126 protein-coding genes, 2 tRNA genes, 1 other RNA gene and 1 other annotated feature (1 of these 130 running past the window's edge) are annotated in these 115,343 nt (G+C 37.0%); of the genes, 115 read left to right on the plus strand and 14 right to left on the minus strand.

Annotated elements, in window-relative coordinates:
• Positions 1–221: 221 nt before the first annotated feature.
• Positions 222–1,529, minus strand: coding sequence for an APC family permease (locus tag H3T47_RS04230; RefSeq protein WP_199282663.1), 1,308 nt, complete (start codon positions 1,527–1,529; stop codon positions 222–224).
• A gap of 199 nt (positions 1,530–1,728) precedes the next feature.
• Between H3T47_RS04230 and rbsK the strand changes: the two genes are divergently transcribed.
• Both rbsK and H3T47_RS04240 read left to right on the plus strand, forming a co-directional pair.
• Positions 1,729–2,643: a ribokinase gene (rbsK, locus tag H3T47_RS04235; RefSeq protein WP_199282664.1), complete on the plus strand. Its 915-nt coding sequence runs from the start codon at positions 1,729–1,731 to the stop codon at positions 2,641–2,643.
• Positions 2,644–2,794: 151 nt separating this feature from the next.
• Positions 2,795–3,703, plus strand: coding sequence for an L-lactate dehydrogenase (locus tag H3T47_RS04240; RefSeq protein WP_199282665.1), 909 nt, complete (start codon positions 2,795–2,797; stop codon positions 3,701–3,703).
• Between the two features lie 158 nt (positions 3,704–3,861).
• Here H3T47_RS04240 and H3T47_RS04245 read toward each other — a convergent pair whose 3' ends face one another.
• Positions 3,862–5,283, minus strand: a complete 1,422-nt coding sequence (locus H3T47_RS04245) for a PTS transporter subunit EIIC (protein ID WP_199282666.1) — start codon at positions 5,281–5,283, stop codon at positions 3,862–3,864.
• Positions 5,276–6,733 carry a glycoside hydrolase family 1 protein gene (locus H3T47_RS04250; RefSeq protein ID WP_199282667.1) on the minus strand — a complete coding sequence of 486 codons (1,458 nt, stop codon included), beginning with the start codon at positions 6,731–6,733 and terminating at the stop codon, positions 5,276–5,278. The genes H3T47_RS04245 and H3T47_RS04250 overlap by 8 nt, the downstream gene beginning before the upstream one ends.
• A gap of 133 nt (positions 6,734–6,866) precedes the next feature.
• Here H3T47_RS04250 and H3T47_RS04255 point away from each other — a divergent pair, with 133 nt between their 5' ends.
• The 10 genes from H3T47_RS04255 to alr all read left to right on the plus strand — a co-directional run bounded on the left by H3T47_RS04255 (position 6,867) and on the right by alr (position 15,939).
• Positions 6,867–7,643, plus strand: coding sequence for a MurR/RpiR family transcriptional regulator (locus H3T47_RS04255; RefSeq protein WP_199282668.1), 777 nt, complete (start codon positions 6,867–6,869; stop codon positions 7,641–7,643).
• Positions 7,644–8,096: 453 nt separating this feature from the next.
• Positions 8,097–8,756: an amino acid ABC transporter permease gene (locus H3T47_RS04260; RefSeq protein WP_046327511.1), complete on the plus strand. Its 660-nt coding sequence runs from the start codon at positions 8,097–8,099 to the stop codon at positions 8,754–8,756.
• Positions 8,737–9,414 carry an amino acid ABC transporter permease gene (locus tag H3T47_RS04265; RefSeq protein ID WP_199282669.1) on the plus strand — a complete coding sequence of 226 codons (678 nt, stop codon included), beginning with the start codon at positions 8,737–8,739 and terminating at the stop codon, positions 9,412–9,414. Before H3T47_RS04260 ends, H3T47_RS04265 begins: the two co-directional genes overlap by 20 nt.
• A gap of 5 nt (positions 9,415–9,419) precedes the next feature.
• Entirely contained in the window at positions 9,420–10,160 is a 741-nt protein-coding gene (locus H3T47_RS04270) for an amino acid ABC transporter ATP-binding protein (protein ID WP_199282670.1), read from the plus strand.
• A gap of 10 nt (positions 10,161–10,170) precedes the next feature.
• The gene (locus H3T47_RS04275) at positions 10,171–11,016 is read left to right on the plus strand and encodes a transporter substrate-binding domain-containing protein (RefSeq protein ID WP_199282671.1); all 846 of its coding nucleotides are present in this window, start codon (positions 10,171–10,173) and stop codon (positions 11,014–11,016) included.
• Positions 11,017–11,132: 116 nt separating this feature from the next.
• Positions 11,133–11,381, plus strand: a complete 249-nt coding sequence (locus tag H3T47_RS04280) for a type B 50S ribosomal protein L31 (RefSeq protein ID WP_038523835.1) — start codon at positions 11,133–11,135, stop codon at positions 11,379–11,381.
• A 132-nt stretch (positions 11,382–11,513) separates the two neighbouring features.
• Positions 11,514–12,881: a UDP-N-acetylmuramoyl-tripeptide--D-alanyl-D-alanine ligase gene (gene murF / locus H3T47_RS04285; protein ID WP_199282672.1), complete on the plus strand. Its 1,368-nt coding sequence runs from the start codon at positions 11,514–11,516 to the stop codon at positions 12,879–12,881.
• A gap of 10 nt (positions 12,882–12,891) precedes the next feature.
• On the plus strand, positions 12,892–14,376 hold the full coding sequence (locus H3T47_RS04290; RefSeq protein ID WP_038523829.1) for a DEAD/DEAH box helicase: 1,485 nt from the start codon (positions 12,892–12,894) through the stop codon (positions 14,374–14,376).
• Positions 14,377–14,455: 79 nt separating this feature from the next.
• Complete coding sequence (acpS, locus tag H3T47_RS04295) at positions 14,456–14,809, plus strand: holo-ACP synthase (RefSeq protein ID WP_199282673.1); 354 nt, start codon at positions 14,456–14,458, stop codon at positions 14,807–14,809.
• 2 nt (positions 14,810–14,811) lie between these two features.
• On the plus strand, positions 14,812–15,939 hold the full coding sequence (alr, locus tag H3T47_RS04300; RefSeq protein WP_199282674.1) for an alanine racemase: 1,128 nt from the start codon (positions 14,812–14,814) through the stop codon (positions 15,937–15,939).
• A 56-nt stretch (positions 15,940–15,995) separates the two neighbouring features.
• Here alr and cbpA read toward each other — a convergent pair whose 3' ends face one another.
• Positions 15,996–16,703, minus strand: a complete 708-nt coding sequence (gene cbpA, locus H3T47_RS04305) for a cyclic di-AMP binding protein CbpA (RefSeq protein WP_199282675.1) — start codon at positions 16,701–16,703, stop codon at positions 15,996–15,998.
• A 224-nt stretch (positions 16,704–16,927) separates the two neighbouring features.
• Here cbpA and pth point away from each other — a divergent pair, with 224 nt between their 5' ends.
• From pth to lysS, 12 genes are all read left to right on the plus strand, one after another.
• Positions 16,928–17,494 carry an aminoacyl-tRNA hydrolase gene (gene pth / locus H3T47_RS04310; protein ID WP_109918684.1) on the plus strand — a complete coding sequence of 189 codons (567 nt, stop codon included), beginning with the start codon at positions 16,928–16,930 and terminating at the stop codon, positions 17,492–17,494.
• A gap of 1 nt (position 17,495) precedes the next feature.
• Entirely contained in the window at positions 17,496–20,990 is a 3,495-nt protein-coding gene (mfd, locus tag H3T47_RS04315) for a transcription-repair coupling factor (protein WP_199282676.1), read from the plus strand.
• A 9-nt stretch (positions 20,991–20,999) separates the two neighbouring features.
• Positions 21,000–21,242 carry an RNA-binding S4 domain-containing protein gene (locus H3T47_RS04320; RefSeq protein ID WP_038523812.1) on the plus strand — a complete coding sequence of 81 codons (243 nt, stop codon included), beginning with the start codon at positions 21,000–21,002 and terminating at the stop codon, positions 21,240–21,242.
• A 73-nt stretch (positions 21,243–21,315) separates the two neighbouring features.
• Entirely contained in the window at positions 21,316–21,693 is a 378-nt protein-coding gene (locus H3T47_RS04325) for a septum formation initiator family protein (protein WP_046327851.1), read from the plus strand.
• Positions 21,693–22,061: a S1 RNA-binding domain-containing protein gene (locus H3T47_RS04330; RefSeq protein ID WP_046327500.1), complete on the plus strand. Its 369-nt coding sequence runs from the start codon at positions 21,693–21,695 to the stop codon at positions 22,059–22,061. Before H3T47_RS04325 ends, H3T47_RS04330 begins: the two co-directional genes overlap by 1 nt.
• Positions 22,048–23,304 carry a tRNA lysidine(34) synthetase TilS gene (tilS, locus tag H3T47_RS04335; protein WP_199282677.1) on the plus strand — a complete coding sequence of 419 codons (1,257 nt, stop codon included), beginning with the start codon at positions 22,048–22,050 and terminating at the stop codon, positions 23,302–23,304. Before H3T47_RS04330 ends, tilS begins: the two co-directional genes overlap by 14 nt.
• An 86-nt stretch (positions 23,305–23,390) precedes the next feature.
• Entirely contained in the window at positions 23,391–25,652 is a 2,262-nt protein-coding gene (ftsH, locus tag H3T47_RS04340) for an ATP-dependent zinc metalloprotease FtsH (protein ID WP_046327498.1), read from the plus strand.
• 48 nt (positions 25,653–25,700) lie between these two features.
• A complete protein-coding gene (gene hslO / locus H3T47_RS04345) occupies positions 25,701–26,573 on the plus strand; it encodes an Hsp33 family molecular chaperone HslO (protein WP_199282678.1) in 873 nt (290 codons plus the stop codon).
• A 55-nt stretch (positions 26,574–26,628) separates the two neighbouring features.
• On the plus strand, positions 26,629–28,230 hold the full coding sequence (locus H3T47_RS04350) for an ATP-binding cassette domain-containing protein (RefSeq protein WP_046327496.1): 1,602 nt from the start codon (positions 26,629–26,631) through the stop codon (positions 28,228–28,230).
• 116 nt (positions 28,231–28,346) lie between these two features.
• Positions 28,347–28,988, plus strand: coding sequence for a histidine phosphatase family protein (locus tag H3T47_RS04355; protein ID WP_046327495.1), 642 nt, complete (start codon positions 28,347–28,349; stop codon positions 28,986–28,988).
• 96 nt (positions 28,989–29,084) lie between these two features.
• Entirely contained in the window at positions 29,085–30,104 is a 1,020-nt protein-coding gene (gene dusB, locus H3T47_RS04360) for a tRNA dihydrouridine synthase DusB (protein WP_046327494.1), read from the plus strand.
• Between the two features lie 17 nt (positions 30,105–30,121).
• Positions 30,122–31,663 carry a lysine--tRNA ligase gene (gene lysS / locus H3T47_RS04365; RefSeq protein WP_046327493.1) on the plus strand — a complete coding sequence of 514 codons (1,542 nt, stop codon included), beginning with the start codon at positions 30,122–30,124 and terminating at the stop codon, positions 31,661–31,663.
• Between the two features lie 217 nt (positions 31,664–31,880).
• On the opposite strand, the gene H3T47_RS04370 is transcribed toward lysS, so the two are convergent.
• On the minus strand, positions 31,881–32,516 hold the full coding sequence (locus tag H3T47_RS04370) for a DUF2785 domain-containing protein (RefSeq protein WP_199282679.1): 636 nt from the start codon (positions 32,514–32,516) through the stop codon (positions 31,881–31,883).
• 223 nt (positions 32,517–32,739) lie between these two features.
• Between H3T47_RS04370 and H3T47_RS04375 the strand changes: the two genes are divergently transcribed.
• The 5 genes from H3T47_RS04375 to rpoC all read left to right on the plus strand — a co-directional run bounded on the left by H3T47_RS04375 (position 32,740) and on the right by rpoC (position 43,564).
• A tRNA-Gly gene (locus H3T47_RS04375) sits at positions 32,740–32,811 on the plus strand.
• Between the two features lie 44 nt (positions 32,812–32,855).
• Positions 32,856–32,929, plus strand: a tRNA-Pro gene (locus H3T47_RS04380).
• 614 nt (positions 32,930–33,543) lie between these two features.
• Positions 33,544–36,039 (plus strand): ATP-dependent Clp protease ATP-binding subunit, encoded by a 2,496-nt coding sequence (locus H3T47_RS04385; RefSeq protein WP_199282737.1) that lies wholly within the window; start codon positions 33,544–33,546, stop codon positions 36,037–36,039.
• Between the two features lie 210 nt (positions 36,040–36,249).
• Positions 36,250–39,888, plus strand: a complete 3,639-nt coding sequence (gene rpoB / locus H3T47_RS04390) for a DNA-directed RNA polymerase subunit beta (RefSeq protein WP_038523783.1) — start codon at positions 36,250–36,252, stop codon at positions 39,886–39,888.
• A gap of 16 nt (positions 39,889–39,904) precedes the next feature.
• Positions 39,905–43,564, plus strand: a complete 3,660-nt coding sequence (gene rpoC / locus H3T47_RS04395; protein WP_199282680.1) for a DNA-directed RNA polymerase subunit beta' — start codon at positions 39,905–39,907, stop codon at positions 43,562–43,564.
• 193 nt (positions 43,565–43,757) lie between these two features.
• Here rpoC and H3T47_RS04400 read toward each other — a convergent pair whose 3' ends face one another.
• Complete coding sequence (locus tag H3T47_RS04400; protein WP_199282681.1) at positions 43,758–44,447, minus strand: A24 family peptidase; 690 nt, start codon at positions 44,445–44,447, stop codon at positions 43,758–43,760.
• A gap of 177 nt (positions 44,448–44,624) precedes the next feature.
• Here H3T47_RS04400 and rpsL point away from each other — a divergent pair, with 177 nt between their 5' ends.
• The 39 genes from rpsL to H3T47_RS04595 all read left to right on the plus strand — a co-directional run bounded on the left by rpsL (position 44,625) and on the right by H3T47_RS04595 (position 66,787).
• Positions 44,625–45,032 (plus strand): 30S ribosomal protein S12, encoded by a 408-nt coding sequence (rpsL, locus tag H3T47_RS04405; RefSeq protein ID WP_038523774.1) that lies wholly within the window; start codon positions 44,625–44,627, stop codon positions 45,030–45,032.
• A 14-nt stretch (positions 45,033–45,046) separates the two neighbouring features.
• Complete coding sequence (gene rpsG, locus H3T47_RS04410; protein ID WP_038523771.1) at positions 45,047–45,517, plus strand: 30S ribosomal protein S7; 471 nt, start codon at positions 45,047–45,049, stop codon at positions 45,515–45,517.
• Between the two features lie 22 nt (positions 45,518–45,539).
• Positions 45,540–47,633, plus strand: a complete 2,094-nt coding sequence (gene fusA, locus H3T47_RS04415) for an elongation factor G (protein ID WP_038523769.1) — start codon at positions 45,540–45,542, stop codon at positions 47,631–47,633.
• 406 nt (positions 47,634–48,039) lie between these two features.
• Complete coding sequence (gene rpsJ / locus H3T47_RS04420) at positions 48,040–48,348, plus strand: 30S ribosomal protein S10 (RefSeq protein ID WP_046327486.1); 309 nt, start codon at positions 48,040–48,042, stop codon at positions 48,346–48,348.
• Between the two features lie 26 nt (positions 48,349–48,374).
• Positions 48,375–49,004 carry a 50S ribosomal protein L3 gene (gene rplC / locus H3T47_RS04425; protein ID WP_034980468.1) on the plus strand — a complete coding sequence of 210 codons (630 nt, stop codon included), beginning with the start codon at positions 48,375–48,377 and terminating at the stop codon, positions 49,002–49,004.
• A 14-nt stretch (positions 49,005–49,018) separates the two neighbouring features.
• Complete coding sequence (rplD, locus tag H3T47_RS04430) at positions 49,019–49,651, plus strand: 50S ribosomal protein L4 (protein WP_046327485.1); 633 nt, start codon at positions 49,019–49,021, stop codon at positions 49,649–49,651.
• A complete protein-coding gene (gene rplW / locus H3T47_RS04435) occupies positions 49,648–49,959 on the plus strand; it encodes a 50S ribosomal protein L23 (RefSeq protein WP_038523761.1) in 312 nt (103 codons plus the stop codon). Before rplD ends, rplW begins: the two co-directional genes overlap by 4 nt.
• Before the next feature lie 15 nt (positions 49,960–49,974).
• The gene (rplB, locus tag H3T47_RS04440; RefSeq protein WP_199282682.1) at positions 49,975–50,811 is read left to right on the plus strand and encodes a 50S ribosomal protein L2; all 837 of its coding nucleotides are present in this window, start codon (positions 49,975–49,977) and stop codon (positions 50,809–50,811) included.
• Positions 50,812–50,829: 18 nt separating this feature from the next.
• Positions 50,830–51,111 carry a 30S ribosomal protein S19 gene (gene rpsS / locus H3T47_RS04445; protein ID WP_038523755.1) on the plus strand — a complete coding sequence of 94 codons (282 nt, stop codon included), beginning with the start codon at positions 50,830–50,832 and terminating at the stop codon, positions 51,109–51,111.
• A 19-nt stretch (positions 51,112–51,130) separates the two neighbouring features.
• On the plus strand, positions 51,131–51,484 hold the full coding sequence (gene rplV, locus H3T47_RS04450; RefSeq protein WP_038523752.1) for a 50S ribosomal protein L22: 354 nt from the start codon (positions 51,131–51,133) through the stop codon (positions 51,482–51,484).
• Between the two features lie 13 nt (positions 51,485–51,497).
• Entirely contained in the window at positions 51,498–52,169 is a 672-nt protein-coding gene (gene rpsC, locus H3T47_RS04455) for a 30S ribosomal protein S3 (protein ID WP_038523750.1), read from the plus strand.
• A complete protein-coding gene (gene rplP / locus H3T47_RS04460) occupies positions 52,169–52,609 on the plus strand; it encodes a 50S ribosomal protein L16 (protein ID WP_038523747.1) in 441 nt (146 codons plus the stop codon). The genes rpsC and rplP overlap by 1 nt, the downstream gene beginning before the upstream one ends.
• Positions 52,599–52,796, plus strand: coding sequence for a 50S ribosomal protein L29 (rpmC, locus tag H3T47_RS04465; RefSeq protein ID WP_034980443.1), 198 nt, complete (start codon positions 52,599–52,601; stop codon positions 52,794–52,796). Before rplP ends, rpmC begins: the two co-directional genes overlap by 11 nt.
• Positions 52,797–52,814: 18 nt before the next feature.
• Positions 52,815–53,081 (plus strand): 30S ribosomal protein S17, encoded by a 267-nt coding sequence (gene rpsQ, locus H3T47_RS04470; RefSeq protein ID WP_038523743.1) that lies wholly within the window; start codon positions 52,815–52,817, stop codon positions 53,079–53,081.
• A gap of 32 nt (positions 53,082–53,113) precedes the next feature.
• Positions 53,114–53,482, plus strand: coding sequence for a 50S ribosomal protein L14 (rplN, locus tag H3T47_RS04475; protein ID WP_034980437.1), 369 nt, complete (start codon positions 53,114–53,116; stop codon positions 53,480–53,482).
• A 17-nt stretch (positions 53,483–53,499) separates the two neighbouring features.
• Positions 53,500–53,763 (plus strand): 50S ribosomal protein L24, encoded by a 264-nt coding sequence (rplX, locus tag H3T47_RS04480; protein ID WP_038523740.1) that lies wholly within the window; start codon positions 53,500–53,502, stop codon positions 53,761–53,763.
• Between the two features lie 14 nt (positions 53,764–53,777).
• Positions 53,778–54,320, plus strand: coding sequence for a 50S ribosomal protein L5 (gene rplE / locus H3T47_RS04485; RefSeq protein ID WP_038523737.1), 543 nt, complete (start codon positions 53,778–53,780; stop codon positions 54,318–54,320).
• Positions 54,321–54,332: 12 nt separating this feature from the next.
• Positions 54,333–54,518 (plus strand): type Z 30S ribosomal protein S14, encoded by a 186-nt coding sequence (locus H3T47_RS04490; protein WP_038523734.1) that lies wholly within the window; start codon positions 54,333–54,335, stop codon positions 54,516–54,518.
• Between the two features lie 22 nt (positions 54,519–54,540).
• Complete coding sequence (rpsH, locus tag H3T47_RS04495; RefSeq protein ID WP_038523731.1) at positions 54,541–54,939, plus strand: 30S ribosomal protein S8; 399 nt, start codon at positions 54,541–54,543, stop codon at positions 54,937–54,939.
• Positions 54,940–54,963: 24 nt separating this feature from the next.
• Positions 54,964–55,494 carry a 50S ribosomal protein L6 gene (gene rplF, locus H3T47_RS04500; RefSeq protein WP_109918670.1) on the plus strand — a complete coding sequence of 177 codons (531 nt, stop codon included), beginning with the start codon at positions 54,964–54,966 and terminating at the stop codon, positions 55,492–55,494.
• A gap of 23 nt (positions 55,495–55,517) precedes the next feature.
• Positions 55,518–55,877 carry a 50S ribosomal protein L18 gene (rplR, locus tag H3T47_RS04505; RefSeq protein ID WP_038523724.1) on the plus strand — a complete coding sequence of 120 codons (360 nt, stop codon included), beginning with the start codon at positions 55,518–55,520 and terminating at the stop codon, positions 55,875–55,877.
• Positions 55,878–55,893: 16 nt separating this feature from the next.
• Entirely contained in the window at positions 55,894–56,400 is a 507-nt protein-coding gene (gene rpsE / locus H3T47_RS04510; RefSeq protein WP_199282683.1) for a 30S ribosomal protein S5, read from the plus strand.
• A 13-nt stretch (positions 56,401–56,413) separates the two neighbouring features.
• Complete coding sequence (gene rpmD / locus H3T47_RS04515) at positions 56,414–56,599, plus strand: 50S ribosomal protein L30 (RefSeq protein WP_038523718.1); 186 nt, start codon at positions 56,414–56,416, stop codon at positions 56,597–56,599.
• A 23-nt stretch (positions 56,600–56,622) separates the two neighbouring features.
• On the plus strand, positions 56,623–57,063 hold the full coding sequence (gene rplO / locus H3T47_RS04520; protein WP_199282684.1) for a 50S ribosomal protein L15: 441 nt from the start codon (positions 56,623–56,625) through the stop codon (positions 57,061–57,063).
• A complete protein-coding gene (secY, locus tag H3T47_RS04525) occupies positions 57,063–58,358 on the plus strand; it encodes a preprotein translocase subunit SecY (protein WP_038523712.1) in 1,296 nt (431 codons plus the stop codon). The genes rplO and secY overlap by 1 nt, the downstream gene beginning before the upstream one ends.
• A 10-nt stretch (positions 58,359–58,368) precedes the next feature.
• A complete protein-coding gene (locus tag H3T47_RS04530) occupies positions 58,369–59,025 on the plus strand; it encodes an adenylate kinase (RefSeq protein ID WP_038523710.1) in 657 nt (218 codons plus the stop codon).
• A gap of 65 nt (positions 59,026–59,090) precedes the next feature.
• Positions 59,091–59,312, plus strand: a complete 222-nt coding sequence (infA, locus tag H3T47_RS04535) for a translation initiation factor IF-1 (RefSeq protein WP_034980408.1) — start codon at positions 59,091–59,093, stop codon at positions 59,310–59,312.
• Between the two features lie 14 nt (positions 59,313–59,326).
• Positions 59,327–59,443: a 50S ribosomal protein L36 gene (gene rpmJ / locus H3T47_RS04540; RefSeq protein ID WP_003647815.1), complete on the plus strand. Its 117-nt coding sequence runs from the start codon at positions 59,327–59,329 to the stop codon at positions 59,441–59,443.
• 21 nt (positions 59,444–59,464) lie between these two features.
• Positions 59,465–59,815 (plus strand): 30S ribosomal protein S13, encoded by a 351-nt coding sequence (gene rpsM / locus H3T47_RS04545; RefSeq protein WP_034980405.1) that lies wholly within the window; start codon positions 59,465–59,467, stop codon positions 59,813–59,815.
• 19 nt (positions 59,816–59,834) lie between these two features.
• Entirely contained in the window at positions 59,835–60,218 is a 384-nt protein-coding gene (gene rpsK, locus H3T47_RS04550) for a 30S ribosomal protein S11 (RefSeq protein WP_038523704.1), read from the plus strand.
• A gap of 45 nt (positions 60,219–60,263) precedes the next feature.
• Positions 60,264–61,202 (plus strand): DNA-directed RNA polymerase subunit alpha, encoded by a 939-nt coding sequence (locus H3T47_RS04555; RefSeq protein ID WP_038523702.1) that lies wholly within the window; start codon positions 60,264–60,266, stop codon positions 61,200–61,202.
• A 25-nt stretch (positions 61,203–61,227) separates the two neighbouring features.
• A complete protein-coding gene (gene rplQ / locus H3T47_RS04560; RefSeq protein WP_038523699.1) occupies positions 61,228–61,611 on the plus strand; it encodes a 50S ribosomal protein L17 in 384 nt (127 codons plus the stop codon).
• A gap of 505 nt (positions 61,612–62,116) precedes the next feature.
• On the plus strand, positions 62,117–62,968 hold the full coding sequence (locus H3T47_RS04565; protein ID WP_038523696.1) for an energy-coupling factor ABC transporter ATP-binding protein: 852 nt from the start codon (positions 62,117–62,119) through the stop codon (positions 62,966–62,968).
• Positions 62,944–63,789, plus strand: a complete 846-nt coding sequence (locus tag H3T47_RS04570; RefSeq protein ID WP_187159729.1) for an energy-coupling factor transporter ATPase — start codon at positions 62,944–62,946, stop codon at positions 63,787–63,789. Before H3T47_RS04565 ends, H3T47_RS04570 begins: the two co-directional genes overlap by 25 nt.
• Positions 63,790–63,793: 4 nt before the next feature.
• Positions 63,794–64,591: an energy-coupling factor transporter transmembrane component T gene (locus H3T47_RS04575; protein WP_199282685.1), complete on the plus strand. Its 798-nt coding sequence runs from the start codon at positions 63,794–63,796 to the stop codon at positions 64,589–64,591.
• Positions 64,591–65,376, plus strand: coding sequence for a tRNA pseudouridine(38-40) synthase TruA (gene truA / locus H3T47_RS04580; RefSeq protein WP_199282686.1), 786 nt, complete (start codon positions 64,591–64,593; stop codon positions 65,374–65,376). Before H3T47_RS04575 ends, truA begins: the two co-directional genes overlap by 1 nt.
• 106 nt (positions 65,377–65,482) lie before the next feature.
• Positions 65,483–65,926 carry a 50S ribosomal protein L13 gene (rplM, locus tag H3T47_RS04585; protein WP_038523686.1) on the plus strand — a complete coding sequence of 148 codons (444 nt, stop codon included), beginning with the start codon at positions 65,483–65,485 and terminating at the stop codon, positions 65,924–65,926.
• Between the two features lie 11 nt (positions 65,927–65,937).
• Positions 65,938–66,333: a 30S ribosomal protein S9 gene (gene rpsI / locus H3T47_RS04590; RefSeq protein WP_034980394.1), complete on the plus strand. Its 396-nt coding sequence runs from the start codon at positions 65,938–65,940 to the stop codon at positions 66,331–66,333.
• 97 nt (positions 66,334–66,430) lie between these two features.
• Positions 66,431–66,787, plus strand: coding sequence for a DUF6176 family protein (locus tag H3T47_RS04595; RefSeq protein WP_199282687.1), 357 nt, complete (start codon positions 66,431–66,433; stop codon positions 66,785–66,787).
• 211 nt (positions 66,788–66,998) lie between these two features.
• Here the strand turns inward: H3T47_RS04595 and H3T47_RS04600 are convergent, their stop codons facing one another.
• The 3 genes from H3T47_RS04600 to H3T47_RS04610 all read right to left on the minus strand — a co-directional run bounded on the left by H3T47_RS04600 (position 66,999) and on the right by H3T47_RS04610 (position 70,096).
• On the minus strand, positions 66,999–68,264 hold the full coding sequence (locus H3T47_RS04600) for an ABC transporter permease (protein WP_199282688.1): 1,266 nt from the start codon (positions 68,262–68,264) through the stop codon (positions 66,999–67,001).
• Complete coding sequence (locus H3T47_RS04605; protein ID WP_199282689.1) at positions 68,261–68,944, minus strand: ABC transporter ATP-binding protein; 684 nt, start codon at positions 68,942–68,944, stop codon at positions 68,261–68,263. The genes H3T47_RS04600 and H3T47_RS04605 overlap by 4 nt, the downstream gene beginning before the upstream one ends.
• Before the next feature lie 78 nt (positions 68,945–69,022).
• The gene (locus tag H3T47_RS04610; protein WP_199282690.1) at positions 69,023–70,096 is read right to left on the minus strand and encodes a S66 peptidase family protein; all 1,074 of its coding nucleotides are present in this window, start codon (positions 70,094–70,096) and stop codon (positions 69,023–69,025) included.
• A 216-nt stretch (positions 70,097–70,312) separates the two neighbouring features.
• Between H3T47_RS04610 and H3T47_RS04615 the strand changes: the two genes are divergently transcribed.
• From H3T47_RS04615 to H3T47_RS04645, 7 genes are all read left to right on the plus strand, one after another.
• Entirely contained in the window at positions 70,313–70,636 is a 324-nt protein-coding gene (locus H3T47_RS04615; protein WP_109918662.1) for a PadR family transcriptional regulator, read from the plus strand.
• Positions 70,620–71,243 (plus strand): DUF1700 domain-containing protein, encoded by a 624-nt coding sequence (locus H3T47_RS04620; RefSeq protein ID WP_199282691.1) that lies wholly within the window; start codon positions 70,620–70,622, stop codon positions 71,241–71,243. The genes H3T47_RS04615 and H3T47_RS04620 overlap by 17 nt, the downstream gene beginning before the upstream one ends.
• A 20-nt stretch (positions 71,244–71,263) precedes the next feature.
• Positions 71,264–72,130 carry a DUF4097 family beta strand repeat-containing protein gene (locus tag H3T47_RS04625; RefSeq protein ID WP_199282692.1) on the plus strand — a complete coding sequence of 289 codons (867 nt, stop codon included), beginning with the start codon at positions 71,264–71,266 and terminating at the stop codon, positions 72,128–72,130.
• Between the two features lie 624 nt (positions 72,131–72,754).
• Positions 72,755–75,352, plus strand: coding sequence for a cation-translocating P-type ATPase (locus H3T47_RS04630; protein WP_199282693.1), 2,598 nt, complete (start codon positions 72,755–72,757; stop codon positions 75,350–75,352).
• Between the two features lie 559 nt (positions 75,353–75,911).
• Positions 75,912–76,769, plus strand: a complete 858-nt coding sequence (locus H3T47_RS04635) for a helix-turn-helix domain-containing protein (RefSeq protein ID WP_199282694.1) — start codon at positions 75,912–75,914, stop codon at positions 76,767–76,769.
• A 172-nt stretch (positions 76,770–76,941) separates the two neighbouring features.
• Positions 76,942–78,231 (plus strand): DarT ssDNA thymidine ADP-ribosyltransferase family protein, encoded by a 1,290-nt coding sequence (locus tag H3T47_RS04640; protein ID WP_158593329.1) that lies wholly within the window; start codon positions 76,942–76,944, stop codon positions 78,229–78,231.
• 5 nt (positions 78,232–78,236) lie between these two features.
• Entirely contained in the window at positions 78,237–79,007 is a 771-nt protein-coding gene (locus tag H3T47_RS04645; protein ID WP_109918656.1) for a macro domain-containing protein, read from the plus strand.
• A gap of 52 nt (positions 79,008–79,059) precedes the next feature.
• On the opposite strand, the gene H3T47_RS04650 is transcribed toward H3T47_RS04645, so the two are convergent.
• The 3 genes from H3T47_RS04650 to H3T47_RS04660 form a co-directional block, all read right to left on the minus strand.
• Positions 79,060–80,094 carry a linear amide C-N hydrolase gene (locus H3T47_RS04650; RefSeq protein ID WP_199282695.1) on the minus strand — a complete coding sequence of 345 codons (1,035 nt, stop codon included), beginning with the start codon at positions 80,092–80,094 and terminating at the stop codon, positions 79,060–79,062.
• A 660-nt stretch (positions 80,095–80,754) separates the two neighbouring features.
• Entirely contained in the window at positions 80,755–81,339 is a 585-nt protein-coding gene (locus H3T47_RS04655; RefSeq protein WP_199282696.1) for a DJ-1 family glyoxalase III, read from the minus strand.
• 36 nt (positions 81,340–81,375) lie between these two features.
• The gene (locus H3T47_RS04660) at positions 81,376–82,032 is read right to left on the minus strand and encodes an HAD family hydrolase (RefSeq protein WP_199282697.1); all 657 of its coding nucleotides are present in this window, start codon (positions 82,030–82,032) and stop codon (positions 81,376–81,378) included.
• A gap of 317 nt (positions 82,033–82,349) precedes the next feature.
• Here H3T47_RS04660 and H3T47_RS04665 point away from each other — a divergent pair, with 317 nt between their 5' ends.
• From H3T47_RS04665 to galT, 9 genes are all read left to right on the plus strand, one after another.
• Positions 82,350–82,628, plus strand: a complete 279-nt coding sequence (locus tag H3T47_RS04665) for an autorepressor SdpR family transcription factor (protein WP_199282698.1) — start codon at positions 82,350–82,352, stop codon at positions 82,626–82,628.
• Positions 82,615–83,250: an SdpI family protein gene (locus H3T47_RS04670; protein WP_199282699.1), complete on the plus strand. Its 636-nt coding sequence runs from the start codon at positions 82,615–82,617 to the stop codon at positions 83,248–83,250. The genes H3T47_RS04665 and H3T47_RS04670 overlap by 14 nt, the downstream gene beginning before the upstream one ends.
• A 433-nt stretch (positions 83,251–83,683) precedes the next feature.
• A complete protein-coding gene (locus H3T47_RS04675) occupies positions 83,684–84,364 on the plus strand; it encodes a histidine phosphatase family protein (RefSeq protein ID WP_199282700.1) in 681 nt (226 codons plus the stop codon).
• Between the two features lie 53 nt (positions 84,365–84,417).
• A complete protein-coding gene (locus H3T47_RS04680) occupies positions 84,418–85,305 on the plus strand; it encodes a cation diffusion facilitator family transporter (protein ID WP_199282701.1) in 888 nt (295 codons plus the stop codon).
• Between the two features lie 18 nt (positions 85,306–85,323).
• Positions 85,324–85,500 (plus strand): hypothetical protein, encoded by a 177-nt coding sequence (locus H3T47_RS04685; RefSeq protein WP_222711717.1) that lies wholly within the window; start codon positions 85,324–85,326, stop codon positions 85,498–85,500.
• A gap of 1 nt (position 85,501) precedes the next feature.
• Positions 85,502–86,176, plus strand: a complete 675-nt coding sequence (locus H3T47_RS04690) for a 2,3-diphosphoglycerate-dependent phosphoglycerate mutase (RefSeq protein ID WP_187159705.1) — start codon at positions 85,502–85,504, stop codon at positions 86,174–86,176.
• 89 nt (positions 86,177–86,265) lie between these two features.
• On the plus strand, positions 86,266–87,201 hold the full coding sequence (locus H3T47_RS04695; RefSeq protein ID WP_199282702.1) for an AAA family ATPase: 936 nt from the start codon (positions 86,266–86,268) through the stop codon (positions 87,199–87,201).
• A gap of 140 nt (positions 87,202–87,341) precedes the next feature.
• Complete coding sequence (locus tag H3T47_RS04700) at positions 87,342–88,508, plus strand: galactokinase (protein ID WP_199282703.1); 1,167 nt, start codon at positions 87,342–87,344, stop codon at positions 88,506–88,508.
• A gap of 12 nt (positions 88,509–88,520) precedes the next feature.
• Positions 88,521–89,999, plus strand: coding sequence for a UDP-glucose--hexose-1-phosphate uridylyltransferase (galT, locus tag H3T47_RS04705; RefSeq protein WP_199282704.1), 1,479 nt, complete (start codon positions 88,521–88,523; stop codon positions 89,997–89,999).
• Positions 90,000–90,119: 120 nt separating this feature from the next.
• Here the strand turns inward: galT and pepC are convergent, their stop codons facing one another.
• Together pepC and H3T47_RS04715 are read right to left on the minus strand one after the other, a co-directional pair.
• On the minus strand, positions 90,120–91,466 hold the full coding sequence (pepC, locus tag H3T47_RS04710; protein WP_038523607.1) for an aminopeptidase C: 1,347 nt from the start codon (positions 91,464–91,466) through the stop codon (positions 90,120–90,122).
• A gap of 129 nt (positions 91,467–91,595) precedes the next feature.
• Positions 91,596–91,910, minus strand: coding sequence for a hypothetical protein (locus H3T47_RS04715; RefSeq protein ID WP_199282705.1), 315 nt, complete (start codon positions 91,908–91,910; stop codon positions 91,596–91,598).
• A 113-nt stretch (positions 91,911–92,023) separates the two neighbouring features.
• Here H3T47_RS04715 and H3T47_RS04720 point away from each other — a divergent pair, with 113 nt between their 5' ends.
• The 31 genes from H3T47_RS04720 to tmk form a co-directional block, all read left to right on the plus strand.
• The gene (locus H3T47_RS04720) at positions 92,024–92,575 is read left to right on the plus strand and encodes a dUTP diphosphatase (RefSeq protein ID WP_046327456.1); all 552 of its coding nucleotides are present in this window, start codon (positions 92,024–92,026) and stop codon (positions 92,573–92,575) included.
• Positions 92,576–93,952, plus strand: coding sequence for a DNA repair protein RadA (radA, locus tag H3T47_RS04725; protein ID WP_199282706.1), 1,377 nt, complete (start codon positions 92,576–92,578; stop codon positions 93,950–93,952).
• A gap of 74 nt (positions 93,953–94,026) precedes the next feature.
• A complete protein-coding gene (gene gltX / locus H3T47_RS04730) occupies positions 94,027–95,526 on the plus strand; it encodes a glutamate--tRNA ligase (RefSeq protein ID WP_109918645.1) in 1,500 nt (499 codons plus the stop codon).
• Between the two features lie 165 nt (positions 95,527–95,691).
• Entirely contained in the window at positions 95,692–97,116 is a 1,425-nt protein-coding gene (gene cysS, locus H3T47_RS04735) for a cysteine--tRNA ligase (RefSeq protein ID WP_199282707.1), read from the plus strand.
• Positions 97,109–97,552, plus strand: a complete 444-nt coding sequence (locus H3T47_RS04740; protein WP_199282708.1) for a ribonuclease III domain-containing protein — start codon at positions 97,109–97,111, stop codon at positions 97,550–97,552. The genes cysS and H3T47_RS04740 overlap by 8 nt, the downstream gene beginning before the upstream one ends.
• Positions 97,539–98,294, plus strand: coding sequence for a 23S rRNA (guanosine(2251)-2'-O)-methyltransferase RlmB (gene rlmB, locus H3T47_RS04745; RefSeq protein WP_199282709.1), 756 nt, complete (start codon positions 97,539–97,541; stop codon positions 98,292–98,294). The genes H3T47_RS04740 and rlmB overlap by 14 nt, the downstream gene beginning before the upstream one ends.
• Positions 98,295–98,510: 216 nt before the next feature.
• Entirely contained in the window at positions 98,511–99,086 is a 576-nt protein-coding gene (locus H3T47_RS04750) for a sigma-70 family RNA polymerase sigma factor (protein WP_199282710.1), read from the plus strand.
• Between the two features lie 71 nt (positions 99,087–99,157).
• A complete protein-coding gene (locus H3T47_RS04755) occupies positions 99,158–99,376 on the plus strand; it encodes a hypothetical protein (protein ID WP_034980340.1) in 219 nt (72 codons plus the stop codon).
• Positions 99,377–99,577: 201 nt separating this feature from the next.
• Positions 99,578–99,727 (plus strand): 50S ribosomal protein L33, encoded by a 150-nt coding sequence (gene rpmG, locus H3T47_RS04760; protein WP_082229351.1) that lies wholly within the window; start codon positions 99,578–99,580, stop codon positions 99,725–99,727.
• Positions 99,728–99,730: 3 nt separating this feature from the next.
• On the plus strand, positions 99,731–99,901 hold the full coding sequence (gene secE / locus H3T47_RS04765; RefSeq protein WP_199282711.1) for a preprotein translocase subunit SecE: 171 nt from the start codon (positions 99,731–99,733) through the stop codon (positions 99,899–99,901).
• A gap of 102 nt (positions 99,902–100,003) precedes the next feature.
• Positions 100,004–100,552: a transcription termination/antitermination protein NusG gene (gene nusG, locus H3T47_RS04770; RefSeq protein ID WP_038523578.1), complete on the plus strand. Its 549-nt coding sequence runs from the start codon at positions 100,004–100,006 to the stop codon at positions 100,550–100,552.
• Between the two features lie 126 nt (positions 100,553–100,678).
• On the plus strand, positions 100,679–101,104 hold the full coding sequence (gene rplK, locus H3T47_RS04775) for a 50S ribosomal protein L11 (protein WP_034980336.1): 426 nt from the start codon (positions 100,679–100,681) through the stop codon (positions 101,102–101,104).
• Positions 101,105–101,174: 70 nt separating this feature from the next.
• Positions 101,175–101,867, plus strand: a complete 693-nt coding sequence (gene rplA, locus H3T47_RS04780; protein WP_038523574.1) for a 50S ribosomal protein L1 — start codon at positions 101,175–101,177, stop codon at positions 101,865–101,867.
• A 136-nt stretch (positions 101,868–102,003) separates the two neighbouring features.
• Entirely contained in the window at positions 102,004–102,870 is an 867-nt protein-coding gene (locus H3T47_RS04785; RefSeq protein ID WP_199282712.1) for a phosphate ABC transporter substrate-binding protein, read from the plus strand.
• 1 nt (position 102,871) lies between these two features.
• On the plus strand, positions 102,872–103,867 hold the full coding sequence (gene pstC, locus H3T47_RS04790; protein ID WP_199282713.1) for a phosphate ABC transporter permease subunit PstC: 996 nt from the start codon (positions 102,872–102,874) through the stop codon (positions 103,865–103,867).
• A gap of 4 nt (positions 103,868–103,871) precedes the next feature.
• Entirely contained in the window at positions 103,872–104,765 is an 894-nt protein-coding gene (gene pstA, locus H3T47_RS04795) for a phosphate ABC transporter permease PstA (protein ID WP_046327447.1), read from the plus strand.
• 10 nt (positions 104,766–104,775) lie between these two features.
• Complete coding sequence (pstB, locus tag H3T47_RS04800) at positions 104,776–105,576, plus strand: phosphate ABC transporter ATP-binding protein PstB (RefSeq protein WP_199282714.1); 801 nt, start codon at positions 104,776–104,778, stop codon at positions 105,574–105,576.
• Positions 105,577–105,590: 14 nt separating this feature from the next.
• Positions 105,591–106,346: a phosphate ABC transporter ATP-binding protein PstB gene (gene pstB, locus H3T47_RS04805; RefSeq protein WP_109918639.1), complete on the plus strand. Its 756-nt coding sequence runs from the start codon at positions 105,591–105,593 to the stop codon at positions 106,344–106,346.
• A 15-nt stretch (positions 106,347–106,361) separates the two neighbouring features.
• Positions 106,362–107,030, plus strand: coding sequence for a phosphate signaling complex protein PhoU (gene phoU, locus H3T47_RS04810; protein WP_199282715.1), 669 nt, complete (start codon positions 106,362–106,364; stop codon positions 107,028–107,030).
• 33 nt (positions 107,031–107,063) lie between these two features.
• Positions 107,064–107,187, plus strand: a sequence feature (ribosomal protein L10 leader region).
• 39 nt (positions 107,188–107,226) lie between these two features.
• Positions 107,227–107,736, plus strand: a complete 510-nt coding sequence (rplJ, locus tag H3T47_RS04815; RefSeq protein ID WP_199282716.1) for a 50S ribosomal protein L10 — start codon at positions 107,227–107,229, stop codon at positions 107,734–107,736.
• 51 nt (positions 107,737–107,787) lie between these two features.
• A complete protein-coding gene (gene rplL / locus H3T47_RS04820) occupies positions 107,788–108,153 on the plus strand; it encodes a 50S ribosomal protein L7/L12 (protein ID WP_038523551.1) in 366 nt (121 codons plus the stop codon).
• A 291-nt stretch (positions 108,154–108,444) separates the two neighbouring features.
• Positions 108,445–109,353 carry a CAP domain-containing protein gene (locus H3T47_RS04825; RefSeq protein ID WP_199282717.1) on the plus strand — a complete coding sequence of 303 codons (909 nt, stop codon included), beginning with the start codon at positions 108,445–108,447 and terminating at the stop codon, positions 109,351–109,353.
• A gap of 103 nt (positions 109,354–109,456) precedes the next feature.
• Complete coding sequence (locus tag H3T47_RS04830) at positions 109,457–110,227, plus strand: hypothetical protein (protein WP_199282718.1); 771 nt, start codon at positions 109,457–109,459, stop codon at positions 110,225–110,227.
• A 121-nt stretch (positions 110,228–110,348) separates the two neighbouring features.
• A complete protein-coding gene (locus H3T47_RS04835) occupies positions 110,349–110,969 on the plus strand; it encodes a class I SAM-dependent methyltransferase (RefSeq protein ID WP_199282719.1) in 621 nt (206 codons plus the stop codon).
• Positions 110,969–111,478, plus strand: a complete 510-nt coding sequence (tadA, locus tag H3T47_RS04840; RefSeq protein WP_046327440.1) for a tRNA adenosine(34) deaminase TadA — start codon at positions 110,969–110,971, stop codon at positions 111,476–111,478. Before H3T47_RS04835 ends, tadA begins: the two co-directional genes overlap by 1 nt.
• 28 nt (positions 111,479–111,506) lie before the next feature.
• An RNA gene (gene ffs / locus H3T47_RS04845) (signal recognition particle sRNA small type) lies at positions 111,507–111,600 on the plus strand.
• A gap of 57 nt (positions 111,601–111,657) precedes the next feature.
• Positions 111,658–113,463, plus strand: coding sequence for a DNA polymerase III subunit gamma/tau (dnaX, locus tag H3T47_RS04850; RefSeq protein WP_199282720.1), 1,806 nt, complete (start codon positions 111,658–111,660; stop codon positions 113,461–113,463).
• Positions 113,464–113,483: 20 nt separating this feature from the next.
• Complete coding sequence (locus tag H3T47_RS04855; protein WP_038523538.1) at positions 113,484–113,813, plus strand: YbaB/EbfC family nucleoid-associated protein; 330 nt, start codon at positions 113,484–113,486, stop codon at positions 113,811–113,813.
• Positions 113,814–114,413, plus strand: a complete 600-nt coding sequence (gene recR / locus H3T47_RS04860) for a recombination mediator RecR (RefSeq protein ID WP_038523535.1) — start codon at positions 113,814–113,816, stop codon at positions 114,411–114,413.
• Positions 114,413–114,643, plus strand: coding sequence for a YaaL family protein (locus H3T47_RS04865; protein ID WP_038523532.1), 231 nt, complete (start codon positions 114,413–114,415; stop codon positions 114,641–114,643). Before recR ends, H3T47_RS04865 begins: the two co-directional genes overlap by 1 nt.
• A 102-nt stretch (positions 114,644–114,745) precedes the next feature.
• Positions 114,746–115,343 carry the 5' portion of a dTMP kinase gene (tmk, locus tag H3T47_RS04870; RefSeq protein ID WP_199282721.1) on the plus strand. Its footprint extends 50 nt past the window's final position, so 598 of the gene's 648 nt are visible here — the first part of the coding sequence; its start codon is at positions 114,746–114,748; its stop codon lies off the right edge, out of view.

A 115,343-nucleotide genomic window follows, 5' to 3' on the forward strand; every position in this document is an offset into this window, starting at 1 on the left:
CCATTTTCAAAGCAGTTGAATATTTAGTCATGAAAAAAGTGCTCCTAATAGTCAGATTAATGTCTAACTATTATGGAGCACTTCACCAATCTAGAGGGTTAACTTCAGGTGGTTTGCTTTTTTAATCTAGTAGGATTGATATAAAAACTTATTTTCAAAATAAATTTTTTCTATATAAGTAACAATGCTTTAGCTGATAGTAAGTATTACATTTGTTAGTCTTAAGTACGATTTCTTTTTTGCACATAAACATATACCGGCCAACCGCTCAGTGTAAGCAGAATGCCAATAAGTGCCAGGACCGGTTGAGTTAATGTGGTTGTGATGACGATGAATAACGCTCCACAAATGGCTAATAAAGGTGGTAAAGGATACCACGGCATTTTATATGGTCGCAAAATATCTGGTTGCTTTTTACGTGAAATAAGAACACCTAAAAATAATAAGATTGAAAATATCCAGGAAACATAAACAAGCATGTTAGTTAATGAGTCAAACGTTCCGGAAAAGATCATTACTGTAGCGATTGCGCATTCAAAAATCATACTGTTTGTAGGGACAATGGTTTTGCTATTTAACTTGCTAAAAAATTTAGCAGCAGGTAATTTGTTCTCTCTGCCCAAAACATACGGCATTCTGGAACCAAGAAGCAGGTGACCGTTGATCGCGCCAAATACAGAAACTAGAATTCCAGTGGCAACAAGCGTACCGCCCACACTACCAAAGAGTTTCTTTGCAGTAAGTAAGGCAGTTGTTTGATTACCCACAACTTTTGACCACGGAATAACCCTAACATAACTCCAATTAAGAAGAGTATAAAAAATAGTGACGCCAAAAAGTCCCCAAATGATAGCTTTCGCTAATGTCTTTGCCGGGTTCTTAATTTCACTAGCCAAATTACCAATACTTAGCCAGCCATCGTAAGCAAAAAGAACGGCAAGTAATGCCTGCCCAAAAGCCATTGCGCCTGATGAAGAAGTAATGTGCGGTGCCGGCGCACCCGCTAACTGATTGGGACCCCTATAAAATAAAGCAAAGATGATAATGGCAGCAATCGGCAGTAACTTAATGACTAAAGTGATTTTTTGTACTTGACCACTTAATTTTGATCCTATCCAATTAATTAACAGAATAGTCAACATAACAATTAAAGCAATCACAGTAGTTGATAAATCCTTAAAGTGCGGTATTTCCTTTAGTTGCGTGGCGAAAACAATCGAAAGGGCTGCAATATTAGCAGGGTAATAGATAATTATTAAGGACCAACCGAAAAGAAAAGCTACTTTAGGACCGTAAATTTCTTCCAAGTATCTGACTGGGCCACCATCTTTAGGATAAACTGACGCCAACTCGGCTATAGTTAAGCCAGCCATCAGTGTGATAAAACCCGCAAGAGGCCACACGATTATACTTAGCCAAGCATTATTTGTTAATGCTGATACATTAGCGATTTTAAAAAAAGCGCCTCCGCCTATCATGGTGCCCATGACTGTGGCTAAAGCGGCGAAAAAGTTAAGTTGTCTTTTCATATTTTTACCTTGCTCATTTAAATATAAGAAATATTATATTCTTTCTCCGTTAAAATAAAAAGTTCAGTTATGGTGGCTTAACTAATTTTAAATAAAAATTTGCTGAAAAAGTGCAATAGCCAGATGTGGTTGAAAGGCAGTTGGAATATGTTATTATTTGGTTTAAAAAGTCCGAAATTATCTTTAAAAGGAGTAAAAAATGAATAGAGTCACTGTTATTGGCAGTATCAATTTAGATACCAATTTACGTGTACGGAAAATGCCTAAACCGGGAGAAACGGTTCACGCTACTGGTCATTATTCAGCAGCTGGAGGTAAGGGTGCCAATCAGGCAGTAGCAGCTGCCAGATCAGGTTGCAAAGTTAGTTTTATTGGTGGTGTTGGCAATGATGCACCAGGCAGCGAAATGCTTAATTTGCTCAAAAAAGAAGGCATCAACACCTCTGGCATCATTACTGCGCCTCATGAATCAACAGGTCAAGCTTTTATTACTGTTGATGATAATGGCCAAAATTCAATTACTATCTATGCTGGCGCTAATTATGCTTTTGGGCCCAATGAAGTTGTTCAAAACAAGGCTTTAATCGCCAATTCTGATTTTCTCATCGCCCAGTTTGAAACGCCACTAGAAGCAACAATTAAAGGGTTCGAGATTGCTCATGCAGAAGGCGTCACAACTATTTTAAATCCGGCACCAGCGCTGGCTGAAATTCCAGCAGACTTGTTAAAATTGACCGACATTATTACTCCGAATGAAACTGAGGCCGAAACAATTACCGGTATCAAAGTAATTGATGAAAAAACCGCCCAAGAAGCCGCTGCAAAACTACACCAGCAGGGTGTAGCAACAGTTATTATTACCATTGGAGCCAAAGGTGCTTTTTACGATTACCAGGGACAGTGTGCATTAATTCCTGCATTTAAAGTTAAGGCTGTTGATACCACTGCTGCTGGAGATACATTTATTGGAGCTATGACTAGTGTCCTCAAACCGGATTTGACCAATTTAAAAGAAGCAGTTCTTTTTGCAAATAAAGCCTCATCCCTGACAGTGCAAAAGTTTGGTGCCCAACCTGCAATCCCTTTTGCTAAAGATATTAAGCTCGTTAAGTGAGCGCAATTCTTTTGGTAAAAATTAAGTTTACAATATTTTACATAGATACCTCTGTTATTGAAAGCCCTATTTCTATATAATATAAATGTAGTTTAGATTATGTTAACTGCTATGTTAGCAAGTTGATTTTTAAGAAGAAAGGCTCTTAATTATGACAACTAAGATTGGTATTATTGGTGATGGACACGTTGGTTGTACCGTTGCCCATGAGTTAATTATTTCGGGTTTGGTTGACGATTTGGTAATGATTGATGTTAACGAAGGTAAAGTTAAGGCAGATGCGATTGACTTTGAAGATGCAATGGCTAACTTGACTAATCACGTTAATATTATTGTTAACGATTATAGTGCATTGAAGGATGCTGATATCGTTATTAGTACTTTGGGCAAAATATCCTTGGAAACAAAAGGCGATCGTTTCCAAGAATTGGAATACAACAAGAAACAACTAGAGCCAATTACTGATTCAATTAAAAGCAGTGGCTTTAATGGCATTCTGATTGTCATCTCCAACCCAGTAGATGCAATTACAAGTCTTTACCAACAATTGACAGGTTTACCTAAAGAACATGTTTTAGGTACAGGTACACTACTTGATACTGCCAGAATGAAGAAAGTTGTTGCTAAAAAGTTCAATGTTGACCCTCGTTCAGTAAGTGGTTTTGCCTTGGGTGAGCATGGTGATTCACAATTTACAGCTTGGTCAACAGTTAAAGTGTTTGAAAAGCCATTAACAGAATTAGTTAAGACAGAATCATGGGAACCTAGTGACCTTGAAGATGAAATTAAGTTTGGTGGACAAACTGTCTTTATGGGCAAGCATTACACTAATTATGGGGTTTCTGCCGCTGCTGTAAGAATTGTCCGTGCTGTTTTGACAGATTCCCGTACTGAATTGCCAGTTTCAAGTTTCCAAGATAAGTATGATACATATATGTCTTATCCAGCCATTGTTGGGCGTGAAGGAATTGTTCACAAAATTGATTTACAATTAACTGCCGAAGAAGAAGAATTGCTGCAAAAGTCTGCTGAAGCAATTAAGGAAAAATCCCAAGCCTAAATATCTGAAATTTAAAAACACGCTTGTATACTAATACCCCAAATTTGTGAACAAATTGGGGGTATTATTGTGGTTAAATTAGCAACTGCATTATAAATTTATTGTCAAATCGTTACTAATTTTTTAATTAAATTCTGCTCTAAAAATAATGTTATATATTAAGCTAAAGCCTGAGCAGCTTGCTTATTTTTACTAGGTATATCTTCAAAGCCTAAAACTAAAGTCATAACAAAAGACACAGCTGCGGCAATAATCATGGCAATGATAGCGGTCCATAAATTACTTAAGTTATTAGGATTTGCTGGATTAATCCACATTGGTAGGGTAATTAGTCCCGGCGTCATAAAAACATAGGCGTTTAGTCCCTTAAAGCCGGCATATAGCCCGCCACAAAATCCGCCAATCATACACGCATACATTGGTTTACGCAAACGGAGTGTGACACCATATAAACATGGTTCAGTGATACCAGCAAAAAGTGCTGTTAAACCTGCTGAAATTGCAGTACCTCTAAGTTCTGGATTCTTGGTCTTGAACGCAATGGCCAAAGTTGCAGATGCTTGGGTAATATTATGCATAAGCGTTAAAGCTCTAGTTAATGGATCTACACCGTTTTTATTAATTGCTTCGATACCAGCAATTGCCAGTGCTGAGTGCATACCAGTTGTAACTATCCAAGGATATACTAATGCTAATAAGGCCAATGACAAAGGTCCTAATTTGCCACTTAGGAAAAAGACAATTTTAGATAAAGCAAATGACACTGCTGTCATTGCAGGTCCTATAACCACTAATGTTAGCGGAACTATGATTAGAATGGTTAATAATGGTGACATAAACGGTTTAATGGAGTTCCACAAGTGTTTATCCAAGAAATGTTGGATATATGACATTATCCATATTGCCATAATTGCGGGAATAATGGTGCTGCCATAACTGATGGACATTACTGGTAGTCCGAAGATAGATAAAGGCTTACCGCTTGCTACCAATTTAATAAAAGTTGGATTTAATAATGCACAGCCAACTAGTGCTGCTAGATAAGGATTGGCTTTAAATTGTTTTGCTGCCGCTAAGGCGACAAATATTGGCAAAAAATAAAAGGCAGAGTCAAATATTAGCAGTAGAATTTGATAAGTCATATCTTTATCAGATACGAGATGTACCATTTTAGCAATCAAAATCAAACATTTTCCCATACCACCAGCAACTAATACTGGTATTAAAGGAGTAATGCAACCTACAATAGCACTTAAAACTTTAGAAATTATATTTGTATGTTCTTTAGTTTTTGTTCTGAGTACTTCTTGAGTTTCGGAATTGGTGTCATTTTCATTTGCTATCAATTCTTGAAAAGCATTATAGACATCATCAACCCGATTTCCAATGACTATTTGAATTTGGTCCCCCTGTTTAACAACACCTATCACTCCGGAAATTAATTTGATTTTTTCAATATTTATTAATTCAGGGTTTTTGGGAATTACTCGTAAGCGAGTTGCACAATGCCAAGTTTTTTCTATATTTTGTTTCCCGCCAACTAGTGGCAATAAAGCTTGAGCAATTTCTTTGCTATTCATGATTAGTTCCTTCTTTCTCAAACAAATTTTTTCCTTGAGAATCAATTACTCGACGATACCAATAAAAGCTTTTCTTGGGCCAGCGTTGTTGGGTTCCTTTGCCTTTATTATCTCGATCGACATAAATAAAACCATATCTTTTAGCCATTTCTGCAGTGGAAGAACTGACAATATCAATCAGCCCCCATACTAAATAGCCCATTACTTCAATGTGATCTACATTAATTACTTTTTCTAGTTGGACAAGATGTTGTTGATGATAGCTAATCCGATAATCATCATTAATTTTTTTATCATCATTTACAACATCTCGTGCCCCCAGACCGTTTTCAACAATAAATAGGGGAACTTGAAAACGATTGTATAAATCTTGGCAAAGAATTCTTAATCCCAAAGGGTCTATTTGCCAACCCCAATCGCTTCGTTTCAGATAGGGATTGCTTTTACCCTTAATTGTGTTACCTTCTACTTGGGCTACATCATTTTCTGTTCCAACTGTTACCGACATGTAATAGCTAAAGGCTAAATAATCACAGGTGCCCGTAGCAATTGCTTTTAAGTCCTGATTAGTGATATCTAAATTTAAATCTTCTGTTAACATCCTATAAGTTGATTTAGGATAGTGTCCCTTTATTTGAACGTCTCCAGACAAGTAAGTATAATGTCTTAATTGTTGCGCCAACATGTCATCTTGCGGTTTACAAGAATAAGGATACGCAGTCAAGCCTGTAATCATACAGCCAAAATGTGCTTGGGGATCAATTTTTCTTCCGTATTCTACAATCTTTGCACTAGCAACATACTGATTGTGCATAGCTTGGTACTCATTCTTTTTGGTAATCAAGTTAGATGTTAATCCTGCGCTAACAAAAGGATGCCTCAGTACACTATCAATTTCATTAAATGGTATCCAATATTTCACCAAGTCATGAAATAAATCGATTGCTGTTGTCGCAAAATGGATAAAACTTGTCATAACTTCACGACTAGTCCAACCATTTTTTTCAACTACTAGTTTAATTGGCATTTCATAATGTGATAATGTAACAACAGGTTCAATATTATGATCTCGTAAATTTTTAAATAAGTTACGGTAATAAGTAACAGCTTTAGAATTAGGTTTAGACTCACTTCCAGTGGGAAATAATCTAGTCCAAGCAATTGATGTGCGAAAAGCATTAATGTGCATCTGGGAGAGTAAGTCAATGTCATTCTGATAGCTATGATAAAAATCAATTCCAGTCCTTTTAGGATAATTTTGATCATTGTGATCTTTTAAAAACGCATTGATTTGTTCAACTGATAGATGATTCAGATCAGTAGCATTACATTGCATAATATCAGCGGTTGAAGGACCCTTTCCGTCTTCATTCCAAGCTCCTTCAGCTTGATTAGCAGAAATGGCACCGCCCCATAAAAATTTTTTAGGAAATAACTTTGTTCTTTCCATAGTAAAAACCTCTAAACTTTTCAAATATTTGTTAACGCTAACATCATGGCTAAACTTTATCATTAAATTCAACTATGTGCAACGGCACAATGAATAAAAACATTTTGTGCAAAAAATCAATTAGGAGAAAAATATGCTTGACCTAGACACCCTGATCAAATTAAATTACCAAAAACTGACACCACAAGAACGAAAGGTAGCTGATAAATTAATCAAGCATCCCAGGTTTGCTCTTGAAAAAAACATTGCAAAATTAGCATCGAGCATCAATGTTTCTCGTAATACCATTACAAGGTTTTGCAAGGCACTGGGATTTAGCGGCTACACGGAATTTAAATATGAATATATCAAATTTATCAACCGCAGAATGCGGAATAAGGCCACTTCCAGTAATAATTTTATTCATGAGATAATCACTACGTATAAAGATAAAATCGGCGAAATTGAGACAAAAGGAAAACTAAAAGATAATGATATTAAGCAGTTAGCAAACAGTATTGTTGAACACAAACCACTTAAAATTATTGGCACTGGTAAATCCAGTCCGGTAGTGCAACAATTGAAATATAGTTTGCAAACACTGGGAATTTATGCCCAAATAATGGATTCGATCTATTATGCTAATGATTTTGGGTATTTATTTAATAATGATGATGTAGTTATAGTTTATACAGTGTCTGGTCACAGTATTTTAACTAATGCTGTTATGAGAGGTGCAATAGAGAAAAAGGCTAATGTCTACATGGTTACGACCAATGAAAACATTGATGTACCGTTAAACGCACTTTTCGTACTGCCTAACGTCGGTGTTGACAACTCTTTTTTGTTTAGCAACCACACCTTTTTCTACATTTTTAATGATATTTTGTGTAATTATGTTGATGTTTTGCTAAATAATGACAGTTTCTAGATAACAACAAATATTTTATTCTGACAAAGCACAAAAGCGGTTTTTCGTCATTTGAAAAAGAGCTAAAAATCATGCTGTTAAAGCGTTAAGCACATCTTAAGATTATTTGAAAATGCTTAACGCTTTTTTTGTGTACAAACTTGAATATTGTGAAGGAATAGGCAATTCAAATAATTGACAAAAAGTAAGTAAACGCATAGCATTAGAGACATTGATAGTTGCTAACAAAAAGGAAGTGAAATGAAAAAGGGCGAGACCAAATACTAATAAGGAAAAGTAATGGTTATTCCTGATCAAACCAGTTGGGTCTTTGTCGTTCACTTGTCGCAATAGTGCTAGCAATTATGACATTTAATCTACGAAAAGATAGTTCGTAGATTTTTTATTTTTGTGACTGTGCTTGATGCTCTTTTTCTGAGATCAGGCCGTCTGCATAAAAGTGGGAGGTAAAAAATGAGTTGGCAGATAATTACACAGAGTTTGCCTATTTTTTTAAAAGCCTTTGAATTAACCCTTTGGCTATCGTGTGTAGGCATTGTGTGCTCAATCCTTGTTGGTATTATCACCAGCTTGGTGCAGTATTTTAAAGTGCCCATACTGGGTAGAGTTTTGACAGTTTACGTGGAGCTTGCACGCAATACTCCGCTCTTGATTCAATTGTTCTTTTTGTATTATGCCTTTCCGGTCATTGGCTTAAAAATGTCGGCCCAAGTTTGCGGTATCATCGGATTGGTATTCTTGGGCGGAGCCTACATGGCTGAAGGTTTCACAGGTGGTTTTGCTGGAGTTAGTCCAAGTCAAATTGATGATGGCAAAGCATTAGGGATGAATGATTTGCAACTAGCACGCTACGTTGTTTTTCCACAAGGCTTTGCTTTGAGTATGCCAGCCCTAACGGCTAATATTATTTTTTTGATAAAAGAAACATCGATTTTTTCAGTCATTGCAATTCCTGAACTGACTAACACTGCTTTGGATTTGATCGGAATGTATTATCGCTCAAATGAATATCTTCTCGTGTTGGTCATTGCCTATGCCATTATTTTGGTGCCAGTAATCTTACTATTAAATTTTGTGGAAAGGAAAGTGCGTTATGGAACATTCGGCAATTAACGTCTTCTTTGCTGGTAATAATTTTGCGCGGATTCTGCAAGGTCTGTGGACTTCGGTCTGGATCGCTGCACTCAGTTTATTAATCGGTTTAGTATTGGGAACCTTGCTTGGCATTTTAAGAACACTGCCTAATAAAACAATTCGCTTTATTTTACGGGCTTACCTGGAATTTTTCCGTATTGTTCCTACTATTGTCTTGCTGTATCTGGTTTACTACATTTTGCCGCGGAGCTTGCATATCAATTGGCCGGCTAGTTGGATGGCAGTCTTGGCCTTTTCATTATGGGTGTCAGCTGAATTTAGTGATATTGTGCGCGGAGCTATTGAGTCAGTACCAGTTACGCAAAAAGAATCCGGTCAAGCATTGGGCTTGAGCGCTAGTCAATTATTTTGCTATGTCTTGCTACCGCAAGCAATGCAATTAGAATTACCAGCGACCATAAATTTAGCTACGCGGGTGATTAAAACTACATCGCTACTCATGCTGATCAGCATCATGGATGTGATTGCAATTGGGCAGCAGATTATTGAAGCCAACAACCAGCAGTATCCGAGTGCAGTTTTTTGGATTTACGGCTTGATTTTTATTTTGTACTTTGCAATTGATTATCCGTTGTCCCTTTGGGCTAAGCGCCTAGCTGCCAGGCAAAAGAGGTAAGGAAAATGACAGAAGAAATTTTACGAGTTGAAAATTTGAACAAGTATTATGGTGATTGGCAGGCTCTGCATGATATTAACCTGACATTGCACAGGGGTGAGGTGCTGACTTTATTAGGTCCATCCGGTTCTGGTAAAAGTACACTAATCAGGTGTTTAAATGGACTTGAAACATTTAGCAGTGGTGCTATTTACTTCAAGGGCAAAAAAATAGATGGCTCTGGTAAAACTTGGCAAGCTTTGCGGCAAAAAATTGGCATGGTCTTTCAGAGTTACGACCTCTTTCCTAATTTAACTGTGATTGAAAACATCATGCTTGCCCCAGTCAAGGTGCAGAAACGTTCTGAAAAAGAGGTTAGGGCTGAAGCTATCAGCTTGCTAAAGCGGGTGGAACTAGACGAATACGTCGATACCTACCCCCGAGAATTGTCAGGTGGTCAAAAGCAGCGTATTGCAATTGTTCGCGCTCTAGCCCTTCACCCCGAAATCATGCTCTTTGATGAAGTGACAGCTTCACTGGATCCGGAAATGGTTCGTGGCGTTTTGCAGATCATGGCAGACTTGGCTAAAAAAGACCATATGACGATGATTATCGTCACTCATGAAATGAACTTTGCGCGGCAAATAGCGGACCAAGTGTTATTTTTAGAAGACGGTAAGATCTTAGAAAATACTTCTGGCAAAGAGTTTTTTGCACACCCACAAACTGATCGTGCCCGTGATTTTCTCACGAGTATGGATTTTTAAGGAGTAAAAAATGAAAAACAAAAAAAATAGAAATATCATCATTGGAATTTTAGTAGTTTTAATCATAGCTGTGGCAGCATTTTTTGGTATCAAATCAGGAACAAGTAACAATAGTAGTGCAAACGAAAGCAGTGTGAGCGCAATTAAAAAACGGGGAGTTTTACGAGTTGCCGTATTTGGCGATCTGCCACCTTATGGTTGGGTTGATGAGCACGGCAATCGCGTGGGTTACGACGTTCGCCTTGCACGCCAAATGGCAAAAGATATGGGTGTTAAAGTGAAATTTACCCAAGTTAATGCCAACAACCGCGTTGACACTCTGAATTCAAATAAGGCCGATATAATTTTAGCCAACTTCACGGTGACACCCGAGCGTAAACAAGTAGTTGATTTTGCTAAACCATACATGAAAGTATCGGTTGGTGTAGTTTCTCCTAAGAATTCCCCAATTACTAGCGCAAGTCAGTTAAAGGGTAAAAACTTAATTGTCAACAAGGGTACAACAGCAGAAAATTATTTTACCAAAAAAGGCGGCGTAGACTTGTTGAAATTTGATTCCAAAACGCAGCAATTTAATGCTTTTAAAAATAAACGCGCTGCTGCTTTAGCGGATGACAATTCCTATCTCTATGCTTGGGTAAAAAAGAACCCTAATTACTCGGTTGGAATTAAAAACATTGGGCCTAATCAATTTATCTCACCCGCAGTTAAAAAAGGCAATAAGTCACTTTTAAACTGGACTAATAAAGAAATTACTAAATTAACTAAGAAAAAGTTCTTTATTGCTGATTATAATAAGGAATTAAAACCTTATTTTGGTAAAGAGGTTAAACCTAGCGATATTGTTTTAAATTAATCCAGCTGCTATAATAAATAAGTCTTGAAATTTACCTTTAAAGATGATAAGGTATTAAACGTTAATCGATTAATCTATGACTTGCAATAGGAGTCATGGCAAAGGAGTAATAAATTATGAAACAAGGTATTCATCCAGATTACCAACAAGTAGTCTTTATGGATTCAGCTACAGGTGCAAAATTTGTCGCTGGTTCAACTTTAACATCAAAAGAGACAGTAGATTACGAAGGTAAGACTTACCCATTAATCCGTGTTGAAATTACTTCAGATTCACACCCATTCTATACTGGCAAGCAAAAGTTTGCTCAAGCCGACGGTCGAATCGAAAAGTTCAACAAGAAATATGGCATGAACAACAAGTAATATCTTCAATCTGGTGGAAGGCAGCCCCATTGGGGCTGCTTTTTTATGTGAAACTTAATTGATATACTACTTTATTAAGGAGTATAATTACTTCTTTAGCAAAAAAATTCTTTTTTGGCTAGGAGAGACAAGATGAAAATGCAACTGGCAGAAATAGCCAAAGCAATTAATTCAAAGTGTGAGGGTAACGAGCAAACTGTTATTACTTCTGTTGCCTTTGATTCAAGAGAGATCGCTGCGGGTGGCTTGTTTGTACCGCTAAAAGGTGAACGGGATGGTCATGACTTTATTAATAGTGCTATCAGTAATGGTGCTAGTGCGACATTATGGCAAAAAGGTCATCCGAACAAGCCTGATAATATCGCTGTCTTAGAAGTAGAAGATCCTCTCAAGAGTATGCAGCAATTGGCACAGTACTATTTAAATAAGGTAAATCCTACTGTTGTTGGCATTACCGGTTCAAATGGTAAAACAACTACTAAAGATATGACAGCAGCAGTTTTAGCTAAAAGGTTCAATGTTCATAAAACTGACGCTAACTTCAACAATGAAATTGGCGTACCTATGACTATCTTAGATATGAAACCAAATACAGAAATTCTGGTTTTAGAAATGGGTATGGATCATGCTGGGCAATTACACCAATTGAGTGAATTGACTCACCCTGATGTCACTGTTATTACCATGATTGGTGAGGCTCACATTGAATTTCTTGGTTCACGTGCTGGAATTGCAGATGCTAAAATGGAAATTACGGATTTTTTACGTGAAGACGGCGAATTGATATATAACGGTGATGAACCGCTTTTACGTGAAAGAGCTGCTAAAATAAAACAAGCAAAAGTTACATTTGGTTTTGCAAAAAATGATACAGTTTATGCAACAGGTTATCGCAGCTATAAGCACCATGCTACTTTTACAGTCAATAACTCTGAACGTAAATTTTCCATTCCAATGATTGGTAAACATAATGTTTCTAACGCGCTGTCTGCTATTTGTGTCGGACGTCATTTTGGTGAAAGCGATGAAGAAATTGCTTGCGCTTTAGAAAAATTTACCCCGACCGCAAACAGAATGGAATGGGAAAAAGGCGATGTAGGTGAGGACATTATGAGTGATGTCTATAATTCCAATCCTACTGCCGTGCGTGCTGTGATAACCAGTTTTGGGCAGATTCAGGTTCCTGCTGGAAGCCATAGAATTGCCGTTTTGGGCGATATGCTGGAACTAGGGCCAAGATCAGCTGCACTTCATGCTGGGTTAGCAGATTGTTTAGACCCGCAGGTAATTAATGAAGTTTACCTGTTTGGTACAGAAATGAAACATCTGGCTGAAGCATTAAAAAGCAGTTACGATCCCGAAAATTTGCATTATTACACCCAAGACGAAATGCAACACATGATTGCAGATTTAAAAAATGATATTAAGCCAAACGACATAGTAGTCTTAAAAGGTTCGCACGGAATGCACCTTGAAAAAGTAGTTGAACGGCTTAGGTAAGGAGAATTTAGTGAAATTTTCAGAATTAGGTTTAAAAGATGAGCTTTTAAAAGCAATTAAGCGTTCAGGCTTTGAGGAAGCCACGCCAATACAGGAACAAACAATTCCTTTGGCTTTAGCTGGTAAGGACGTGATTGGTCAAGCTCAAACCGGTACCGGTAAAACAGCAGCTTTCGCATTGCCGATTTTGCAGAATTTGGATAAACATAATAAGGTAATCCAAGCATTAATTATTGAACCAACAAGGGAACTTGCTATTCAAACTCAGGAAGAACTTTTTAGACTGGGGCGCGATGAAAATGCGCGTGTACAGGTTGTATATGGCGGTGCCGATATTGGTCGCCAAATTCGCTCTTTGAAAAATCATGTGCCGGCTATTTTAGTAGGTACGCCGGGACGTTTGCTCGATCACTTAAAACGCAAGACTATTAATTTAGAAAATGTTAATACCATTGTTTTAGATGAAGCTGATGAAATGCTGGACATGGGTTTTATCCAAGACATTGAAAGTATTTTAAGTTACGTTAAAAATCGCAAACAAACCTTGTTGTTTAGTGCCACGATGCCTAAGCCGATTTTGAACATCAGTGAAAAGTTCATGAACAATCCTGAAATTGTGCGCATTAAAACTAAGGAATTAACTGCTGATTTAATAGACCAATATTTCGTCCGTGCTAAGGATGCAGAAAAATTCGATATAATGTGCCGGTTGATAGATGTTGAAAGTCCTGATTTGGCAGTAGTCTTTGTTAGGACTAAACGTAGAGTTGATGAAGTCACAAGAGGACTGCAAGCACGTGGCTATAATGCTGCCGGTATTCACGGTGATTTGTCACAGGCTCGTAGAATTACCGTATTAAAAAGATTTCGTGCCGGCAAGTTGGATATCCTAGTTGCTACAGATGTGGCTGCCCGGGGATTGGATATTTCTGGTGTGACCCATGTTTACAACTATGATATTCCTCAAGATCCTGATTCTTATGTTCACCGGATCGGTCGTACTGGACGTGCTGGTCAAAATGGTTGCTCAATTACTTTTGTTACACCAAATGAAATTGGCTACATGAGAACAATTGAACAGCTAACTAAGAAGAAAATGACACCGCTGCGTCCACCATCTGATGATCAAGCGTTGCGCGGTCAACTTAAAGTTGCAAAGTCCAAGATTGAAGATATCATGAAAGAGGACTTATCTAAATATACTGATGATGCGGACGAGTTATTAGAAAATTATTCTGCGGTTGATTTAGTTTCTGCTTTTCTTAAAAACTTGTCTAAGGATTCTTCCAGTGTTGAAGTTAAGATTAGTTCCGAAAAACCATTGCCGTATAAGGGCAATGGTCGTGGTGGCAGAGGCCGTGGTCGTTATAATCGTGGTAAGAATAGTCGCGGCGGTTATCGTGGCGGCAGTCGCAGCCGTGGAAGTTATCGCGGCGGACATTCAAGAAGATCCGGCAATGGTCATAATTTTGTGATTAAGAACAAAAAAGATTAACGATTTTACTAAAAAAGGGTTGCAACAATTTACAACTCTTTTTTAATATTATAAATTTCTATACTAAGAGGTAAATAAAATGATTGTTGGAGTCGGTATAGACGTTGTTGAAGTTGAACGGGTCAAAAAAATTGTCGCCAAAGGTGATAACTTCGCGCGCAAGGCGCTAACGCCAAAAGAATTTGCACAGTATGAGAAACTAGCAGGAAAACGAAAAGTTGAATATTTAGGTGGCCGTTTTTCCCTTAAAGAATCTTTTGTAAAAGCTTTAGGCATAGGTTTTGGTAAAGGTGTAGGCTTACAGGATATTGAAACCTTGTGGGATGAATTGGGGCACCCAGTTACAACATCTAGCAAATTTACCGGCAAGATTTTTCCAAGTATCAGCCACGATCGTCATGAAATAGTAACATTAATTGTGTTGGAGAAGTAAAAATGGTTCCAGGATTCCATAGACCAGCAGCTGTATATGTTGATTTAGCTGCAATTAGACAAAATATTGAACAAGAAATTAAGCACCTACAGCCTGGGCAGAAATTATTTGCCGTAGTAAAGGCTAATGCCTATGGTCATGGTGCAGTCAGAATTGCCCAAGAAGCTGTAAAAGCAGGAGCCAGCGGCTTTTGTGTTGCTATACTAGACGAAGCTTTAGAACTTAGGCGGGCAGGAATAATTGCACCAATTTTAGTATTAGGCGTGACCCAAGCTGACTATGCGGCTCTTGCTGCAGCTAACGGTATTTCTTTGACTGTTCCCAGTTTAAAATGGCTCAAAGACGCACAAACTAACCTTGCAGGAAATAATTTACAGTTAAAAATTCATCTGGCAGTTGATTCAGGCATGGGACGCATTGGTTTTAGCGAAGATAGTGAATTTAATGCAGCAAATGATTTTCTATTAAATAATCCCAATTTTGATGTTGAGGGGATGTTCACCCATTTTGCTTCAGCTGATAGTGCAGATGATACTTATTTTCAAGGTCAAGTTGACAGATTTACACACTTTAAAAAGTTACTTAAAGTAAAACCAAGATGGATTCACGTTGATAACACTGCTGCTAGTGTTTTTAATAAAAAAGTTCATAGCGATCTAGTACGCTTTGGCATTGGAATTTATGGTCTAAACCCTTCTTCAAACCCTACAAGTCCTGATTTACCAGTTCAAATCAAATTAAAGCCGGCACTGTCATTTGTGAGTGAATTAGTTCAGGTCCACACAATACATCAAGGGCAGGGCGTCGGCTATGGTTCAACTTACATCGCTGATAAGGATCAAATTATTGGCACGGTGCCAGTGGGCTATGCTGACGGCTTTATCCGTAAATTTCAAGGCTTCAAGATTAAAGTTGGTAACGAATTTTGTCCAATTGTTGGCAGGGTCTGCATGGATCAACTTATGGTGCTATTACCCTATGAAATGGCAGTAGGGACTAAAGTGGTTCTGATTTCTAATAATCCGGCAGCGCCTAATTCAATCAAAAAAGCTGCTGATTATGTTGACAGTATTCATTATGAAGTGGCTTGCCTACTTGATGACCGCTTGCCCCGCAAATATTATAATTAAAAAAAAACATTGCACTTCTTCTTGCAATGTTTTTTATGTCTTTAATTAGTTATTATCTAATTATTTTCGTCTTGGTTAACGTAAACGCCAGGATTTTCATCACTCATTAATGTCATTCCTGCTTGCAGATCTTCGATTTCAGCAACCACATAGCCTTTGCGCTCAAGTCTTTTAACGATTTCTTTTAGTGTGTCCTCGCCTACACCGGCAGGCAAAGTAAATAAAATGCGTCTGACAGAATTGTCACTTTTACTAGCTGTTGAAGCATCTAAACTCATAACACCGGCAATGGCAGAGAACTTACTAATGATTCTGGTCATTTTAGCTAAATTACCACGTGAATTATCAGTTAACACTGTTAAGACATAAGAACCGTTTTTAATGTTCCAAGCATCTGACAGCATATCAAGTAATCTTGAGTGAGTTAATATCCCATAAAACTTGTTTTCTTCATCTAAAACCGAAATGTAGGGCAAATCTTTAATTGTGAAGAAAACTTTAAAAAATGGCGAATTAACTTTTATTGTTTTGGTAGCATTTTTTAATAAATAAGTTACCGGCAAGTTCATGTCTTTACCCTGTGACTTATGGCGGTATATATGCATCTTGTAAATATTACCGCGGAAAATAGTACCAGTATCATCTAAAATTGGCACACATCTGAAGCCAGAATCCTCTAAAATTTTAAGTGCTTCTTCAAGAGTAGCGTGTTCGTTAACTGTAGTTAAATAATCTTTTTTAATAACTAAAGATTTGATAAGCATGAAACTGCCTCCGTAAAAAAATAAATCTCAATGATTATATCATAAAAAGAATAATGATTAAATAAAAATGAAAATAAAATCATCAATTAAATAAATTTTAGCACGTGCTACTTAATTTAAAAAGCTTATTTTATGCAATGAAATTAAAGTGTAATAGTCTTTGCCAAAATCAAGCGTTGTGATTGTGCTATCATTAAATACGACTAAAAATAAGGGGAATTTAGATGAAAATTATAGCAGGTCTGGGTAATCCAGGCAAAAAATATGACGGCACGAAACATAATACCGGTTTTATGGCTTTAAATTATTTTTTACAAAAAAATTCTTTAACTTTAGAACGGGAAAAGTTTGAAGGCAAATATACCAAGCAAAAAATTGCTGGCAATGATGTTATTTTGCTTGAGCCACAAACTTTTATGAACGATTCTGGTCGTTCGGTGGCGCAATTTGCCCGTTTCTTTAAAGTTAACCCGCAAGACATACTAATAATTCATGATGACATGGACATGCCTTTAAGTAAAATCCGTATCCGTGCAAATGGCAAGTCAGGCGGTCATAATGGTATTAAGAGTATTATTCGTGACTTAGGTACCAGTGATTTTAACCGCCTAAAAATTGGTATCAGACACCCAGATAACGTGACAGAAGCGAGTGTAGTTTCTTGGGTACTTTCACAGTTTAATACGGAACAACAAAAGTTAATGGATACTGCTTATGCCACAGCCAGTGAAGTTATTTCTGATTTCATAGCTGGAAGGAGCAGCCAATATTTGATGAATAAATACAATTAAAATGCGTTTAACAGAAATAATAGCCAAAGATCATGATCTGACAGATTTTATTAATAGAACTACTACAGTTAAAAATTCACTAATCACCGGTGCTAATGCCGGTGCTTTTGACATGCTCTTGTGCCAGATTGTAATGACACTGGCAAGACCGATAATTTTACTGGAAGAAAACGAGAATAAGGCTCAGAAAATCTATAGTGAATTAGTCCAGCTTTTGCCTGAAGAAAGCGTGCAGATTTTTCCAGTTGATGCTACAATTGCGACTCAAACTGCTGTTACCTCACCAGATGAGTTGAGCAGCCGTATTCAGGCTTTAAATTTTTTGCTTAGTGCAGAAAAGGGCGTGGTGGTCGCTACTCCCCAAGCTTTGCAATATAAATTATCTGCTCCAACAGACTACCAAGCAGCAAGACGTGAATTTAAGTCGGGAAAAGAATTCGATTTATCTGAATTAACAAGTTGGTTAGTCCAAGCGGGTTTTCGGCGAGAAAATTTGGTTGCCAAGCCAGGTGAATTCGCCTTACGAGGAGATATTTTGGATATTTATCCTCTTGATCGTGAAAGTCCCGTGAGAATAGAATTCTTTGGTGATGAAATTGACACTATCAAGGAATTTGACCTTGCCAGTCAAAGAAGCCAAAAACAAATTGACCACTTATTTGTATCTGCAGCTCAGGACCGCGTTTTTACTAAAAGCGACTTTGAGCGCGCTGCTAAGATGATCAGAAAAGCAGTGGCAGATGCTCCTGCACCTGAAAAAAATGTCAGTGAGCATTTTGCTGACGCTTTAGCTGAGTTAGATAATGGCTTTTTGCCCCAAAATTACGCTTTTTTAGTTGATTTTTTAATTGACAAGCCGCGCAGTTTACTTGACTACTTATCAAATACTGGTTTGGTAATGTTAGACGATTGGCCATTAATAAATCAAGCCGTTAAGACGGTGGATCAGCAGAATCAGGGCTTTATTGATGATGAATTAAAGACTGGTGCGATGATTCCCGGACAGAGTTTGAGAAGCGATTTTCACAAGGTCTGGGGCAAAGATGAGCATAATCATATCTACTTTTCATTATTTCAACGCAGTATCGGTAGAATAAAACTGGGTCAGTTGTTTGACTGGCAAACTAGAGAACCCGAACAGTTCTTCAGTCAAATGCCCCTGATTAAGTCTGAAATCGAATCATTTCAAAAAAAGGGTCAGACCGTTATTTTGCAAGCTGACAATAATAAAAGAGCTAAGCAAATCAGTCAAACAATGGCTGAATTTGGTATGGATATTCCAATAGTAAACCCTGGCGATTTAAGTGAAAAACAGACCCAAATTACAGTGGGCTTTTTTACTAGTGGTTTTACCTTACCTAATAATAATTTAGTTTATTTAACTGAACACGAGCTTTTTAATAAAGTAACTCATCACAATCGCAGAATTAGAACTTTAGAAAATGCGCAAAGATTGCGTAGTTATACGGAACTAAAGCCGGGAGATTACGTTGTTCATGTTAATCATGGTATTGGTCGCTTTGAAGGGATCAAGACTTTAGAAAATAACGGGGTCAAACGCGACTACATTACCATTACCTATCAACATGGCGATCAATTATTTGTTCCGGCTGACCAGTTGAAGTTGGTGCAAAAATATGTCGCTTCAGAAGGTAAAAGACCACACGTCAACAAACTCGGTGGCAGTGAATGGGCTAAGACTAAAAGTCGTGTACAGTCTAAAGTTGAAGATATTGCCGATGAATTAATTGATCTTTATGCTAAAAGAGAATCGGAAAAAGGGTTTGCCTTTTCAAAAGATGATGATTTACAGCGCCAATTTGAGGATGCTTTTCCTTATGTGGAAACGCCGGATCAGTTGCGGTCAATTAAAGAAATAAAACATGATATGGAGCAAGATAAACCCATGGACCGCTTACTAGTAGGGGATGTGGGTTTTGGCAAGACCGAAGTAGCGCTCAGGGCAGCTTTTAAAGCTATTGAAGATAATAAACAAGTAGCATTTTTGGTGCCTACTACTATTTTGGCGCAACAACATTATGAAACCATTCAGGACCGTTTTAAGAATTTTCCTGTTAATTATGCTGTCTTGTCCCGTTTTCAAACTCCAGCTGAAGCTAAAAAAATTACTGCAGGTTTAAAGACGGGTAAAATTGACTTAGTAGTTGGCACACACAGGTTATTGTCAAAAGATGTGCAATTCAAAGACTTGGGCTTGCTGATAGTTGACGAGGAGCAACGATTTGGGGTAAAGCATAAAGAAAGGCTAAAGGAATTAAAAGCTAATATTGATGTTCTTACATTGACCGCTACTCCAATTCCGCGGACTTTGCACATGTCTATGGTCGGTGTGCGCGACCTTTCAGTTATGGAGACGCCCCCTTCTAATAGGTACCCCATTCAAACTTATGTAATGGAGCAAATCCCAAGTGTTGTTAAAGATGCCTGCTTGCGGGAGATGGAACGCGGCGGTCAGGTGTTTTACCTGCATAATCGTGTGGGGGATATTGATGATGTGGTTACTGAACTAGAAAACTTAATTCCTACGGCAAGAATTGTCAGTGTGCATGGTCGGATGAGCAAGAACTTGATGGAAGATATTTTATATCGTTTCTTAAACCGTGAATTTGATATTTTAGTCACTACCACCATAATTGAAACAGGTATTGATATGCCCAACGTTAATACTATGATTGTTGAGAATGCTGATCATTATGGCTTGAGTCAACTCTACCAATTGCGTGGTCGGATTGGTCGCAGCGCCCGCTTAGCTTATGCTTATTTCTTATATCAACCTAACAAGGTGCTAACAGAAATTGGAGAAAAGCGTTTAGACGCAATACGTGATTTTACTGAACTGGGTTCCGGCTTTAAAATAGCGATGCGAGATTTAGCTATCCGCGGGGCCGGCAATATGTTAGGATCACAGCAACATGGCTTCATTGATAGTGTTGGTTACGACCTATATTCTCAAATGCTGGCTGATGCTATTAAAAATCGTAAGACTAAGAAGAAAGTCAAAAAGAGCAATACTGAAATTGATTTGGGTCTCGAAGCATATATTCCAGATAATTATATTGGTGACCAAGAGGAAAAAATTGAATTTTATAAGAAGATAAAATCCGCAAGTGCTGCTGACATAGTGCAAATTCAGGATGAATTGATTGATCGTTTTGGAAATTATCCAAAACCGGTTGAAAATTTATTGGCAATTTCCGCATTAAAATCCGAGGCTGATTTGGCCCAAGTACGCAATATTACTAAAATAAGTGCCAATCAGATAAAAATCGAATTTGCAAGAGCAGCTTCTGATGAACTAAAAGGACCAAATATTTTTAAAGCACTGGAACATGTTTCGTTTAAAGCTAAAATCAACCTGACTCCATCTAAGAGAATGGTTGTGCTGTTGGAATTGCCTACTAATATAAACAACCGGCAACTATTCAATAATTTAATTACTTTTATGACTGCAGCAAGTGATATTATTCAAAGATAAGGAGAAAATATGAGAATTGATAAATTTTTAAAAGTATCCCGCTTGGTTAAAAGACGACCGGTGGCTAAGGAAATGGCGGATCAAGGTCGAATTAAAGTGAATGACCACGTAGTCAAATCCAGTTATGACGTCAAGATTGGAGACATCATTGAAGTAGGTTATGGGTCAAAACAAGTTAAAGCTAAGGTTTGTGCTATTAAAGAAACAACCAAAAAAGCCGAAGCCAGTGAACTATACGAATTGCAAAATTAGTCTTTTCTTTAATGACATTTTTAGGTGGTCTTGCTATAATTAAAATAGTATTGTTTTGGTAATAGAGGTCGAAATTATGAACGGTCCGCGTATATATAATTCACTTAGCCCGGAAGAACAAATAGCACGACTAAGACGGAAACAGGAAAAAAGAGAAAAAGAAGTACACCGTGTGCGGCGTAATCGGATAATTGCAGCTTTTGTGGTGATTTTTGCCTTTTTAGGCGTGCAAATCGGTGTCACCCACGCACAAACTGACCGTATTAACGGGCAAGTAGAAGCTTCGAAAAAAACTCTTAAAAAAATAAATAATCAAAAGCAAACACTGATTGCTAAGAAAAATGATTTAAAGGATCCTGATTACGTGGCCAAGTTAGTTCGTTTTAAATTTCTTTATTCTAAACCTAACGAAACAATTTACAATTTACCTGAAGGAAAAAATAATAATTAATGAAATACCAAGTTGGTCAAAGACTTACAGGAACTATTAATAATATTAGTGATTTAGGCATTTTTGTTACGCTTCCACATCACGTTTCTGGATTGATTCACCATAGTGATTTTGGTAATGACTGGTTGCGCGAAAAAAATAATTTTAATATTGGTGAGCAAATTAGAGTGGTAATTATCCATAACTATAAAGGTAAAATAGCTCTCTCAAAAAAGCGGGTTAATGATCCAGAGATAATTGATCATACTAACCCTTTTTCTGACACAAAAAATGCAGATTTTGATTCGGTTCTATCTCAAACCATTAAAAATGCTAGGAGCGAAATTAAGAATTTAGAACATGAATTGATTAGTTATGCAGATAGATAATTTTTTTAAAAAGCACGCTTTAGCACTAACTGGTAAAACTTTAGTTGTTGCAGTAAGTGGTGGACCTGATTCCTTGGCGCTACTCGATTTACTATATGAACTAAAAAGCCGCTATCAATTTAAGTTGATAGCGGCTCATTTGGATCACAAATTAAGATCTGATTCTTTTAAAGAAGAAAACGTGATAGCTAAGTATAGCCAAGGTAGGGATATCAAGGTAGTAAATGGGTATTGGCCGCCAAAAGAACACCCTAATGTTGGCATTGAAGCCGCAGCGCGGAAATATCGTTACCATTTTTTAGTGCAAGTGCTGCAAGAAAATCACGGTGATTATTTACTGACTGCTCACCATGTGGATGATTTATTAGAAAACATTCTGCTGAAATTTATTCGCTCAGGAAATCCTGGTGAAATGAATAGTTTGCATGCGATTAGTTCAGTAAATGGTTTTACATTACTTAGACCACTTTTGACACAGAAAAAAGCTGATTTGCTTTTATACGATCAAAAAAAGGGAATACAGTATGTCATTGATCAAACAAATAATGATGATGACACGTTACGTAACAGGCTGCGACATCACGTGGTTCCGTTATTAAAACAAGAAAATCCTCAAATTACTGAGAATGCTATTAGGTTTAACGAGCAAGTTAGTTTGTTAACAAAATTAGCAAGTCAAAGTTTTGCACGAATTAAGCGGCCTGAAAAGTATTTAGGCTTTGCTTACCGTTTAAGAAAAGATGAACTTAAAGAATTAACGCAAGGCGAACAAGCAGCCTTTTGGCAGAATTTTATTTGGGAGACATGGCATCAGCGGGTAAATAAATATTTAGCTAATTATACTTTACTCAGCTATCAGGATTACTTTTATTTATTCAAAGATTTACCTACCTTATCAACCTCCAAAAAAGTCTATTTAGATCATGTATTCGCTTTTGGTCAGCGGCATTTTTTCCTTTCATTAACAGAACATTTATCGCATCGTTTAATAGGCAAATTTTTTGCGCCAGCAAGCGCGAATTTTAGTGTTGGATCCATTAAAACCGGAACAAAGTTATTATTAAAAAATGGCGACCATGTTAAAAGCAAGAAAAAATTTGCTGAAAGTGGCATCCCTAATATATTGCGCCCTTATTGCTTAACGATATATGATAATAACAATGTTTTTTTCGTAGAACAAACATACTGTTACCAAAAAATTGCTGCTAAACAAAAATGTTATTTTTTGTATGAGGACAATTAATAAGAAATTTTAAAATATTAGAGCATAAATAGAATTTGTGATAAACTTTTATTCGTATATCTCTAGAAACTTTGCGGAGGTTTTTTATGAAAAATAACCGGAATCGGCTGTTTTCAAACGGCTTGTTCTATATACTTGTTTTCCTTTTATTAATAGGAGCAATTAACTGGGCAGTTGGCGGATCAGATAATTCAGGCAGCAATGAAAATATTAGCTACTCCGAATTTGTCAAAGATTTGCGCGACGGAAAAGTTAAAAACTTTAATGTTCAGCCTGCTAATGGCGTATACAGCGTTTCAGGAACTTATAAGGAAGCACAAGAAAGTAAAGCACAGTCAAAAAATACATTTGACTTTTTTAACGGTAGTTCAGGTTCAAAAGTTACTCGCTTTTCAACCACGATGTTACAAAATGATTCAAGTGTGTCCAAAGTTCAGGACTTAGCGCAAAAAAATGACGCTAAGATGACTACTCAAGGTGAGTCGCAATCGGGCAACTGGATTTCTACACTTGTGATGTTTGTGCCAACCATCCTCTTTATCGTTATGATATGGATGATGTTCAGCCAAAGTAGTGGTGGACGTGGTGGTAACGGCGGCATTATGAACTTCGGTCGGTCACATGTGAAGCCCGAAGATCCTAAGAAAAACAAGGTACGGTTCTCTGATGTAGCCGGAGAAGAAGAAGAAAAGCAGGAATTAGTTGAAGTCGTTGAATTTTTAAAGAATCCGGCTAAATTTACTAAATTGGGTGCTAAAATTCCTTCCGGCGTTTTGCTTGAAGGTCCTCCGGGTACTGGTAAAACTTTACTAGCTCGTGCTGTAGCGGGTGAAGCAAACGTACCATTTTTCTCAATTTCAGGTTCTGATTTCGTGGAAATGTTTGTTGGTGTTGGTGCCAGTCGTGTACGTGACTTGTTTACTAATGCTAAAAAGAATGCACCCAGCATTATCTTCATTGACGAAATTGATGCTATCGGTAGAAGACGTGGTGGTAATGCCAGCGGTGGCGGCAACGATGAGCGTGAGCAAACTTTAAACCAATTACTGGTAGAGATGGATGGTTTCGAAGGTAATGAAGGTGTGATTGTTATTGCCGCTACTAACCGCTCTGATGTTTTGGATCCGGCACTTCTTCGTCCTGGTCGTTTTGACCGTAAAGTTTTAGTAGGTACACCAGATGTCCGCGGCCGTGAAGCAATTTTACGTGTTCATGCCAAAAACATGCCTTTAGCTGATGATGTCGATTTAAAAGAAATTGCAAGACAGACCCCTGGGTTTGTTGGGGCAGATTTGGCCAATTTACTTAATGAAGCGGCACTTCTTGCTGCCAGAAGAAACGGTAATGATATTACTGCGTCTGATTTGGATGAAGCTGAAGATCGTGTGATTGCTGGTCCTGCAAAGAGAAATAGCTTAATTTCTCAAAAGGAAAGACGTAGAGTAGCCTTTCACGAAGCCGGTCACTCTATTTGTGGTTTAGTTCTAAGTGATTCTCGAACAGTGCGCAAAGTTACGATCGTACCTCATGGCAGAACAGGTGGTTATAACTTGATGCTGCCAAAAGATGACCAGTTCTTGCTAACTAAGAAACAGTTGATGGAACAAATTGTTGGTCTAATGGGAGGACGTGCAGGAGAAGAAGTTGTAGTGGGTGACCAATCTACCGGAGCGTCTAACGACTTTGAACAAGCTACACAGATTGCTCATAGTATGGTTGTTAATTATGGTATGACGGATTCATTGGGAATGGTTGAACTTGAAAAAGAAGGCGAAACCAATCCATACGGCTTTAAGCCATATAGTGAAGCTACTTCTGCTAAGATTGACGAGGCTGTTAAGAAGTTACTTGATGAGGCCCATGCTAAAGCAGTTGAAATAGTTAAAAATAATCGGGAAAAACACCGGATTATTGCCGAGGCTTTACTGAAATATGAAACTTTAGATGAAAAGCAGATTATGTCTCTTTATACTACTGGCAAAATGCCTGAAAAAACAGAGCAGGAATATCCAAGCGAATCTAAGGCTTCCACTTATGAAGAAGCTAAAGCTGCTGCTGAAAAGAAAGAAAGTCAATCTCAGAAAAAGAACATAATCAATTCAGATGAGGCTCAAAAAGAAAGAGATACTTCATTAGAATCACCTAAACAAAAAAATGAAGAAGCGGAAGAAACCAATCCTGAAAATCCAGAAAGAGCTGAATTTCCAAAGGAAACGGATCTTACTACTGAAGAAAAAACTTCTGCTGAAAAGCAACTTGAACCTGAAAATAAGGATTTAGGGCAAGAGCACAATTCTGAAAATAACGAGGATCATTCACAAGGTGAAGATGATCACTCACAAGACTGATAAAATTAATAGAGCCTACTTCAGGCTCTATTTTTTTAGGAGAATGAAATGAACGATTATTTAGTTAAAGCAATAGATAAAACTAAAAATTTACGCTTATTAACAATTACAGCTACGAACTTGGTTCAAGAAGCACAAACTCGTCATGATACATGGTCAGCTTCTTCTGCCGTGCTCGGACGAACCTTAGTTGCAGGAATTTTACTGGCTGGAGCTGAATTGACTGACAAGGAAGAACTGACCGTCAGACTTTTGGGTGATGGTTCTGTTGGTCCAACAGTTGTAACCGCCAAGTCTGATTTAACGGTAAAGGGCTATATTAAGAATCCCCATATTGCATTACCCCCAAAGAAGAATGGTCATATTGATGTGAAAAAAGCTGTTGGCAAAGGTTGGCTTGAAGTTACTAAGGATTTAGGATTGAAGAAGCCGTATACAGGACAAGTGCCAATTGTATCTGGTGAAATCGCTGAAGATATTGCCTATTATTTAACAAAATCTGAACAAATTCCGTCTGCTGTCGGCTTATCAGTTTTTGTAAATCCTAATAATACAATAGGTGAAGCCGGTGGATTTATGTTGCAGGCATTGCCTGGAGCTTCCGATAGTTTAATTACTGAAACTATCAATCGTATCAATGATTTACCTGCTCTTTCGAGCGCCTTTTTAGATGGCTTAACTCCTGAAAAACTTGCAGCTATGATTTTGGGGGATGATTGTAAAATCTTGGAAAAAGATCAAGTTGCTTTTAAATGTGATTGCTCTAAAGAAAAATATGGTAATATTTTAGCAACTTTAAAGGACAGTCAGCTGAAAGCCATGATCAATGAAGACCATGGTGCTGAGTTGACATGCAACTTTTGCGGTAATAAATATCAATTTTCAGAAGAAGAATTAAAGGCAATTTTGTCCGCAAAATAAATGGTAAAGGACAGATAAATCTTGTTTTCTTTTGAGTGAAAAGGGAAAGTAAATTATGGCTTGGAAATATATACGAAAAATAATAACCAGAATTGGAATTGTCAAAGTTGCACTTTTTAGCGCATTTCTTTTTGCTGGTTATGTCGTGTATTTTGCCCAACCATATTTAATTACTAAATTATTTGAGCCAAAATTGAACCGTGATTTACAAATATTATTGGTATGCGCATTAGCTCTTTCGCTGATGATGGTGCCAATTATTAATAGCTGTAATAATTCGTTTATTCAGGCTGTTCGTAAATATTCAAAACAAATTTTGTGGGAGTCTGTGGTTAACAAACCTTTTAGATATTATTCAGACAAGCCGGTTGGTATGGTTCAAAGTTATATTAAAGATGTTTCGTTTGCCTGTCGCGAATTGGAACAAACCAGTTTGGCGGTTGTTGTGCAAATGACAGTAATGCTAATTATGTATTCAGTAACGCTCAGTTTGCAAAATTTGGTTGTCGGTATGTCATACTTGTTTTTCTTTTTAGGCTACATGATGGTCTCAGTTTGGATGGCCAAGCGAAATAGAAGTAACGTGGCAGCTTCACTAAAGAGTGCTTCTAAAGTCAATGAGTACATTATCGATTATTACCGTAACGTTGAAACGATTTTAGCAAGTGATTCTAAAAACTTTGAAGAGCACAATATGGCTGACATTTTAAATGAAGAACAAAAATCTTTTACCAATGTGCAAAAAATTACTAATATCGCCTCTTTGTTTCAGCAATTCTTAATTGTTGTTTTGTCGTGTATTATTGTGATTTTGGGACAAGTTTTGGCTGGAACAAAAGAAAACTTTTCACTTTCACTAGTTTTGGTTCTGTTATATTCTATTGTTAATTTGTCCGGTTTTGGTACCCAATATCTGGCTATTGAGGAGCTTTTAAATAGAATTCGGGCTGGATTAACTGAATTGGAATATGGAAAAGAAACACCTGCTCCTAATCTGCCTTTTAAACTTAATGGGACTAAGAACGCAATTTCTTTGAAATCAATCAGTTATGCTTATCAGAATAACCAACAAGTTTTTCACAACTTAGAGTTAGTTTTTCCAAAAAATAAGCTGACCGCTTTAGTAGGACCAAATGGTTCTGGTAAAAGTACACTATTAAAAATTTTGACGGGTTTTTATCAGCCACAGTCAGGACAAATTATTTTGCCTTTTGTTAGTCAACCAACTTTACTGTATTTGCCCCAAAGTGCGCAGCTATTTAATCGTTCGATTATAGAAAATATTTGTTATCCAAAACAACAAGTTACAACAGAACAGTTATTTACTTTAATTAAAGAAATTAACCTTGATACTTTGATTAAGTCTGCTGCTGATCTCACTGTCAAAACTCCGGGAGATTTCAAAAATAAGATTTCTGGTGGTGAAAAGCAAAAAATACTTTTTTTAAGAGCAATTGTCTCAAAACCACAAATATTGTTGTTGGATGAATTTACCAGTAATTTGGATGAGAAAACGATCATTCTTGTTTATCAGATGATAAGAAAGTATTTACCCTTGACTACTATTATTAGCGTGGTTCATCGCTATGACGAATTAAAATACTATGATGAGGTAGTTCAACTTGGTCAACCACATAATTTTAAAAATCAATTTTAATAATGAGCCTGCCCTATATTACTCATTTTTATTAGCTTTTCTTAGGAATTAGCCGATATGTCCGTACCAATTTTGCTATAATGAAGAAGTTGGATAAAGATTTAAGGAGAATATTAATGCTAAATGTATTTATTGTGCGTCATGGTCAAACAGATACTAATAAAGTGGCAGCTATTAATGGTTCTGGCACTGATTTGCCTTTAAATAAATTAGGAAAACAACAAGTTGAAACATTAAGAGATAGTTTTGATATTAACAAGATTGATTATATCTATGCCAGTCCACTGACTAGGGCTCGTCAGACTGCAGAAATTTTAGCTCAGGGTAAGCTTGAGGTTAATGTCGATGAGCGTCTAAAGGAAATATATTTTGGTAATTGGGACGGTCAAAGTATTGAAGAAATACAAGAAAAATATCCCCAAGCATTCGATGAACTAGGGTATTTTAAAGAAAATTATGTCGATTATTGTACTGGTGAAAGTTATCAGCACCTGGCAGATCGTTTAATGGATTTCTGGCATGAATTGGTTAATAATCATGAACATGAATCAGTTTTATTGGTTTGCCACGGTATTGCATCCCGGACTTTAGTGCAAACTTTACTAGGAATTCCCAGTATGACGGAGATCAGTTTGATTCAAAATGCAGCTGTCATTAATTTAACTGTAGACGATCAGACTAAAAAAGTATTTTTGCGGTATTATAACAGGATTGCGCCTGGGAAATTTTTTATTGAGGATAAACATGGAACTGCTTAATCAAATAGCCTTACCTTTTTATTATGAAAAGGACTGTTGATTTTGCATAAATGATCCTTTTTGTTAAGATATTAGGGTGTTTGAAAGGGTGATTAAGTGGATAATAGCTGGAAAATTCGCGATTTAACGATTGCTAATCGAGTTGTTGTGGCGCCAATGGCTGGTGTATCAAATTCTGCGTTTAGAATGATTTGTAAGGAATTTGGTGCTGGTCTAGTCGTATGTGAAATGATTTCAGATCACGGTATCATTTATCGTAATAAAAAAACCATGTCTATGATGAAGGTGGATCCGCGTGAGCACCCGATGAGTATTCAGATTTTTGGTGGTACTGAAGAAACTTTGCTTGAAGCAGCGCAATATATCGATCAGCATACCGCAGCCGATATAATTGATATTAATATGGGTTGTCCTGTTCCTAAGGTTACTAAAACAGATGCGGGTTCTAAATGGCTTTTGGATTCTAATAAAATTTACCAGATGGTACATAAAGTTGTCCAAAATGTTGAAAAACCTGTTTCTGTTAAAATGCGTATTGGATGGGATCGTAAACATATTTTTGCGGTGGAAAACGCTTTGGCGGCCCAAGAAGCTGGTGCCAGCATGATTGCAATGCATGGTAGAACGCGTAAGCAGATGTATATGGGAGAAGCCGATTGGGAAACACTTCATGATGTTGCTCAAGTTCTTGATATTCCATTTGTGGCAAACGGTGATATTACGACACCAGAATTAGCCAAAAAAGCTCTAGCTGAAATTGGCTCTACCGCTGTGATGGTAGGGCGTGCAGCATTAGGTAATCCTTGGATTATCAAAGATATGGTACACTACTTAGAAACTGGTGAAAGACTAAAACCGCAAACAGTACGAGAGAAAGTTGGCACAGCTAAGCATCAACTTAAAGGTTTAGTTGACTTAAAAGGGGAAAAAATTGCTGTTCCCGAGTTTAGGCAACAAGCTGCTTACTATTTAAAGGGAGTTCCCCGTTCGGCTCGTACTCGTGCTAAAATAAATGAGGTTTGGACAGCACAAGAAGTTTATGATTTGCTCGATAACTTCGTTGACGATTATGAAAAGCGGCAAAAACAAAGAGCTGCTAGAAGTGAAACTAATTAATAATGGAGGAATTGTAATTGGCTAAAAGTGAAATGAATGACCAATTAATCGTTCGGCGCCAAAAATTAGACGAATTACGTGAAAATGGCATCGAACCTTTTGGAATGAGAAAGTTTGATCGACAGGATTTAGCGCGGTCTTTGAATGAAAAGTATGCTGAAGATGACAAAGATGAACTAAACGCGGAACTACCTAAGACTAAAATAGCCGGGAGAATGTTAGCTAAAAGAGGCAAAGGTAAAGTTGGCTTCGCTGATTTATATGATCGTACCGGTAAAATTCAGATTTACGTTCGTAAGGATATTGTGGGTGAAGACAACTATAAGATCTTTAAAAAGTCTGATATCGGCGACTTTTTAGGTATTGATGGTGAAGTTATGAAAACTGACACGGGTGAACTAACCATTCGTGCAACTCACGTTACTTTCTTATCAAAAGCTTTGCGTCCTTTACCTGAAAAGTATCACGGCTTAAAAGATGTTGAACAAATTTATCGTCAACGGTACCTTGACTTGATTACTAACAGAGAAAGCTATGAACGTTTTGTTAATCGGACCAAAATTATTCAAGCTATTCGTGATTATCTCAACAGCAAGGACTTCTTAGAAGTTGAAACTCCCGTTTTACATAATATTCCTGGTGGTGCAGAGGCACGGCCATTTATTACTCATCACAATGCTTTAGACATTGACTTATACATGAGAATAGCTTTGGAATTGCCTTTAAAGCGTTTGATTGTCGGTGATATGGAAAGAGTTTACGAAATTGGTCGGGTATTCAGAAATGAAGGACTTGACACTCACCATAATCCTGAATTTACTGAACTCGAAACTTACTGTGCATACTGGGACTTCCATGATGTCATGGACGAAGCAGAAGGCATTATTCGCGCAGCTGCTAAAGTCGTATCTGATGATGGTAAAATTACTTATCAGGGGACTAACATTGATTTGGGCAAGCCATTCCGCCGCGTTCACATGGTTGATATGATTAAGGAAAAGACTGGCGTTGATTTCTGGCAAGAAATGAGTGTGGCAGAAGCTACCAAGATTGCAGAAGATCATGACATTAAAGTTGAAAGCTTCTGGAAAGTGGGTCACATTATCAATGCCTTCTTTGAGAAGTATTGTGAAGAAACAATTGTTGATCCAACTTTCGTTTACGGCCACCCAGTTGAGATTTCACCACTGGCTAAGAAAAATGCTGATGATCCAAGATTTACTGATCGTTTTGAAATTTACATTATGGGTGAAGAATATGGCAACGCCTTTTCCGAATTAAATGACCCTGATGACCAGCGCGAACGTTTTGAAGCGCAAATGGCAGAACGTGAAGCTGGAAACGATGAAGCTGATATGATTGATGAAGATTATCTGCGTGCTATGGAATATGGTATGCCGCCAACAGGTGGATTGGGTATCGGAATTGACCGTCTTGTAATGCTTTTGACTGATGCGCCTGCAATTAGGGATGTTTTACTTTTCCCAACAATGCGTCCTGAACGAATTGAAGATATTGAACGCGAAGTCGAAGAAGACATGAAGAAAAAGAATAATTAAAAATAAGACCATTAATTTGGTCTTATTTTTGTTTAAATTGAAAATCCCATGTATTTGTTATAGTCAACGATTTTTTCAAGCAACTTATCTTGAATAGGCTTATTACCAGAAAAATAAAAATACCAGTTTTGCAGCAACTTAAACCAGGAACTTAACCGATACCAACTAATACGATTGTTTTGGGTAAGCTGGTCATAAATTTGCTTGTTAAAGCAATTTACCAAAGAATTAAAGTCACTAGCTGATATTTTGCCAAAATAAACACCTTGAAAAAAGCAAATGCCAAACGTTGCTCCTCGTCGTCAACAAATGGCTTTTGCATATTTTGAAAAACTAACGGTATTATGGCAAATATATTAGCGATATTTTCTACTTCAAACAAGGGATGACTTAAAACTGATCCCAACAAATCGCTACCGTGTGCAATACTATGAGCCCAACCCTTTTGACTAACAAAACCGCGAAAGTCTTTTTCTTTTTTTAAATAGGCAATTCCCCAGTTAAAAATGGTTTTGCGGTTAGTCATATTTAAAAATGGCTGTTTTTGATCGTCATCAAGAATGAGGGAAGCAAGTAATGCGCTAAACGTTCTAAAAAAGATTAGTTCATTTTGTGGTTGCTCGATACCTTTAAATAAATTTCTTGAACTAATAAAAGTTGTCACAATTTTTTCTTTTTGCTCAGGTATAAATGAATTCTCAGTAAAACCCCGGGCAAAAAGAGTATAAACAACGTCATCCCGCAAGTAAGGATCCAAATTGCCAATATTTTGTAACATGAAGTCAATTTGATTATCCGTAAAACTTAGTTTACTGGACTCTAACTGAACCAGTTTTTCCAATTCTTCTGGCATTTTGTTTCCTTATGACTTTCTTCATCAATTGTTTTTTTATAATTTAATATCGACAAGTGTTCTTTGTAAAGAAAAATTGCAGCTAAAAAGCGCGAAATCTAAAAAAGTTTCGGGTATAAACTCTAAGCTGGCAAGCTTTCCCGTTAGAATGCTAATTTCAGCGATTTATTTTGGTAAAAAAGGTTGCAAATTGAAATTGGTTTGCTATAATAATATTTGTCTTGCGGAAGTAGTTCAGTGGTAGAACATCACCTTGCCATGGTGGGGGTCGCGGGTTCGAATCCCGTCTTCCGCTCTCAAGAAAAAGACTCACCGCTTTTGGTGAGTTTTTTTAATAAACGGGAAATAGCTCAGCTTGGTAGAGCGCTACGTTCGGGACGTAGAGGTCGCAGGTTCGAATCCTGTTTTCCCGATCATCGCTATCTCATGCTTGTAATTTTAAATTTGCAAGTATGAGATTTTTTTATACTTTACCAAGGCAATAACAAATATTTCTTAGTAATTTTAATTAACAATCGTTGTCATGAAAGAAAAGCCGGCTTTAAGGACTAAAAAAGCCAATTGAGTTTTAAAACTGAAAATAATATACTAATAAAAATAAATTATTAAAATCTGGTAATAGATTTTTTAGGAGAATTTTTAACTATGAGCCGCATAGAACAAAGCCTGATCTATGGCATTTCGTTTTTTATTTTTGGATTCTGTTATAGTCTATTTATTGATCAAAAAATTGTTTTTCCTAATAGAGTCGTCCAGGATTTAATTAGAATGATTGCTTATGTACTTTTTGCATTATTAGTTGGTAAAATCATCTCCCATTTTAAAACCAAATAGTCAAGTTACCGTGGTTCATTTTAGGAGCATACTAAATAAAGAAGAATGTTAATTCGCAAGAAGTGCTTGACTTTGATATAATGATTGCAAAGTTTTTTGACATGACACTTATATTTGGCCTCAAACAGAATATTTTACAAATTCTCAAAAAGGTTTATAGTGTATACACGTCATTTTTAAAGGTGGTGCTATGATGAAAAAATCTTATACGACTAGTGCAAACCAAGTATTAGAAATTGCACGAGAGCAAGCACAGAATTTTCATCATCGTTTGATTGGTACTGAACATGTACTGCTCGCGATGGTAATTGAATCTGATGGTGAAGCTGGCAAAAATTTGCGGGCTTGGGGTGCAACACCGAAGGCAATTCGTGAGGAAATTGAACGTTATACGGGATACGGCTCAGCTGGCAAAACCAGTTTTATGCAAATGTCTCCTCGTTTAAGTATGGTTTTAGCGTATGCTGGCACTTTGGCAGAACGTGAAGGCTCTTCTAAAATTAAAACTTGCCATATTCTATTGGGTTTGGTTTTAAATGAACAAATTCTGGCATCAGTTATTTTGCGTAACTTAAATATCGATCTTGATGGTTTACGTAATGATATTCTTCATAGTTTAGGTGAAGATGAGCAAGATATGGATGAAAACGAGCAAGACGATAATAGTTGGTCAAGCTTTAATGGTTCTGAAGAAAGCACGAACAGAAACTCAAGCACGCCCACTCTTGATCAAGTATCGGTTAACTTGAATGAACGTGCTGAAAACGGTGAAATTGATCCGGTTATTGGCCGCGATCGCGAAGTTGCCCGTGTAATCGAAATTCTATCTCGGCGTAACAAAAATAACCCAGTTTTAATTGGCGAACCGGGAGTTGGTAAGACAGCAGTGGCAGAAGCTATTGCGACTGCCATTGTCGCTAAAAAAGTGCCACATGATTTGCTCAAAAAACAGGTTATTTCACTTGATTTAGGTGGTCTGGTTGCCGGCACCAAATACCGCGGTGAATTTGAAGATCGAATGAAGAAGATCATTAAGGAAATTACTGTCAACGGCAATATCATACTATTTGTAGATGAAATGCATACCCTTATTGGTGCAGGTGGAGCTGAAGGTTCAATTGATGCAGCCAACATTTTGAAACCATCCCTAGCTCGAGGTGATATTCAAATGATTGGTGCTACCACTTTTGATGAATATCAAAAATATGTTGAAAAAGATCAGGCTTTGGCACGTCGTTTCCAAATTGTCAGGTTAAATGAACCTTCTAGAAGTGAAACTTTGGCAATCTTAAACGGATTAAAGCCTAAATACGAAAAGTTCCATCATGTTAAAATTTCAACTTCAGCTTTGGAAAATGCAGTTGATCTTTCTAGTCGCTACATTTCAGATAGGTATTTACCTGATAAAGCTATTGACTTGATTGATGAGGCTAGTGCGGCGGTTAAGATTAAGTCTGGTAAAGGTTCAAATAATCAGTTATTGCAGATAAATGATCAAATTGAAAAAGTAATCAGTGAGAAAAATCGTGCTGCCGTTAACCAGAACTTTGCCAAAGCTGCTCAGCTGCAAGAAAGACAAAACAGCTTGCAGAGAAGACAAGATGAGCTAACTGCTAAACTTGATCAGGCAACTAGCAAGGATGCTGTGGTTCAGCCTGAAGATGTAGCTAAAGTAGTTTCTAACTGGACGGGCGTTCCGGTTACACAAATGAATAGAGACGAAACTAAACAGCTGGCCAACCTTGAAACTGATTTACATAAACGCATAATTGGTCAAGATAAAGCAGTTACTGCCGTTAGCCGGGCAGTGCGCCGCAGCCGCAGCGGTATTAAAGATGAAAATCGACCAATCGGTTCATTCTTATTCTTGGGGCCAACGGGTGTTGGTAAAACTGAATTGGCAAAAGCTATTGCTGCCGCTATCTTTGGTTCGGAAAACAATTTAATCAGAATTGATATGTCTGAATATATGGATCAGATTGCCAATAGTAAATTGATTGGCTCGGCACCAGGATATGTTGGCTATGATGAAGGTGGTCAATTAACTGAACAAGTTCGCCGCCACCCATACTCAGTTGTATTATTGGATGAAGTTGAAAAAGCCCATCCAGACGTATTTAACTTATTGCTGCAAGTTCTTGAAGATGGTTTCTTAACAGATTCAAAGGGCCGCAAAGTAGACTTTAAAAACACTATTATTATCATGACTTCCAACTTAGGCTCACGTTCATTGTTTGAGACACAAGCTGTTGGTTTTAATGCCGATAATACCAGTCAGGTTAAAATGCGTCAGGATCGAGTACGGCAGGCTTTAAAACAATTCTTTAGACCGGAATTTCTTAACAGAATTGATGAGACAATTATTTTTGATGAGCTCAATCAAAAACAATTGCGTCAGATTGTAACGCTCTTAACGCGCAGATTAATCAATCGTTTGCACAAGCAAGGCGTACAGCTAAAGATTTCCCGTGCTGCTTTAGATAAGATTGCTAAAGATGGATATAATCCTGAGATGGGGGCTCGTCCACTGCGTCGTGCAATTCAAAAAGATATCGAAGATGAGATTGCTTCTATGCTTATTAAGGGTGATCTTCAAGCAGGAGACACATTAAAGATTGGTTGCAGTCGCAATCATTTGAAATTTGATGTAATTAAAGAAGATAAAAATAATTTAGTAGGCGCAAAGTAAAATAATTGACACACTACTAATAGTTTGCTATAGTAGTGCGTGATAAAAAAGCTGATTTTCAGGATTTTGCTGATCTATTGTCCAGCAAAATAATAAAGGACAAAAACGACGATTGTTGTTTTTGTCTTTTTTATGCATAAAATTCCGGCTTTTTGAATTTGTAATCAAAATGTAATATTAGCTTTCTCTGACAGAAAGGGTGTTTTCTCCTTGTTAAACGGACACGTAGTGAATTTTGGCAAACATCGGACAAGACGCAGTTTTTCCCGCATTAAAGAAGTGTTGGACCTGCCTAACTTGACAGATGTGCAGACCGAATCATACCAATGGTTTTTGGATGAGGGTATTAAAGATGTCTTTGACGATATCATGCCAATTAGTGACTTTTCAGGTAAGCTTTCCCTCGAATATTTAGGTTATAAGCTGCAAAAACCTAAATATACCGTTGATGAAGCACGTGATCACGATGCGACTTATGCCGCACCAATGCACGTAACTTTAAAATTAACTAATCAAAAAACCGGTGAAATTAAAACCCAAGATGTTTTCTTTGGTGATTTACCGTTAATGACCGAATCTGGTTCATTTATTATCAATGGTGCCGAAAGAGTTATCGTTTCTCAGTTAGTTAGATCACCTAGTGTTTATTATTCGGGTGATTATGACAAGAATGGCCGCCAGATTTTTGGTACTACGGTAATTCCTAACCGTGGTGCTTGGCTTGAATATGAAACTGATGCTAAAAATGTATCTTATGTGCGTGTTGACCGTACCCGTAAGCTTCCTCTGACTGTTTTAGTCAGAGCTCTTGGTATCGGCTCAGATGATGAAATTTTAGATGTTTTTGGTCAAAGTGATACATTGCAATTTACTTTGGATAAAGACGTCCATAAGAATCCGGCTGATTCTCGTGTAGCTGAAGCATTAAAGGATATTTATGAACGTTTACGTCCGGGTGAGCCAAAAACGACTGATTCTTCACGTTCACTTCTTTATGCACGTTTCTTTGACCCACGTCGCTATGATTTAGCGCCTGTTGGTCGTTATAAAGTTAACAAGAAATTATCATTAAAGAGCCGCTTATATGGTCAGACTTTAGCAGAAACTTTAGCAGATCCGGATACAGGCGAGATTATTGCTAAAAAGGGTACTGTTGTTACCCACGAAGTAATGGACTCTTTAGAAAAATACCTTGATCGTGATGACTTTAAGATGGTGACCTATCAGCCATCTAAAGAGGGCGTTTTACCTGATCCTATTAATGTGCAGGAAATTAAGGTTTACTCAAAAGTTAACCCAGAGCGTGTTGTCAAGATAATTTCTAACGGTCACATTGACAAGAAAGTTAAGTATCTGACACCTGCTGATGTTTTAGCATCAATTAACTATTTCTTCTTATTGCAAGATGAAATTGGGAATACTGATGATATTGATCACTTGGGTAATCGCCGCATTCGTCGTGTTGGGGAATTACTGCAAAACCAATTTAGAATTGGTTTGGCGCGCATGGAACGTGTTGTAAGGGAAAGAATGTCAATTCAAGACCCTTCAACTGTGACACCGCAGCAATTAATTAACATCAGACCAATTGTAGCCAGCATCAAAGAATTCTTTGGTTCATCACAATTGTCACAGTTTATGGATCAACATAACCCGTTGGGTGAGCTAACTCACAAGCGTCGTATGTCAGCTTTGGGGCCTGGTGGTTTAACTCGTGACCGTGCCGGTTATGAAGTGCGTGACGTTCACTATACTCAATACGGCCGTTTGTGCCCGATTGAAACTCCTGAAGGTCCTAACATTGGTTTAATTAACTCTTTGGCTACTTATGCGATTATCAATAAGTACGGTTTTATTGAAACCCCTTATCGTCGCGTTTCTTGGACTACTCATAAGGTTACTGACAAAATTGATTACCTGACTGCTGATGTTGAGGATAATTATATTATTGCGGGTGCTAATACCCCTCTTAATCCAGATGGCTCCTTTAAGGATGATCTGGTTTTAGCAAGACACAAGGAAGATAACGTCGAAGTTAGTCCAGATAAAATTGATTACATGGACGTTATTCCTAAGCAGGTTGTTTCTGTTGCTTCAGCATGTATTCCATTTTTGGAAAACGATGACTCTAACCGTGCTTTGATGGGTGCTAACCAGCAAAGACAAGCTGCACCTTTAATTAATCCTCATAGCTGCCTTGTAGGTACGGGAATGGAATACCGCGCAGCTCATGATTCAGGTGCCGCAGTTTTAGCTAAAGCAGCTGGTAAAGTTGAATATGTTGATGCCAATACAATTAGAGTAAGACGTGCTGACAGTACCTTGGATAAATATGTCCTTGAAAAGTATCGTCGCTCAAATAACTCTAAATCATATAACCAAACGCCAAACGTTAAGCTAGGTGATCAGGTTGAAAAGGGCGAGGTCATCGCTAATGGTCCGACAATGGATCACGGCGAACTGGCTTTAGGTCAAAACCCTGTAATCGCCTTTATGACTTGGAACATGTATAACTATGAAGATGCTATCATGCTTTCTGAACGTCTGGTTAAGGATGATGTCTATACTTCAATCAGTATTGAAGACTATGAATCTGAAGCTCGTGATACTAAGCTTGGCCCGGAAGAAATTACTCGTGAACTACCTAATGTGGGTGAAGATGCTTTAAAAGATCTTGATGGTCAAGGTATCGTTCGTGTTGGTGCCGAAGTTCATGACGGAGATATTTTGGTTGGTAAAGTAACACCTAAAGGAGTTACTGAATTATCAGCTGAAGAAAGACTTCTCCACGCTATTTTTGGTGAAAAGGCGCGTGAAGTACGTGATACTTCATTACGTGTTCCTCATGGCGGTGGCGGAATTGTCCGCGATGTCAAAGTTTATACCCGTGAAAATGGCGATGAACTTTCTCCTGGAGTTAATACCTTAGTCCGCGTTTATATCGCACAAAAGAGAAAGATTCAAGTCGGAGATAAGATGTCCGGTCGTCACGGTAACAAGGGTACTGTTGCTGCAGTTGTTCCTGAAGAAGATATGCCATACTTACCAGATGGTACACCAGTAGATATTTGTTTAAACCCAATGGGTGTCCCTTCACGTATGAATATTGGACAGCTTTTGGAATTACACTTAGGTCGTGCCGCAGCTAATTTAGGTATTCATGTGGCAACACCAGTATTTGATGGTGCCAATGAAGATGATGTTTGGGACACAGTTCATAAAGCTGGTATTGATAAAGATGGTAAAACCGTTCTTTACGATGGCCGCACAGGTGAACCATTCCATAACCGTGTTTCAGTTGGTATCATGCATTATCTGAAATTGACTCACATGGTTGATGATAAGATTCACGCACGTTCAATTGGGCCTTACTCTTTAGTAACGCAACAACCTCTTGGTGGTAAAGCACAGTTTGGTGGTCAGCGTTTCGGTGAAATGGAAGTTTGGGCTCTTGAAGCTTACGGTGCAGCATATACTTTACAAGAAATATTGACTTACAAGTCAGATGATGTTGTTGGTCGTGTTAAAGCTTATGAAGCAATTGTTAAGGGTGAAAGAATTCCAAAACCGGGTGTTCCGGAATCATTCCGCGTTCTTGTTAAGGAACTGCAATCTCTTGGTTTAGATATTCGTGTTCTTGACATGAATCATAAGGAAATTGAACTTCGTGATATGGATGATGATTCAAATGAACATTTGAATATTGATACCTTATCGAAGATGGCTGAAGAACAACAAAAGAAGAAGTTAGCCGAAGAAACCGCAAATTCTGAGGATGAAGAAGCAGAGCCAGAAGAAACTAATGCTCCTGTAGATCAATCCGATGATGATAACAAGATTTCTCAATAAGTAGGAGGTTAAACTTTTGATCGACGTAAATAAATTTGAAAGCATGCAGATTGGCCTTGCATCTCCGAATAAAATTCGCAGCTGGTCATACGGTGAAGTTAAAAAGCCTGAGACTATTAATTACCGTACGTTAAAGCCGGAAAAAGATGGTCTGTTTGATGAACGCATTTTTGGGCCAACAAAGGACTGGTCATGTGCATGTGGTAAATACAAAGGTGTGAGATACCGCGGCATTGTTTGTGACCGCTGTGGTGTTGAAGTTACCTCCTCTAAAGTCAGAAGAGAACGCATGGGTCATATTGAATTGGCTGCGCCAGTTACTCACATTTGGTACTTCAAAGGGATTCCTTCAAGAATGGGACTCATTTTGGATATTTCTCCCAGACTCCTTGAAGAAGTTATCTACTTTGCTGCGTACATCGTAATTGATCCTGGCGATACTGACCTCGAGTTTAAACAGCTTTTAACCGAAGCTGAATATCGTGAACAAAAGGCAAAATACGGCAATCGTTTTATTGCTAAAATGGGTGCCGAAGCAATTCGCGATTTACTGCAAAAAGTAGATTTAAATAAAGAAGTTGCCAGTTTAAAGAAAGAATTGGAAACTGCTACTGGTCAAAAACGGACACGTGCAATAAGAAGACTCGACATTTTAGATGCATTTAAAGATTCTGGTAACAAGCCAGAATGGATGGTTATTGATGCAGTACCTGTTATTCCACCAGACTTGCGCCCGATGGTTCAACTTGAAGGTGGACGGTTTGCGACCTCTGACCTCAACGATTTATACAGAAGAGTCATTAACCGTAACAATCGTTTAAAGAGACTGTTAGATTTAAATGCACCAAATATCATTGTGCAAAACGAAAAACGAATGCTGCAAGAAGCAGTTGATGCGCTAATTGATAACGGTCGTCGTGGTCGTTCAGTTGTGGGCCCGGGCAACAGACCACTTAAATCACTTTCACACATGCTTAAGGGTAAGCAAGGTCGCTTCCGTCAAAACTTACTAGGTAAGCGTGTTGATTACTCAGGTCGTTCTGTTATCGATGTTTCACCAAAATTGAAATTTTATCAATGTGGTGTGCCTAGACCAATGGCTTTAGAGTTATTTAAACCATTTGTAATGCACGAATTGGTTCAGCGTAAGATTGCCACTAATATTAAGAGTGCCAAGCGTAAGATTGATCGTGAAGATGATGATGTCTGGGATGTACTAGAAGATGTAATCAAGGAAAGAACGGTATTATTAAACCGTGCTCCTACATTGCACCGTTTGAGTATTCAGGCTTTTGAGCCGGTATTAGTACCTGGAAAATCAATTCGTTTGCACCCACTTGCTTGTGAAGCCTACAATGCCGACTTCGATGGTGACCAGATGGCTATTCACGTGCCGCTTTCTGACGAAGCTGTTGCAGAATCACGTATGTTAATGCTGGCAGCTCATCATATTCTTGCTCCTAAGGACGGTAAACCTATTGTTACTCCTTCTCAGGATATAGTTTTGGGTAACTACTGGTTGACCCAAGCTGAAAAGGGTCGTGAAGGTGAAGGTATGATTTTCAATTCACCGGACGAAGCTACTGTAGCTTATACCAACGGTGATATTCACTATCACACTATCATTGGGATGTCTGCCGATTCAATGCCAAAGAAAGCATGGCCTAAGGGTTATGAGCATGGTATTTTCATCACAACGTATGGACGTATTATTTTTAACCAAATCTTCCCTGAAGATTACTTCTACGTTAACGAGCCTACAGAAGAAAATTTGAATAATCCACTTGCTGCTAAGTATTTCTTGGAACCAGGTGAGGATATTCATGAAAAGATTGACACCGTAGCTGGTGATCTAATTTCAACTCCGTTTAAGAAATCATTCTTATCTGATTCTATTGCTACTATTTACAAGTATTACAAAGTTCAGAGAACTTCCGAATATCTTGATGATTTGAAGACCTTGGGCTATACCAGTTCAACAACTTCAGGAATTACTATTGGTATGACTGATGTTCCTGAAATTCAGGATAAAGATGAAAAGGTAGCAAAAGCGCACAAGCAGGTTGACGTTGTTTCTAAGCAATTTAGACGAGGATTGATCACTGAGCAAGAACGTCATGACAGAGTAATTAGTATTTGGAATGATTGTAAGGATCAGGTACAAAACGAAATTGCTCAGATTTATGATCCACGTAATCCTATTACCATCATGGCCGACTCTGGTGCCCGTGGTAACATTTCTAACTTTACCCAGCTTGCAGGTATGCGTGGCTTAATGGCGACTCCAAACGGTGGATTGTTCGAAATCCCAGTTACTTCCAACTTCAAGGAAGGATTATCTGTACTGGAATTATTCATGTCCACTCACGGTGCTCGTAAGGGAATGACTGATACTGCTTTGAAGACGGCTCAATCTGGCTACTTAACCCGTCGTTTGGTTGACGTTGCCCAAGACGTTATTATCCGTGATGATGATTGTGGTACCGACCGTGGTATTGACGTTCATGCAATCATGGAAGGTGACGAATTAATTGAGCCACTTTATGACCGTCTATTAGGTCGCTTTACAGCAGAAACTGTTAAGAATCCAAAGACCGGTGAAGCTATTGTTGGCCGTAACGTTATGATGGACGAGAATTTGGCACACCAAATTTGTGATGCTGGTGTAACTAATGTCAAGATAAGATCTATTTTAACTTGTGATACGCCACACGGTGTCTGCCGTAAATGTTATGGTATGAACTTAGCTACTGGTGAGGAAGTTGAAGTTGGTGAAGCAGTTGGTACAGTTGCTGCTCAATCAATTGGTGAGCCTGGAACACAGCTTACTTTACGTACTTTCCACAACGGTGGTGTTGCCGGCGCTGAAGATATCACACAAGGTCTTCCTCGTGTGCAAGAATTATTTGAAGCACGTAATCCTAAAGGTCGTGCAGTAATTTCAGAAGTCGACGGAGTGATTGATTCAATTCAAGAAAACCCTGCAGAACATACTCGTGAAATTACTGTTAAAGGTAGAATTGATACCAGAAGTTATAGCGTACCTTATACAGCATCTGTAGCAGTAGCTGAAGGTGATGAGGTCAGTCGTGGTGACAAATTGACTCTGGGTTCAATTGATCCTAAGGAGTTAATCCAAGTTACTGATACTTTAACTACTGAAGAATATATTCTAGTAGAAGTTCAAAAAGCTTATAGAATGCAAGGTGTTGATATTTCTGATAAGCACGTCGAGGTTCTAACCAGACAAATGCTGCAAAAAGTCCGCGTCCTTGATCCTGGTGAAACTGATCTTTTACCTGGTGAAATTATGGATATTGGTCAATTTAAAGACCGCAACACATCTGTAATTATTTCTGGTGGCATCCCTGCCACTGCGCAAAGCGTAATTTTGGGTATCACTAAGGCAGCTCTTGAAACTAATAGTTTCTTATCTGCTGCTTCCTTCCAAGAAACTACTCGTGTTCTGACAGATGCTTCTATTAGAGGCAAGAATGATCCGCTACTTGGATTAAAGGAAAATGTTATTATTGGTAAGATTATTCCAGCTGGTACAGGTCTTCCGATTTATCGTGATATGGAACCTGAGTCAGATGTCAAGAAACCTAAATCTGTTTATTCAATTGCTGATATTGAAAAAAAGATGAAGGAAGCTGACCAAGCTAAGGAATCATAAAATAATTTAAATAAAAACTGCCCTGTTAAGTAACTATTAACAGGGCAGTTTTTTTATCTAATCTTTCCAAAAAAAGCTGAAGCATCCAATAGATTGATACTACCTAAAAAAGAAAATTAAGTAACTGACTTTAAGCATTTTTATTAAAAAAATACTGCTGGCTTGCCAGTGATAATAGTATGGGCGTATTTTTTTAGCTGCTTAGTAATTGAATCGTCAATCCTAAAAAGATAAACGGGACAAAAGCAATTGGCTCGCTTTCTCTTACGTCGGTTAAGATAAAGTTAATTAGCATTAATACTGAGGCTAATAAAAGTGTAAAATTGGCAAATTCAGGTTGGAAATAAAAAGAGAGAATTAGGTAGATTAGTAAATCGCCGCTACCCAGTTTTTGCTGATATATTTCGTAGACAAAAAGGATTAAAATGGGTAATAACTGAAAATAATTAACAATAGTGTATTGCGGCACGGTTTTACTACCTTGAAGTAAAGCCAAGATCAATGCGGGCAGAATTAGTATCACGTCAAATGACTGCTTTCGATAATCGCTAATAGCAGCCAGTAACAGACAAAAAATCACAACTGCTGTAAGAATATTGTTCTTATCGGCGAAGTTGATAGTACAATAGGCGCTGCCACCGATAAATTCAATTACCCAGTATTCAATTGGAATTGCAGAATGACAATAACGACAACGTCCTTTTAAAAATAAATAGGAAATTAACGGAATTTCATCAAGCAAGCTTAACTCACAGCCGCAATAGTTGCATTTGGAGCGTGAAAAGATAAAATCCTCTTTGCCAAGACGGTCTACAACAACACACGCATGTGAAGCTAAACAAGTTCCTATTAAAAAATTACAGATATTAAAAAGCCAGTCCATTTTTGCCTCCTATATACAAGTACGCAATATTGGTCTTTTTTCATGAGAAAAAATGATTTGCAATTTTTTGATAAAGGAGTACAATATTCTTTGTGTATTTTGAAGAATTCTCTGGGAGTTAAAAAAGAAACTCCTGGGTGTGTGAACAAAATAATCATTTTTTAGGAGGAAAATTTAATGCCAACCATTAACCAATTGGTAAGAAAAGGCCGTCATTCAAAGACGACAAAATCAAAATCACCAGCTTTAAGCTACGGTTACAACAGTATGAAAAAGGAGCTTATAGCAAATCCTGCTCCTCAAATGCGTGGAGTAGCAACTCGTGTGGGCACTATGACACCAAAGAAGCCAAACTCAGCTTTACGTAAGTATGCTCGTGTACGTCTTTCAAACTTAATTGAAGTTACTGCATACATCCCAGGCGAAGGCCACAACTTGCAGGAACACTCCGTTGTCTTAATCCGTGGTGGTCGTGTTAAGGACCTTCCTGGTGTTCGTTACCATATTATTCGTGGTGCTCTTGATACTGCCGGTGTTGACGGCAGAAAGCAAGGTCGCTCTAAGTACGGTGCCAAGAAAGATTAAGGAGGAGTTAAATAATGCCTAGAAAAGGACACGTAGCTAAAAGAGATATTTTAGCAGATCCAGTATACAATTCAAAGCTTGTAACTAAGTTAATCAACCACTTGATGATTGATGGTAAAAGAGCTAAGGCATCTTCAATCCTATATGATGCTTTTGACATTGTTAAAGAAAAGACTGGCAAAGAGCCACTTGATGTTTTTGAAGAAGCAATGAACAACATTATGCCAGTTTTGGAAGTTAGAGCACGCCGTATTGGTGGTTCAAACTACCAAATTCCAGTTGAGGTTCGCCCAGAAAGAAAAACCACTTTAGGGTTAAGATGGTTAGTTTCATACGCTCGTTTACGTAATGAACATACTATGGATGAACGCTTAGCTAATGAAATTATTGATGCCTCAAACAACACTGGTTCAGCAGTTAAGAAGCGTGAAGATGTTCACCGTATGGCTGAAGCCAACCGTGCATTTGCACATTATCGTTTCTAATTTTTAAGGAGAGGAAAAATCTATGGCTAATAAGCGTGAATTTCCATTAGAAAAAACACGTAATATTGGTATTATGGCCCACATTGATGCGGGTAAAACTACCACAACAGAGCGTATTCTTTATTACACTGGAAAAATCCATAAAATTGGTGAAACCCATGAGGGTGACTCACAAATGGACTGGATGGATGAAGAAAAAGAACGTGGTATCACCATTACTTCTGCAGCTACTACTGCACAATGGCATGACTACAGAATAAACATTATTGATACTCCAGGACACGTTGACTTCACTATTGAAGTTGAACGTTCACTTCGGGTACTTGATGGGGCTGTTACTGTTCTTGATGCTCAGGCTGGTGTTGAACCTCAAACTGAAAACGTTTGGCGCCAAGCTGAAACTTACGGTGTTCCTCGAATTGTTTTTGTAAACAAGATGGACAAGATTGGTGCGGATTTTGACAAATCTGTTACTTCTTTGCATGAACGTTTAAACGCCAATGCTTTGGCTGTCCAAATGCCAATCGGCTCTGCCGAAAGCTTTGAAGGAGTTATTGACTTACTCAATATGGTAGCCGATGTTTATGATGAAGATAAACTTGGCTCTAAATGGGATACTATTCCAGTTCCAGACGAATACAAAGAAGAAGCTGAAAAGCGTCGCGCTGAATTAATTGAACAAGTAGCTGATGTTGATGATGACATCATGGAAAAATACCTTAACGGTGATGAAATTTCCGTTGATGAATTAAAGGCTGCTATTCGTAAAGCTACACTGGAATTGAAGGTTTTCCCAGTATTTGCCGGTTCAGCATTCAAGAACAAGGGTGTACAAATGATGCTTGATGGTGTTGTTGACTACTTGCCATCACCATTAGATGTTAAGCCTTATGTTGCTCATGATCCAAAGACTGGCGAAGAAGTTGAATTAGTAGCAGGGGATGACAAACCATTCTCAGCTTTAGCATTTAAGATTGCTACTGACCCATTTGTTGGTCGTTTGACTTATATTCGTGTTTATACTGGTTCCCTAGAATCAGGTTCATACGTTTTGAACGCTTCCAAGAACAGCCGTGAACGTGTTGGTCGTTTATTGCAAATGCACGCTAACTCCAGAAGTGAGATTCCTGAAGTCTTTTCTGGTGATATTGCGGGTGCCATTGGTTTAAAGAACACCACAACTGGTGATTCTTTGACTGATCCTGATCATGCCTTAATTTTGGAAAGTTTGGAAGTTCCAGATCCAGTTATTCAAGTTTCAATTGAGCCAGAATCAAAAGCTGACCGTGACAAACTTGATGTTGCTTTGCAAAAATTGACTGAAGAGGACCCAACTTTTAGAGCAGAAACAAACGCTGAAACCGGTCAAACTTTGATTTCCGGAATGGGTGAATTACACCTGCAAATCATGGTTGAACGTATGAAGCGTGAGTTCCACGTTGAAGCTAAAATTGGTGAACCGCAAGTTGCTTACCGTGAAACCTTCACTAAGCCTGCTAAAGCACAAGGTAAATTCGTGCGTCAATCAGGTGGTAAAGGTCAATATGGTGACGTTTGGATTGAATTTACACCAAATGAAAGAGGAAAAGGTTACGAATTTGAAGATGCCATTGTTGGTGGTGTCGTACCTCGTGAATTTATCCCTGCTGTAGATGCTGGTTTGCAAGAGTCAATGAAGAACGGTATTCTTGCCGGTTACCCATTGATCGATGTTAAAGCTAAGCTTTATGATGGTAGTTACCACGAAGTCGACTCATCTGAAGCTGCCTTCAAAGTTGCTGCATCATTAGCATTGAGAAATGCTGCTCCTAAGGCTGGTGCTGTTATTCTTGAGCCTATTATGAAAGTTCAGGTAATTACGCCTGAAGAATATTTAGGTGACGTTATGGGTTCAATTACTGCACGTCGTGGTACTATGGACAACATGCAGGATCGTTCAGGTGCTAAAGTATTGAATTCAATGGTTCCACTTGCTGAAATGTTTGGTTATGCTACAACCTTGCGTTCTTCAACTCAAGGTCGTGGTACATTCACAATGGTCTTTGATCACTACTCACCAACACCTAAATCTATTCAAGAAGATATTATTAAAAAACGCGGCGGTAACGCTGACTAATTAGAAAAAGAGCTATTGGCAAGTCCAATAGCTCTTTTTTATATGTTTATTAGGCAATAAATTTGTTTTTTACTTATGCTCAGGAATAGGCAAATAACTTGCTAAGATTTATTTAAGGTAGTATTTTAAACAGCGCTAATAATTTAGCAGTCAAATTTTATATAAAAACTATACTATTTTTTGCATTATATTAAGAAATTTTATCCTATAATCCTTGATATTTCAGCTTAAAACAGGTATACTATTTTTTGTGCGTCTAGGGCATATTCTGCCCTAAAACGCATTTTGTTGTAAAGCATTGATGCAAAAGGTTGCGGCACACCAGGCTGCATTGCCACAGAGGTAGTGCCGGGAATTTTTGCGGAAGCTAGTCATCTTTTAAAGAAGACGTTGAGGAGGTAATTTAATGGCAAGTCAATCAATTCGTATTAGACTTAAGTCTTACGAACATGGTATTCTCGATGAATCAGCTGCTAAGATCGTAGCTACAGCTAAGAGGACTGGAGCCGAAATTTCAGGTCCAGTTCCATTGCCAACAGAAAGGGTATTGTTCACTGTTTTGCGTTCACCACATAAGAACAAGGATTCACGTGAACAATTCGAAATGCGCACACATAAGCGTTTAATCGATATTTTAAACCCAACACCTAAAACTGTTGACTCTTTAATGAAGCTTGATTTACCAAGCGGTGTTGACATCGAAATTAAACTTTAATTTTTAAAAAAGAAAGAGGTGTAATCATGACCAAAGGAATCTTAGGAAGAAAAGTTGGTATGACTCAAATCTTCACTAAAGATGGTATCCTTGTGCCCGTAACAGTTGTTGAAGCAACTCCTAACGTTGTTATGCAAGTTAAGACTGTTGAATCAGACGGTTACGAAGCAGTTCAATTAGGATATCAAGATAAGCGTGAAGTTTTGAGCAACAAACCGGAAAAAGGTCATGCTGCAAAAGCAAAGACTTCGCCTAAGCGCTTCATACGTGAAATCCGCGGAGTTGAGCTTAAGGACTACGAAGTCGGCTCAGAAGTTACTGTGGACACATTTAAGGAAGGTGACGTTGTTGACGTCACTGGTACTACAAGAGGTCATGGATACCAAGGTAACATCAAACGTTGGGGCCAATCACGTGGACCAGAAACTCATGGTTCAAGATACCACAGAATCCCTGGCTCAATGGGTTCCATCATTAACCGTGTACCTAAAGGCAAGCGTTTGCCAGGTCACATGGGAATGAAGAAAGTTACCATTGAAAACTTAGTAATTGAAAAAGTTGTAGCAGATAAGAATGTATTATTAATTAAGGGTAACGTACCTGGTGCTAAGAATTCATTGCTTACTGTTAGATCTGCTGTTAAGAATAATAAATAGGAAGGAGGACTAGAATGGCTAATTTTAAAGTTATTGATCAAAAAGGCAAAGATGCTGGTGAAGTTACTTTAAATGATGAAGTATTCGGTATTAAGCCAAATGAGAGCGTTGTTTTCGACGCAATTATCAGACAAAGAGCTGGCAAGCGTCAAGGAACCTCAAAGGTTAAGAATAGATCCGCTGTTCGTGGTGGTGGTAAAAAGCCTTGGAAGCAAAAGGGTACAGGTCGTGCTCGTCAAGGTTCTATCCGTTCACCACAATGGCGTGGCGGTGGTGTAGTTTTCGGACCGACTCCTCGCTCATACGCTTACTCAATGCCGAGAAAGCAACGGCGCTTGGCTATCAAGTCAGTTCTTTCCCAAAAATTGCTTGATGAAGATTTGATTGTTTTAGACCAGTTAACAATGTCTGCTCCTAAAACAAAAGAATTCAAGTCATTATTGGACAGCTTAAAGATTGAAGGTAAGGTTCTGGTTGTTTCTGAAGACAAGAACGTACAGCTTTCAGCTAAAAACTTGCCAAACGTTAAAGTGATTACTGCTAATGGCTTGAACGTTGAAGATGTTGTCGATTATGACAAGTTAGTTTTGACTAAAGAAGCTATTGAAAAGATTGAAAAGAATGTTGAGGGGGCTTCGACGAAATGAGTGCACATGATATCATTTTAAGACCTGTCATTACTGAAAAGTCAACGAACTTAATGGATGATAAGAAGTACACTTTCAACGTGCTTTTAACTGCAACCAAGACTCAAGTTCGTGACGCCGTTGAAGAAATTTTTGATGTTAAGGTTAAGAAAGTTAATATCATGAATGTTCGTGGTAAGGACAAGCGTGTTGGCCGTTATACTGGTAAAACAGCTCGTACTCGTAAGGCAATTGTCACTTTAACTGAAGATTCAAACGACATCAAAATTTTCAAAGACGATAACGAAAATAAAGAAGAAAATAAGTAATAGGAGGTCAGTCAATTGGCTATTAAAATTTATAAGCCAACCACAAATGGTCGCCGTAATATGACTACTTCTGACTTTGCGGAAATTACTAAGAGCAAGCCAGAACGTACATTACTTGAGTCACAATCACATACAGCAGGTCGTAACTCTTATGGTCATATTACCAGTAGACACCGTGGTGGTGGACATAAGCAAAAATACCGTATCATCGATTTCAAGCGTAACAAAGACAACGCAAAGGCTGTTGTTAAGGCTATCGAGTACGATCCAAATAGAACTGCTAATATTGCACTTCTTCATTATACTGATGGTATCAAAACTTATATTTTGGCACCAAAGGGTTTGAATGTTGGTGATGTAGTTGAATCTGGTGCAGATGCTGATATTAAGCCAGGTAATGCCTTACCATTAAAGAACATCCCAACTGGTACATCAATTCACAACATTGAATTAAGACCAGGAAAAGGTGGTCAGCTCGTTAGAAGTGCTGGAGCCAGTGCCCAAGTTTTAGGTAGCGACGGTAAGTACACTTTAGTTAAATTACAAAGTGGTGAAGTTCGTAAGATTTTATCAGTTTGTCGTGCAACTATCGGCGTTGTGGGTAATGAACAACATTCATTAATCCAATTAGGTAAAGCCGGTCGTAGTCGCTGGTTAGGCAGACGCCCACAATCTCGTGGTTCCGTAATGAACCCTAACGATCACCCACATGGTGGTGGTGAAGGTAAGGCTCCAGTAGGTCGTCCACAACCGATGACTCCATGGGGTAAGAAAGCTCGCGGTATTAAGACTAGAAATAGTAAGAGAGCCAGCGAGAAGTTAATTGTACGTCACCGTAAAGGCAGCAAATAGTAAAAGGAGGGTAAATTAATGAGCCGTAGTATTAAAAAAGGGCCTTTTGCTGATGCATCTTTGTTAAAGAAGGTTGATGCACAGGCTGATACAGATAAAAAGCAGGTTATTAAGACTTGGTCACGTCGTTCAACTATTTTTCCTTCCTTTGTTGGTTTGACTATAGCTGTTTACGATGGTAGAAAGCATGTTCCAGTTTATATTACCGAGGACATGGTTGGTCATAAGTTAGGTGAATTTGTTCCAACGAGAACTTTCCGTGGACACAAGACATCTGATGATAAGGCTACTTCAAAATAAAGAAAGGAGAAACACTTAAATGGCAGAACAAATTAGTTCAGCTAGGGCAGAAGCAAGAACAGTTCGCATTGCTCCCAGAAAAGCACGTTTGGTCGTTGATTTGATTCGTGGCAAAGACGTAGCTGAAGCATTGGCAATCTTGCAATTTACGCCTAGAGCTGCTTCCCCAATCGTTGAAAAAGTTTTACGCTCAGCAATTGCAAATGCAGAACACAATTACGATCTTGAAAGTGCCAATCTTTACGTATCAGAAGCATATGTAAACGAAGGAGCTACTTTGAAGAGATTTAGACCACGTGCCAAAGGTATGGCTTCTCCTATTAACAAGAGAACTAGTCACGTAGTTGTAGTAGTGTCAGAAAAGAACGATTAAGGGAGGTATATTAATGGGTCAGAAAATTAACCCAAATGGTTTTCGTCTCGGCGTGATTCGTGACTGGGAATCAAAATGGTATGCTGACAGAGGATACAAAGAAACCTTAAATGAAGATCTGCGCATCAGAAAATTCATCGATAAGAAATTGAAGAATGCCTCTGTTTCTACTGTTGAAATTGAACGTGCAGCCAATAGAATCAACGTATCAATCAATACTTCTAAACCAGGTATGGTAATTGGTAAAGGTGGTTCTGAAGTTGAAGCATTAAGAAAAGAATTAAATGCTTTGACTAAGAAGCAAGTACACGTTAATATTGTTGAAATCAAAAAGCCAGATCTTGATGCTAAATTAGTAGCCGAAAGTATTGCAAGTCAACTTGAAGCCCGTATTGCTTTTAGACGTGCTACTCGTCAAGCTACTCAAAGAACAATGCGTGCCGGTGCTAAAGGAATCAGAGTGCAAACTTCTGGTCGTTTAAACGGTGCTGACATGGCAAGAAGAGAGTGGCACACAGAAGGTCGTGTACCGCTACAAACTTTAAGAGCTGACATTGATTATGCTTGGGTAAATGCCTTCACCACTTACGGTGAAATTGGTGTTCAAGTATGGATTAACCGGGGTGAAATCTTACCTTCTAAAAGTAAGAAGCCCGAAAAAGCTGCGAAGGGAGGAAACAAATAATGCCTCTAGTACCAAAAAGGGTAAAGCACCGTCGTGAATTTCGTGGTAAAATGCGTGGCGCTGCTAAGGGTGGTAGAACCATTGCTTTTGGTGAATATGGTTTACAAGCCTTAGAGTCCCACTGGATTACTACTCAACAAATTGAAGCTGCTCGTGTTGCGATGACTCGTTACATGAAGCGTGGTGGTAAAGTTTGGATTAGAATTTTCCCTCAAAAGTCATACACTGCTAAAGGTGTTGGTGTACGTATGGGTTCTGGTAAAGGTGCACCTGCAGGCTGGGTAGCTGTAGTCAAGAGAGAAAAGATTATGTTTGAAATCGGTGGCGTTAATGAAGCTACAGCACGTGAAGCTTTAAGATTAGCTGCAACTAAGTTACCGATTAAATGTAAGTTTGTGACTAAAAGTTCGGAAGTAGGTGGCAATTCTAATGAAGGCTAAAGATATCAGAGCATTAACCACTGATCAAATGTTAGACAAGGAAAAGCAATACAAAGAAGAGCTTTTCAACTTGCGCTTTCAACAAGCAACGGGTCAATTAGAAAATACCGCTCGCCTAGGTAAAGTCCGCAAAAATATTGCTAGAATTAAAACAATTCTCAGCGAAAAAGCATTGGAAAAAGATTAGTGGAAGGGAGTTATTAACTTGAGCGAATCAATCGAAAGAAATCATCGTCATGTATATCAAGGCCAAGTAATTTCTGATAAGAACGACAAAACTATCACTGTAGTTGTTGATACTTATAAGAATCACCCTGTTTACAAGAAGCGTATTAGATATTCAAAGAAATACTACGCACAAGATGAAAAAAATGAAGCTAAAGTTGGCGATACTGTTCGTATCATGGAAACTCGTCCATTATCTCGTACAAAACGCTTTCGTTTAGTTGAAATTGTCAAAAAATCTGTTTAATACTGCGGATTTAGTGAGGGGAGGATTATATAGTGATTCAAAATGAATCCCGTTTGAAGGTTGCTGATAACTCAGGTGCCAGAGAACTTTTAGTTATTAGAGTCTTAGGTGGATCAAGACGTAAGACTGGTAACATTGGTGATATTGTGGTTGCAACTGTCAAACAAGCAACACCAGGTGGCGTTGTCAAAAAAGGTGACGTTGTCAAAGCAGTTATTGTTAGAACAAAATCAGGCGCACGTCGTGAAGATGGTTCATACATCAAGTTTGATGAAAATGCTGGTGTAGTTATTAATGCAGATAAGAGCCCACGTGGTACTCGTATCTTTGGGCCTGTTGCACGTGAGCTACGTGAGCACGACTTTATGAAAATCGTCTCTCTTGCTCCTGAAGTCTTATAATTAAGTGAGGTGCACTGATGTTTGTTAAAACTGGTGACAAAGTAAAAGTTATTGCCGGAAAAGACAAAGGTAAAGAAGGTACTGTTCTTTCTGTTAATGTTAAGAAAAACCGTGTGGTTGTAAAGGGCGTTAATAAGATTAAGAAACACCAAAAGCCTTCACAGACTAATGCAAATGGTGGTGTAGTTGAGTCAGAGGGTTCAATTCACGCATCAAATGTTAAAGTAATTGCTAAGTCTGAAAGCAAAGCAAAAGATAAAAAAGAAGAAACTAAGAAGTAGGAGGGAGGACACATATGGCAAATTATTTAGCTCAAGAATATAAAGAAAAAATTGTTCCTGCGTTGCAAGAAAAATTTGGCTACAGCTCAGTTATGCAAGTACCAAAAATCGAAAAAATAGTATTGAACATGGGTGTCGGTGATGCCGTTTCTAATGCTAAGAACTTGGATGAAGCTGTTGAAGAATTGACTTTAATTTCAGGTCAAAAGCCTTTGGTAACTAAAGCCAAAAAGTCAATTGCCAATTTCCGCTTACGTGAAGGCATGTCTATCGGTGCTAAGGTAACACTTAGAGGAGATAGAATGTACGATTTCTTATATAAGTTAATCAGTGTTTCACTTCCTCGTGTTCGCGACTTCCGCGGTGTTTCAAGCCGTTCATTTGATGGTCGTGGTAACTACACTTTAGGTATTAAGGAACAATTGATTTTCCCAGAAATTGACTTTGATAAGGTTAATAGGACTAGGGGTTTAGATGTTGTTATCGTTACTACTGCCAACACAGATGAAGAAGCACGTGAGCTTCTAGGTCAGTTTGGTATGCCGTTTGCAAAATAATGGAGGACATTAATGGCTAAGACATCACAAAAAATTAGAAATCATCGTCCTGCTAAATTTTCTTCACGTGAATACAGTCGTTGCGAGAGATGTGGTCGTCCACGCTCTGTATACCGCAAGTTTGGCTTATGTCGTATTTGCTTGAAGGATTTAGCTCACAAGGGTCAAATCCCAGGCCTTAAAAAGGCTAGTTGGTAATACGGATAGGAGGATAGCATAAATGGTCATGACAGATCCGATTGCAGATTATTTGACTAGGATTAGAAACGCCAACATGGCAAAACATAATTCTGTTGAAATTCCTGCATCAAATATTAAAAAATCTATTTCAGAAATTTTGAAACGTGAAGGCTTCATCCGTGATTACGAAGTTACTGATGATAACAAGCAAGGCATGATTAAAATCTTTTTGAAATACGGTCCTGACGGAGAACGTGTCATTTCAGGCTTAAAGAGAATTTCTAAGCCAGGTCTTAGAAATTACGTTAGTGCTGAAAACTTACCTAAGGTATTAAATGGTTTAGGTATTGCCATCGTTTCTACTTCTGCCGGTGTGATTACCGATAAAGAAGCAAGACAAAAAGACGTTGGTGGCGAAGTTATTGCCTATGTATGGTAATTCTGACAGAAAGGAGAACAATCAATGAGCCGTATCGGTTTAAAAACAATTGAAGTCCCAGATAGTGTCACTGTTACCAAGACGGGTGACAACATCACTGTTAAAGGACCTAAAGGTGAATTAACTAGATACTTCGATCCAAAAATTACTTTTAAACAAGAAGATGGCAAGATTAACTTTTCACGTTCAAGTGAAAATGATAAAGCACTTCACGGAACTGAAAGAGCTAACTTAGCTTCAATGGTCGAAGGCGTTGTTAATGGTTATAAAAAGACTTTAAAGTTAATTGGTGTTGGTTACCGTGCAACAGCACAAGGTAACAAATTGACTTTGAATGTTGGCTATTCTCACCCAGTTGTAATGACTGCACCAGAAGGTGTTTCAGTTAAAACTACTTCAGCTACAGATATTGAAGTAGAAGGAATTTCAAAGCAAAATGTTGGTCAATTTGCTGCTGAAATTCGCGATGTACGTCCACCTGAGCCATATAAGGGTAAAGGTATTCGTTATACTGATGAATACGTACGTCGTAAGGAAGGTAAGACAGGTAAATAGTAAAAAATTTTTGAGGTGAAATTGTGATTTCAAAACCAGATAAGAACAAATTGCGCTTAAAGCGTCATAAACGTATTCGTAGCAAAATTTCTGGTACTGCTGAGCGCCCACGCTTAAGCGTTTTCCGTTCAAACAAAAACATCTACGCTCAATTAATTGATGACGTAGCGGGTGTAACGCTAGCAAGTGCCTCAACTTTAGATGATAATGTATCAAAAGATCAAACTAAAGTAGAACAAGCTCAAGCTGTTGGCAAGGCAATTGCTGAAGCAGCAAAAGCTAAGAGCATTACAAATGTTGTTTTTGATAGAAGTGGTTACCTATACCACGGCCGTATTTCAGCATTGGCAGATGCCGCTCGTGAAAACGGATTAGATTTCTAGGAAAGGAGAATAATACATGGCAAACCGCAACGATTCTCGTAATAATCGCAGAAATAAGGACGATATTGAAGATCAGTTAGTCGCAATTAATCGTGTTACTAAGGTTGTCAAGGGTGGACAAAGAATGAGATTTGCTGCCTTGGTAATTGTTGGTGACAAAAAAGGTCGTGTAGGCTTTGGTACTGGTAAAGCTCAAGAAGTTCCAGAAGCAATCCGTAAGGCTGTTGAAGCTGGTAAAAAGAACATGATCAGGGTTCCTAAGGTTGGTACTACCATTCCTCATGAGGTAATTGGTCACTATGGTTCAGGTAACATTTTAATTAAGCCTGCCCCAGCTGGTTCAGGTGTTGCTGCAGGTGGTGCCGTTCGTATCGTTATGGATATGGCTGGTATTGCTGATGTTACTTCTAAGTCACTTGGCTCAAACACTCCTATCAATGTTGTCCGTGCAACAATTGATGGATTAAAGAAGCTTAGAACAAGTGAAGATATTGAAAAGCTTCGTCACGCTGAATTGGATTAGGGAGACTGGAAAAATGACTGAATTAAAAGTTACTTTAATTAGAAGTGCTGCACACCGTCTACCTAACCAAAGAAAAGTTGTGAAAGCTCTAGGCTTAGGTAGAATTAATAGTACAACAACTCTACCAGACAATGCTGCTACTCGTGGTGCATTAATGAAAATTGCCCACTTGATTTCAGTTGAAGAGATAAATAAATAGTTAATTGAGGAGGTGCCAAATTAATGAAGCTTCATGAATTACATGCTGCTGAAGGTTCACGCAATGCTAGAAAACGTGTTGGTCGTGGTACTTCAAGTGGTTTTGGAAAAACTTCTGGCCGTGGACAAAAGGGACAATTGTCACGTCAAGGCGGTCATACCCGTTTAGGTTTTGAAGGTGGTCAGATGCCATTATTCAGAACTATGCCTAAACGTGGTTTTAAGAACGTTAACCGCAAAGAGTATGCAATCATTAACTTAGACGACTTAAACAAGTTTGAGAATAACAGCGATGTTACTGTTGCTAGTCTCAAAGAAAAAGGTTTGGTAAAGAAAGAATTATCAGGCGTTAAATTGCTTGCAAAAGGCGAGTTAAAAGTTAAGTTAAACGTAAAGATTAACAAAGTTTCCGCCGCTGCGAAGAAAGCAGTTGAAGCTGCAGGCGGATCTGTTGAGGTGATCTAATGTTTTCGACCTTGAAGAACGCCTTTAAGGATAAAGAAATTAGAAATAAAATTTATTTCACTCTCTTTATTCTTTTGATATACCGAATTGGAGCTAATATTACTGTTCCAGGTGTCAACGCAAAAGCGATTACTCAAGTTGCACAAACCGGTCTAGTGCCAATGCTGGATACTGTGTCTGGTGGTGGACTAGATAATTATTCAATTTTCTCTTTGGGTGTTTCACCTTACATTACTGCGCAAATTGTTATTCAACTTTTGCAGATGGATATTGTTCCAACATTAGTAGAGTGGGGCAAACAAGGTGAAGTAGGACGTCGTAAGACTAATAACGTAACTCGTTGGCTTGCCCTGTTTGTGGCATTCATTCAGAGTATCGGAATTACGCTTGGCTTCAATGCTTTAACGCAAATGGGCTTAGTTAAGTCTCAAACCTGGCAGTCTTATTGTGAAATTGCAATAATTATGACTGCTGGAACGATGCTTCTAACTTGGCTTGGTGATGAAATTACTGATAAGGGCCTAGGTAACGGTGTTTCAGTAATTATCTTTGCTGGTATTATTGCACGTCTTCCTCGCGGCCTCTGGCAGCTATATAAGGACAGCGTAATCAATAATAATGCTAGTGATCGTTGGCAAGGGATTTTGTTCTTCATCGCGATTATCATTGCAATACTCATCGTAACCCAGTTAGTTACCTGGGTAGAACAGGCAGATCGCCGAATTCCAATACAATATACAAGAAGAGCAACAATAAGTGGCTCCGAAAGCTTTTTGCCGTTAAAAGTTAATGTTTCTGGTGTTATTCCAGTTATTTTTGCTAGTTCATTTATCATTACACCAGCGACTATTTTAATGGCCTTTCAAAGATCTCAAGGTGACCAGCAATGGTACAAGGTAATGACTAATATCTTTAGTATGCAAACTACACCTGGAGTCATAATTTATACTGTTTTAATCATTTTGTTTACGTTCTTTTATGCTTTTGTTCAAGTTAATCCTGAGAAGCTGTCAAAGAATTTACAAAAACAAGGTGCTTATATTCCAAGTGTTTGGCCGGGTAAAGATACACAAGACTATGTATCTAAAGTGTTGATTAGATTATCAACTGTTGGATCCGTATTTTTAGGTCTTGTTGCGTTATTGCCACAGTTAGCTACTAATTTTTGGGATTTGCCAAGTTCGATTGGTTTAGGCGGTACTAGCCTTCTAATTGTAATTGGGGTTGTCTTAGAATTATCTCGTCAAATTAACGGATTGTTAATGAAGAGAGAATACGTTGGATTCATCAGATAGGAACAGATAAATGATTAATATATTTCTTTTAGGCTTGCCAGGTGCTGGCAAGGGAACAGTATCAGAACAGATCGTAGATAAATATCATCTAACTCATATTTCAACTGGGGATATGTTTAGAGATGCAATGGCTAATGAGACTAAAGTTGGTCTTGAAGCTAAAAGCTACATTGATAAGGGTGATCTGGTACCGGATGAAGTTACAGCTAAGTTGGTTGAGGAGCGTTTGGGCCAACCTGATATTAAAGAAGGTTACATTTTAGACGGTTTTCCGCGGACACTAGTTCAAGCGGAACTGCTAGAAGGTATTACCGAACGTTTGAATAAGCCCTTAACAAATGTCATCTCACTTGAAGTTAAAGAAGAAACTTTAGTAAAACGCTTGTCAGCGCGCTTTATGTGCAGAAAATGTGGGGCCACTTACAATAAGATTACCAAGATGCCTAAAGTTAAGGATACTTGTGATCGTTGTGGTGGTCACGACTTCTATCAACGTGAGGATGACAAGCCTGAAGTAGTTAAAAATCGTTTAGAAGTTAACGAAAAAATGAATGCACCGCTGAAAGACTATTATCAAAATAAGAGTTTACTAACTGTAGTTGATGGTGAACGAACTCCTGAAGAAGTCTTCAAGAGTGTTGATGCGGTTTTAAGTAAAAAGCAATAATTTGTATATTTACTTTTCCGTGTTATAATTTCAAAGTATGACTGTTTAAATGCGGAGGAACGGCTTTGGCAAAAGATGATGTCATTGAAGTAAAAGGTAAGGTAGTTGATACCCTGCCTAATGCTATGTTTAAAGTTGAATTGGAAAATGGAGCTGTGATTTTAGCACATGTTTCCGGTAAGATTAGGATGCACTATATTCGAATTTTGCCTGGAGACCGTGTTACTGTGGAACTTTCTCCTTATGATTTAACTAAAGGTAGAATAACTTATCGGTTTATAAAGTAATAACGGAGGGAAACATGAAGGTTAGACCATCTGTTAAACCAATGTGTGAACATTGTAAAATTATTAAAAGACATGGTCGTGTAATGGTTATTTGTTCTGCAAATCCAAAGCACAAGCAACGTCAAGGTTAAAATAAATAGGAGGTGCAATTTATGGCACGTATTGCTGGTGTTGACTTACCAAGAGATAAAAGAATAGTTGTTGCATTAACCTATATTTATGGTATTGGTGAACCAACAGCACAAAAGATTTGTGCGGATGCAGGTGTTTCTGAAGACATACGTTCAAAAGATTTGACTCCAGATGACCAAGAAAAGCTCCGTGCGGAAGTAGACAAGTACCGTGTTGAAGGTGACTTACGTAGAGAAGTCAGCATGAACATTAAACGGTTAATTGATATTGGTTCTTACCGTGGTATTCGTCACCGTCGCGGACTCCCAGTTCGTGGTCAAAATACCAAGAATAATGCCCGTACTCGTAAGGGTAGTAAGAAAAATAAATAAAATTTAAGGAGGTTTATTGATGCCTAAAACAGCACGTAAACGCCGTGTGAAGAAGCATGTTGAAAAAGGCGTTGCTCATATTCATTCTACGTTTAACAATACTTTAGTCATGATTACTGACGTTCAAGGCAATGCAATTGCTTGGTCTTCAGCCGGTGCATTAGGCTTTAAAGGTAGTCGTAAGTCTACACCATTTGCAGCGCAAATGGCAGCTGAGGCAGCAGCTAAGAGTGCAATGGATCAAGGTATGAAACATATTGAAGTTTCTGTCAAGGGTCCTGGTGCTGGCCGTGAATCTGCTATTAGATCGCTTCAAGCGACTGGGCTTGAAATCACAGCTATTCGTGATGTTACCCCAGTTCCTCACAATGGTTCTAGACCACCAAAACGTCGTCGTGTTTAATTTTGTTCTTAATGAAGGACATTGCGTTTTGAAAGGGGCCTAGTAATGATTGAATTTGAAAAACCAAATATTACCGTTGTGGACCAAGAGAAGTCATATGGTAAATTTGTTATTGAACCACTTGAACGAGGCTTTGGTACTACTTTAGGTAACTCATTACGTAGAGTTTTACTGACATCTATCCCAGGTACAGGACTTGTTTACGTTCAAATAGATGATGTCTTACACGAATTCTCAACCGTTCCAGGCGTAAGAGAAGATGTCGCTAAGATAATCCTGAACCTTAAGAAACTTGAATTAAAGTCTTTTTCAGATGAACAAAAAATTATTGAAATAGACGTTGAGGGTCCGGCTACTGTAACCGCTGATGATCTTAAAGCTGACGCAGATATTCAAATCCTGAATCCTGACCAATATATTTGTACTATTGCTGAAGGTGGGCACTTGCACATGCAAATTGCCGTTAAAAATGGTCGCGGCTATGTTGCAGCAAGTGACAATAAGAGTGAAGATATGCCAATTGGTGTCATTCCTGTTGATTCTTTATTTTCACCAATAGATAAAGTAAATTACCAAGTTGAATCTACTCGTGTTGGTAAAAGAGACGATTTTGATAAGCTCACTTTAGAGATTTGGACAGATGGTTCAATCAAGCCTAACGATGCCCTTAGTTTCGCAGCTAAAATTTTAGTTGCACACTTTAAAGTGTTTGAAACTGCTGATGCAAATACTAAGTTCAATGATGTGATGGTTGAAAAAGAGGATGACACAGCTGAAAAGAAGCTCGAAATGACAATTGAAGAGCTTGATCTTTCTGTTCGTTCTTATAACTGTCTTAAACGAGCTGGCATTAATACTCTGCAGGAATTAACTGATAAGACAGAAGCAGATATGATGCGTGTACGCAATTTAGGACGTAAATCATTGGAAGAAGTTAAAAACAAATTAGCTGACTTGGGATTATCACTTCGTCAAGAAGATTAATTAAAACAATAAAGGAGGTAAACTGATGGCATACCGTAAATTGGGTCGCGATAGCGCACATAGAAAAGCAATGCTCAGAGAAATGACTACTCAATTAATCATGAAGGAACGCATTACTACAACTGAAGCTCGTGCTAAAGAAGTTCGTAAAACCGCCGAAAAGATGATTACTTTAGGCAAACGCGGTGATTTAGCTGCTAGAAGACAAGCTGCAGCTTTTGTTCGTGATGAAGTTGCAGATATTCATGAAGAAAAAGATGCAGTTGTTGTAAAATCTGCATTACAAAAGCTTTTTAGCGACGTTGCACCTCGTTATAAAGACCGTAATGGTGGTTACACCAGAATTATGAAGCTTGCTACCGCCCGTAAAGGTGATGGAGCTCCAATGGTTATTTTAGAATTAGTTTAATTCAAATAATCAAACTTAATAGCTATTAAGAATTATCCGTGAGAGTGAGAATAAGCGTTAAGATGATGACGAAAGTTTAGTCTAGCTTAGATAATGTCGATTATCCCTCCTCATGGGTGATTTTTTTTGCTTTGAGAACTTTTTATCTGTTTGGACAAAAATCTGATTTTTAAAGTATATAAATACCTAATTTTTAGATCTGGCATGAATTATTATGATACGCAAAATTTTCAGATAATAGTAAAATTGGTACTATCTATGTTGAAAAGACTAATAACGAACAAATTAGTTACTGTTATTATGGCGGATAATGTTGCAGAATATAATTCATAAAACGTTCTTTAAATTTTTTGGAAATTGACTAGCAACTAAACGTAAAATAGCTTATCAGTTCTTGATAGACATTTTGATATGCTAAATTAAACGGCATAACGTTAACGATCGGTGTTCAGAATTTTGGAAATTTTTGGTACAATTGAGTCAGACTTTTTAGGATGGTGAGAAAATGGCAACTGATAGCATTATTAAAATTAAAAATGTGAGCTTTTCATATCCAGAGTCTGATAAGCCCGCTATCGACAACATTAGTTTTGAAGTAGAGCGGGGTTCATGGACTTCAATTATCGGTCATAATGGTAGTGGAAAATCTACAATAATTCGCCTAATTAATGGCTTATTGGTACCAGATGAAAAAGAAAATTCATTAATTGAAGTAGACGGCATTAAACTGAATGACGATACAGTTTGGGATATACGTGATAAAGTTGGAGTTGTGTTTCAAAACCCAGATAATCAATTTGTAGGAGCTACAGTCGCTGATGATGTAGCATTTGGACTTGAAAATCGTGGTGTGCCCCATGAGCAAATGGTTAAAACTGTTGCTGAAGCTATCAAAGCAGTGGGTATGAGCGAATATGCCAATTCTGAACCAGCCAATCTATCTGGCGGGCAGAAGCAAAGAGTCGCAATTGCCGGAATTCTTGCTATTAGGCCCAAAATAATTGTATTAGATGAAGCAACTTCAATGCTTGATCCAGAAGGTAGAGATAAAATATTAAAAATTGTGCGGCAAATGAAGGACGAGTATAATTTAACCGTTATTTCTATTACTCACGATATTGATGAAGCTAATATGGCTGACCAGGTTTTGGTAATGAATGACGGTAAATTGATAACAGAGGGAAGTACAAAAACCGTTTTTAGTCAAGTTGAACTTCTTAAAAAGTTAGGTCTAGATGTGCCATTTTTTGAGCAAATAAAAGCTAAGTTGCTAAATGATTCTATGAAAATCCCTGCTAGTGTAGATTCAGAAAAAGAGTTGATTAATTTCCTATGCCAATTAAATTCGAAAATGTAAGTTATACCTATTCTCCTGATACACCTCTTGCCAAAAAAGGTTTAGATAAAGTCAATTTTGAACTAAAAGATGGCACTTTTAATGCAATTATCGGTCATACTGGTAGTGGGAAATCAACTTTGATGCAACATTTTAATGCTCTCCTTAAACCAACAAATGGTCAAATTGAGATAGCGGGAATGACTATTACTGCTGATACTCCCAATAAAAATCTCAAAAATTTAAGGCGGCACGTAAGCTTAGTTTTTCAGTTTCCCGAAATGCAATTGTTTGAAAACACAGTACTGGAAGATATTGCCTTTGGTCCTAAAAATTTTGGTTATGATAAAGAAAAGGCCCTGACCAGTGCTAAGTATTGGTTGAAAAAAGTTGGTTTACCCGAGGAAATAGGCGGCAGGTCACCGTTTGAACTCTCTGGCGGTCAAATGAGACGTGTAGCAATTGCAGGAGTTATGGCCTATGAGCCAGATATTTTGTGTTTAGATGAACCGGCAGCTGGGCTTGATCCACTTGCTCGTAAACAAATGATGGCCCTTTTTTCCGAATATCAAAAGGAAGGTCACACTGTAATATTAGTTACACATAATATGGACGATGTAGCTGATTATGCTGACAATGTTCTAGTAATGGAACACGGCAAGTTGATTAAAGAAGACAGTCCAAAAGAAATTTTCAAAGATCGCAAGTGGTTGCAGGAGCATCATTTAGAAGAACCAAAGTCTTCTTTGTTTGCTGCTAAACTAACCAATTACAAATTTAAAAAATTACCATTAACTATTGATGAATTAATTACCGGAATTGAAAAAAACTTGAAGAGGTGAGTATGTGAGTAAAATTTTAATCGGTCGTTATGTGGCTGGCGATTCAATAATTTACCGAATGGACCCGCGGGGGAAATTACTTGCAACTATTCTTTTTATTTTATTTGTCTTTCTGGCTAATAATCCTGTTTCCTATGTAATTGTCACTATTTTTAGTTTTGTTGCAATTGCTGCGACTAAATTAAAGCCCAAGATTTTTTGGGATGGGGTCAAACCACTAATTTGGTTAATTTTATTTACCTCTTTTTTGCAGCTGTTTTTCACGGTTGGTGGAACAGTATATTGGCAGTGGACGATATTTGCTTTGTCAAGTTATGGTATTACTAATGCGGTGTTTATATTTATCCGTTTTACAGTAATAATCTTAATTTCAACTGTGATGACAGTGACAACTAAGCCACTTGAAATTGCTGATGCTATAGAATGGTTGCTAAAGCCACTGAAGATAGTTCGTGTACCAGTTGATAAGATCGCATTAGTAATGTCAATTGCCTTACGATTTGTTCCTACTTTATTTGATGAAACGCTTAAAATTATGAATGCTCAACGTTCTCGGGGAGCCGATTTTAACAATGGGGGATTAATCACCAGAGCAAAGGCAATTACGCCACTGCTTGTTCCCTTATTTATCAATTCATTAGAAACCGCGATAGATTTGTCAACAGCAATGGAATCACGTGGTTATCGTGGGGATCAAGGTAGAACAAAATATAGAGTATTACGTTGGTCATATCTCGATCTAATTAACTTAGCCTATTTTATTTTATTATTGATACTTCTTTTAGTATTCAGGACGCATTAATGACAACAAGATATAAAATGACAATTGCTTATGATGGTCATCTATTTCACGGCTTTCAGTCCCAACCCCATCAAAGAACAGTACAAGGTACCGTTGAAGCTGCACTAAAAAAGATGACAAAAGGTAAAAACATTATTGTTGAAGGTTCAGGACGGACCGATGCAGGTGTTCATGCCTTAGGACAAGTCATTCACTTTGACTATCCTGATAAAGAAATTCCACCTGCAAGAATGATATGTGCTTTAAATTCAATGATGCCGTTAGACATAGTTTTTAAAGAATGTGAGATCGTTAACAGCGATTTTCATGTGCGCTACAGTGCAAAAGGTAAATGGTATCGTTATTATGTTAGTTTGGATCGTTTTGTTGATCCATTTAAACGCTTTTATACGGGACATTATCCTTATCCAGTTGATGTTGACGAAATGAAAGTGGCAGCCCGTGATTTATTAGGTACACATGATTTTACTAGCTTTGCTGCAAGTGGCGGACAAATAAAGAATAAAGTACGTACTATGTATTACGTAAACGTTGCTAAAAATGAGCAATCTAATGAGATTGTTTTTGACTTTATTTGCTCAGGATTTTTATATAATATGGTTCGTATTTTAGTGGCAACGCTACTAGAAATTGGTAGAGGCAAACGCCCTGTAGATGATATTCCCCGGGTAATAATGACTAAAGATCGTGAGCAGGTAAGAGAGACAGCACAGGCAAGTGGCTTATTTTTATACCATGTTTTTTATGAAGATGTGCCGGAAAAATATCGTCTTGACAGGGAATAATATTGACTTTTGAGTTAAAAAGACTTATTATATTAAAGTATGTTTGTCCACGATAGGCCCCGGAATCTTATTGTATTCAAACAACGTAAAAACGGAGGAAATAAAATTGCGTACTACACAATTAGCAAAACCTAATGAAATTGAACGTAAGTGGTATGTTATTGACGCGACAGACGTATCTCTAGGTCGTTTGTCCACAGCAGTAGCAACTATCTTAAGAGGTAAGAACAAGCCTCAATATACACCAAATGTTGACACCGGCGACAACGTTATCGTAATTAACGCTGCTAAGCTTAAGTTAACTGGTAAGAAGGCTACTGACAAGATATACTACCATCACTCTGATTACCGTGGTGGCATCAAGGCCACTCCTGCTGGAGACTTGCTGGCTAATAATCCAGTTAGATTAGTTGAATTGTCAGTTAAAGGTATGCTTCCTAAAAACACTCTTGGTCATCAAGAATTCATGAAGATGCATGTTTATGCAGATGCTGATCATAAGCACGAAGCACAAAAACCTGAAGAATTAGACATTAATAAATTAATCTAGGAGGTTAAATAATGGCACAACAAGTTGCATATGCAGGTACCGGTCGGCGCAAGAATTCAGTTGCTCGTGTTCGTTTAGTACCAGGTAGCGGTAAGATTACTGCTAATAACAAAGATATTGATCAATACATTCCTTTTCCTAACTTAGTTAAGGATTTGAAACAACCATTAACTTTGACTGAAACTGAAAATCAATACGATGTTAAGGTTAACGTTAATGGTGGTGGCTTCTCAGGTCAAGCTGGAGCAATTCGTTTAGGAATTGCACGTGCTCTTCTTGAAGTAGATCCTGATTTCCGTGGACCACTAAAGAAGGCTGGTTTCTTGACACGTGACCCAAGAATGGTTGAACGTAAGAAACCAGGTCTTAAGAAAGCTCGTAAAGCTTCACAATTTAGTAAGCGTTAATCTATACTTATTACGTATAAGTTTTAATTACTAATATAAAAAAGGCATCAACTTTGTGTTGATGCCTTTTTGTTTAAGTAGGTATGAGGAATAAGTAATGTCAAAAATTGAATTAACCCGTTTTCGTATTAAAAAGGGTAAGGAAGAAAAAGCACAAGAATGGATGGATTTTCTTAATAATCATCATCAAGACACAGTCGCTACAATGGCTGGAGAAAAAATGTTTGTGGAAACAGTTTTTAAAGAAGAATGTTCTGATGGATATACATATTTTTACTGGTACTCCATACAAGGAGAAGGAGGTAAAGCGGTTGAAGAATCAGACAGTTATATTGATCAAAAGCACTTAGAATATTGGAATGAATGTATTGATAATGCTTATAGACCGGTTGATATGAAAATAATGGAAGATTTAATAGCTCCTAAAATTAATAAGATTATCCAAAGTGACTAAAGCAGAAATTAGAATAGCAAACTACTTGTATTATTTTGTCAATTTAGTGAGTCAAAAAATGAATGTCTTCAAATTATTATTATTTAAGTAGCTACTAATTTGGCAGAACGATTGGTTCACACTTATCTCTTTCATTAGTATTTAGCGTAAATTAAAACTATAGCAAAAAAACATCAGATTTTGTCTGATGTTTTTTGCCGTTTTTTGTTTTTTATTCATATCTTAAAGCAGTGATTGGATCTAGTTTTGCTGCTCGTTTGGCAGGTAATGTTCCTGCTAAAAAGGTAATTAGACAGATGAGACCAATAATTAGTAAGCTGCTTGACCAGTTGAATTGAATTAAAGTAAAACCGTCCAGTCCTTTTAAGAATGACTTAGCAGCAAAATTGTTTAAGGCCTTACCTAAGCCCATTGCCAGTAGTAATCCCAATGAAGAACCAAACAAACCAATTAAAATTGCTTCACAGCTGAATATAGAAAATACTTTACCCTTGCTGAGTCCTAATGCCTTCATAAGACCAATTTCTTTTGTACGATCTCTCACTGACATGTACAGAGTATTGATTACTCCAAAGCTGGCAGCTACCAATGCGATGGCGCCAAAAACTATTAAAACCCCAGTGACTGCGTTGAATGTTAAAAAAAGTTCATTCACGGCTTCCTTAAGAGTCATACCGGAATATCCTTTTTTAGTCAAATTGTCCTCAACTTGCTTAATGCTGCTGGCACTCTTGTTAACAGGAGTAGCAATGACACTAACATATTTATCTTTTAATGCTTGCGGAAGACCTTTTTGGTTGGCTGCAACTATTTTTCGTCCTAAGTCATTACTGTAAATGGCAAAACCTTTTGATACTATACTATCATTTCTAACTCCGACAACAGTAGCAGATATTTTTGTTTTTTTCTTAGTCACGGGTGATTTTGTCACTAAAGTTACTTTTTTACCTAGAGCATCTTGTGCATTTTTGAAGCCATAAGATTTAACCATTGGTTTAGTGATTAAAATCTGGGACTTTTTCCCACTAGTTGCAACTTGGTGACCAGCTTTCAAATCATAATTGATCCCTTCCGTTATTTGCGCAATTATAAGATATTTAGTTTTATTAGGGCCTTGAACATAGTCAACATCACAGTCCTTTAACGCTTTAAAATCTTTTAAGCCTTTAACTGATTTGATTTTTTTAATGTCGTTTTTGTCCATCATACCATCAGCGTTTTGACTGCTCTTCTTGGTATTATATTTTTGAGGCTCATTCGTATCTTGACTGGAACTCTCAGGCAAAATAGACATTTGCTCAGTTTTACCAATATTGCCGACCTGCTTTTTCAAATAATCATTAACACCATTATTAATACCCATAGTAATGGCAATAGTTAAGGAGCCAATGAAAACAGCAATAATGGTTAGGAGTGTTCTCCCCTTATTGTGCCATAAGTTTGTAGCCGCTGAGTTAAGAATATCATGGAATCTCATTGCTGTGTTCCTCCTACTACTTGACCATCTTTAATCTGAATCTGGTGTTCACACTTTTTTGCTAAATCAGGATCGTGAGTAACAATTATTAAAGTGATATTTTTTTCTTGATGTAGTTTAAATAAAATATTTTCAATATTTTCGCTAGTAGCTGAATCCAAGTTTCCTGTGGGCTCATCTGCAAAAATGATTTGGGGATCATTGACTAAGGCACGCGCAATACAGACCCGTTGCTTTTGTCCTCCTGATAAAGCACTGGCTTTATTTTTGACTTTGCTTTCTAAGCCAACTGCCTTGATGGCTGCCAGAGCTTTTGCACGGCGTTCTCTACATGTGATGCCAGCTATTTTTAGAGGAAGCATCACATTTTCTAATACACTATCTTGAGCGTTTAAGAAAAACTGCTGGAAAACAAAGCCAAATGTCTGATTTCGCAGCTTATATAATGCTTTATTTTTAATTTTACTTGTGGGTTCATTATTTAGAAAAACGTCACCGCTAGTAGGGTGGTCAAGGAGAGCCAGGATGTGCATCAAAGTAGACTTACCCGACCCACTTTTGCCAATGATAGCAACTGAATCTCCCCGATTAATTTGTAAATTAATTCCACGTAAGGCGTCAAACTTAGTTGCGCCTTTGCCATAGGTGCGAGTTACCTCACGAGTTTTAAGTAAACTCATAGATTTTCCTTCTTTCATGTATTACTGTAATACATATATAATACACCATGATTAAAAAAAGGCAAATATTTTTTCAGACTAGGCAAACCAAGATTCCAAAATTGTCAATTTTGGTTTTTTAAAGTTAATTTGTGTAAGTGCACCATAAGGTAGAGCAGTCCTTGGATAAGCGTGTCCAATATTTACATTATATAAAATTGGTGTATTAAATTTAGCAGTCTCTTCCAACAAGATTTGTTTGTATTCTGCAAAGTGCTTTTTATCTTGTGGTTTGCCTACTAAAATTGCTCGAACATTTGCTAAAATACCAACTTCTTCTAACTTAACTACTTCTTGACGAAAGAGTTCAGGCGTCGGTTTTTCTTCACATGTTTCTATAAAAAGTATTTTATCTTTGGCTTCTTCTGGCGTCAGAATAAGCTGGTACCGGTTAATAATTGATGGTTCATCTGGATAACGATTGGGGACTAAGTCATCATAAAGGCTATCGATGCAGCCGCCCCATAGTCTACCTTGAACTTTTCCCTGGCCACGTAAAACTTCATAACCTGTGTCTTTATGGCTTATTCTTTCCTTACCAACTTGCTTAATTGAGAAATCAGTTCTTTCTTCATACCAATTTTCACTTGCTGGAATCAGAGTGACAGGTGGATTTTCAAAGTAATGTACTATAGTTTTTTTAGTATAGGGCAAAAGTTCATTAGCCAGTTCTGCAAAATCTGTTAAAAAGCTCGGTCCATAAAATGTTTGCAATCCCATTTTGTAAAACATTAGATGATTATTTGTAGTATCAGAAAAGCCACTAAATAACTTGGGATGTTCACGGACAGCTGCTTTAAATTTCTGATCTGTCATTAAATAGGGCAAAGTCCTGTAGGTGTCGTCTCCACCAATTGCAGCAAAAATACCTTTAATTTCTGGATCTAGAAAAGCTGCTTTTAAATCAGCGGCACGTTCAGCTGGATGACTTTTAACATAAGTAGTACCGGAAAGGGCATGTTGCATAAATACGGGATTTAGGCCAAGTTGTTTCATGTGCTTAACTCCTTGTTTAAGTTCATGGGAAGCAAAACTCTCACCTAGAGTACCAGCTGATAAACTGACGATTGCTACTTTATCACCTACATGTAATTGCTTGGGTTTTATTAGCATAGATTGCTCATCTTCTTTCGTAATGAACTTCAATTTTATTAATAATACAATAAAAATTTACTCTTAAAAACCTTTTTAACGAGACTAAAAAGATTAAAGAGAAGTATGACAATCTAAATGAATATAATTTAAATTAAAAACTTGTGATAATGACTTGAAAGCTCCTTAATTAAGCTCTACAATATTATATATAATATAATATGGAAGGAAATAATTATGGCAATAGTAATTCCCAATCGTCTATTAGATGGCATCATTTTATCTTTTATCAAAAGAAGTAATCTCTATAGCCGTGTTATTACAGAGCAAGCTAAAGCGGCCTTTGGTATTTCCGAGCCTACGATCTATCCAGTTCTCAAGAGATTAAGAAACAACAGATTTTTATCAGTTTATTCAAGGCCTTTTCAAGGAAGAACTAGAAATTATTATCAGATTACATCCTCTGGTAAGTCAGAATTAAAAGTAATAAAAAAAGAATGGCAAATTTTCAGCACTAAAATGAATCAAGTTATGGGAGAAGAAAATGAACAGAATAATTGATAATTATATTTTGCAATTAAAACAATATCTGATTGATCTGCCTAATTCAGATTTAAAAGACGTTGTGCAATTTTATCAAGAATTTTTACTTGATGGCAATTACCACAATGAAGCAGACATAATTACTGAGCTAGGAACGCCTAAACAATTAGCTCGAAAAATCATGGCAGACTATTCTGTTTCGGTCCCTGAAAAAGAAGAAACACAAAAAACATCTTCCAAGTCTAGTTTAAAAACTATTTGGGTTATTTTATTAGGAGTTCTGGCAGCGCCAATCGGCATACCACTAGCTTTGGCGGCAGTAGTAGTGATGGTAGCTGTATTGATCGCTTTAGCGGCAGTCTTTATTGCTCTTGCTATCGTTATTACGTCTCTATTTGTCTCTGGTGTTTTTATATTGGTTAGGTCGTTTGGACTGCTTTTTGGCGGCAACTGGGCATCAGGCTTTTTCTACGTCGGAGGAGGCATGGCTTTAACATGTGTCAGCTTAATGCTATTTCCAATAATTATGAAGTTTATCCGTTTCTTAACTGCAGAATGCGCTGCTTTTTTTCAACATATTGGCAGAAGAATTTTCAAGCAGCGTTACTATAAAGTTAATGCTTAGATGGTAAAGGAGGATTAAATATGAGAAAGTTTTATCGCATATGTCGATTGGCTTTAATTGTTGGTCTGGTTATGATGCTCGTTGGTTGGTCTAATAATGGTGTAAAACCAATAATCGCTAACCATAACCACTTTACCTTGAAAGCTATTGATAATACTAAGCTCACACGTACATACGTCTCAAACCACAAATTTAATAAAGTTTTTGTTCAAACTGATTCCTCAGACGTTTTTCTGCATTCAGGCAAAAAATACCAAGTTACAGTTACGGGTGTTAATCCAGACGCAGTACAAGTAAAATTAGCTAATAACCGTTTGGATATATACGAGCCCAGACCTGTTGCAATTAATTGGCGTAAAATTGGCTCCAGAATTGATGTAACTGTTCCTCAAAATGTTCACTATACTGAATTCGATAGCAACAGTGATCACGGAAATATCAGGTTAAAAGACCTGAAAGCTAAGGCATATTTTATAAGTTGTGCAGACGGTTATCTGGATATTGACAATATTGATGCCAAAAGTACAAATTTATCAGCTGGGGGCAGCCATAGATCAACACTTAATAACTCTGATCTGGGAGAGGCAATTGTTAAGATAGAAGGCGGCTGGTGCAAGCTTTTAAATTCTCGCTTCTCAATGACCCTTGATGCTTCCGACTCAGATATTAAAATTACCAATTCACAACTCAGCAATAGAAATTCTTTTACTTTACAAAGTAGTAACTTAGTTATTAAAAATGCACCTAATCTGAGTTACCAGCTCACAGCGGATGGAAAAGCAATTAGGTACAAAAATTCAAAGCCTTATGAAAACTTTATCAAAAAGAATTCGAAGAAAAATTTTCTTTTAGCTGATTCAACAGAGGGAACTATTACTATTAAATAAGATCTATCTTGGGTGCCAGCTATAATCGATAGCCCTGAAAGTTAGAAAACTTTCAGGGCTATTTTTATAGTTAAATTTTTGAAAGGAAAAATTACGATAAAAAGCTAGTTACTAATTTATTAGCTTTGATGGTTCCATCATAAAATACAGGTGACAAGCATTTATAAATGCTAGCTAATTTATCCACGAGAGCTATTAAAAATAAGATTTGCTGCCAGAATTTAAATAACAAAAAAAGTGCTTTAGCAAAAGAGAAGAAGCAATTTAAATCATATAATGAAAACATTATAAGCATAAAAATAGCCAAAAAATGTCAGTTCCTGTATACTATTATTAAGCTTTTATGGGAAAGAGGATGTTTAGTTTAGAAATTATTTTTTAAACTAAAGACAATTTTAGAAAAAAGTTGTTAATTAACAACAACTTTTAATAATCATGTAAGCAGAAAACTTCGGATAATTATCAGAGGCTTTCTGCTTTTTTAAAAAATAAAAGAAATATTGTCTTTACTGCATTAATCAAGTTTGGCTTTTTATAAAATCGGCTTAATTACGATAAATATTGCTTTTCTATTCAAACAGCTTAATTGTAAATTTAATTTAATCGAATAATGGAGGAGATAGCATGTCCCAAAAGTCAGAACTACTATTCAAAATAACCCCCAAGTCCGGTTTAACTGATGCTGAGGTAGAACAAAAGCGTGTTGAGTTTGGCATTAACGAGCTGCTGGAACAGCGGCCGGTACCGTTATATAGAAAAATATGGCATCACCTCAAGGACATTTCATCGTTAGTACTATTGCTGGCAGTAGTCTTAGCAACATATATGGCTATTTTTCAAAACGGTGGCTGGACCAAGACAATTGTAATTAGCTTGATTTTAATAATTAATGTTGTAATCGGCTTGTATCAAGAGGCTTCAGCTGAAAAATCTCTAGCTGCTTTAAAAGCAATGAGTTTGCCAACAGCTAAGGGTCGACGCAATGGTCGAGATATTACTTTAGCTGCTTCCGAATTGGTGCCTGGTGATTTAATCTATCTAAATACTGGTGATCAGGTTCCGGCAGATGCGGTAATAATAGAAGAAACTAACTTAACTGTCGATGAAGCGATTTTAACTGGAGAAAGTTTAGCAGTTTCCAAAACCAACTTTAAAGCAGAAACTAATTTAACTGACGATGAGCGTATTTTTTCCGGAACTGCTGTTGTAGGTGGTAGTGCGCTAGCTCAAGTTACTGCAATCGGGATGGCAACCGAGCTTGGTAAAATTGCGAATCTTTTGAATAAAACCCAGAAACGACAAACTCCTTTGCAGGGCAAATTGGATAGTTTATCTAAATGGATGACTCTTTTTGCTGCATTAGGCGGAGTGGTAATTTTTGCTTTAAGTATGGGAATGCAAAATAAGGCTTTAGCGGATAGCCTGATGATCGGACTATCTTTAGCAGTTGCAGCCGTCCCTGAAACTTTGCCAATTATTGTGACAATCAGTCTGTCACGTGGTGTCAAAAGAATGGCTGACCGTAACGCTATTATTAGACACATTGGCGCTGTTGAAACGATTGGTAATGTTGACGTGATTGCTACTGATAAAACAGGCACCTTAACTCAAAATAAAATGACCATCACTAAGTATTGGACTCCAGAAACAGATATTAAAAAAGCGGCTGATTTACCGGAGGCTGGTCAAAATTTATTAAAGATGTTAGGTTTAGCTAATAACGCTAAAATTATGGAAAAGGACGGGTCAAAAGAAGTCGTTGGGGACGCCACTGAAATTGCGATTGTTAACTGGTTAAAAACGCATGGGAGTTCGCGCCAACAACTAGAAGAAAAAGCTCCCCGAATCGCAGAAGATCCTTTCGATTCCGCTAAAAAAATGATGACAACCGTTCATCGTTTACCTAATGGTCACTTGTTGGTGATTGCAAAAGGTGCCTTAGATCGACTGCCTTTGACGCAAAGCAAGGTAATTGAAGCTGGTCAAAAGGCTCATGATGATCTGGCTGCTGCTGCTTTACGAGTACTTGCCGTTGGCTATAAAGTATTGCCAGAAGATGCAGATCCAACCGCTTGGAAAGAAATTAATTCAAACTTAAAACTTGCGGGTCTGATTGGCTTAATTGATCCTCCGCGACCAGAGGTAGCTGCAGCAATTGCCAAGGCTAGACAAGCTGGTATTAAAACTGTAATGATTACTGGGGATCACTTAGTTACTGCCAAAGCTATAGCAGAAGAAATTGGCATTTTGGACTCGGGTCAAACGGCAATAACTGGTACTGAATTGAGTGAAATGTCAGATGCTGAACTGAAACAAAGGATTCAAAATATCAGTGTCTATGCCCGGGTATCGCCGAGTGACAAAATTAGAATAGTTCAAATGTGGCAAGAGCTTAATAAAACTGTTGCTATGACAGGTGATGGTGTTAATGATGCACCAGCGTTAAAAGCCGCTGATGTTGGTATAGCGATGGGAGTCACAGGTACTGAGGTAGCAAAAGAAGCGGCAGATATGATTTTGACTGATGATAATTTTGCTACAATTATTAAAGCTGTGGCAGAAGGTAGAACAGTTTATCAAAACATTATTAAGGCCGTAGAATTCTTAATAGGTGTCAATTTCGCCCAAATTTTCCTAATGGTTATTAGCACAATTTTTGGCTGGGGCGCGCCGTTATTAGCAGAACAATTGCTAATTATCAATGTTCTTGCTGACGGAATACCAGGATTCTTTATCAGTAAAGAGCCTAGCGAACCAAATATTATGGCTCAAGATCCAATAGGTAATGACGAAAGTCTTCTTGGGCGGGGGTTAATGCAAAGAATGATTATCCGCGCAATTACTTTTACAATTTTAACTCTGGGCGTTTACGCTTACGGCAGATTTATTATTTCAGCTAACAATCCGCAAGTAGGGATGACTTTAGTCTTCTTAGTTTTAGCTCTTGGTTCAATGATTGATATTTATGCGATTAAAGATTCGCAACCAATATCTTGGCAAACTTTTAAAACGAATAAAATGCTTAATTGGGGCTTATTACTAAGTATGACACTAGTTATATCACTGACGGTTTTACCGCATCTGAGACAATTCTTGCATCTAACTTTATTGCCTATTCAAGGCTGGCTGGTTGTTCTGTTTGGAAGTTTAATACCGATTTTTATTCTAGAACTAAATAAGCGGCTGACTGGAAACTTGCAGTTAAATTTTGAAAATAGTTAAATAATATTGTTTTAATATATATTTAAAAAGCAGAGATTAACTACTATAGGTAATCTCTGTTTTTTATTTTAGCTTTATATTTTTAATTTCCGCAAATAATTAGTACAGTTTGTTTTTTGAGGTTTAAAAACTGGAACAGAACTATTTTAATCCAGCTTTATGCGCTATAGTCTTTTTTCTTTTACAACCGTTACCAAAGCTGAAAATTTTGCTAATGATCAACGGCTAGCAGTAAATCAGGTAAAAAATACTATGGCTATTCTACCTATCGTTATTGGTTGCTAAATAGATTTAGTATCTTAATATTAAAAAAGCGGTTAAAAGTAAGAAAGCTTTTAACCGTTTTTTGATGAAAAGAATAATTTAAGCTATTAAGCACTTAGATAGCTATTTACTAGTAGCAAAAGCAAGACTTTACTTGTGGTAAAATCAATTTATAAAGTGAGAAATAGCATTAAAGACATCATTAAAGTTAAGTGGAACTAACTCTAATGATCCTTCTAATAATATTGCGATAATAGATAAGCTATATAATTTTCTTTTCAATTGAGGAACCTCCATGCATGATAATAAATTTGGAAAAAAATTCAAAAATTTGCGTAAACAAAAACATATTAGTTTGGATATGGCAGCTCATGATATTACATCAAAATCATCTTTGTATTATTGGGAAAATGGGAAAGCTAATATGTCCTTTGAAAAAGTAATAGCTATGCTTGAGCGTATGCAAATTAAACCTTCAGAATTTGTTACAGATAGCTTAACTGATAATTTTGACTATAAAAAAATAGTTTCTGCATACAATGGTAATGATGACAGCGAGCTTAAAAGATTGTCACTTTTATACTTAGACGCTAGTAGGCGTAAGCCATTTGACAAAACTTTACTAATTAGAGCAGCGATAGCCTGTAGTTGTCTAAATTCAGATACAAGAATCAACTTATTTTCAAAACAAGATACAAATAGGCTGATAGAACTATTGTCTGAAACTCAAGCCTGGCATTATGCGGATATCTTTAATTTTGCAAATACCCTCTATGTTTTGCCTGGAAATCGTGTTTATGGCTTATCAAAATTAATAATAACTCAATTTAACAATAAAACTAACGATTATCAGTGGCAACATGCAGCTATAACAGCACTTACTAATGCGGCTTTTTCATTACTTTTTAATGACTTTCAAGATGCAAAAAAATTGATTGCAGAAATAAGTAATTTAAACCTAGGTAATAATTTTGCTTACGAAAAGATTCGATTAAAGTTCATCAAAGAGCTTAAGCGATACATAATAACTAAAGATGACCGAATAATAGAACAAGTATTTTTCCCTGCTCTTAAATTTTTTGAATTGGATCAACTTAGATTAGCTTTCGAAAAAACTTTTGATCAAATAAGAAAAATATATGATTACCAATAATCCAAACCATTTAAATAATACTATTATTTATGTTGTCAAAACGTTTTTATTCATTATACCGAACAAATAAAGCTATTTTGAAGTATAAAGTCTTATCATAATCTAGGTAAAATAATAATTAGAATTTTAATTTATATAAATAATTATATGGATTATGAAGGAGATAACGAAAATGAATAGTCATTTATCTAATCAGGCATTAAAAAATTATCGAGATGCGTTTGAAATTCTTTCAAATTCACAAAAAAATGTGGACAAAAGTTGGTATATGGATATTAGTAAAAAAGGGAATACTACGGGTCTTATTTGGCACTTCACTGATATTAATAACATGGCCAATATTCTTTCTTTTTCAAAAATTGGATCAAAGAATTATTGTCGTACAAATAATTTATCAGTAAATGACAATGCCTCGACACTTGTAAATGAATCACTGACCAAAAAATGGGTTCATGACTATGCTCGCTTCTATTTACGGCCAAAGACTCCGACGCAGTACCGTAATGAAGGAATTTTTGGTGAGACAGGAGAAAAAAATAAACGATTATTAAGAAACGGGGAATTATGGGTGAAAAGGCCAGCCCATTTACCAGTACCAATTTTTATTACCTTTAGTTTGAAACATTTTCTGGAATTAGGTGGTTTTGTAACTAAAAGAAGTTTGGCAGGCAGTAGTATAAGTGAAAACTTTATAGATGAAATAGATAAGGACTTATCAAGTTTAAAGCAGAATATTACTGATATCTATGATGATTATAACAGCAAAAATTATATTAAACAGACAGAATTCATTATGAAAGATTATTTGAAATTTTCTCCTGGAGATATTAAAAAAATATATGTTCGTACTGAAATTGAAAAACTTTCTTTACTGACAATGTTATCCGAACATAATGCTAAACTTTTCAGTAAAAAAGAACAACATGAAGAAATTGATATTGATAAGTATAAGGATAAAATTGTTGTCAAACCTGATTTGTTTTTCCATGATGCTGGAATGCTAGTCACTAAGAAAAATGTTCAACCTACTTCACATACAATGTATCCAAAGTGTTTAACTAAGGTAGAAAAAAATGATAAAATAACTAAGCCTTCTACCTATACTTACACTAAAAAATGGAACAACGGCAAAAGCAAAGGAATGTTTAATGTTACGGTAAATAACTTAAAGAGAACCGAAGTTTTTGTCAATGATATTAACAATGAAAAAAAGCTAGTTGGCGTTTTTCATGATCCTGATTGGATTTTAGACGTCAATAAATGGTCTAAAGGAGATAATAACAGATATTATTCTAGGATCTATCATAATAATAAATATTTTACAATTTATCGTAAGGTTGGCGAAAATGATTGGTATTGTAAAGGAAAAGACGATCAGCCAATAGATTTCTTGAAACCGGAAGAAAAAGAAATTTTAAAACAAGTTGAAGAAAGCTATAGTATAAAAGATATAGAAAGCTGAATTTAATGATTATTTATACGGATGAAAATTTATTTTTATCTCCAGCACAAACTTTAGTTAATACAGTTAATACAGTTGGAATAATGGGTAAGGGCTTAGCAAAAGAATTTAAAAAATACTACCCCGATATGTATAGAAAATATCGTTATTTGTGTCAAAATAATAAACTTAAAGTAGGTCAATTGCAGCTTAGCAAAGAAGAACCAGAAATATATCGCAAAAAAGAAACTGGTAATTACAGGTATCGGTGGGTTTTAAACTTTCCAACTAAAAAAAATTGGCGGTATAAATCAAAAATTGAGTATATAGAATTGGGTCTAGAAAAGTTTGTGAAAGATTATCAGAAAAAAGGCATCAAATCAATTTCTTTTCCTCAATTGGGTATAAAAAATGGAGGATTATCGTGGGCTGATGTAAAACCAGTAATGGAAACCTATCTAAAAAAAGTTGATATACCTGTGTATATTCATATTTATCATCCTGATAGTGAAACAAATAATAGTTCTAATTTGAAAAAAATAAAAGAAAATTTAAATAATAGACACGATGCTTGGGAAGCGAACCCCTATTTAGATTTGAAAAAGCTAAAGGAAAATAATCAAATAAATTGTGACGGCATTGTATTACCTGATTCTATGCTATATAAAAAAGATGTTGCTTTAGAAAATATAAAAAAGCTATCCGTAATGGATCAAAAAAATTCAAACTTAATTTGGTTACAAAAGGATACGAAGAATAAATCAAGCAAAAAGGGAGAGCAAATGAATCTTTTTTAAAAGTTATGAATATAAAATAATTATATTTATTAAAATATCGTTAATTAAGTATTTAAGCTAAGGCCTTTTGTTTCTTAGTTTCCAAAACTTTAAAGTCATGTTGAATAGGCTGTGTGATTTTAGTGGTTGTCTCAGAATCCAGAACAAATTTGGTCATTGTTGGGCAATCTTCAGGCTGAATGTATAAACTTCTATTGGAAACGTCATATCCTGCCCAGTAACCAGAATAATCACATTTATTCTCACCTTCGTGAAGATGCTCTAATCCTCGTGGAATCATGACTGATTTAAAGACGTTATATAATTGCGGAATTCCTTGATCAGAATGAAATGGTGCTAGGAATTTAGAAATAAATGTTCCCCGAACAAAACGCGATGGTGCGGTATAATCTCCAGGCAATCCTAATAAACCTGACCCACTTTCTATTTGTTTAATGTCTAGTTGATCGGTAATCTGGTGATGACCTAAATTATGGTTAGTTAATTGCAGGTAATTACGCAGATTGTCAAGATGCCAAGGATATTCCGGACTATTGGTCATTACACCGATACCGTCGTAAATTTTGAATGCGCCGTTATTAATCGGTTCTAAAATTACGCTCTTACCATTGGCGTCACTGAAAGTGTAATGCATTGGAATTGGTGTAGGGATGCCGGTGTCTGCATCCTCCCAATCAGGATAGTTGGTCTTTTCTTGACCCAAATGCTTGAATGCTTCCTTAATTTCAGCAATACTGCCAAAATTACTTAAGACGTAAGCAACTACTTCTTCACCAATTATCGGTTTTAATCCGCGCTTTTTAAGATTGGCTACTGAATCCCAAGAGGATTCTTCTAAGAATTGAGCATCTCCGACAATACCAGCGCTATTTATACCATCGTTAAAGAAAAGTGAGTCATTGACATTAATCCCCATAAAAGGATATTTGGTAGTCCAGCTTTGATGCAGTCCGTTCAATTCATAATTAGCGGGAAAAGTAGTCATTTTACTATCTGCACTGGGTTTAAACGGATCAAACGTAAAATCCATTGTGCGTCCCCAAAAAACGTCACCACTATCAGACTTAATCGCAATAGTCGTACACATAATCATACCTCCTATAATCTTTCCTTTTTAAGCGTAATTTAATTTTATCATCTATTTAATATGTTGCTTAAAAAAATACCTTTATTTATGAATAATCTTATAGTTAATGAAGTAAAAAATTATGTGAGTTATTCTAGGTTTGACTGCCAGTTAAATAATGCAAAGACTGTAAAAAGCTGGTAATTTACATTATTACTACTGCATAGTTTGGAAAATGCGAAATTAAGGAGATCTTGTTATTTAAAAGAATAAAGTTTTAGCAAATGATAATTTATTGCAAAAATCTCTCCCTGCTGGTTAGGCTAACTGATTTACACCATAATAATGAAAAAAACGAAGTTTTTTATTAAAAATTTCGTTCTACTATCTGATATGAAGGAGAATGATATGACAACTGTCAAAAATATAGCTGTAGCAAACCACCAACCTATTTTGCATAATTTTACGTAGCTTATTGCAATTGAAGTACTCACAGGGAACTTGACTTATTTGCATAAAATGCCCCAATATACTTTTCATAATGGAATTTTGGTAGTTAGAGGGGGAATTATTCTACTCCTAATATTAGCTCAAATAGTGGTCTGAGTTCTGAGCAATAATAATGGCAAAATAAAAGGGTGAAACAAAATGCTTCACCTCTTTATGATCACAGATTTGACTTTATAAGCTGTCTTGAATATTCTCAGCCAAATAATCATATAACATTCCAGCCTTTAAATCTTTGGTATTAATGCCAAGCGCCTCAGCAATTGCATAAGCAAACGCCCAAGCAGTTGCGGGGCCGCGACTGGTAATGATCTTATGCTGATCATCTGTAACAGTTATGTTTTCTTTAAAATGTCCGCTAGGAGCATCCTTTTTTGTTTGTTTGTCAAAGCCAGGGTAACAGGTGTAATCGGCATCAGCTATAACGCCATAACGGGCCAGAGCAATAGGGGCGGCACACATTGCAGCATCCCATTTGCCTTCTTCATGCCGCTTAACCATTAAATCCGCGAGCTTTTCATTATCACGCAAATTTTCTGCTCCAGTCGCACCACCAGGGAACGCCACTATATCATAGTCAAGTAGACTTTCATCAACTGTTTTGTCACAGGTAAGTTTGATGTTATGAGCACCATTAACAGCAGTGCTATTTAATCCGACCATATCAGCTTGAACGCCAAGACGGCGCAACACATCAATGATACTTAGTCCTTCAATTTCTTCACAGCCATCGGCAAAAACTACAGCTACTTTTTTCATTTGTTTTACCTCACAATCCTTTTCTTTTATTATAAACTAGCTTAATTCTAGGTAAAATAATAAATCGCTTAATTTATTTAAATGTAATGTTGGGTGCGGGCTAATAGGCATTTTTACTTTCTTAGGCGCTAGCCAGAGTGACTGTATTTTGGCATTCTCTGCAGCCTGAATTTCATCTGCTAAATCAGTTCCGATTACTAAACTAGTTGCGGACATCAAGTTTTGTTTCTGCAATATGGTGGTCAAAACTTTTTTATGTGGCAATTTTTCCGTAAAGTCATCTTTAAAATAAGCAAACGGAAAATAATTTACCAACTCTGTGTTTTTCATACGCTGCAATGCTACTTTTTTGTTCTCTTTTGCCAGCAGAATTAGTTTGACCTTGCCGTTAACTTTATCTAAAAATGGCAATACTTCTTTATTCAAACGATTTTGTTTTTGTAATTCTTTGATAAAAATCTGCCGTGCAGCTTGCCAATTTTCATGAAAAAATGTTTGTAAAATTAATCGTATGCGGTCTTCAAAGCCAAGTAACTTATTGTTTTCTTGCACAGAATTATATTTTAAACGTTCACTGGGACCAAAATCTCTGCCAGTTGACTTTAAAGTTTGCTTTAATGCATTTTGTTCAGCAATCTTTTCATCTAATAAACTGCCCTCAAGAATAAAAATTAATGTTTGAAATTTTGCCAATTTTAATTTCCTTTCTCCCAATACCTATCTGCATTATAGCGATCTACTATAACGATTTAAAGTAGCTCATTAAAATCAAACTTACGGGGTTAATGATACTTTTGCGGACAAACCGTTATTTAAAACATCAGCTGAGGATTAACCAATATCATTTATGTGTTCTAAATAAAAATTCGCCAAACATGTTTTTTACTTCAAACATCACTAAAAAACATAATTTTATAATAGTTAGTCATTGCTTTTTTATACAAATATGATACTATTTAGATAAACATCTAATTAGATGTTTATCTAAATAGAAAGGAAAAGGAACTAATGTGAGTTTTGAAACTAGTTTTAAAGCATTGTCCGATCCAGTGCGTCGCAAAATATTGCAGCTTTTAAAAAATGGACCAATGTCGGCAGGAGACATTGCTAAAAATTTTAATATGACAAAAGCTACTATTTCCTACCATCTTAATATGCTGAAAAAGGCTGATTTAATTGAAGAAGAACATGAAAAAAACTTTATTTATTATTCGCTAAACACTTCTATTATAGAAGAAATTATGAGTTGGCTGGTTGATCTGAAAGGAGATCATGATGAAAAAGAATAGTATTCGTCAAACTGAACTAATCTCGCTTCTGCTAATTTTATTTCCAGTTTTGACCGGAATATTTTTATATAATCGTTTGCCGCAAAAAATGGCTACACACTTTGGGATGACTAATATGCCAAATGCTTTTAGCAATAAATTATGGGTCATTATTGGTCTGCCTTTTTTGGGAATTATTCTTCAAGTAATGGTATTTTTGATCTTACGCAATCAAAAAGAAACCAAAAATCTTGATTTTAAGATAGTTAATATTACGCTTTGGCTTGTTCCTGTTATTACTAATATCGTAAATCTGTCACTTTATGCCTATGCACTGGGTCATAAAGTAAAAGGTTCCTTTATACTTAGTGCTTTTTTGGGCCTGTTCTTTATTATTTTTGGTAATTATTTACCTAAAGTTAGTCCCAATCGTTTCGTTGGCATTAGACTACCATGGACTTTGCGTAACTCGACTAATTGGCACAGAACGCACCATTTTGCTGGATGGCTCTTTTTCATCAGTGGCATTGTTTTGCTTTTGACCTCTTATTGGGAAATGTATTGGATTGTTATCGCTGTCGTAATTATAGATATTTTGTTAATAACTTGTTATTCTTATTCGCTTAGTAAAAACGGTTATTAAAACGCGTAGCATAATTTAAATATGAAAAAGCTCCACAATGAGAGACTGAAATCTATATTGTGGGGTTTTATGTTTCTTAATCATTTTAAAATAGGTGTAAAAGTAGTAAAACTAAAGTTGGTAATAAAGTTCTAAGTAAGAAGAACTGTTGTTTTTGATATATGTCACCACTGTCTAAAATGGCAAATAAGATAGGTTAACTGTTTTAGATAAATACGAAAAAAGCTTTATCACAAAAACTTTTTGCGCTGCAACATTGATTAGTCGTGGGTATGTATATTAGTCATTTTGGTATGGATATTTTACATACACTTCTTGTTTGCTACATCCATGTTTCTATTGCGGCTCTAGCTTTTATTTAAGCAGGGTATTTCATTTATAAGGCATATATGTTATAGTTTAAAGCACGTTATAATAGAAAGGGGAATGCAAATTGGCAACAGAAGTTTATTTTGTACGCCACGGTGAAACAATGTTTAACCAACTAAACAAAGTTCAAGGATGGTGTGATTCTCCTTTGACTGTCAAGGGCATTAATGACTTGAAGATAACTGCACAGGCGTTAAGCCAGGTGCATTTTGACGATATGTATTCTTCCGATTTAAAGCGTGCCATAGATACTGTACACCTAATGAAAGCTGCTAATCAGGTATCAGAAATAGGTAAAATTAAAAAGTTACCGGAATTCCGAGAAGTATTTTTTGGTTCCTTTGAAGGTGATGACATTGAAGAAACCTGGAAGCAGATTGCCTTAGCAGCAGGTATTGGTCCAGAGACAGATGTAACGAAGATTATTAATCAAGTTGGAATATACGAATTTCGGGAAGCCACTAAAAAGGCTGATCCTCGTCATTTAGCTGAAAATAAAAAAGAACTTGATGAACGAATGGTACGAGCAGTTAGCGTGCTACATGAGTTAGCAGCAGGTGACAAGAGAATTTTGTTAGTTTCGCACGGAGATTTCATTAAAACATTGGCTATTAAATACTGGAACCAGAGCGATGGTTTACATGACATCATTTTTCCTAATAATGGCAGTGTTACCCGTGGTATACTCCATGAGAATGGTGATTTTGAAATTGTTGATTATAACGTTGATGCTGAAAATATGTGAAGTCCTGCATAATAGTAGGACTTTTTTGTTATTAAGACTTGAAGGGAAAAAAGATGAAGGATCATACAACAAAGCGGTATGCTTACGTCACGGCACTAAATATTATTATTACAGTCGCTGAATTTATTGGTGGCTTTGTTTCAGGTTCATTGTCGCTGTTATCAGATGCGGTCCACAATCTGAGTGATGTAGGTGCTATTGTCATTTCATTTATTGCACATGTTATTAGCAATAGAAGCAGGAATAAGAAGAAGACCTTCGGTTATGATAGAGCAGAAACGCTAGCAGCTTTTACTAACGGTATAATTTTAATTTTAATCAGTATTGCTTTATTTATTGAAGCAATTGAACGGTTTTGGCAACCGACCGAAATTAGTGGCGGAATTATGCTTGTTGTTTCTATTATTGGACTTCTTACTAATGTTGTTTCAATGCTGGTAATGAGACAAAGTGGTCAAAAGAATTTAAATGTCCGCTCTACTTTCGTTCATATGTTAAGCGATGCCCTGTCTAGTGTAGCAGTTGTTATTGGCGCCATTTTTATTTACTACTGGCACATCAGCTGGATTGATCCGTTAATGACTTTATTAGTATCTATTTTTGTCTTTCATGAAGCTTTTGAAATAACTGGTAAAGCTGCCAATGTTTTAATGGAATCTAATCCAGATATTGATTTAGACGAAGTAAATCGGATTGTCTTGTCTTTTCCTGAAATAAATAATATTCATCATGTTCATGTGTGGCGTTATAGCGACCGTTATGTCATGCTTGACGCACATGTCAATGTTAATCCCGATTTAACAGCTGGAAAATTCGAGCAATTAACGCAACAAATTAGTTCTAAGTTAAAAGATTTGGGAATTAATCATATCAACTTCCAAGCAGAGTGTAACCGTGGAAAAAATGATAAAATGATTGTAACTGATCGTAGTCGTGAGTAGCTAGGAGAAAAAATAATTTTGAGAGTTAGTATTTTTACTGCAGTGATCGTGTTGATAGTTGGACTTTATGACATTGCTTATGCTTACAACCGTCGATATCGCAATCATAACCATGGTGCTACACCCTTTATGGTGTTGGGCATAATTTTTACAATTAGCGGATTGGTCTTAATAGTAATGCACTGGGTGAAGTGAAATGGTAAAGTTGGTGCTTTTGAGACATGGAGAAAGTCTTGCCAATAAGGCAAATGTCTATACTGGCTGGAATGATGTTGCTTTGACTGCAAAAGGCCGAGCCCAAGCTGAAGCAGCCGGTAATTTAATAAATCTGATACCACAATATGACCCTACGCATATTCATACTTCGGTTTTAATGAGAGCGATTGTCACCGCAAATATCGTAGCGGATACCTGTCATTTTTTATATTTACCGCTTACCAAGACTTGGCGTCTAAATGAAAGACATTATGGCAATTTACGGGGAATTAATAAAGAAGAATCGAAAAAAATTTTTGGTAAGGAGCAGGTATTAGAGTGGCGACGTGGTTTTTATGCAATTCCACCTGCAGGCAAAAAAGTTAGCTCCAGACGATATGCCAGTTGTGACTATCACCTGTTACCACGTGCTGAAAGTCTTTATCAAACCCAACTTAGAGTGTGGCCCTATTATCAGGATCACGTTGCTAATAGACTAAAAATGGGAGAAGATCAATTAATTGTGGCACATGGTTCAAGCTTGCGTGCATTAATCAAAAAACTAGAAAATATCAATGATCAAGATATTATAAAATTAGAAGTACCCAATGCGGAGCCTATCATCTATACTTTCAATCCGCAATTGGAAATAATTGATAAAAAGATTTTACATTGACTTTGGTTCTTAGTAAGGAATTTTTCAGATGTATGTTAAAATTTATTACGATATCATTTGAATTATCATTCTTAGTTTGGAGTAGAGGAATGCGTAAAATATTTTTATTACGAGGCGCACCAGGCTCCGGTAAATCTTCTTTTATTTCTCGTCATCACTTACAGCCATATGCGATTAGTCGTGATCAAATTAGATTGTTATTGGCGAATTTAACCTATTACTATGAAGAAGATACCGATTGCTTACATCAAGTAATTCCGCGTTATGCGAATGAACGCACGGAGCAAGTGGTGGATTACCTTGTAGAAGAAAAGATGAAACGTGGCGAAACGGTCATAGTAGATAGTACGCATATTTTTCCTGAGAATATTGAGCATTATCAGCCGTGGATTGAACGTTATCGTTACGAATTATTTGTTGTTGATCTAATGTACCATAAGAGTTTGCGTAATTTGCTTAATCGCAATGAGATTCGCAGGCAATACGATTGGGTTAAGCCGGGTGTCATTAGAGAAATGTACTTATCATATCAGGATAATTTAACACTGCCGGAATGGGCACACGTTATTACACCTAATCAATTAGGTAAGGCACTTTCGCAAAAGGAAAGTAATTTAGATCATTTTGCACATGTAGTAGCAGTGCCAGACAAGGTTGCGGAAGAAGATTTTCCCCATGTGCATATTTCTAACTTTTATTTTTCTTTTAACGATCTTTTTACTGAAAAATATGGTACTTACAGAAATGTTGTGACAATTGGTAAAACTCAAGATGAAGTTGTTAATCAATTTCGGTTACCGTTTTTTGTATTTAAATTTCATCACAAGCACTTTTTAATTTCGGCATATCCTATTAGAAATGAAATGCTTGATCCCATTAAAAAAGTAAAAAGTGTTTGGTCCTATTCGACGGGGCTAGTCAATCCCGCTGACTTTTTGGAGGTATTTCCCCAAAGTCAGCCGCAACATGTACACCAATTCAATCTAAGCAAATTACAACCTGACAGGTTATTGCATATTTGGTAACAACTATGAAAAGAGTTTCGGAAAACCGAAACTCTTTTTAAATATTGGGAATTTCCTTTCAAACATTGCTGGTGAATTATAATGAAGTATAATTGAATTGTCAGTATTTTGATAGCGCTTTTAGAAGGAAATGAATACAAATGAAGATTGAAGAACTTAAGCAAGAATTTAGTAATATCTATCATCAGACACCTACTGGCTGTTATTTTTCTCCCGGAAGAATTAACTTGATTGGCGAACATACTGATTATAATGGTGGGCACGTTTTTCCATGTGCCATTTCTTTAGGAATTTATGGTGCTGCTAGTCCTCGTGATGATGAAAGATTTTGTTTTTATTCAGCAAACTTTGCCGATATGGGAGTAGTTGAAACGGACCTCCATGGATTGAAGTTTGTTAAAGAAGATTCTTGGGCTAATTATGCTAAAGGCATGTTACACTTTATGCTTGCTAGTGGCGCCAAAATTGAACATGGTTTAAATATCTATATTAACGGTAACATTCCTGATGGTGCGGGACTATCTTCCTCTGCTGCCTTGGAAATGTTAATTGGCGTAATATTGCAAGATCAATACCAGTTGTCTTTTGCCAAATTAGACATTGTGAAAATGGGTGTTAAAACCGAAAATGAATTTATCGGTGTTAACTCTGGCATCATGGATCAATATGCGGTGGCTATGAGTAAAAAGGATCATGCCATTTTGCTTGATACTGATAAAATAAAATCCGAATTAGTACCTTTAGACCTGAAAAATAATGTGATTGTCATTATGAACACTAACAAAAAACGTACTCTGGCAGACTCAAAGTACAATGAACGCAGGACTGAATGCGAAAAGGGTCTGCGATTTTTGCAGGAAAAACTAGACATTAAATCATTGGGAGAGTTAGATGATTTAGTGTTTGATGAAAACAGTTATCTTTTGCCAAACGAAAAATTGCTTAAGCGTTGCCGTCACGCAGTCTGGGAAAATGAGCGTACTTTAAACGCTGAAAAGGCACTACAAAAGGGTGACTTAACTGAATTTGGTCACTTAATGAATGCTTCGCACGTTTCTTTGGAATATGATTACGAAGTAACCGGTAAAGAGCTAGATACGTTAGTGCATACCGCATGGAAACAACCTGGTGTTCTAGGAGCACGTATGACCGGAGCCGGTTTTGGTGGGTGCGCCATCGCACTAGTTGCTAAAAATCGGGTAGAAGACTTTCAGAAACAAGTCGCAACCGTATATAAAGAAAAAATAGGCTACCTACCTTCATTTTATATTGCAGAAACTGCTGACGGTACGAAAGTTTTACGATAAACGGGATTTGAGATGGGTAAAAAGAATTTAGTTGAAGAATTTATCACACAAATAATTGCTAATAGCGCTTTTACTGAACTTGATCGTATTTATTTGCGTAACAGAATTTTGGCGCTCGTAGGCGATGAAGCGCTGAAAGTTGAAACTACGAGTGACAATCTGCTTGATCTGAAAGACGAGTTAATTGTTGCTGCTCAGAATAATGGGTTAATTGCAAACAGCAATTCTGCTTACGATATCTTGGGCGCACAATTATTGAATTTTATTGTACCTAGACCAAGTATAGTGAATCAAAAGTTCTGGGAAAGTTACCAGCTTTCACCACAAAAAGCGATCGCTGATTTTTACCAAATGAGTAAAGCAAGTGACTACATTAAGACTAGAGCTATTGCTAGAAACATATATTTTACTGCGGGAAGTAAATACGGTGATCTGGAAATTACAATAAATCTGTCTAAGCCTGAAAAAGACCCTAAAGACATTGCCGCTGCCAGATATAAAAAGACTGTTTCATACCCACAATGTCAGTTGTGCATGGAAAACGAGGGATATCTCGGACATAGCAATTACCCTGCTCGGACAAATCACCGTGTTATTCGCTTTAAGCTCGGAAATGAAACTTGGGGCTTTCAATATTCTCCTTACGCCTATTTTAACGAACACTGTATTTTCTTGGCACCTGTTCATGAAAAAATGAAGATAAGTGAACAGACTTTTGTAAACTTACTGGAGATTGTCAGCAAATTTCCTGGTTACTTTGCCGGTAGCAATGCTGATTTGCCAATTGTCGGAGGTTCGATTTTAGCGCATGAGCATTACCAAGGGGGAAGACACAGTTTCCCAATGGAAAAGGCGCCAATTATTAAAAAACTAAGTTTTGCTGGTTTTAGTGATATAGAAGCTGGCATAGTCAAATGGCCTATGTCTGTGATTCGGTTACGTGGTCAAAACCCAAAAAGCATAGTCGAATTAGCAAACAAGATCTTGCGCAAATGGCAAAATTATAGTGATGAAAAGGTAGATATTCGGGCATTTACAGAGCACATTCCCCATCATACAATCACGCCAATTGCGCGTTTACACGGCCAGACTTATGAGCTTGATCTAGTTTTACGTGATAATCAAACTTCTGCCAAATATCCTGATGGCATTTTTCACCCGCATCCCGCTGTGCAACATATCAAAAAGGAAAATATCGGTTTGATTGAAGTAATGGGTCTGGCAATCTTTCCACCACGATTAAAACCTGAATTACTTGAGGTCAAAAAGTACTTACTCGACCAACCTAATGATATTGCCCCAATGCATCTTGACTGGGCTCGTCATATTAAGACTAAATATCAAATTAATAGCGCAAACGTTAAGCAAATTTTGCAGCGAGAATTAGGGCTAGTCTTTGCTCATGTCTTGGCAGATGCCGGTGTTTTCAAGCAAACAACAGAGGGCGAAGCAGCCTTTATGCGTTTTGTTAATGCAGTAGGGCTAAATTAAGTTTCCTATAGTAATTGAAATAATTTTTTATTAATACAGGCTGTATTAATCTTAAGATAGATAAAAAGCACTGAGAAATTTTTCTCAGTGCTTTTTAATTAATTTTCAGCGGTAATGAATTTATTTAAAAGCCAAAGCACCCATTGGGTCCCATGGTAATAATTGGATCGGGTCCTTAGCTCCTTCATCAAAAGCTGTTCTTAAATCATCAGGTAAGAATTTCTTGTTGATAACTGCTTGGTAAACAAATTGGTCAAACCAGGAGTCACTCATTACAAAGTAGCCCTTAAAGCCAGGCTTTTCTCCCCATGAATTTTCTATCTTCCACTTAGTTGGCTTGTCATCTACTAAGTCAACACCGGTAATAACCATAGCATGATCCATCATGCTTTCGCTAGAATCAAGTTTATCACCCTTAGACATTGAAAAATCAACGTCAAATAACTCGTCACGCTTGTAAATATTGGTATCAAGTAAGCCGAGCTGTCTTTCTGAATCTTTACCAACATTTGAACCAAACCAAACAACTTCTCCCGCTTTAAGTTGTTTAATGATTAAATCTTTCATTTCTGAAATTTTGACATTAAGGTGACGAACTTGGCGACCGCCAACAACGTTACCTAAATATTCAACTGAAAACACCTTGTGGTATGGCTTATCATCTGTAGGTGAATTAATAATTGAAACATGGTCTTCTAAGTTCATGCCTACGAATTTGTCAAAGAATTCTTTAGGAGTAATGCCAGCTTCACGATGATAATTACCATCATCATCTTTGTATTCAAAGTCAAACTTCTTCGGTGGCACGCCTAATGAGATTGCCAAAATTCTGAAGACATCATTTAAAAATTCAGCTTTACGTTGTTCAACTTCATCTTCTGTTTTACCAGCATTAACTAAAGCACGTAGTTCCAAACCGTCTTTACGTAAAAGAGTATTCAGAGTATCGTTTAAAGCGCCAGAACTATTTGAATTTGCAGTTTCCGGGTAAACTGATTTAGGTACAATCCCGTATTTTTCAACCAAGCCACAAAGCATATCCCATTGACCACCATCTTGTTGCGGGGTAGCGAATAAGAAGCTTACTTTACGGTCACCAAGAGGTTTCTTGGCGGAAGCAATAACGTTCTCAAAGAAGAAGTTTGACTTTTCAAACTTATCCCAGAAGTTAGTGTAATTTTGTGATAATTCAAAGTCCTTAATCTTATATTCTTTTTGTAATGGGTGACGCATAGTGTTTAATGCGGAAAACATCCAGCAACGACCTGATTGTTTCTGGTCTGCCGGCTTACCCGTGTTAATTTCAACAGAAAAAGTTGGAGTCAAATCAATTTTTGATTGTAAATTCTGGCTGGCCTTGAAAATGCCATTCTCTTGCGCAGCGTGGCTGGCAATGTTAATACCAGCATGATTGGCTAAGTCTTTAGTAAAATTATCAATGGCTGCATTTGTGATTTCTTTTGTCATGTAAATAAGTCCTCCTTAAACAAATTAATATTATTTTAACTTATATATTTAAAGTAGTCTATCCTTGAAAATTTAATTATTGTTAAAAAAATATTTGTTTCTAACCTTCTAATTTCATTAAACTAGTTCTTAAATAGATTTGTTTTCTGAACTTGGACGATGATACCAAATGCCAGCAAATTCAGGATGTTCATCAAAATAATTGATAACTACTGGATCAAGCGGCCACACAGGAAGTTGTGATTTTTGAGCAATATACATTACTGTTTGCATTTGATCGTGTAAAATCTTTTTACTATCTTTATTGGGATTAATAAAAAGGTGATTCATGATCCAGACAGTAGCATCTTTACGCTCAATTTTATCCATCGTCCAATGACAGATCATTTCTCCCTGATCATCGTCTTCTCGAAAACACTGGTGGGGGTCATCTATGTTAAACATTTAATCTCCCTTCAAAAAATGGAATAATTTTTACGTAACTAATTATATTAGATTTAAAATATAATCCGCAAATTAATGTAAAATAGTGTTTGAAGATTTTTAAAGGAGACAGCATGAATAAAATAAGGGGCTTTGAGGTAGTATCTAAATACCATAATAAAAATATTACTTTGCCAAGAAGGCAGACTATTGCCAGTGCTGGTTATGATTTAGAGGCGGCTAAAGATGTTTTGCTTCCCAGTATTTGGCGGCTTAACTTTGTGCGTATTTTTCGTCTAATCAGAAATGGTCACCAGCTATACGAACAAGACTATGAAATGGCAGAGCACGTTCTCAAGCCATTTCTAATTCCTACGGGTGTAAAAGCATACATGCCGGAAGACGAAGTATTATTACTAGCAAATCGTTCTTCTAACACTTTTAAAAGAAATCTGGCGCTACCAAACGGAATAGGAGTTATTGATTCAGATTATTATAATAATGATCAAAATGAAGGGGAAATTTTTGTTCAATTAATTAATTATGGTGTTAGACCTATTCAAATTCGCAAGGGTGAACGAATAGGTCAAGGAATTTTCGTTCATTATCTAAAGTCAGATAATGATCTTCCTATTAATAGGCAAAGAATAAGTGGTTTTGGCTCAACAAATAAGAAGGGAAGCTAAATGGCAAAACTGAAAACAAAATATAAATGCCGTTCTTGTGGTTATATCTCTGCCAGCTATTTAGGACGCTGTCCTAATTGTGGTGCTTGGAATCAGTTTGAAAAAGAAACTGAAGCAGTGCAAAACCGTTCAACTAAAGGCAGTCCAAGCAGGCTCATCAAGAAAACCGGAATTAGCGAACCGGTTAAATTGGGGAATGTGAAGGCTGAAAAAGAAGAGCGCATCAAAACAAGTATGGCGGAACTGAACAGGGTTTTAGGCGGCGGTATTGTTCCCGGTTCACTGGTTTTAATCGGTGGTGATCCTGGAATCGGTAAGTCAACTTTAATGTTACAAATCATGAGCGAATTGGCTGATCAATATAAAGTGCTGTATGTTTCAGGGGAAGAATCTGCTAATCAAATCAAGCTCCGTGCAGATCGCTTAGGTCTTCCTGCTAATGGCATGATGCTTTATCCAGAAACAGATATGGAAGATATTCGTCAGCAAATTGCTGATTTAGAGCCCGATTTTGTCGTGATTGACTCCATTCAGACCATGAATGAACCCAGTCTTGACTCGATGACCGGTTCGGCGTCACAAGTAAGGGAAGTCACAAGCGAATTGATGAAAATTGCTAAAATGGATGCGATTACCGTTTTTGTTATTGGCCACGTGACAAAAGAAGGTGCGATTGCAGGTCCTAAAATTTTGGAGCACATGGTAGATACAGTCCTTTATTTTGAAGGTGATGAACATCATGCCTACCGTATTTTACATTCTGTTAAAAATCGGTTTGGTGCCGCAAATGAAATCGGCATGTTTGAAATGGTTAACAAAGGTTTGCAGGAAGTAACTAATCCTTCAGCCGTATTCTTAGATGAACGGTTGCCCAAATCTACCGGTTCCGCGATAGTAGTATCGCTTGAAGGAACAAGGCCAATTTTGGCGGAAATTCAGGCACTGGTGACACCGACTGCTTTTGGTTATGCAAAAAGAACCACTTCGGGGATTGACTACAATAGAGCTGGACTATTGCTAGCTGTCTTGGAAAAAAGAGGCAACTTAATGCTGCAAAATCAAGACGTTTATCTAACTGCCACTGGGGGAATTCGTTTGAACGAACCGGCAGTTGATTTGGCAGTTGTCATGGCAATTGCATCAAGTTATAAAAATCAGGAAATTTTACCTACGGACTGTTTTGTGGGCGAAGTTGGCTTAACTGGTGAGGTGCGCAGAGTCAATCAAATAGATGCGCGTATTAAAGAAGCTGCTAAGACTGGTTTCAAACGTATTTTTATTCCGAAACACAATATGCGTGCTAGTCTTAAAAACTCGGGAATTGAAGTGGTTCCAGTTGCAAGTATCCCGCAAGCCTTAAAAGTGGTTTTAGGGTAACGAATATTGAACTTTTTTGCTATTACGCGTAAACTTAAATTGTTTATATTTACTTTTTGAAAGAGGCATGAATTTTGGCTAAACAAAAAATTCGAGTAAGGTATGCCCCAAGTCCAACAGGGCACTTACACATTGGTAATGCACGGACGGCGCTATTTAATTTCTTATTTGCGCGTCATAATAAGGGGACTTTTGTTTTAAGAATTGAAGATACTGACCAGAAACGTAATGTTGCAGGTGGCTCAAAGTCACAAATGGAAAACTTACATTGGTTGGGAATTGATTGGGACGAAGGACCCGATAAAGGCGGAGACTATGGTCCGTACCGTCAATCTGAAAGAAAAGATATATACAACAAGTATATTAAGCAACTAATTGATGAGGGTAAAGCCTATTATTCATATAAAACTGAGGAAGAACTAGAAGAACAGCGTGAAGAACAACGTGCGATGGGAATCGCACCGCACTATACTTATGAATATGAAGGTATGACTGCTGCTGAAATTGAACAAAAGCAAGAAGAAGCAAAAGCAAAGGGCTTAAAACCGGTTGTTCGTATCCATATTCCAGAAATGGAAACATATTCCTGGGATGATATTGTTAAAGGACATCTTAGTTTTGAATCCGACACAATCGGTGGCGATTTTGTCATTCAAAAACGGGATGGCATGCCAACTTATAACTTTGCTGTTGTAATTGATGATCACCTTATGGAAATTACCCATGTTTTGCGGGGGGATGATCACGTTTCAAATACGCCCAAACAATTAGCAGTTTATGAAGCTTTGGGCTGGCAGCCACCCAAATTTGGTCACATGACTTTGATTATTAATGCTGAAACCGGTAAGAAACTTTCTAAGCGTGATGAATCTGTTTTACAGTTTATCGAGCAATACAGAGACCTTGGCTATCTGCCTGATGCAATGTTTAATTTTATTACGTTACTCGGCTGGTCACCGGTAGGTGAAAACGAAATCTTTAGCCAGAGAGAATTGATCAAGCAATTCGATCCTTCACGTCTGTCAAATTCACCAGCAGCTTTTGACCAGAAGAAGTTGGAGTGGATTAACAACCAGTATATTAAAAAGGCTGATCGTGATACGCTCTTAGATTTGGCACTTAATAACTTGCAGGAAGCAGGTTTGGTTGAAAAGGATCCGACCCCTGAAAAGATGGAATGGGTTAGACAATTAGTGAATATTTATTCTGTGCAGATGTCTTACACCAAACAAATTGTTGACCTAGCTAAAATATTTTTCGCTGCGCCTAAAGATTTAAGTGACAAGGAAATTGAAGAAATTCGTAACGATGATGCCAGACCGGTAATTGAAGAATTTAAAAAGCAAGTTAATTTAATTCCCCGGTTTACGGCTCCGCAAATTATGAACGCTGTTCAAGCAACTCGTCAGGAAACGGGAATTAAGGGGAGACGTTTGTTTATGCCAATCAGAATTGCTACGACCAGGTCAATGGTTGGTCCTGGAATTGGGGAAGCAATGGAACTTTTAGGCAAAAAGCGGGTACTGGAACATTTGGAATTGACTCTTAAGCAAATGAGCGCAAACGGCTTATAGAAAAAAACAACGTGTTATTCAATTAATTGGATAATACGTTTTTATTTTAAATTGAATCATGAACTCGCTTAAAATGATCAGAACAGATTATTTATATACTAGAATCTGTTCTTGTTTCTGTTAGAATGAAGATAAAAATATTTTGAGAAAGGCAAGCTAGCCGCAGTGAAGATATACAATACTTTAACCAAAACTAAGGAAGAATTTAAGCCGATAACGCCTGGTAACATCACTATGTATGTCTGTGGTCCTACTGTATATAACTACATTCATATCGGTAATGCCAGAAGTGTTATTGCATTTGATACAATAAGGCGCTATTTGGAGTTTAAAGGCTTTAAGGTCAACTATGTGTCTAATTTTACTGACGTTGATGACAAAATGATTGCTGAAGCAAAGGCGGAACACGTGACTGTCCCAGATTTAGCTGAACGCTATATTAAGGCTTATCGTGAAGATATTGAAGCATTAAATGTTGAACCGGCAACTACAAATCCCCGCGCTACTCATGAAATTAGTGCAATTATTAAGTTTATCCAGAAACTAATTGCTAAGGGTTATGCTTATGAATCAGACGGTGACGTTTATTATCATACTAAAAAGTTTAAAAATTACGGTCAGCTCAGCAGTCAAAATGTGGCAGAACTTGAGGAGGGCGCTTCTGAGCATATAAATGTTGAGGAGCAAAAGCGCAAAGAAGATCCCATAGATTTTGCATTATGGAAAAGGCAAAAGGAGCCGGATGAAATTGCCTGGGATTCACCTTGGGGAAAAGGCCGCCCGGGTTGGCATATTGAATGTTCAGTTATGGCAACAAAATATTTAGGAGATACAATTGATATTCATGGTGGTGGACAAGATTTAGAATTTCCTCATCATGAAAATGAAATTGCCCAAAGTGAAGCTGCAACTGGGAAAAAATTTGTTCATTATTGGATGCACAATGGATTTGTAACCGTGGGCACAAGTCAAGAGAAAATGTCTAAGTCCTTACATAATTTTGTAACCGTCCATGATCTATTGCAAAAAATTGACCCGCAGGTTTTGCGTTTCTTTATGGCGAGCGTGCAGTACAGAAGGCAAATTAATTATTCTACTGATAATTTGAAGCAGGCACAAGTCATTTTGCAAAGATTCAAAAATACTCTGATTAATGTTGCTTATAGACTAAAAGATAATTCTGAAAGTCAGACCTCAATAGATTTAACTGCCGCAATTAAGGAAACTGAACAAAAATTCATCAGTGCTATGGACGATGATTTTAATGTCCAAAACGCGCTGAGCGCAATCTATGATTTACTGCCAAAAATCAATGACAATGTTAATGCTAAAAATTCTGATAAAAACGCTCTTAAACAAGTTCAAAAAAATTTGACCAAATGGCTGGCAATTTTTGGAATAGATACTGAAAAGTTAACTATTTCTGATAAACAAAATGATGATAGTCAAGTTGAAAAGTTAATTCAAGAGCGTGAAGAAGCACGTAGAAACAAAGATTGGGCGAAAAGTGATGCCTTAAGAGATGAACTAAAGCAAATGGGCGTCATTGTTGAAGATACACCGCAAGGAACAAGGTGGCTACGTGAATAAAACTGACAAAATGATAGAAAAAGATGTTAATCCGGATACACTGAACGGGCAAACTTTAGCTTATCTGGGAGATGCAGTATACGAAATCTTTATTAGAAGGCATTTAATTAAATGCGGGGTTGTTAAACCACAAGTTTTACAAAGAATGGCGACTCACTATGTATCTGCTAAAGCTCAGGCTGCGTTAATTACCAAATTACAAGAAGATGGTTTGCTAACAGAAGATGAAGTAGCCACTTTTCATCGCGGTCGTAATTCGAAAACCTATACTAAGGCTAAAAACACAAGTTTAGCCACTTATAAATTATCTACTGGATTTGAAGCAGTCTGGGGTTACTTGGAGCTTTTAAATAAAAAAGAGCGTATTCAGGAATTAACCGCTTGGTGCATTAAAAATGTTGAGAATGGGAGCATAGAAAAATATGACTTCAAGTGATAAAGATTTTGTTTATGGTCGACACGCTGGCTTAGATTATTTGCAAACGCAGGATGCTGACCATATTAATAAAATATTTCTGCAGCAGGGAATCAAAGAAAATTTTGCTAATGAAGTATTTGCTTTAGCTAAGGAAAAGGGTTTAGTTGTTCAAACTGTACCCAAAAATAAGTTGGATAGATTGGTGCAGGGTGAGAATCATCAAGGTTTGGTATTGACAGTTGCCAGCTTTGAATATGCTGATCTGAACCAATTGTTAGCAGAATTTGAACACACAAAAAAGGATCCTTTCTTGTTAATGCTTGATTCGATCGAAGACCCGCATAATTTAGGTTCAATTCTAAGAACAGCTGATGCCACGGGTGTAGATGCGATTATTATTCCTAAAAGGCGGGCGACTGGTCTAACGTCAGTAGTAGCCAAAACTTCTACTGGAGCTATTGATTACGTGCCGGTTGCCAGAGTAAATAATTTGGTACAAACGGCAAAATTATTAAAAAACCAGGGTTACTGGCTATTTGGTACCGATATGAACGGAACAGATTATCGTCAATGGAACAGTAATGGCAAAACAGTTCTGGTTATTGGTAATGAAGGTAAAGGAATTTCTCGGCTTTTAAAAGAGCAAATGGATCAAACATTAACTTTACCCATGGTCGGTCACGTGCAATCTTTGAATGCGAGTGTGGCTACCGGTATTTTACTCTACCAAATGCTTAATAACCGGAACCCACTAAAATAAATAGCGAAAATCATTCTGAAGTTTTCAGGATGATTTTTTTGTTTGAAATAGTAAAATATCATCTTTTTAATTTAATGTGTTTTTAACAAAAATAAATCTTTGTTTTTTAGCCGATTTACATTAAAAATTGGCTGCAAAGAAAGAACTAAGGTTCGATATTTGAGCGCTTTCAAGTTCTGTATCCTTCATTCATCTATAAAAATAGGAGTAGTTAAGATGAAGAGTATAAAGAAAGCAAGTAAAAATGAAACAGAACTGATAATGCAAATTAAAAATGGTGAAGAAGAAGCGTTAATTGATCTTTGCTACTTGTATAAGCCATTAATTAATAAAGTTAAAAGCATGTATCATGTACGTTATTATGACAGTCAAGACTGGGATCAAGATGCCCTGATTATTTGTCATGATTCAGCGAAAAAATTTGATCTCAAAAAAGGTAAATTTAGCAGTTATTATAAAACTAGGTTAACTAATCATGCCAAGTCACTAGTTAGATATGATAATGCATACCGCAGGCAAGCTTTAAAGCAATCTATTTCACTAGAAACTGCAAGAAAAAACAATCTATCACCAATGAAAAAAGATTCTACATCCATCCCTGAGGTACCTCTGAGTGAAAATATAGCAATTTTAACCGCACACTTATCAAATTTAGAGATTAATGCTCTTTTAGTCGAATTAGGGCTAAAAAATCAGGATGAAATATTGCGCAGATTAAATATCAGCAAGCTAACTCTGTCAAGAGCTCATTCAAGACTTGCTCAAAAAATGCGTAAGACCTTACTCAGTTAGTTTTTTATAGTTCTCACATAAAAAATGGGGTATAATTGTTATTGTAGAATAAATTTTAGGAGGTAGTTAAGATGGCTGATGAAGTTATGAAGACTGCATTGTTAGATCGTCACATGAAAGAAGTTTTCGACTGGAGTGATTCAGATCTTCCAGTAAGAGATGCCCTTTGGGATTATTTTATGGAAAAGAATGGTAGAGATACCATTAAGACGGAGGAAGCTATGCTTCCATTCCTGAAAGACTCTGACGATAAAATCGAATCCTTCGTTAATGAAAATCTTAAGAAGTAAATCCGACTAATACAATGTTCTACGCACTGTGGTCACGCATTTGTTTGACCACTAAAACAGCTGCTCGAATCAAAAGGGTGGCTGTTTTTGTTAATAAAAAAATTTATGGGAAGATGCACTTGATTAATTATACAGTAATTGTTAAATTAATTGCTTATACCTGATATTTTTGCTAAAATACAGTAGTTTGGAAGTGAGATTATGGCAGTGAAAAAAGCATCATTAGCCTGCAGTATCTGCGGCTCGCGCAATTACTCTATCACCGCAAGTAAAAATCGCACTCAGCGTCTGGAATTGAACAAATTTTGTAAACATTGCGGTAAGATGACTTTGCATAAGGAAACGAGGTAGATTATGGTTAAGTTTTTTAAAAGTGTAGTTGAAGAAATGCGGTTAGTTACATGGCCAACTGCAAAACAAAACCGTCACGACACAGCAATCGTAATTGTTTCCTCAATTCTGTTTGCTGCTTACTTAGGTTTACTTGATTTCTTGTTTACCAATATTACACAAATAGTTATGTAATAGCACAGTTATATTGTTTGTGGTACAATTAATTTGATTATAAAAGTCCTCTGATGCAAGAGGCTTTTTTGTTTGCCAAAAATAAAAGGAGAAATTGTAATAATGGTAGAAACTACTAAGAAGCAATGGTACGTGCTGCACACATATTCTGGCTATGAAGATAAGGTTAAATCTGACCTCTTATCTCGTGCACAAAGTATGGGTATGCAAGATTATATTTTTCGTGTAATGGTGCCGGAACAGGAAAAAATTGAAAAAGTAAACAATAAGAAAAAAGAAGTTGAAGAAAAAATTTTCCCTGGCTATGTTTTGGTTGAAATGGTGATGACTGATGAAAGTTGGTTTGTCGTGCGTAATACACCAAATGTAACTGGCTTTGTCGGTTCACACGGTGGAGGCTCAAAACCATCGCCACTGTTAGAAGAAGAAGTAAACAGGCTTTTACGTCAACAAGGAGAGCCTGCTAAAAGACCACAAATTGATTTTGAAGTTGGGGAAACCGTTACCATCATCGATGGTGCGTTTAACGGCGTTGAAGGAAAAATTACTGAAATTCAACCAGATAAGTACAAATTATTTGTTTCCGTTGATATGTTCGGCCGTGCTACTACAACTGAACTAGATTACGATCAAGTAAAGAAAATTAGCTAGTAATAAGTCATTTATTGCAAAATTACTAAAACGATGATAATATATTAAAGTACTTTTATTATTGTGGGAGGAAGAGTAGGTAACTCTTCCATTTTAACCACGCACGGAATCAAGGAGGTTTTGACCGTGGCAAAGAAAGTTATAAATGTTGTTAAATTACAAATACCAGCTGGAGCTGCAACACCCGCTCCACCAGTTGGTCCAGCTTTAGGTCAAGCTGGTATTAACATTGTTGGTTTTACTAAGGACTTCAATGCTAGAACAGCTGACCAAAAAGGCATGATTATTCCTGTAGTCATTACAGTATACGAAGATCGTTCATTTGAATTCGTTACTAAGACCCCACCAGCTCCAGTTCTTTTGAAACAAGCTGCTAAGATTGACAAGGCATCCGGTGAACCAAATACTAAGAAAGTTGGTAAGGTTACCAAGGATCAAGTTAAGGAAATCGCTGAAACTAAGATGAAGGACCTTAATGCTGCTGATGTCGAAGCTGCTATGCGGATGATCGAAGGCACTGCTAGAAGCATGGGTATCGAAGTCGAAGACTAATCCTGTTATTTATAACAATTTAGGTGGGAGAGCTTAAGCTCGTTTGACCACATATTAAGGAGGAAATCACATGCCAAAGCATGGTAAAAAATATTTAGAAGCTGCTAAAAAAGTAGATTCAAAGAAATTATATTCAGTTGCTGAAGCAATTAAGTTAGTTAAAGAAACTTCATACGCAGGCTTTGATGCATCAGTTGAAGTTTCATACAATTTGAGTGTTGACCCTAAACAAGCTGACCAACAAATTCGTGGTTCACTTGTTTTACCAAATGGTACCGGTAAAACCCAAAAGGTGATTGTTTTTGCTGATGGTCCACAAGCTGAACAAGCTAAAGCTGCCGGCGCTGATGAAGTTGGTTCTGACGACTTAGTTGAAAAAGTACAAAACGGTTACTTGGACTTTGACGTAGTTGTTGCTACGCCAACTATGATGGCTAAAGTAGGACGTTTGGGTCGTATCTTGGGACCTAAAGGCTTAATGCCAAACCCTAAGACTGGCACAGTTACAATGGATATTGAAAAAGCCGTTAAGAACGTTAAAGCTGGTCAAGTTGAATACCGTGTTGACCGTCAAGCTGCTATTCATGCTGCTATTGGTAAAGTTTCATTTACTGATGAGCAATTAATTGAAAACTTTGATGCATTGCGTGACGTGATTTTGCGTGCGCGTCCATCTGCTGCTAAAGGTCAATACATTAAGAGTGTAGCTGTAGCTGCAACTTTTGGTCCCGGAATTAAACTTGATCCATTAAACTTGGACTAAAAATGAATAAGTGTTAAAAGCAACTTCGCCTGCTTGGGCAAGTTGCTTTTTTATCTATATTTAAGTAATTATGATTGGTCAATAGTAAAAGATTTGATAAACTAGAGCTGAATTTTATTTGACTGAGGGAGTTATTATGAAAAAAAGTAATTTTGGCAAACTGCTGGTACTATCTTTATTTGTGCCACTTTTTTTAGTAGGTTGCAGTCAAAGCCGAGAAAAAATTACTATTGTCGGCTCTAGTGCCCTACAGCCGTTAGTTGAGCAGGCCGGCAACGATTACCGCTTGGCACATACGAGTAGCAACATTGTTGTCCAAGGTGGTGGATCAGGTACAGGTCTGAGTCAAGTCCAGGCAGGAGCAGTTGAAGTAGGGACATCAGATGTTTTTGCTGAAACACAAAAAGGTATTGATGCCAAAAAATTAGAAGACTATCCTGTTGCGGTAGTAGGAATCGTTCCTATTGCCAACAAAGGCGTCGGCGTTAAAAATTTATCTGTTGAACAACTTTTTGCGATTTTTACCGGTAAAATTAAAAATTGGCGTGAAGTCGGTGGTAAAAATCAGCCCATTATAGTGATTAACCGTTCGCGTGGTAGCGGTACACGCTCTACTTTTGAGGACTTGATTTTAAACGGCAAAGATGCTGTTAATTCACAAGAACAAGATTCTAATGGGACAGTTAAGAAGATAGTTAACTCAACCCCAGGAACAATTTCTTATATTTCTTTTCCGTATGCTAATGATCAAAATATTCAAAAAATTAGTATTGATCATGTCAAGCCCGATAATAAAAATATTCCTACTAATAAATGGCCTTTATGGTCATACGAGCATATGTACACCAAGGGCAAGCCTAATAAGGCAACAGCCGCTTTTATCAAGTATGTATTAGGTAAAAAGGTACAAACAGAGTTAGTACCTAAAATTGGCTATATTAGTATTCACGAAATGAAAGTTTCACGCGATAGTCAAAATAAAGTTACAAAGATAGGTAAATAAAATGGCAGAAAAAGAACAAGACTTACAACAAGTTGTTGAAGATGCGCTTGCCGAACAAAAAGTCCCACACGTTAAATTTAAAGGCATAGATCCTAAAGATATTGATATTGCCCGTTTAACAAAACCTTCTAAAGAAACACGACAGGAATGGTGGGGCAAAGGACTAACATTCTTGGCAATTATTTTAATAGGTATATTAATTGTGGCAATTATCGGCTTTGTTGGGATGCATGGCCTGGCTACTTTTATTGACGATAAGGTTAATGTTTTTCATTTTCTTTTTTCAACAGATTGGAATCCCGGGGCTGGCAAAAACCACGTTGGTGCGGCAGCAATGATTGTCACTTCATTTGCCGTAACGCTACTGGCAGCATTAATTGCAACGCCATTTTCGATTGCTGTGGCACTATTTATGACAGAATATGAATCTGGCAAAAGAGTACAACTATTGCAATCGGTGATGGAACTTTTAGTCGGAATTCCGTCTGTAGTTTACGGCTTTCTGGGCTTAATGGTTGTAGTCCCCGCTGTTAGAACTATTTTTGGTGGCACTGGTTTTGGAATTTTAACGGCAACCTTAATCCTATTTGTAATGGTTTTGCCGACAATCACCTCTTTAACTGCTGATGCCTTTAAAGCTATTCCCAAAGAATTACGCAAATCATCAGCGGCTTTGGGCGCAACAAAATGGCAAACTATTTATCACGTTGTTTTAAGAGCAGCTCGATCACGGATTATGACCGCCATAATATTTGGCATGGCTCGTGCGTTTGGTGAAGCTTTAGCTGTCCAAATGGCAATCGGTAACGCTGTATTGATGCCATACAATTTGGTAAGTCCAGCAGCAACTTTGACTAGTCAGTTAACTAGTCAAATGGGTAACACTGTCATGGGAACTTTGCCTAATAATGCATTATGGTCCTTGGCACTTTTGCTTTTAATAATGTCGTTAGTGTTCAATTTCCTAGTACATTTAATTGGAAAGAAGAGTAAGTAATAAGATGAACGCAAAAAGAATTAATCGCATTGCTACTGGCGTAATTTATTTTTTAGTGGGAATAGTAGTCTTGTTACTGGTTGGAATTATTGGTAACATTTTAGTCTCAGGAGTACCGCACTTATCTTGGCATTTTCTAAGTTCGGCTTCATCTTCGTTTGAAGCTGGCGGTGGGATCAGAGATCAATTGTTCAACTCACTTTATCTATTGCTGCTTACCCTAATCATTTCTCTGCCAATTGCACTGGGTGCCGCTATTTACTTAGCTGAATATGCGCCAGATAACTGGTTTACACAGTTAATTAGAACTACTATTGAAATCTTAAGTTCTTTACCATCTATAGTTGTGGGTTTATTTGGTTATCTTTTATTCGTGGTGCAATTTGGTTTAGGCTTTTCTATTCTTGCCGGAGCTTTGGCTTTAACTTTTTTTAATTTGCCGACTCTAACTAGCAACATCGAAGAAGCTATTAAGGGAGTGCCACAAACTCAGCGCGAAGCTGGTTGGGCTTTGGGATTGTCAAATTGGAAAACAATTCATGGTATCGTTTTGCCAGCTGCGCTCCCCGGAATCATTACCGGTGTGATTTTAAGTGCCGGGCGTGTTTTCGGTGAAGCTGCTGCCTTGATTTATACAGCGGGACAAAGTGGTTCTACGGTTGATTATTCTAACTGGAATATGTTCAGCCCTACTAGTTTTTTAAATATTATGCGACCAGCTGAAACTTTGGCCGTACATATTTGGAAAGTAAATACTGAAGGGATTATTCCAGATGTTAACGTAGTTTCGGCTGCTACATCAGCTTTGTTAATCATTGTTGTCATAATTTTCAATTTTGGTGCACGTGCACTTGGCAACTGGATTTATAAACGGCTTACGGCCGCAAAAATTAAGTAAGGAAAGTTTTATGGAAAATTGGCAAAATCAAAAAAGGTATATTAAGACCTTTGCTGACGAAGACTGTGCGATTTCTACGAATGATCTAAGCGTTTTTTATGGTGGTACTGTGCAAAAGCTGTTTGACGTTAGTTTAGGCTTTAAGAAAAACACCATCACTGCTTTGATCGGTGCCTCTGGTTCGGGAAAATCAACTTTTTTACGGTCACTCAATCGCATGAACGACCGGGTGGCAAAAGTTGATGGTAAAATCATGTTTCATGACCTTGATATTAATCAAAGCAAAATCAATGTTTACGAATTACGAAAAGCTATCGGTATGGTTTTCCAAAAACCGAACCCTTTTCCTAAATCAATCAAGGAAAATATCACTTATGCGTTAAAAGCAAATGGGCAGCAAAATAAGAAAAAGTTAGACCAGATAGTAGAAGAAAGCTTGAAAGCAGCTGCATTATGGGATGAAGTCAAAGATAAACTTGATCAGAGTGCTTTGGCACTTTCTGGTGGTCAGCAACAAAGACTTTGTATAGCGCGGACAATTGCTTTAAAGCCGGAAATTTTACTCCTTGATGAGCCTGCTAGCGCATTAGACCCTGTGTCTACTGCCAAACTTGAAGATACGCTCAAGCAATTGCGTAAGAAGTACACTATGATTATGGTAACGCACAATATGCAGCAAGCCTCAAGAATTAGTGAATATACCGCGTTCTTTCACTTGGGACATGCGTTAGAATATGATACTACTACTAATATTTTTACTAATCCTCAAGGTGAAATTACTGAAAAATACATTCAGGGTAGTTTTGGATAAAGGTGGCATTATTAATGACAAATGTAATGGAGGCAAAAAATGTCAAACTTAAGTATGGCAACTTTGAAGCTTTACACGGAATTAGTTTGGTATTTCCTGCTCAAAAATTGACTGCCTTAATTGGACCTTCTGGTTGTGGCAAATCAACGTTCTTACGCTGTTTAAATCGCATGAATGATGATATTGATGATATTAATATTACTGGCGAAATTCTTCTGGAAGGTAAAGATATCTATCATTCTCATATTGATTTAGTTGCCTTGCGTAAGAAAGTAGGAATGGTGTTTCAACAACCTACGCCATTTCCCTTTTCTGTTTTTGATAATGTCGCTTATGGCTTGCGCATAGCTGGTGTTAAAGATAAGGAGCTGATTAAGCAGAGAGTTGAAGAAAGTTTAAAACAAGCCGCTATTTGGAATGAAACTAAAGACAGTTTAGAGCGAAACGCACTGGCTTTTTCTGGTGGTCAACAGCAACGTATTTGTATAGCGCGGGCGTTGGCGATCAGACCAGAAGTTGTTTTGCTTGATGAGCCAACTTCGGCTTTGGACCCAATATCAAGTGCCGAAATTGAAGAAACACTGATGGCATTAAAGCAAAAGTATACTTTTATTATGGTGACACATAACTTGCAACAAGCAAGTCGGATTTCTGATCAAGTTGCCTTTTTAATGAATGGCGAACTAATTGAATCAGGCTCAACACAAGAGATGTTTTTATCACCTAAAAAGGAAATGACTAACAATTATCTTAATGGCCGTTTTGGCTAAATTTGGAGGTGGATTATGCACGAAATATTTTTAGACGAATTGAAAAAGTTGAATGCCCAGTTTATGGAAATGGGAGTTCTGGTCAATGATTTGATTGATAAAGGGACACGCTCGTTCGTCGAACATGATAAAAAAACAGCACAGGAAATGATTGCGGAAGATAAGGAAGTAGCAAAAGAAGCCGTTAGAATTGAGAAGAAGGCTTTGGAATTAATGGCACTTCAGCAACCCGTGGCAACTGATTTCCGCGTAGTTATTAGTATCTTAAAAGCTACAACTGATTTAGAAAGAATTGGCGAAAACGCGAATAGTATTGCCGTTGAAACTGTTAGAGTTAAGGGCAATCCACGTCTGCCAGAAGTTGAAAAGGTTATTTCTAACATGACGCATCAAGTCCGTGAGATGCTGGTACAAGTTCTGACTGCCTATGTGCAAGAGGATGAAAAAAATGCCAGATTGACGGTACTTGGGCACGCCAAAGTCTTTAAGGATTATAAGAATGCCAGACAAATGATCATAGATGGGGTTGAAAAAGAGCCAGATGCTGCTGTAGCCTCTGCTAGTTATTTTGTCATTATCAGACTTCTTGAAAGAATCAGCGATCATATTGTTAACATAGCAAGTTGGGTTATCTACAAGAGTTCGGGTGAATTATTCGAATTAATTAAACCCAAAAAGAAATAATTAACTTGCATTTAGGATATAATACTAATATAATTATTAAAGTAAATTCTACCTAAGACTCGGGTGGCATGACGCCTTAATTTCCCGCCGAGGCCAGAAGATAATGAAGAAGTTTATGCTCCATGTCTTTCTTGGCATGGAGTTTTTATTTAGGCCTTATGGAATTTATTAATAAATTTGATGGAGGTGAATTCGTGTGAGTAAAGCTGCTATTGCTGAAAAGGAAAAGTTCGTTGACGCTTTTGCTGATGAACTTAAGGCTGCTAAAGCAATTTTAGTAATTAATTACCTTGGTTTAACTGTTGAAGAAGTTACTAACATGCGTAAGGAACTTCGTGAAAACGATGTTAAGATGAAGGTTGTTAAGAACACTTACTTAAGACGTGCTGCTACTAAGGCTGGTATTGAAGGTCTTAGTGAGACTTTTGTTGGTCCTACAGCTGTAATTTATACTGATAATGCTGATGACATTACCGAACCAGCTCGTATTGTTTCAAAATACGAAGATGATTATGACGTTATCGACATTAAGGGTGGTGTGCTGGAAGGTAAATTGACTTCTAAAGAAGAAATCAAGGAACTTGCTGCCATTCCTGGTCGCGAAGGCTTATTGTCAATGCTTGTTTCTGTTTTACAAGCTCCAGTACGCAATTTCGCATATGCTGTTAAAGCTGTTGCTGATTCAAAAGATGAATCTGCTGAATAAAGCTGAATATTAATATAATTTATATCTAAAATTTTCGGAGGATACATAAGTATGGCTTTAGATACTGAAAAGATTATTGAAGACTTAAAAGGTGCTTCAATTCTTGAATTAAATGACCTGGTAAAGGCTATTGAAGATGAATTTGGCGTTTCTGCTGCTGCTCCAGTTGCTGCTGCAGGTGCTGCTGGCGGCGAAGCTGCTGCTAAATCAACATATGATGTTGAATTGACAGAAGCTGGCCAAGAAAAGGTTAAGGTTATTAAGGCTGTTCGTGACATTACTGGTCTTGGCCTTAAGGACTCAAAAGATCTTGTTGATGGCGCTCCTAAGAACGTTAAGGAAGGCGTTTCTGAAGACGAAGCTAATGACATTAAATCTAAACTTGAAGAAGTTGGCGCTACAATTACATTGAAATAATTGTAGTCCCAGTGGACAAGTTAATAAACAGAGAACGTATTTGCGAGTTGCAAATACGTTCTTTTTTTGTTTTAGAAAGTAAAAGTAGCAAAAAGGACAATTAAGTAATAAAGACATTAACCTATTTATAAAAAATTTTAACCCAGACTATTATTTTATAATATAATTAAACTTGTATTGCATTAAATTTAATGAGTTTTTACCATAATAACTATGAGTAAAATATTTTTTACTGCAATAGTTTTAAATACTTCGGATTTCTGTCTAATAAAAAGCAAAAGGAGAATTACAATGAAAAAAGTTAATATACGCAAAATTATTACCATTTTTTCGGCTGTATCATGCTTAACAATAGGTTTATCTACATTAGCAACACCAATAAATGCCAAAAGTACTTCTGGTACCGCTGCTTTAAATTCTCCTACTAAAAAAACAGTTATAGTTAAAAAGAAAACGTATTTATACGATAAAAGGGGACGCAAACTAAAAAAGAAGGTATTGAAAAAGGGTCAAAAAATAGTAGTATCTTTTAAAACTAAAAAGATTAAGGGTCAAAAATATTATTTTGTGACTAAAGATAAGTTTGTCTTGGCAAAATTGGTTACTAAAACAAAAGTAAAATCTAAAGCTAAAAAGCTCAAGAAACAGACAAAACTGCCAAATTCAAATAAACTGACTAATTCTGACAACCAAACACAAAGTAAACATGAATTTCCTACAATTACTAATTTCTCAATCACAGAATTTAGACAGGAGTTTCTAAAAGAATTGAATAAGGAGAGAGCACAGCGGGGGCTAAGTGCAGTTACGGAAGATCCCCGGCTTGATGAGATTGTTCAAGAAAGAACCAAATTATTACCTGCCAATTTTTCGCATAATGATTCTGCCGGTAATTTCATTTTGAATGATTTTTTCAATAAAGCAGGTGTCGTGCGTAAAACTACTGCTGAATGTATAGCCGCTTTTCCTTGGGGTGCAACCGTAGATCATTCAAATAACAAGCTGATTAATGCTGAAAATAATGCCAGCAGCGCATTAGTTGCTGATAACATGCTTTATGAATATATTTATAATGATGCGCAATCTAATTGGGGACACCGGGATATTTTACTTGATCCTAACGATAAAACAATTGGTCTTGGTGCAGTAGTAGATAACAACAGCAATCAAATTTATTCATCGGTTGGAGTTACATATTAAGTAAAAAAATGTAGACTCGTCAAAGGTTGCCTGATAACAATGAAATACGACTGATTTAATAAGCGATTTGATTAAATAATATTAAACGTCCTTTGAGGTAAAAATGAAGCATCTTAAAACTGCCAAAATTTTAGCTTACATAACTATAGGGTTAGTCAGTCTAGCCTTGCCATTTATTGCAAAAAGTTCTGAAATAAAGGCATCCTATAATGAATACAATTATTATAGCCTCAAGCATCTAATTCCAAAAAAACATCCTAAAAAGTATGATTACTGCTATAAACTGCAAAAAAAGGCCTCTAAAAAAGCCTATGCTAAGAATCCCTGGGTTCATATGAATGGTTATGTTGTCACCGATCATAGTGGATACACAAAATACACTAAAAATATGAAACCAGTTAAATCTTCATATTATCCGAGATTTAAACAATTAAAGGCTCACTCGGTTAGTGCCGACTTTTCAAAAGGTAACTTCATTATGCACTATAAAACTAGGGATAATGCAATAATTCATGGCATAGCTTTTAAGAAAAAGCAGAATATCAAGGTCAAAAGAATTAAATTAACTCCTAATATTTTACTTAAAGCTTTTTATAAAGACTTTATTGACCCAAAAGGGGGTTTTAAATTAAAAAAGGGTAACGAAACAGATTTTCTTGCATCTAAAAAGCAAAAACACTTTTATCGGAATTGGAAGATTGATACCTCTGATACTATGAAAGATACCGTAGCTGATTTTATGGATACAGTTCGTTTTGGTGATGTTGAGATAAATGATCCCAGTTACGGCTATCATTATATATTCTTTAAAATAGATAAATTTAAAAAATATAAAAACTATGTGAAGTTTCGCATGCTTTACGGTATTTACTAAAATCCAAGAAACTAATTATGCTGGAAAATATCTTTTAAACATAATTAGTTTTTTTATATTTGCAAAAATTGACATATTCGCTAAAATTATCTAAATAAAGTACTAAGGAATGAAGCAAACGATGACTGAACAAAATAACCAAATGTACTATGCGGAAAACCCGACTTCACAGCATGATGAGCATGTTGTTGATTACCGGGTTAATGATATTGATTTAAAATTTACTACTGATGCCGGAGTTTTTTCAAAAATGCGGGTGGACTATGGCTCTGGCGTTTTAATCAAAAAAATGGCTGATGTCAATTTTCCCTCAAATAATATTCTGGATGTAGGAACCGGGTACGGTCCTCTCGGTCTTTTTGCAGCCAAATTTTGGCCGACGCAAACTGTAGAGATGGTAGACGTTAACCAGCGTGGATTAGATCTAGCAAAAAAGAATGCTGAGCTTAACCATATAGATAATGTGGCAATTTTTGTTTCTGACGTATACAGCAACATTGCTCCAGAGAAAAAATACGGCTTAATTGTGACTAATCCACCAATTCGAGCTGGTAAAACAGTCGTTTCTAATATTTTATTTGGTGCAAAAAGTCATTTAGTTGGTGGTGGAGTTCTATTAGTAGTAATTCAGAAAAAACAGGGTGAACCCAGCGCTCGCAAATTATTAACAAAAACTTTTGGGAACTGTACAATTTTAAAAAGGGATAAGGGCTATTACGTATTGCAGGCGGTGAATAATTAATGTCGTTTTCAAGCGCAGAGAAAAAGAATTTGATGCAGCTGGCTTTTGAACAGGCCCAAAAAGCACAAACTTTAGGCGAAGTTCCTATTGGTGCGATTGTGGTGGCTCCCGATGGGCAAGTTATCGGAGAAGGCTTTAATCGGCGAGAATTAGACCAAGACGCGACTCAACATGCTGAAATGATAGCAATTAGGCAAGCGTGCTTAAAGCTTGGCACTTGGCGTTTAATTGACTGTAGTTTATTCGTTACATTGGAACCTTGTCCTATGTGTGCTGGTGCGATCATTAACTCTCGTATTAAAAATGTTTACTTTGGAGCACTTGATCCTAAAGCTGGTGCAGCGGGCAGTGTGGTTAACCTTTTTGAAATAGCCAAATTTAACCACCATCCCCATGTGATTCGGGGACTTTATCGAGAAGAAGCCAGTCAAATGTTAAAGAGCTTTTTCAAAGAGATCAGACAAAAGCAGAAAGCAGCAAAAGACACCAGTAAAAATTTCGCAAATTAGTGGAAATATATCTTAAAATACGTTAATATATCTTATGGGCAATGTTTGACCTCCAAAGCGTGTCAGGACCGGAAGGTAGCAGCACTAAGGTTGCTCGGGCATGTGCCTTTTATTAGACAATTACAAACTCTTAACTCTTTCGCAAGAGTTAAGAGTTTTTTACTAGGGAAGACTGATCTATGGCTTATCAAGCGTTATACCGCAAATGGAGACCGCGCACTTTTGACAGTGTAATTGGTCAAGATGATATTACGGAAACTTTGAAAAATGCAATTAAGCGTGGGACAATCTCACATGCCTTTTTATTTGCTGGGCCTCGTGGAACTGGTAAAACGTCCTGTGCTAAAATTTTGGCCAAGTCGTTAAATTGTACAAATCTTAAAGATGGCGAGCCTTGTAACGAATGCGCGAATTGCAAAGCAGCAGATAAAGGCGCTATGGCGGATATCATAGAAATTGATGCGGCTTCCAATAATGGGGTTGACGAAATACGTGATATTCGGGATAAGGTGAAGTATGCTCCTACTCAGGGTAAATACAAAGTTTATATCATAGATGAGGTTCACATGTTGTCTATGGGTGCGTTTAATGCTTTGCTTAAAACTTTAGAAGAACCGCCAGAGCATGTCGTCTTTATCTTGGCCACTACTGAACTGCAAAAAGTACCGGCAACCATTATTTCACGGACACAGCGCTACAATTTCAAACGTATTTCTAAAGCCGACATGGAAAAACGTATGAAATATATTTTAGATCAAGAAAAAATTGGCTATGACGATAAAGCTCTGGGAGTAATCGCACAAGTAGCCGATGGTGGTATGAGGGATGCTCTGAGCATTTTAGATCAGCTTTTAAGTTTCGATAAAAACAAAGTTGAATATGACGCAGCTTTGGAAATTACCGGTTTTGCTGATCAAGAAAAAATTGAGCAGATTTTGCTGGCGATTTTAAACAGGGATGCAGCTCAGGCAATATCACTGGCGCAAGCAGAATTCAAAAATGGTGCCAGTTCCAAAAACATTTTAGATGAACTGATAGCCATGGCTACCAGTGCTTTGATGATTGTTAAAACAAAAGATAGTACTCAAAACAATTTTTTGAATAAAGACTTTGTTCAAAAAATTAAGGATATTCCTGCTGAACGTTATTTTCAGTTAATAGCTGCTGCTAATACCGCTCTGAACGATCTGCGCTATACTAATCAACAACAAATTCCCTTAGAAGTATTTTTAGTTGAAAGTACTAGTGCAAAAGAGCAAGAATCTGCCTCTGCCATTATTACGGCTGAACAAGAAAAAAGCAGTGCTCAAAAACCGGAGCTAAGAGAAGAAATAGCGGCATTAAAGAAACAAGTTGCTAGTTTGGTCAAGAAAGTTAATATTTTAACTAAAAATCAAACTAAGAACAGCGACCAAATTTTTCATTTGGATAACGTTGCTGCTGATCAGTCAAATGCTGACAAGAATAAGAAAACTAATGCCAAGTCGCCGAAAAAGGTGAGAAAAACTGCTAGTAATAAGAAAAGAGCTAACGAACTCAATCGCAAGCAGGTTTATCATGTTCTGGAAAATGCTACGAAGGAAAATCTGCTTGCTATTAGAAATGTTTGGCCTGATTTGCAATCAGTTTTAGGTGTGTCGCAGCGTGCTTTATTAGATGTTCTTAAGCCTGTTGCAGCTAGTTCGGATCAAGTAGTGATGAAATGTAAATATGCTCTTTGGTTTGAAAAGGCAAGTGAAGATGATAATTTAATAGATGTGTTGACAGCTGAAATTGCCAAATTTACTAAGCACAATTATGAGATAGTGTTGGTACCCGATGAAGATTGGTCTACCGTACGTAAGGAATTTTTGCAAAAACATGGTCAAGAGCTTTTAAATAAACAAAAGCATAAGGATGCTGACCAGGAACATGATGAAGCGAATGACGAAGTAGTAAAAAAAGCTAAAGAGTTATTCGGTGACACCGTAAATATTAAAGATTAGAATTAAAAGGAGAAAATAATATGAGTAAAAGACCTAATTTTGGCGCTATGGGTGGCATGAACATGCAACAAATGATGAAACAGGCTAAAAAGTTGCAAGAACAAATGGCTCAAGAACAACAAAATATTACTGCTCAGGAATTTGTGGGCAAGTCTGCTGATGATTTAGTTGTAGCCACTTTTAGCGGAGATCGAAAATTGAAAAATATCGCTATCAATAAAGATGCAATAGACCCAGATGATCCTGACATGTTGCAAGATTTAGTTATTGATGCAGTCAACAAAGGTTTAGAAGAAATTGATCAGGCTACACAAAAAAGTTTAGGCAAATACACGAAGGGTATGATTTAATTGCAATATCCAGCACCAATTGCGCATTTAATTGATTCATATATGAAATTACCTGGTATTGGTGAAAAAACAGCAACTCGGCTTGCATTTTATACTTTAGACATGCCAGATAATGATGTTCGAGATTTTAGTACCGCCTTATCCGAAGTAAAGGAAAAACTCCATCGTTGCTCTATTTGTGGCAATATTACTGAAAAAGATCCTTGCTCCATTTGCAGCAATCCTGCTCGCGACCAATCGACTATTATGGTGGTTGAACAACCTAAGGATGTCATGGCTTTTGAGGATATGGGTGAATATAGCGGCTTGTACCATGTTTTACATGGTGTTTTGTCACCAATGGATGGTATTGGACCAGAAGAAATAAACATTAAGTCATTAATAGTCCGTTTGCAAAAGCATGATGATGTTAAAGAAGTGATTCTAGCCTTAAATTCAACTCCAGAAGGTGAATCAACTGCAATGTATATTAGTAAATTAATTAAACCCGCTGGCATTAAAGTAACTAGGTTGGCTGCTGGGTTAGCTGTTGGCAGCGACATTGAATATGCTAACTCAATTACTTTGAAACGCGCAGTACAGGGGAGAACATCAATCTAATGGCAAAAAATAAAGTTAAAAATATGGGCGATGAGTGGTTAATGACTATCATCGAAAATTTACAAGAACAAATCGCTGTACAAAAAAATCTCGATCCAACAACACTAGATATGTCAGAAGATAATGTAATTTCAGGCAAAATTTTACGTGCAAAATATTCTTTTTTATATGATGAAGCACGTTTGCGGCATACAAGATTTAGTGGTTTCACCAATGCAATTTCTGAATAAAAGTCCTTATCTTGAGGGCTTTTTATTTTACTAAAAAATTAAAAGTACGTTGGGGTGTTCATATAAAAAGAACTCTTGTAAAATAGAGACATGGAGAGATTTATGAAAAGTTATTTTATTAGTTTTGAAGGGCCGGATGGTTCAGGAAAAAGTACAGTTTTAAAGCAAGTGGTAGAGCAAATAAGTCCTAGACTTAAAACACAATATCTAGTGACTCGTGAACCTGGAGGTTCAAAAATTGCCGAAAAAATTCGCCAAGTGATTTTAGATCCAGTTAATGAAGAAATGTCTGCCAAAACTGAAGCCTTGTTGTATGCAGCTGCGCGCAGTCAACATATGTTTGAAACAGTAATTCCGGCGCTTAAAGCAGGAAAAGTGGTTTTCTCTGACCGCTTTGTTGACAGCTCTTTAGCTTATCAAGGCGCAGGTAGAAATTTGGGTATTGCAGCTGTCAAACAAATTAACGATTTTGCTACCAGTAAAATCGAACCAGATTTAACTATTTTTTTAGACATTAAGCCCCAAATTGGGCTAGCCAGAATTGCTCAGGAGCGGGCAGGTCAGGAAGATCGGTTAGAGCAAGAACAATTACTCTTTCACCAAAAGGTTTATGAAGGCTATCACGAAGTAAATGCTGCTTATCCTGATAGGATCAAAATAGTTGATGCAAATAAAGCCCTAAATTTAGTTGTAGCAGATT

It is taken from the genome of Lactobacillus sp. W8093 (genome assembly GCF_016100925.1).
GTDB classification, from domain to species: domain Bacteria; phylum Bacillota; class Bacilli; order Lactobacillales; family Lactobacillaceae; genus Lactobacillus; species Lactobacillus helsingborgensis.

Coding starts and splice junctions, on each gene's coding strand:
- H3T47_RS04755 (WP_034980340.1), top strand. CDS start 99,158: ATGGCTGATGAAGTTATGAAGACTGCATTGTTAGATCGTCACATGAAA.
- rplX (WP_038523740.1), top strand. CDS start 53,500: ATGTTTGTTAAAACTGGTGACAAAGTAAAAGTTATTGCCGGAAAAGAC.
- radA (WP_199282706.1), top strand. CDS start 92,576: ATGGCAAAACTGAAAACAAAATATAAATGCCGTTCTTGTGGTTATATC.
- nusG (WP_038523578.1), top strand. CDS start 100,004: ATGGTAGAAACTACTAAGAAGCAATGGTACGTGCTGCACACATATTCT.
- murF (WP_199282672.1), top strand. CDS start 11,514: ATGAAAATGCAACTGGCAGAAATAGCCAAAGCAATTAATTCAAAGTGT.
- H3T47_RS04250 (WP_199282667.1), bottom strand. CDS start 6,733: ATGGAAAGAACAAAGTTATTTCCTAAAAAATTTTTATGGGGCGGTGCC.
- H3T47_RS04715 (WP_199282705.1), bottom strand. CDS start 91,910: ATGTTTAACATAGATGACCCCCACCAGTGTTTTCGAGAAGACGATGAT.
- H3T47_RS04270 (WP_199282670.1), top strand. CDS start 9,420: ATGACAGAAGAAATTTTACGAGTTGAAAATTTGAACAAGTATTATGGT.
- H3T47_RS04605 (WP_199282689.1), bottom strand. CDS start 68,944: ATGAGTTTACTTAAAACTCGTGAGGTAACTCGCACCTATGGCAAAGGC.
- ftsH (WP_046327498.1), top strand. CDS start 23,391: ATGAAAAATAACCGGAATCGGCTGTTTTCAAACGGCTTGTTCTATATA.
- rpsL (WP_038523774.1), top strand. CDS start 44,625: ATGCCAACCATTAACCAATTGGTAAGAAAAGGCCGTCATTCAAAGACG.
- H3T47_RS04370 (WP_199282679.1), bottom strand. CDS start 32,516: ATGCCAGAAGAATTGGAAAAACTGGTTCAGTTAGAGTCCAGTAAACTA.
- H3T47_RS04865 (WP_038523532.1), top strand. CDS start 114,413: ATGGCAAAAAATAAAGTTAAAAATATGGGCGATGAGTGGTTAATGACT.
- H3T47_RS04530 (WP_038523710.1), top strand. CDS start 58,369: ATGATTAATATATTTCTTTTAGGCTTGCCAGGTGCTGGCAAGGGAACA.
- rplQ (WP_038523699.1), top strand. CDS start 61,228: ATGGCATACCGTAAATTGGGTCGCGATAGCGCACATAGAAAAGCAATG.
- H3T47_RS04230 (WP_199282663.1), bottom strand. CDS start 1,529: ATGAAAAGACAACTTAACTTTTTCGCCGCTTTAGCCACAGTCATGGGC.
- H3T47_RS04630 (WP_199282693.1), top strand. CDS start 72,755: ATGTCCCAAAAGTCAGAACTACTATTCAAAATAACCCCCAAGTCCGGT.
- acpS (WP_199282673.1), top strand. CDS start 14,456: ATGATTGTTGGAGTCGGTATAGACGTTGTTGAAGTTGAACGGGTCAAA.
- H3T47_RS04670 (WP_199282699.1), top strand. CDS start 82,615: ATGAAAAAGAATAGTATTCGTCAAACTGAACTAATCTCGCTTCTGCTA.
- H3T47_RS04650 (WP_199282695.1), bottom strand. CDS start 80,094: ATGTGTACGACTATTGCGATTAAGTCTGATAGTGGTGACGTTTTTTGG.
- H3T47_RS04280 (WP_038523835.1), top strand. CDS start 11,133: ATGAAACAAGGTATTCATCCAGATTACCAACAAGTAGTCTTTATGGAT.
- H3T47_RS04240 (WP_199282665.1), top strand. CDS start 2,795: ATGACAACTAAGATTGGTATTATTGGTGATGGACACGTTGGTTGTACC.
- rpsG (WP_038523771.1), top strand. CDS start 45,047: ATGCCTAGAAAAGGACACGTAGCTAAAAGAGATATTTTAGCAGATCCA.
- tilS (WP_199282677.1), top strand. CDS start 22,048: ATGCAGATAGATAATTTTTTTAAAAAGCACGCTTTAGCACTAACTGGT.
- rpsK (WP_038523704.1), top strand. CDS start 59,835: ATGCCTAAAACAGCACGTAAACGCCGTGTGAAGAAGCATGTTGAAAAA.
- H3T47_RS04260 (WP_046327511.1), top strand. CDS start 8,097: ATGAGTTGGCAGATAATTACACAGAGTTTGCCTATTTTTTTAAAAGCC.
- H3T47_RS04595 (WP_199282687.1), top strand. CDS start 66,431: ATGTCAAAAATTGAATTAACCCGTTTTCGTATTAAAAAGGGTAAGGAA.
- rpsH (WP_038523731.1), top strand. CDS start 54,541: ATGGTCATGACAGATCCGATTGCAGATTATTTGACTAGGATTAGAAAC.
- rpsM (WP_034980405.1), top strand. CDS start 59,465: ATGGCACGTATTGCTGGTGTTGACTTACCAAGAGATAAAAGAATAGTT.
- H3T47_RS04400 (WP_199282681.1), bottom strand. CDS start 44,447: ATGGACTGGCTTTTTAATATCTGTAATTTTTTAATAGGAACTTGTTTA.
- dnaX (WP_199282720.1), top strand. CDS start 111,658: ATGGCTTATCAAGCGTTATACCGCAAATGGAGACCGCGCACTTTTGAC.
- rpmC (WP_034980443.1), top strand. CDS start 52,599: ATGAAGGCTAAAGATATCAGAGCATTAACCACTGATCAAATGTTAGAC.
- rplE (WP_038523737.1), top strand. CDS start 53,778: ATGGCAAATTATTTAGCTCAAGAATATAAAGAAAAAATTGTTCCTGCG.
- rbsK (WP_199282664.1), top strand. CDS start 1,729: ATGAATAGAGTCACTGTTATTGGCAGTATCAATTTAGATACCAATTTA.
- H3T47_RS04830 (WP_199282718.1), top strand. CDS start 109,457: ATGAAGCATCTTAAAACTGCCAAAATTTTAGCTTACATAACTATAGGG.
- H3T47_RS04615 (WP_109918662.1), top strand. CDS start 70,313: ATGGCAATAGTAATTCCCAATCGTCTATTAGATGGCATCATTTTATCT.
- rlmB (WP_199282709.1), top strand. CDS start 97,539: ATGACTTCAAGTGATAAAGATTTTGTTTATGGTCGACACGCTGGCTTA.
- rpsS (WP_038523755.1), top strand. CDS start 50,830: ATGAGCCGTAGTATTAAAAAAGGGCCTTTTGCTGATGCATCTTTGTTA.
- rpsJ (WP_046327486.1), top strand. CDS start 48,040: ATGGCAAGTCAATCAATTCGTATTAGACTTAAGTCTTACGAACATGGT.
- H3T47_RS04835 (WP_199282719.1), top strand. CDS start 110,349: ATGACTGAACAAAATAACCAAATGTACTATGCGGAAAACCCGACTTCA.
- rplC (WP_034980468.1), top strand. CDS start 48,375: ATGACCAAAGGAATCTTAGGAAGAAAAGTTGGTATGACTCAAATCTTC.
- rplP (WP_038523747.1), top strand. CDS start 52,169: ATGCCTCTAGTACCAAAAAGGGTAAAGCACCGTCGTGAATTTCGTGGT.
- H3T47_RS04555 (WP_038523702.1), top strand. CDS start 60,264: ATGATTGAATTTGAAAAACCAAATATTACCGTTGTGGACCAAGAGAAG.
- rplW (WP_038523761.1), top strand. CDS start 49,648: ATGAGTGCACATGATATCATTTTAAGACCTGTCATTACTGAAAAGTCA.
- H3T47_RS04265 (WP_199282669.1), top strand. CDS start 8,737: ATGGAACATTCGGCAATTAACGTCTTCTTTGCTGGTAATAATTTTGCG.
- H3T47_RS04680 (WP_199282701.1), top strand. CDS start 84,418: ATGAAGGATCATACAACAAAGCGGTATGCTTACGTCACGGCACTAAAT.
- rplD (WP_046327485.1), top strand. CDS start 49,019: ATGGCTAATTTTAAAGTTATTGATCAAAAAGGCAAAGATGCTGGTGAA.
- H3T47_RS04350 (WP_046327496.1), top strand. CDS start 26,629: ATGGCTTGGAAATATATACGAAAAATAATAACCAGAATTGGAATTGTC.
- pstB (WP_109918639.1), top strand. CDS start 105,591: ATGACAAATGTAATGGAGGCAAAAAATGTCAAACTTAAGTATGGCAAC.
- H3T47_RS04600 (WP_199282688.1), bottom strand. CDS start 68,264: ATGAGATTCCATGATATTCTTAACTCAGCGGCTACAAACTTATGGCAC.
- rpmD (WP_038523718.1), top strand. CDS start 56,414: ATGACTGAATTAAAAGTTACTTTAATTAGAAGTGCTGCACACCGTCTA.
- rpmG (WP_082229351.1), top strand. CDS start 99,578: ATGGCAGTGAAAAAAGCATCATTAGCCTGCAGTATCTGCGGCTCGCGC.
- secY (WP_038523712.1), top strand. CDS start 57,063: ATGTTTTCGACCTTGAAGAACGCCTTTAAGGATAAAGAAATTAGAAAT.
- tadA (WP_046327440.1), top strand. CDS start 110,969: ATGTCGTTTTCAAGCGCAGAGAAAAAGAATTTGATGCAGCTGGCTTTT.
- H3T47_RS04245 (WP_199282666.1), bottom strand. CDS start 5,283: ATGAATAGCAAAGAAATTGCTCAAGCTTTATTGCCACTAGTTGGCGGG.
- H3T47_RS04320 (WP_038523812.1), top strand. CDS start 21,000: ATGAGAATTGATAAATTTTTAAAAGTATCCCGCTTGGTTAAAAGACGA.
- cbpA (WP_199282675.1), bottom strand. CDS start 16,703: ATGCTTATCAAATCTTTAGTTATTAAAAAAGATTATTTAACTACAGTT.
- H3T47_RS04620 (WP_199282691.1), top strand. CDS start 70,620: ATGAACAGAATAATTGATAATTATATTTTGCAATTAAAACAATATCTG.
- H3T47_RS04700 (WP_199282703.1), top strand. CDS start 87,342: ATGAAGATTGAAGAACTTAAGCAAGAATTTAGTAATATCTATCATCAG.
- H3T47_RS04690 (WP_187159705.1), top strand. CDS start 85,502: ATGGTAAAGTTGGTGCTTTTGAGACATGGAGAAAGTCTTGCCAATAAG.
- rplA (WP_038523574.1), top strand. CDS start 101,175: ATGCCAAAGCATGGTAAAAAATATTTAGAAGCTGCTAAAAAAGTAGAT.
- H3T47_RS04635 (WP_199282694.1), top strand. CDS start 75,912: ATGCATGATAATAAATTTGGAAAAAAATTCAAAAATTTGCGTAAACAA.
- rplL (WP_038523551.1), top strand. CDS start 107,788: ATGGCTTTAGATACTGAAAAGATTATTGAAGACTTAAAAGGTGCTTCA.
- rpsC (WP_038523750.1), top strand. CDS start 51,498: ATGGGTCAGAAAATTAACCCAAATGGTTTTCGTCTCGGCGTGATTCGT.
- H3T47_RS04565 (WP_038523696.1), top strand. CDS start 62,117: ATGGCAACTGATAGCATTATTAAAATTAAAAATGTGAGCTTTTCATAT.
- H3T47_RS04625 (WP_199282692.1), top strand. CDS start 71,264: ATGAGAAAGTTTTATCGCATATGTCGATTGGCTTTAATTGTTGGTCTG.
- galT (WP_199282704.1), top strand. CDS start 88,521: ATGGGTAAAAAGAATTTAGTTGAAGAATTTATCACACAAATAATTGCT.
- rpsI (WP_034980394.1), top strand. CDS start 65,938: ATGGCACAACAAGTTGCATATGCAGGTACCGGTCGGCGCAAGAATTCA.
- rplF (WP_109918670.1), top strand. CDS start 54,964: ATGAGCCGTATCGGTTTAAAAACAATTGAAGTCCCAGATAGTGTCACT.
- rplO (WP_199282684.1), top strand. CDS start 56,623: ATGAAGCTTCATGAATTACATGCTGCTGAAGGTTCACGCAATGCTAGA.
- H3T47_RS04825 (WP_199282717.1), top strand. CDS start 108,445: ATGAAAAAAGTTAATATACGCAAAATTATTACCATTTTTTCGGCTGTA.
- pstA (WP_046327447.1), top strand. CDS start 103,872: ATGAACGCAAAAAGAATTAATCGCATTGCTACTGGCGTAATTTATTTT.
- H3T47_RS04655 (WP_199282696.1), bottom strand. CDS start 81,339: ATGAAAAAAGTAGCTGTAGTTTTTGCCGATGGCTGTGAAGAAATTGAA.
- secE (WP_199282711.1), top strand. CDS start 99,731: ATGGTTAAGTTTTTTAAAAGTGTAGTTGAAGAAATGCGGTTAGTTACA.
- mfd (WP_199282676.1), top strand. CDS start 17,496: ATGCGTTTAACAGAAATAATAGCCAAAGATCATGATCTGACAGATTTT.
- H3T47_RS04355 (WP_046327495.1), top strand. CDS start 28,347: ATGCTAAATGTATTTATTGTGCGTCATGGTCAAACAGATACTAATAAA.
- pth (WP_109918684.1), top strand. CDS start 16,928: ATGAAAATTATAGCAGGTCTGGGTAATCCAGGCAAAAAATATGACGGC.
- fusA (WP_038523769.1), top strand. CDS start 45,540: ATGGCTAATAAGCGTGAATTTCCATTAGAAAAAACACGTAATATTGGT.
- rpmJ (WP_003647815.1), top strand. CDS start 59,327: ATGAAGGTTAGACCATCTGTTAAACCAATGTGTGAACATTGTAAAATT.
- pepC (WP_038523607.1), bottom strand. CDS start 91,466: ATGACAAAAGAAATCACAAATGCAGCCATTGATAATTTTACTAAAGAC.
- H3T47_RS04385 (WP_199282737.1), top strand. CDS start 33,544: ATGAAAAAATCTTATACGACTAGTGCAAACCAAGTATTAGAAATTGCA.
- H3T47_RS04570 (WP_187159729.1), top strand. CDS start 62,944: ATGCCAATTAAATTCGAAAATGTAAGTTATACCTATTCTCCTGATACA.
- truA (WP_199282686.1), top strand. CDS start 64,591: ATGACAACAAGATATAAAATGACAATTGCTTATGATGGTCATCTATTT.
- H3T47_RS04610 (WP_199282690.1), bottom strand. CDS start 70,096: ATGCTAATAAAACCCAAGCAATTACATGTAGGTGATAAAGTAGCAATC.
- H3T47_RS04275 (WP_199282671.1), top strand. CDS start 10,171: ATGAAAAACAAAAAAAATAGAAATATCATCATTGGAATTTTAGTAGTT.
- alr (WP_199282674.1), top strand. CDS start 14,812: ATGGTTCCAGGATTCCATAGACCAGCAGCTGTATATGTTGATTTAGCT.
- phoU (WP_199282715.1), top strand. CDS start 106,362: ATGCACGAAATATTTTTAGACGAATTGAAAAAGTTGAATGCCCAGTTT.
- H3T47_RS04695 (WP_199282702.1), top strand. CDS start 86,266: ATGCGTAAAATATTTTTATTACGAGGCGCACCAGGCTCCGGTAAATCT.
- H3T47_RS04645 (WP_109918656.1), top strand. CDS start 78,237: ATGATTATTTATACGGATGAAAATTTATTTTTATCTCCAGCACAAACT.
- H3T47_RS04640 (WP_158593329.1), top strand. CDS start 76,942: ATGAATAGTCATTTATCTAATCAGGCATTAAAAAATTATCGAGATGCG.
- pstB (WP_199282714.1), top strand. CDS start 104,776: ATGGAAAATTGGCAAAATCAAAAAAGGTATATTAAGACCTTTGCTGAC.
- H3T47_RS04720 (WP_046327456.1), top strand. CDS start 92,024: ATGAATAAAATAAGGGGCTTTGAGGTAGTATCTAAATACCATAATAAA.
- rplV (WP_038523752.1), top strand. CDS start 51,131: ATGGCAGAACAAATTAGTTCAGCTAGGGCAGAAGCAAGAACAGTTCGC.
- rpsE (WP_199282683.1), top strand. CDS start 55,894: ATGGCAAACCGCAACGATTCTCGTAATAATCGCAGAAATAAGGACGAT.
- H3T47_RS04750 (WP_199282710.1), top strand. CDS start 98,511: ATGAAGAGTATAAAGAAAGCAAGTAAAAATGAAACAGAACTGATAATG.
- H3T47_RS04255 (WP_199282668.1), top strand. CDS start 6,867: ATGCTTGACCTAGACACCCTGATCAAATTAAATTACCAAAAACTGACA.
- pstC (WP_199282713.1), top strand. CDS start 102,872: ATGGCAGAAAAAGAACAAGACTTACAACAAGTTGTTGAAGATGCGCTT.
- H3T47_RS04490 (WP_038523734.1), top strand. CDS start 54,333: ATGGCTAAGACATCACAAAAAATTAGAAATCATCGTCCTGCTAAATTT.
- H3T47_RS04785 (WP_199282712.1), top strand. CDS start 102,004: ATGAAAAAAAGTAATTTTGGCAAACTGCTGGTACTATCTTTATTTGTG.
- H3T47_RS04330 (WP_046327500.1), top strand. CDS start 21,693: ATGAAATACCAAGTTGGTCAAAGACTTACAGGAACTATTAATAATATT.
- hslO (WP_199282678.1), top strand. CDS start 25,701: ATGAACGATTATTTAGTTAAAGCAATAGATAAAACTAAAAATTTACGC.
- H3T47_RS04855 (WP_038523538.1), top strand. CDS start 113,484: ATGAGTAAAAGACCTAATTTTGGCGCTATGGGTGGCATGAACATGCAA.